Source organism: Curtobacterium sp. PvP017 (assembly GCF_054060195.1).
Genome location: NZ_JBSSCY010000001.1, coordinates 397,325 through 509,335, shown reverse-complemented (window position 1 = coordinate 509,335; position 112,011 = coordinate 397,325). Strand labels below are relative to the sequence as shown.

Annotated in this window: 110 protein-coding genes, 6 tRNA genes and 1 other RNA gene (2 of these 117 only partly in view); 79 read left to right on the top strand and 38 right to left on the bottom strand. The window is 71.1% G+C overall.

What is annotated here, in order from left to right; all coding sequences use genetic code 11:
- Window positions 1-578, top strand: the 3' portion of a protein-coding gene (ribB, locus tag ACVKXF_RS02435) for a 3,4-dihydroxy-2-butanone-4-phosphate synthase (protein ID WP_340197588.1). 91 nt of this gene lie to the left of the window's left edge; the window shows 578 of its 669 coding nt (coding positions 92-669); its start codon lies beyond the left edge, outside the window; the stop codon is at window positions 576-578.
- The gene (gene ribH / locus ACVKXF_RS02430; RefSeq protein ID WP_123292070.1) at window positions 575-1,054 is read left to right on the top strand and encodes a 6,7-dimethyl-8-ribityllumazine synthase; all 480 of its coding nucleotides are present in this window, start codon (window positions 575-577) and stop codon (window positions 1,052-1,054) included. Before ribB ends, ribH begins: the two co-directional genes overlap by 4 nt.
- A 149-nt stretch (window positions 1,055-1,203) precedes the next feature.
- Here the strand turns inward: ribH and ACVKXF_RS02425 are convergent, their stop codons facing one another.
- Both ACVKXF_RS02425 and ACVKXF_RS02420 read right to left on the bottom strand, forming a co-directional pair.
- Window positions 1,204-1,374 carry a hypothetical protein gene (locus ACVKXF_RS02425; RefSeq protein ID WP_185021456.1) on the bottom strand — a complete coding sequence of 57 codons (171 nt, stop codon included), beginning with the start codon at window positions 1,372-1,374 and terminating at the stop codon, window positions 1,204-1,206.
- A gap of 66 nt (window positions 1,375-1,440) precedes the next feature.
- Complete coding sequence (locus ACVKXF_RS02420) at window positions 1,441-1,989, bottom strand: TetR/AcrR family transcriptional regulator (protein ID WP_456794705.1); 549 nt, start codon at window positions 1,987-1,989, stop codon at window positions 1,441-1,443.
- A gap of 191 nt (window positions 1,990-2,180) precedes the next feature.
- On the opposite strand from ACVKXF_RS02420, the gene ACVKXF_RS02415 reads away from it, so the two are divergent.
- From ACVKXF_RS02415 to ACVKXF_RS02395, 5 genes are all read left to right on the top strand, one after another.
- Window positions 2,181-4,217 (top strand): aldo/keto reductase, encoded by a 2,037-nt coding sequence (locus tag ACVKXF_RS02415; protein WP_456794704.1) that lies wholly within the window; start codon window positions 2,181-2,183, stop codon window positions 4,215-4,217.
- Entirely contained in the window at window positions 4,196-5,227 is a 1,032-nt protein-coding gene (locus ACVKXF_RS02410) for a LacI family DNA-binding transcriptional regulator (protein ID WP_456794703.1), read from the top strand. Before ACVKXF_RS02415 ends, ACVKXF_RS02410 begins: the two co-directional genes overlap by 22 nt.
- Before the next feature lie 486 nt (window positions 5,228-5,713).
- Window positions 5,714-7,237 carry an MFS transporter gene (locus ACVKXF_RS02405; RefSeq protein WP_456794702.1) on the top strand — a complete coding sequence of 508 codons (1,524 nt, stop codon included), beginning with the start codon at window positions 5,714-5,716 and terminating at the stop codon, window positions 7,235-7,237.
- A gap of 236 nt (window positions 7,238-7,473) precedes the next feature.
- Window positions 7,474-7,983 carry a flavin reductase family protein gene (locus ACVKXF_RS02400; RefSeq protein WP_111084301.1) on the top strand — a complete coding sequence of 170 codons (510 nt, stop codon included), beginning with the start codon at window positions 7,474-7,476 and terminating at the stop codon, window positions 7,981-7,983.
- Between the two features lie 44 nt (window positions 7,984-8,027).
- Window positions 8,028-8,642 (top strand): superoxide dismutase, encoded by a 615-nt coding sequence (locus tag ACVKXF_RS02395; protein WP_111084300.1) that lies wholly within the window; start codon window positions 8,028-8,030, stop codon window positions 8,640-8,642.
- A gap of 84 nt (window positions 8,643-8,726) precedes the next feature.
- Here the strand turns inward: ACVKXF_RS02395 and ACVKXF_RS02390 are convergent, their stop codons facing one another.
- The gene (locus ACVKXF_RS02390) at window positions 8,727-9,302 is read right to left on the bottom strand and encodes a hypothetical protein (protein WP_123313871.1); all 576 of its coding nucleotides are present in this window, start codon (window positions 9,300-9,302) and stop codon (window positions 8,727-8,729) included.
- 153 nt (window positions 9,303-9,455) lie between these two features.
- Here ACVKXF_RS02390 and ACVKXF_RS02385 point away from each other — a divergent pair, with 153 nt between their 5' ends.
- Window positions 9,456-10,427 carry a carbohydrate kinase family protein gene (locus tag ACVKXF_RS02385; protein ID WP_396288938.1) on the top strand — a complete coding sequence of 324 codons (972 nt, stop codon included), beginning with the start codon at window positions 9,456-9,458 and terminating at the stop codon, window positions 10,425-10,427.
- Window positions 10,428-10,491: 64 nt separating this feature from the next.
- On the opposite strand, the gene ACVKXF_RS02380 is transcribed toward ACVKXF_RS02385, so the two are convergent.
- The 5 genes from ACVKXF_RS02380 to upp form a co-directional block, all read right to left on the bottom strand.
- Window positions 10,492-11,949: a serine hydrolase domain-containing protein gene (locus tag ACVKXF_RS02380; protein WP_456794701.1), complete on the bottom strand. Its 1,458-nt coding sequence runs from the start codon at window positions 11,947-11,949 to the stop codon at window positions 10,492-10,494.
- On the bottom strand, window positions 11,946-13,295 hold the full coding sequence (locus ACVKXF_RS02375) for a cryptochrome/photolyase family protein (protein ID WP_456794700.1): 1,350 nt from the start codon (window positions 13,293-13,295) through the stop codon (window positions 11,946-11,948). Before ACVKXF_RS02375 ends, ACVKXF_RS02380 begins: the two co-directional genes overlap by 4 nt.
- Window positions 13,292-13,804, bottom strand: a complete 513-nt coding sequence (locus ACVKXF_RS02370) for a MarR family winged helix-turn-helix transcriptional regulator (RefSeq protein ID WP_123313867.1) — start codon at window positions 13,802-13,804, stop codon at window positions 13,292-13,294. The genes ACVKXF_RS02375 and ACVKXF_RS02370 overlap by 4 nt, the downstream gene beginning before the upstream one ends.
- Before the next feature lie 293 nt (window positions 13,805-14,097).
- Window positions 14,098-14,868 (bottom strand): winged helix-turn-helix domain-containing protein, encoded by a 771-nt coding sequence (locus tag ACVKXF_RS02365; RefSeq protein ID WP_123313866.1) that lies wholly within the window; start codon window positions 14,866-14,868, stop codon window positions 14,098-14,100.
- Between the two features lie 497 nt (window positions 14,869-15,365).
- Entirely contained in the window at window positions 15,366-16,001 is a 636-nt protein-coding gene (gene upp / locus ACVKXF_RS02360; protein ID WP_456794699.1) for a uracil phosphoribosyltransferase, read from the bottom strand.
- Window positions 16,002-16,077: 76 nt separating this feature from the next.
- Here upp and ACVKXF_RS02355 point away from each other — a divergent pair, with 76 nt between their 5' ends.
- Window positions 16,078-16,512, top strand: coding sequence for a nucleoside deaminase (locus ACVKXF_RS02355; protein ID WP_456794902.1), 435 nt, complete (start codon window positions 16,078-16,080; stop codon window positions 16,510-16,512).
- Here the strand turns inward: ACVKXF_RS02355 and ACVKXF_RS02350 are convergent.
- Complete coding sequence (locus tag ACVKXF_RS02350; protein WP_340197441.1) at window positions 16,493-17,449, bottom strand: cation diffusion facilitator family transporter; 957 nt, start codon at window positions 17,447-17,449, stop codon at window positions 16,493-16,495. The genes ACVKXF_RS02355 and ACVKXF_RS02350 overlap by 20 nt on opposite strands.
- Window positions 17,450-17,513: 64 nt before the next feature.
- On the opposite strand from ACVKXF_RS02350, the gene proC reads away from it, so the two are divergent.
- Window positions 17,514-18,344: a pyrroline-5-carboxylate reductase gene (gene proC, locus ACVKXF_RS02345; RefSeq protein ID WP_456794698.1), complete on the top strand. Its 831-nt coding sequence runs from the start codon at window positions 17,514-17,516 to the stop codon at window positions 18,342-18,344.
- A 14-nt stretch (window positions 18,345-18,358) separates the two neighbouring features.
- On the opposite strand, the gene ACVKXF_RS02340 is transcribed toward proC, so the two are convergent.
- Entirely contained in the window at window positions 18,359-19,024 is a 666-nt protein-coding gene (locus tag ACVKXF_RS02340) for a potassium channel family protein (RefSeq protein WP_123313863.1), read from the bottom strand.
- A gap of 22 nt (window positions 19,025-19,046) precedes the next feature.
- Window positions 19,047-20,480 carry a TrkH family potassium uptake protein gene (locus ACVKXF_RS02335; RefSeq protein ID WP_456794697.1) on the bottom strand — a complete coding sequence of 478 codons (1,434 nt, stop codon included), beginning with the start codon at window positions 20,478-20,480 and terminating at the stop codon, window positions 19,047-19,049.
- A 74-nt stretch (window positions 20,481-20,554) separates the two neighbouring features.
- Between ACVKXF_RS02335 and ACVKXF_RS02330 the strand changes: the two genes are divergently transcribed.
- The 5 genes from ACVKXF_RS02330 to ACVKXF_RS02310 all read left to right on the top strand — a co-directional run bounded on the left by ACVKXF_RS02330 (window position 20,555) and on the right by ACVKXF_RS02310 (window position 22,221).
- Entirely contained in the window at window positions 20,555-21,070 is a 516-nt protein-coding gene (locus ACVKXF_RS02330; protein WP_123313861.1) for an ArsR/SmtB family transcription factor, read from the top strand.
- A gap of 100 nt (window positions 21,071-21,170) precedes the next feature.
- On the top strand, window positions 21,171-21,365 hold the full coding sequence (locus tag ACVKXF_RS02325; protein WP_022902482.1) for a helix-turn-helix domain-containing protein: 195 nt from the start codon (window positions 21,171-21,173) through the stop codon (window positions 21,363-21,365).
- Window positions 21,366-21,493: 128 nt separating this feature from the next.
- Window positions 21,494-21,592, top strand: coding sequence for a 30S ribosomal protein bS22 (locus ACVKXF_RS02320; protein WP_003792170.1), 99 nt, complete (start codon window positions 21,494-21,496; stop codon window positions 21,590-21,592).
- Window positions 21,593-21,676: 84 nt separating this feature from the next.
- Window positions 21,677-21,931: a glutaredoxin family protein gene (locus tag ACVKXF_RS02315; RefSeq protein ID WP_111084287.1), complete on the top strand. Its 255-nt coding sequence runs from the start codon at window positions 21,677-21,679 to the stop codon at window positions 21,929-21,931.
- Window positions 21,928-22,221, top strand: coding sequence for a Dabb family protein (locus ACVKXF_RS02310; RefSeq protein ID WP_123313860.1), 294 nt, complete (start codon window positions 21,928-21,930; stop codon window positions 22,219-22,221). Before ACVKXF_RS02315 ends, ACVKXF_RS02310 begins: the two co-directional genes overlap by 4 nt.
- Before the next feature lie 132 nt (window positions 22,222-22,353).
- Here ACVKXF_RS02310 and aspS read toward each other — a convergent pair whose 3' ends face one another.
- A complete protein-coding gene (gene aspS, locus ACVKXF_RS02305) occupies window positions 22,354-23,694 on the bottom strand; it encodes an aspartate--tRNA(Asn) ligase (RefSeq protein WP_123313859.1) in 1,341 nt (446 codons plus the stop codon).
- Between the two features lie 172 nt (window positions 23,695-23,866).
- On the opposite strand from aspS, the gene ACVKXF_RS02300 reads away from it, so the two are divergent.
- Entirely contained in the window at window positions 23,867-24,205 is a 339-nt protein-coding gene (locus ACVKXF_RS02300) for a hypothetical protein (RefSeq protein WP_214548891.1), read from the top strand.
- Entirely contained in the window at window positions 24,202-24,417 is a 216-nt protein-coding gene (locus tag ACVKXF_RS02295; RefSeq protein ID WP_456794696.1) for a hypothetical protein, read from the top strand. The genes ACVKXF_RS02300 and ACVKXF_RS02295 overlap by 4 nt, the downstream gene beginning before the upstream one ends.
- Here ACVKXF_RS02295 and ACVKXF_RS02290 read toward each other — a convergent pair.
- Window positions 24,406-24,780, bottom strand: a complete 375-nt coding sequence (locus ACVKXF_RS02290; protein ID WP_111084475.1) for a MerR family transcriptional regulator — start codon at window positions 24,778-24,780, stop codon at window positions 24,406-24,408. The genes ACVKXF_RS02295 and ACVKXF_RS02290 overlap by 12 nt on opposite strands.
- 69 nt (window positions 24,781-24,849) lie before the next feature.
- Here ACVKXF_RS02290 and ACVKXF_RS02285 point away from each other — a divergent pair, with 69 nt between their 5' ends.
- From ACVKXF_RS02285 to ccsB, 6 genes are all read left to right on the top strand, one after another.
- Window positions 24,850-26,340: a SulP family inorganic anion transporter gene (locus tag ACVKXF_RS02285; RefSeq protein ID WP_456794695.1), complete on the top strand. Its 1,491-nt coding sequence runs from the start codon at window positions 24,850-24,852 to the stop codon at window positions 26,338-26,340.
- A 68-nt stretch (window positions 26,341-26,408) separates the two neighbouring features.
- Window positions 26,409-27,065 carry a histidine phosphatase family protein gene (locus ACVKXF_RS02280; protein WP_123313855.1) on the top strand — a complete coding sequence of 219 codons (657 nt, stop codon included), beginning with the start codon at window positions 26,409-26,411 and terminating at the stop codon, window positions 27,063-27,065.
- Window positions 27,062-27,682: a TlpA family protein disulfide reductase gene (locus ACVKXF_RS02275; protein ID WP_456794694.1), complete on the top strand. Its 621-nt coding sequence runs from the start codon at window positions 27,062-27,064 to the stop codon at window positions 27,680-27,682. The genes ACVKXF_RS02280 and ACVKXF_RS02275 overlap by 4 nt, the downstream gene beginning before the upstream one ends.
- Window positions 27,683-27,727: 45 nt before the next feature.
- Complete coding sequence (locus ACVKXF_RS02270) at window positions 27,728-28,426, top strand: cytochrome c biogenesis CcdA family protein (RefSeq protein ID WP_456794901.1); 699 nt, start codon at window positions 27,728-27,730, stop codon at window positions 28,424-28,426.
- Window positions 28,410-30,119, top strand: a complete 1,710-nt coding sequence (resB, locus tag ACVKXF_RS02265) for a cytochrome c biogenesis protein ResB (protein WP_396288930.1) — start codon at window positions 28,410-28,412, stop codon at window positions 30,117-30,119. Before ACVKXF_RS02270 ends, resB begins: the two co-directional genes overlap by 17 nt.
- A gap of 5 nt (window positions 30,120-30,124) precedes the next feature.
- Window positions 30,125-31,153, top strand: coding sequence for a c-type cytochrome biogenesis protein CcsB (gene ccsB, locus ACVKXF_RS02260; RefSeq protein WP_456794900.1), 1,029 nt, complete (start codon window positions 30,125-30,127; stop codon window positions 31,151-31,153).
- A gap of 98 nt (window positions 31,154-31,251) precedes the next feature.
- Here the strand turns inward: ccsB and ACVKXF_RS02255 are convergent, their stop codons facing one another.
- A complete protein-coding gene (locus tag ACVKXF_RS02255; protein WP_456794693.1) occupies window positions 31,252-32,241 on the bottom strand; it encodes an o-succinylbenzoate synthase in 990 nt (329 codons plus the stop codon).
- 133 nt (window positions 32,242-32,374) lie between these two features.
- Here ACVKXF_RS02255 and ACVKXF_RS02250 point away from each other — a divergent pair, with 133 nt between their 5' ends.
- The 4 genes from ACVKXF_RS02250 to ACVKXF_RS02235 are packed head-to-tail and all read left to right on the top strand — an operon-like array spanning window position 32,375 to window position 35,964.
- A complete protein-coding gene (locus ACVKXF_RS02250) occupies window positions 32,375-32,788 on the top strand; it encodes a hypothetical protein (protein WP_456794692.1) in 414 nt (137 codons plus the stop codon).
- 21 nt (window positions 32,789-32,809) lie between these two features.
- Window positions 32,810-33,739: a 1,4-dihydroxy-2-naphthoyl-CoA synthase gene (locus tag ACVKXF_RS02245; protein ID WP_111084280.1), complete on the top strand. Its 930-nt coding sequence runs from the start codon at window positions 32,810-32,812 to the stop codon at window positions 33,737-33,739.
- Window positions 33,740-33,791: 52 nt separating this feature from the next.
- The gene (locus ACVKXF_RS02240) at window positions 33,792-34,922 is read left to right on the top strand and encodes an AMP-binding protein (protein ID WP_456794691.1); all 1,131 of its coding nucleotides are present in this window, start codon (window positions 33,792-33,794) and stop codon (window positions 34,920-34,922) included.
- Between the two features lie 40 nt (window positions 34,923-34,962).
- A complete protein-coding gene (locus ACVKXF_RS02235) occupies window positions 34,963-35,964 on the top strand; it encodes a 1,4-dihydroxy-2-naphthoate polyprenyltransferase (protein WP_340195940.1) in 1,002 nt (333 codons plus the stop codon).
- A gap of 2 nt (window positions 35,965-35,966) precedes the next feature.
- Here ACVKXF_RS02235 and ACVKXF_RS02230 read toward each other — a convergent pair whose 3' ends face one another.
- Entirely contained in the window at window positions 35,967-36,302 is a 336-nt protein-coding gene (locus ACVKXF_RS02230; RefSeq protein WP_123313849.1) for a DUF4229 domain-containing protein, read from the bottom strand.
- A 64-nt stretch (window positions 36,303-36,366) separates the two neighbouring features.
- Between ACVKXF_RS02230 and ACVKXF_RS02225 the strand changes: the two genes are divergently transcribed.
- Together ACVKXF_RS02225 and menD are read left to right on the top strand one after the other, a co-directional pair.
- The gene (locus tag ACVKXF_RS02225) at window positions 36,367-36,723 is read left to right on the top strand and encodes a PLD nuclease N-terminal domain-containing protein (RefSeq protein ID WP_456794690.1); all 357 of its coding nucleotides are present in this window, start codon (window positions 36,367-36,369) and stop codon (window positions 36,721-36,723) included.
- Window positions 36,716-38,521: a 2-succinyl-5-enolpyruvyl-6-hydroxy-3-cyclohexene-1-carboxylic-acid synthase gene (menD, locus tag ACVKXF_RS02220; RefSeq protein ID WP_456794899.1), complete on the top strand. Its 1,806-nt coding sequence runs from the start codon at window positions 36,716-36,718 to the stop codon at window positions 38,519-38,521. Before ACVKXF_RS02225 ends, menD begins: the two co-directional genes overlap by 8 nt.
- A 51-nt stretch (window positions 38,522-38,572) precedes the next feature.
- On the opposite strand, the gene ACVKXF_RS02215 is transcribed toward menD, so the two are convergent.
- Entirely contained in the window at window positions 38,573-39,832 is a 1,260-nt protein-coding gene (locus ACVKXF_RS02215; RefSeq protein WP_123313847.1) for an isochorismate synthase, read from the bottom strand.
- 108 nt (window positions 39,833-39,940) lie between these two features.
- On the opposite strand from ACVKXF_RS02215, the gene ACVKXF_RS02210 reads away from it, so the two are divergent.
- The 4 genes from ACVKXF_RS02210 to ACVKXF_RS02195 all read left to right on the top strand — a co-directional run bounded on the left by ACVKXF_RS02210 (window position 39,941) and on the right by ACVKXF_RS02195 (window position 44,482).
- Window positions 39,941-40,732 carry a demethylmenaquinone methyltransferase gene (locus ACVKXF_RS02210; RefSeq protein ID WP_123313846.1) on the top strand — a complete coding sequence of 264 codons (792 nt, stop codon included), beginning with the start codon at window positions 39,941-39,943 and terminating at the stop codon, window positions 40,730-40,732.
- 32 nt (window positions 40,733-40,764) lie between these two features.
- Entirely contained in the window at window positions 40,765-41,841 is a 1,077-nt protein-coding gene (locus tag ACVKXF_RS02205; protein WP_123313845.1) for a polyprenyl synthetase family protein, read from the top strand.
- A gap of 86 nt (window positions 41,842-41,927) precedes the next feature.
- Complete coding sequence (locus ACVKXF_RS02200; protein WP_456794689.1) at window positions 41,928-43,301, top strand: FAD-dependent oxidoreductase; 1,374 nt, start codon at window positions 41,928-41,930, stop codon at window positions 43,299-43,301.
- Window positions 43,302-43,306: 5 nt separating this feature from the next.
- Window positions 43,307-44,482, top strand: coding sequence for a heparan-alpha-glucosaminide N-acetyltransferase domain-containing protein (locus tag ACVKXF_RS02195; RefSeq protein WP_456794688.1), 1,176 nt, complete (start codon window positions 43,307-43,309; stop codon window positions 44,480-44,482).
- A 520-nt stretch (window positions 44,483-45,002) separates the two neighbouring features.
- Here the strand turns inward: ACVKXF_RS02195 and cls are convergent.
- Together cls and ACVKXF_RS02185 are read right to left on the bottom strand one after the other, a co-directional pair.
- Window positions 45,003-46,463 carry a cardiolipin synthase gene (gene cls, locus ACVKXF_RS02190; RefSeq protein WP_123313842.1) on the bottom strand — a complete coding sequence of 487 codons (1,461 nt, stop codon included), beginning with the start codon at window positions 46,461-46,463 and terminating at the stop codon, window positions 45,003-45,005.
- 42 nt (window positions 46,464-46,505) lie between these two features.
- Window positions 46,506-46,994, bottom strand: coding sequence for a YajQ family cyclic di-GMP-binding protein (locus ACVKXF_RS02185; protein WP_123313841.1), 489 nt, complete (start codon window positions 46,992-46,994; stop codon window positions 46,506-46,508).
- Between the two features lie 137 nt (window positions 46,995-47,131).
- On the opposite strand from ACVKXF_RS02185, the gene ACVKXF_RS02180 reads away from it, so the two are divergent.
- The 5 genes from ACVKXF_RS02180 (at window position 47,132) to ACVKXF_RS02160 (ending at window position 49,733) form a co-directional block, all read left to right on the top strand.
- A tRNA-Tyr gene (locus ACVKXF_RS02180) sits at window positions 47,132-47,216 on the top strand.
- Between the two features lie 57 nt (window positions 47,217-47,273).
- Complete coding sequence (locus ACVKXF_RS02175) at window positions 47,274-48,095, top strand: inositol monophosphatase family protein (protein ID WP_456794687.1); 822 nt, start codon at window positions 47,274-47,276, stop codon at window positions 48,093-48,095.
- Window positions 48,096-48,244: 149 nt separating this feature from the next.
- Window positions 48,245-49,462, top strand: coding sequence for a peptidoglycan DD-metalloendopeptidase family protein (locus tag ACVKXF_RS02170; RefSeq protein WP_456794686.1), 1,218 nt, complete (start codon window positions 48,245-48,247; stop codon window positions 49,460-49,462).
- Between the two features lie 93 nt (window positions 49,463-49,555).
- Window positions 49,556-49,627 (top strand) — tRNA-Thr (locus ACVKXF_RS02165).
- 32 nt (window positions 49,628-49,659) lie between these two features.
- Window positions 49,660-49,733, top strand: a tRNA-Met gene (locus ACVKXF_RS02160).
- 70 nt (window positions 49,734-49,803) lie between these two features.
- Here ACVKXF_RS02160 and ACVKXF_RS02155 read toward each other — a convergent pair.
- Window positions 49,804-50,202 carry a hypothetical protein gene (locus ACVKXF_RS02155; RefSeq protein WP_123313838.1) on the bottom strand — a complete coding sequence of 133 codons (399 nt, stop codon included), beginning with the start codon at window positions 50,200-50,202 and terminating at the stop codon, window positions 49,804-49,806.
- A 129-nt stretch (window positions 50,203-50,331) separates the two neighbouring features.
- On the opposite strand from ACVKXF_RS02155, the gene ACVKXF_RS02150 reads away from it, so the two are divergent.
- Genes ACVKXF_RS02150 through ACVKXF_RS02140 form a run of 3 tightly spaced genes read left to right on the top strand, consistent with a single transcriptional unit; the run spans window position 50,332 to window position 52,234 of the window.
- A complete protein-coding gene (locus ACVKXF_RS02150) occupies window positions 50,332-50,781 on the top strand; it encodes an FAS1-like dehydratase domain-containing protein (RefSeq protein ID WP_111084265.1) in 450 nt (149 codons plus the stop codon).
- A complete protein-coding gene (locus ACVKXF_RS02145) occupies window positions 50,778-51,203 on the top strand; it encodes a MaoC/PaaZ C-terminal domain-containing protein (RefSeq protein ID WP_123292107.1) in 426 nt (141 codons plus the stop codon). Before ACVKXF_RS02150 ends, ACVKXF_RS02145 begins: the two co-directional genes overlap by 4 nt.
- Before the next feature lie 14 nt (window positions 51,204-51,217).
- Window positions 51,218-52,234, top strand: coding sequence for a UDP-N-acetylmuramate dehydrogenase (locus tag ACVKXF_RS02140; RefSeq protein WP_456794685.1), 1,017 nt, complete (start codon window positions 51,218-51,220; stop codon window positions 52,232-52,234).
- Window positions 52,235-52,319: 85 nt separating this feature from the next.
- Here ACVKXF_RS02140 and ACVKXF_RS02135 read toward each other — a convergent pair whose 3' ends face one another.
- Complete coding sequence (locus ACVKXF_RS02135; protein ID WP_456794898.1) at window positions 52,320-53,501, bottom strand: pyridoxal phosphate-dependent aminotransferase; 1,182 nt, start codon at window positions 53,499-53,501, stop codon at window positions 52,320-52,322.
- Between the two features lie 180 nt (window positions 53,502-53,681).
- Here ACVKXF_RS02135 and ACVKXF_RS02130 point away from each other — a divergent pair.
- The 6 genes from ACVKXF_RS02130 to ACVKXF_RS02105 all read left to right on the top strand — a co-directional run bounded on the left by ACVKXF_RS02130 (window position 53,682) and on the right by ACVKXF_RS02105 (window position 57,266).
- Window positions 53,682-53,754: transfer RNA gene (locus tag ACVKXF_RS02130), tRNA-Trp, on the top strand.
- Window positions 53,755-53,789: 35 nt separating this feature from the next.
- Window positions 53,790-54,053, top strand: coding sequence for a preprotein translocase subunit SecE (gene secE / locus ACVKXF_RS02125; RefSeq protein WP_228504884.1), 264 nt, complete (start codon window positions 53,790-53,792; stop codon window positions 54,051-54,053).
- Window positions 54,054-54,172: 119 nt separating this feature from the next.
- Entirely contained in the window at window positions 54,173-55,186 is a 1,014-nt protein-coding gene (nusG, locus tag ACVKXF_RS02120) for a transcription termination/antitermination protein NusG (RefSeq protein WP_123313835.1), read from the top strand.
- Between the two features lie 144 nt (window positions 55,187-55,330).
- Entirely contained in the window at window positions 55,331-55,762 is a 432-nt protein-coding gene (gene rplK / locus ACVKXF_RS02115; protein WP_022906459.1) for a 50S ribosomal protein L11, read from the top strand.
- Between the two features lie 90 nt (window positions 55,763-55,852).
- Window positions 55,853-56,542, top strand: coding sequence for a 50S ribosomal protein L1 (gene rplA, locus ACVKXF_RS02110; RefSeq protein ID WP_111084260.1), 690 nt, complete (start codon window positions 55,853-55,855; stop codon window positions 56,540-56,542).
- A 115-nt stretch (window positions 56,543-56,657) separates the two neighbouring features.
- Window positions 56,658-57,266 carry a Pr6Pr family membrane protein gene (locus tag ACVKXF_RS02105; protein ID WP_456794684.1) on the top strand — a complete coding sequence of 203 codons (609 nt, stop codon included), beginning with the start codon at window positions 56,658-56,660 and terminating at the stop codon, window positions 57,264-57,266.
- A gap of 9 nt (window positions 57,267-57,275) precedes the next feature.
- On the opposite strand, the gene ACVKXF_RS02100 is transcribed toward ACVKXF_RS02105, so the two are convergent.
- Window positions 57,276-57,959, bottom strand: coding sequence for a YqaJ viral recombinase family protein (locus tag ACVKXF_RS02100; protein ID WP_456794683.1), 684 nt, complete (start codon window positions 57,957-57,959; stop codon window positions 57,276-57,278).
- Between the two features lie 67 nt (window positions 57,960-58,026).
- Window positions 58,027-59,238: an ROK family protein gene (locus tag ACVKXF_RS02095; RefSeq protein WP_456794682.1), complete on the bottom strand. Its 1,212-nt coding sequence runs from the start codon at window positions 59,236-59,238 to the stop codon at window positions 58,027-58,029.
- A gap of 145 nt (window positions 59,239-59,383) precedes the next feature.
- Here ACVKXF_RS02095 and ACVKXF_RS02090 point away from each other — a divergent pair, with 145 nt between their 5' ends.
- From ACVKXF_RS02090 to ACVKXF_RS02065, 6 genes are all read left to right on the top strand, one after another.
- Entirely contained in the window at window positions 59,384-60,130 is a 747-nt protein-coding gene (locus ACVKXF_RS02090) for a sugar phosphate isomerase/epimerase family protein (protein ID WP_123313833.1), read from the top strand.
- Window positions 60,127-61,272, top strand: a complete 1,146-nt coding sequence (locus ACVKXF_RS02085) for a Gfo/Idh/MocA family protein (RefSeq protein ID WP_123313832.1) — start codon at window positions 60,127-60,129, stop codon at window positions 61,270-61,272. Before ACVKXF_RS02090 ends, ACVKXF_RS02085 begins: the two co-directional genes overlap by 4 nt.
- A 116-nt stretch (window positions 61,273-61,388) precedes the next feature.
- Window positions 61,389-62,690, top strand: coding sequence for an ABC transporter substrate-binding protein (locus tag ACVKXF_RS02080; RefSeq protein WP_123313831.1), 1,302 nt, complete (start codon window positions 61,389-61,391; stop codon window positions 62,688-62,690).
- A gap of 186 nt (window positions 62,691-62,876) precedes the next feature.
- Entirely contained in the window at window positions 62,877-63,872 is a 996-nt protein-coding gene (locus ACVKXF_RS02075) for a carbohydrate ABC transporter permease (RefSeq protein WP_456794681.1), read from the top strand.
- Window positions 63,865-64,704, top strand: coding sequence for a carbohydrate ABC transporter permease (locus ACVKXF_RS02070; protein WP_123313829.1), 840 nt, complete (start codon window positions 63,865-63,867; stop codon window positions 64,702-64,704). The genes ACVKXF_RS02075 and ACVKXF_RS02070 overlap by 8 nt, the downstream gene beginning before the upstream one ends.
- A gap of 141 nt (window positions 64,705-64,845) precedes the next feature.
- Window positions 64,846-65,793, top strand: a complete 948-nt coding sequence (locus tag ACVKXF_RS02065) for a TolB family protein (RefSeq protein WP_396288916.1) — start codon at window positions 64,846-64,848, stop codon at window positions 65,791-65,793.
- Window positions 65,794-65,853: 60 nt separating this feature from the next.
- Here the strand turns inward: ACVKXF_RS02065 and ACVKXF_RS02060 are convergent, their stop codons facing one another.
- The 5 genes from ACVKXF_RS02060 to ACVKXF_RS02040 all read right to left on the bottom strand — a co-directional run bounded on the left by ACVKXF_RS02060 (window position 65,854) and on the right by ACVKXF_RS02040 (window position 71,444).
- Window positions 65,854-66,531: an ABC transporter ATP-binding protein gene (locus tag ACVKXF_RS02060; RefSeq protein WP_123314077.1), complete on the bottom strand. Its 678-nt coding sequence runs from the start codon at window positions 66,529-66,531 to the stop codon at window positions 65,854-65,856.
- A gap of 146 nt (window positions 66,532-66,677) precedes the next feature.
- Entirely contained in the window at window positions 66,678-68,219 is a 1,542-nt protein-coding gene (locus tag ACVKXF_RS02055) for an ABC transporter permease (RefSeq protein WP_456794680.1), read from the bottom strand.
- Window positions 68,220-68,347: 128 nt separating this feature from the next.
- The gene (locus tag ACVKXF_RS02050) at window positions 68,348-69,058 is read right to left on the bottom strand and encodes a glycosyltransferase (protein ID WP_340195925.1); all 711 of its coding nucleotides are present in this window, start codon (window positions 69,056-69,058) and stop codon (window positions 68,348-68,350) included.
- Window positions 69,055-70,413 carry a PIG-L family deacetylase gene (locus ACVKXF_RS02045; protein WP_456794679.1) on the bottom strand — a complete coding sequence of 453 codons (1,359 nt, stop codon included), beginning with the start codon at window positions 70,411-70,413 and terminating at the stop codon, window positions 69,055-69,057. The genes ACVKXF_RS02050 and ACVKXF_RS02045 overlap by 4 nt, the downstream gene beginning before the upstream one ends.
- Window positions 70,407-71,444, bottom strand: a complete 1,038-nt coding sequence (locus ACVKXF_RS02040) for an acyl-CoA dehydrogenase (RefSeq protein WP_456794678.1) — start codon at window positions 71,442-71,444, stop codon at window positions 70,407-70,409. The genes ACVKXF_RS02045 and ACVKXF_RS02040 overlap by 7 nt, the downstream gene beginning before the upstream one ends.
- Before the next feature lie 104 nt (window positions 71,445-71,548).
- On the opposite strand from ACVKXF_RS02040, the gene ACVKXF_RS02035 reads away from it, so the two are divergent.
- The 5 genes from ACVKXF_RS02035 (at window position 71,549) to ACVKXF_RS02015 (ending at window position 76,211) form a co-directional block, all read left to right on the top strand.
- Window positions 71,549-72,289, top strand: coding sequence for a response regulator transcription factor (locus ACVKXF_RS02035; RefSeq protein WP_017888661.1), 741 nt, complete (start codon window positions 71,549-71,551; stop codon window positions 72,287-72,289).
- Entirely contained in the window at window positions 72,286-73,785 is a 1,500-nt protein-coding gene (locus ACVKXF_RS02030) for a sensor histidine kinase (RefSeq protein ID WP_456794677.1), read from the top strand. The genes ACVKXF_RS02035 and ACVKXF_RS02030 overlap by 4 nt, the downstream gene beginning before the upstream one ends.
- A gap of 283 nt (window positions 73,786-74,068) precedes the next feature.
- A complete protein-coding gene (rplJ, locus tag ACVKXF_RS02025; protein WP_111084245.1) occupies window positions 74,069-74,584 on the top strand; it encodes a 50S ribosomal protein L10 in 516 nt (171 codons plus the stop codon).
- A 51-nt stretch (window positions 74,585-74,635) separates the two neighbouring features.
- Window positions 74,636-75,016, top strand: a complete 381-nt coding sequence (rplL, locus tag ACVKXF_RS02020) for a 50S ribosomal protein L7/L12 (RefSeq protein WP_017888664.1) — start codon at window positions 74,636-74,638, stop codon at window positions 75,014-75,016.
- 277 nt (window positions 75,017-75,293) lie between these two features.
- Entirely contained in the window at window positions 75,294-76,211 is a 918-nt protein-coding gene (locus tag ACVKXF_RS02015) for a hypothetical protein (RefSeq protein WP_456794676.1), read from the top strand.
- 170 nt (window positions 76,212-76,381) lie between these two features.
- Here the strand turns inward: ACVKXF_RS02015 and ACVKXF_RS02010 are convergent, their stop codons facing one another.
- On the bottom strand, window positions 76,382-77,806 hold the full coding sequence (locus tag ACVKXF_RS02010) for an amino acid permease (protein ID WP_456794675.1): 1,425 nt from the start codon (window positions 77,804-77,806) through the stop codon (window positions 76,382-76,384).
- Between the two features lie 147 nt (window positions 77,807-77,953).
- On the opposite strand from ACVKXF_RS02010, the gene ACVKXF_RS02005 reads away from it, so the two are divergent.
- From ACVKXF_RS02005 to ACVKXF_RS01985, 5 genes are all read left to right on the top strand, one after another.
- Window positions 77,954-79,834: an ABC transporter ATP-binding protein gene (locus ACVKXF_RS02005; protein WP_456794897.1), complete on the top strand. Its 1,881-nt coding sequence runs from the start codon at window positions 77,954-77,956 to the stop codon at window positions 79,832-79,834.
- Window positions 79,835-80,014: 180 nt separating this feature from the next.
- Window positions 80,015-81,379, top strand: coding sequence for a cystathionine beta-synthase (locus tag ACVKXF_RS02000; RefSeq protein ID WP_123313821.1), 1,365 nt, complete (start codon window positions 80,015-80,017; stop codon window positions 81,377-81,379).
- Between the two features lie 14 nt (window positions 81,380-81,393).
- Complete coding sequence (locus ACVKXF_RS01995) at window positions 81,394-82,539, top strand: cystathionine gamma-synthase (RefSeq protein WP_456794674.1); 1,146 nt, start codon at window positions 81,394-81,396, stop codon at window positions 82,537-82,539.
- Between the two features lie 50 nt (window positions 82,540-82,589).
- Entirely contained in the window at window positions 82,590-83,990 is a 1,401-nt protein-coding gene (locus ACVKXF_RS01990; protein WP_456794673.1) for an MFS transporter, read from the top strand.
- Between the two features lies 1 nt (window position 83,991).
- Window positions 83,992-84,594 (top strand): substrate-binding domain-containing protein, encoded by a 603-nt coding sequence (locus ACVKXF_RS01985; protein ID WP_396288905.1) that lies wholly within the window; start codon window positions 83,992-83,994, stop codon window positions 84,592-84,594.
- 61 nt (window positions 84,595-84,655) lie between these two features.
- On the opposite strand, the gene ACVKXF_RS01980 is transcribed toward ACVKXF_RS01985, so the two are convergent.
- Window positions 84,656-85,237: a TetR/AcrR family transcriptional regulator gene (locus ACVKXF_RS01980; RefSeq protein ID WP_456794672.1), complete on the bottom strand. Its 582-nt coding sequence runs from the start codon at window positions 85,235-85,237 to the stop codon at window positions 84,656-84,658.
- 226 nt (window positions 85,238-85,463) lie between these two features.
- Here ACVKXF_RS01980 and ACVKXF_RS01975 point away from each other — a divergent pair, with 226 nt between their 5' ends.
- The gene (locus ACVKXF_RS01975) at window positions 85,464-86,720 is read left to right on the top strand and encodes a multidrug effflux MFS transporter (protein ID WP_123313816.1); all 1,257 of its coding nucleotides are present in this window, start codon (window positions 85,464-85,466) and stop codon (window positions 86,718-86,720) included.
- A gap of 119 nt (window positions 86,721-86,839) precedes the next feature.
- Window positions 86,840-88,846 carry a helicase HerA-like domain-containing protein gene (locus ACVKXF_RS01970; protein ID WP_456794671.1) on the top strand — a complete coding sequence of 669 codons (2,007 nt, stop codon included), beginning with the start codon at window positions 86,840-86,842 and terminating at the stop codon, window positions 88,844-88,846.
- Between the two features lie 19 nt (window positions 88,847-88,865).
- Here the strand turns inward: ACVKXF_RS01970 and ACVKXF_RS01965 are convergent, their stop codons facing one another.
- Both ACVKXF_RS01965 and ACVKXF_RS01960 read right to left on the bottom strand, forming a co-directional pair.
- The gene (locus tag ACVKXF_RS01965) at window positions 88,866-89,510 is read right to left on the bottom strand and encodes a hypothetical protein (RefSeq protein WP_456794670.1); all 645 of its coding nucleotides are present in this window, start codon (window positions 89,508-89,510) and stop codon (window positions 88,866-88,868) included.
- A 342-nt stretch (window positions 89,511-89,852) separates the two neighbouring features.
- A tRNA-Ser gene (locus ACVKXF_RS01960) sits at window positions 89,853-89,940 on the bottom strand.
- A 121-nt stretch (window positions 89,941-90,061) separates the two neighbouring features.
- On the opposite strand from ACVKXF_RS01960, the gene pta reads away from it, so the two are divergent.
- Window positions 90,062-92,170, top strand: coding sequence for a phosphate acetyltransferase (pta, locus tag ACVKXF_RS01955; RefSeq protein ID WP_123313813.1), 2,109 nt, complete (start codon window positions 90,062-90,064; stop codon window positions 92,168-92,170).
- A 52-nt stretch (window positions 92,171-92,222) separates the two neighbouring features.
- Complete coding sequence (locus ACVKXF_RS01950; protein WP_456794669.1) at window positions 92,223-93,419, top strand: acetate/propionate family kinase; 1,197 nt, start codon at window positions 92,223-92,225, stop codon at window positions 93,417-93,419.
- A 548-nt stretch (window positions 93,420-93,967) separates the two neighbouring features.
- On the opposite strand, the gene ACVKXF_RS01945 is transcribed toward ACVKXF_RS01950, so the two are convergent.
- Window positions 93,968-94,642, bottom strand: coding sequence for an SDR family oxidoreductase (locus ACVKXF_RS01945; protein WP_123313811.1), 675 nt, complete (start codon window positions 94,640-94,642; stop codon window positions 93,968-93,970).
- Between the two features lie 37 nt (window positions 94,643-94,679).
- Between ACVKXF_RS01945 and ffs the strand changes: the two genes are divergently transcribed.
- From ffs to ACVKXF_RS01885, 12 genes are all read left to right on the top strand, one after another.
- Window positions 94,680-94,776: signal recognition particle sRNA small type (gene ffs / locus ACVKXF_RS01940), an RNA gene on the top strand.
- A 150-nt stretch (window positions 94,777-94,926) separates the two neighbouring features.
- The gene (locus ACVKXF_RS01935) at window positions 94,927-97,719 is read left to right on the top strand and encodes a DNA polymerase III subunit gamma and tau (protein ID WP_456794668.1); all 2,793 of its coding nucleotides are present in this window, start codon (window positions 94,927-94,929) and stop codon (window positions 97,717-97,719) included.
- A complete protein-coding gene (recR, locus tag ACVKXF_RS01930) occupies window positions 97,719-98,318 on the top strand; it encodes a recombination mediator RecR (RefSeq protein ID WP_111084231.1) in 600 nt (199 codons plus the stop codon). Before ACVKXF_RS01935 ends, recR begins: the two co-directional genes overlap by 1 nt.
- Before the next feature lie 116 nt (window positions 98,319-98,434).
- The gene (locus ACVKXF_RS01925) at window positions 98,435-99,700 is read left to right on the top strand and encodes an aspartate kinase (RefSeq protein ID WP_111084230.1); all 1,266 of its coding nucleotides are present in this window, start codon (window positions 98,435-98,437) and stop codon (window positions 99,698-99,700) included.
- A gap of 34 nt (window positions 99,701-99,734) precedes the next feature.
- The gene (locus tag ACVKXF_RS01920) at window positions 99,735-100,787 is read left to right on the top strand and encodes an aspartate-semialdehyde dehydrogenase (RefSeq protein ID WP_123292140.1); all 1,053 of its coding nucleotides are present in this window, start codon (window positions 99,735-99,737) and stop codon (window positions 100,785-100,787) included.
- A 59-nt stretch (window positions 100,788-100,846) separates the two neighbouring features.
- A complete protein-coding gene (locus tag ACVKXF_RS01915; RefSeq protein WP_456794667.1) occupies window positions 100,847-102,334 on the top strand; it encodes a malate:quinone oxidoreductase in 1,488 nt (495 codons plus the stop codon).
- Window positions 102,335-102,381: 47 nt separating this feature from the next.
- Window positions 102,382-103,488 carry an Rv2578c family radical SAM protein gene (locus tag ACVKXF_RS01910; RefSeq protein WP_456794666.1) on the top strand — a complete coding sequence of 369 codons (1,107 nt, stop codon included), beginning with the start codon at window positions 102,382-102,384 and terminating at the stop codon, window positions 103,486-103,488.
- Between the two features lie 153 nt (window positions 103,489-103,641).
- Complete coding sequence (locus ACVKXF_RS01905; protein ID WP_340196464.1) at window positions 103,642-104,892, top strand: sensor histidine kinase; 1,251 nt, start codon at window positions 103,642-103,644, stop codon at window positions 104,890-104,892.
- Window positions 104,889-106,079 (top strand): hypothetical protein, encoded by a 1,191-nt coding sequence (locus ACVKXF_RS01900; protein ID WP_456794665.1) that lies wholly within the window; start codon window positions 104,889-104,891, stop codon window positions 106,077-106,079. Before ACVKXF_RS01905 ends, ACVKXF_RS01900 begins: the two co-directional genes overlap by 4 nt.
- Window positions 106,066-106,767: a response regulator transcription factor gene (locus ACVKXF_RS01895; protein ID WP_035808846.1), complete on the top strand. Its 702-nt coding sequence runs from the start codon at window positions 106,066-106,068 to the stop codon at window positions 106,765-106,767. Before ACVKXF_RS01900 ends, ACVKXF_RS01895 begins: the two co-directional genes overlap by 14 nt.
- Entirely contained in the window at window positions 106,767-107,393 is a 627-nt protein-coding gene (locus ACVKXF_RS01890; protein ID WP_456794664.1) for a thymidine kinase, read from the top strand. Before ACVKXF_RS01895 ends, ACVKXF_RS01890 begins: the two co-directional genes overlap by 1 nt.
- A 143-nt stretch (window positions 107,394-107,536) precedes the next feature.
- A complete protein-coding gene (locus ACVKXF_RS01885) occupies window positions 107,537-108,586 on the top strand; it encodes an LLM class flavin-dependent oxidoreductase (RefSeq protein WP_123313804.1) in 1,050 nt (349 codons plus the stop codon).
- Window positions 108,587-108,687: 101 nt separating this feature from the next.
- On the opposite strand, the gene ACVKXF_RS01880 is transcribed toward ACVKXF_RS01885, so the two are convergent.
- The 6 genes from ACVKXF_RS01880 to ACVKXF_RS01855 all read right to left on the bottom strand — a co-directional run.
- A complete protein-coding gene (locus ACVKXF_RS01880) occupies window positions 108,688-109,305 on the bottom strand; it encodes a response regulator transcription factor (protein ID WP_148061796.1) in 618 nt (205 codons plus the stop codon).
- On the bottom strand, window positions 109,302-110,336 hold the full coding sequence (locus ACVKXF_RS01875; protein ID WP_340196468.1) for a sensor histidine kinase: 1,035 nt from the start codon (window positions 110,334-110,336) through the stop codon (window positions 109,302-109,304). The genes ACVKXF_RS01880 and ACVKXF_RS01875 overlap by 4 nt, the downstream gene beginning before the upstream one ends.
- Window positions 110,337-110,394: 58 nt before the next feature.
- On the bottom strand, window positions 110,395-110,925 hold the full coding sequence (locus tag ACVKXF_RS01870; RefSeq protein WP_456794663.1) for a hypothetical protein: 531 nt from the start codon (window positions 110,923-110,925) through the stop codon (window positions 110,395-110,397).
- Between the two features lie 95 nt (window positions 110,926-111,020).
- Entirely contained in the window at window positions 111,021-111,524 is a 504-nt protein-coding gene (locus ACVKXF_RS01865) for a hypothetical protein (protein ID WP_456794662.1), read from the bottom strand.
- An 82-nt stretch (window positions 111,525-111,606) separates the two neighbouring features.
- Window positions 111,607-111,680: transfer RNA gene (locus tag ACVKXF_RS01860), tRNA-Pro, on the bottom strand.
- A 91-nt stretch (window positions 111,681-111,771) separates the two neighbouring features.
- Window positions 111,772-112,011 carry the 3' end of a metallophosphoesterase gene (locus tag ACVKXF_RS01855; RefSeq protein WP_456794661.1) on the bottom strand. The gene runs 717 nt beyond the window's last position, so only the last 240 of its 957 coding nucleotides appear in the window; the start codon falls outside the window, past its right edge; the stop codon is at window positions 111,772-111,774.

Sequence of the window (112,011 nt, the reverse complement as noted above, 5' to 3'; positions counted from 1 at the left end):
GCGAGAACGAGGGCGACGTCATCCTGTCCGCCGAGCTCGCGACGCCCGAGTGGATCGCCTGGACAGTGGCGCACTCGTCCGGGTTCATCTGCGCGCCCGTCAGCACCGGGATCGCCGACGCCCTCGACCTGCCGCCGATGGTGCAGCACAACGAGGACGTCCGCGGCACGGCGTACACCGTCACCGTCGACGCCGCCGTCGGGGTCACCACCGGCATCAGTGCCCACGACCGTGCGCGCACGCTGCGGGTGCTCGCCGACCCGACGTCCGTGCGCGACGACCTGCACCGTCCCGGTCACGTCGTCCCCCTGCGTGCGCGGCCGGGCGGGGTCCGCGAACGTGCGGGGCACACCGAAGCAGCGATCGAGCTCGTCACGGCCGCCGGGCTGCGGCCCGCCGCGGCGATCTGCGAGATCGTCGACGAGGACGGCGGCATGATGCGGCTGCCGGCGCTCGTCGCACTCGGGGCGCGCGAGGGCGTGCCCGTCATCACCATCGCCGCGCTCGTCGAGTGGCTGGACGCGGCAGACCGGACGGCGGCAGCAGCTGCCCCGTCCACGGAAGGGACAGCACGATGAGCGGAGCAGGCGCGGCGGACCGCGACCACGTCGACGGAACCGGGATCCGGGTGGCCATCGTCGCCGGACAGTGGCACGACACGATCGCGGCGGGGCTGCTCGCCGGCGCGCAGCGCGAGGTCGAACGACTCGGCGCCACCGCGTCGGTGTTCCCGGTGCCGGGGAGCTTCGAGCTGCCCGTCGTCGCGAAGACCGCTCTCGAGGCCGGGTTCGACGCCGCGGTCGCGCTCGGCGTGATCATCCGGGGCGGCACCCCGCACTTCGAGTACGTGTCCGACGCCGCCACGAGCGGGCTGACCCGCGTGGCGATCGACACCGGCAAGCCCGTGGGCTTCGGTGTGCTGACGCTGGACGACGAGCAGCAGGGCATCGACCGGGCCGGGCTGCCCGGGTCGAAGGAGGACAAGGGCGCCGAGGCCGTCCACGCCGCGGTCGCGACCGCGGTCACGCTGCGCTCGCTGCGCGTCCTCGCGTAGCGGCGGAGCGCTCGCGAAACCAGGTTCCGGACACAACACCACGCTGATCCGCGGTGCTGTGTCCGGAACCTGGTTCCCCACACGGCGCCAAAACGCAGAACGGCCCCGCACCTCGAGAGGTGCGGGGCCGTTCTGCGTCAGCGGGGTGGTTACCGCTTGCCGAACACGTGGATCGGCAGGAAGAAGGAGAGGGTCATCAGGATCAGTCCGCCCATGAAGACGAACGCCTGACCCGAGTCGACCTGGAACGCGAACCCGAACAGGTACATCGACACCAGCAGCAGCAGGATCGAGAAAACAGCGGCGATGACGCGGCCCACGGGATACCTCCGGGTGTCGACGAGTGGAACGTCGCCAAGTCTATCCCCAGGAACGGGGATGGTCGTTCACACGCCGGGCTTCGTCGCGATCAGACGGTCCACGACGGCGAGCAGTGCCTCCATGTCGACGGTGCTGCGCTTCGGGCGACCGTCGCTCGCCGCCCCCAGTGAGGCCTGGTGGTACAGGCCGTCGCCGAGGAGCTTGACGGCCTGGGCGGTCGGTTCGTCGTGGAGTGCGTCGACGAGGGTCGCGAGCCACGCGTTCTCGGTGTCGTCGAGGGTGCGACCCGCTTCTTCGTAGCCGGCCTGCTGCAGGCGGCTCGCGGCGAGGAGCGCGAGGTCGAGCTCGCTGCCGACGAACAGGCAGTTGCGGACGAAGTAGCGGGCGGCGCCGTCCTCGGCCTCGGCCATGCGCTCGACGTCGATGGCGGACAGGTCGGACAGCCGCTCGCACAGCCCCTCGACCAGGGCCGCCTTGGAGCCGAAGTGGTACAGCAACCCGCCCTTGGAGACACCGGCGCGCGCGGCGACGGCGTCAAGCGTCGCGGGACGTTCGCCGTCCTCGCACACGATGGCGACGAAGCTGTCGAGGACGCGGTCGCGGGCACTGGCCATGCGCACGAGTCTAGGAGGAGTTGCGCGCGCCGCGGGCACCACTCGTCAGCGCCGGGCCGTGAACGCTCACGAAGCGGTCCGGAGCAGGCTCCGTGGGACACGCCGAGCCGAGCACGCACGCATTGATCCACCGGGCGTGTGGCACTAGCGTCGTCGTGACCGTGAAGGTTCACGAGACGACAAGGATCCGCATGTCAGCGCAGACCGCGAACACCGCCAGCACCACGACTCCGACGGTCGCCGACCGCCCCGGCTGGGCCGTCCTCGGCCCCGGTGGCATCGCCCGCCGCTTCCTCTCCCAGCTGCCCGCGAGCGGTGGTGCCCTGGTCGCCGCCGGCAGCTCGTCCACCGAACGGGCGCAGACCTTCGCCGACGAAGCCGCGCTGCTCGGGTTCGCCGACGTCTCCGCCGCGACCTACGACGAGGTCCTCGCCGACCCGCGCGTCGACGCCGTGTACGTGTCGACCGTGCACACCGGTCACGCCCGGCTCGTCCTCGCCGCGCTCGAAGCCGGCAAGGCCGTGCTGTGCGAGAAGCCCCTCGCCCCGAACCACGGCACCGCCATGGTGCTCGCCGACGCCGCGCGCCAGGCCGGCCTGCCGCTGGTCGAGGCGTTCATGTACCGCTTCCACCCGCAGACCGCGGCGCTGCTCGACCTCGTGCGCGACGGCGTCGTCGGCGCGGTCACGCACATCGACGCCTCGTTCGCGTTCCGCACCGGCGAGCGGACCGGCCGGTTGTTCGACGTCGACACCGCCGGCGGCGGAATCCTCGACGTCGGCGGGTACCCGGTGACGATGGCCGCCGCGATCGTGCAGGCCGCGACCGGTGTCGCCGTCGCCGAGCCGACGGAGCTCACCGCCACCGGGACCCTCGGGCCGACCGGGGTCGACGAGTGGACCGTCGCGCAGCTCACCTACAAGGGCGGGATCACGGCGTCGGTCCGCACCGGCGTCTTCGTGCAGGACGACAACGCCGTGACGGTGTACGGCTCGCGCGGTCGCATCGTGCTCACCGACCCGTGGACCCTCGGCGACGACCCCACCATCGAGATCCGCACCGTCGACGAGGACCCGCGCTCGCTGTCGTTCGCGGGCGAGCACCCCTACGCCCGCGAGGCAGACGCCACCACCGACGCACTGCGTGCCGGTGCGGTCGAGGCGTCGCAGATGACGATCGACGAGTCGCTCGCCACCGCCCGCACCCTCGACAAGTGGCGCGCCGCGATCGGCCTGCGGTACCCGTTCGAGGCCGAGACCGCGGACATCCCCACCGTGAGCGGTCGGCCGCTCCGGGTCCAGGACGGCAACCCCATGAAGTACGGCGAGATCCCGGGTGTCGGCAAGCGGCTGTCCCGCCTGGTCATGGGCGTCGACAACCAGCCCGACCTGGCGCACGCCAGCGCGATCTTCGACCTGTTCGTCGAGCAGGGCGGCAACGTCTTCGACACCGGCTACATCTACGGCGGCGGTGTGCTCGAAGGCCGGCTCGGCAAGTGGATCCAGAACCGCGGTGTCCGTGAGGACGTGGTGGTCATCACGAAGGGCGCGCACACGCCGTTCTGCGACCCGGAGTCCCTGACGAAGCAGCTGCTCGAGAGCCTGGAGCGCCAGGGCACCGACTACGCGGACATCTACATGATGCACCGCGACAACCCGGACATCCCGGTGGGGGAGTTCGTCGACGTCCTCGACGAGCACCGCCGCGCCGGCCGCATCCGCGTGTACGGCGGGTCGAACTGGACCCCGGCACGCTTCGACGAGGCGAACGCCTACGCCCGGGCGAACGGGAAGCACGAGTTCGAGGTCCTCAGCAACCACTTCGGCCTGGCCGAGGCGTACGACGTGCCGTGGGACGGCTGCGAGCACGCGACCGACGCCGCGTCGAAGGCGTGGCTCGAGGAGCGTCAGGTCCCGCTGCTGCCGTGGTCGTCGCAGGCCCGCGGCTTCTTCACCGGCCGCGCGACGCCCGAGGACACCAGCGACGCCGAGCTCGTCCGCTGCTACTACAGCGACGAGAACTTCGAGCGACTCCGTCGCGCGCGGGAGCTCGGCGACCGGTTCGGCGTCCCCGCCACGGCGATCGCCCTGGCGTACGTGCTGAACCAGCCGTTCCCGACGTTCCCGCTCTTCGGACCCCGTACGATCGCGGAGGCCCGATCGTCCATGACGGGCCTCTCCGTCGACCTCACCCCGGAACAGGTGGCATGGCTGGACCTCCGCGACTGACCCAGTCGCCACCGGACGGACCGCACCCCGGCGGCCGCGCGACGATCATCGACGTCGCAGCGGCTGCCGGGGTGTCCCGGCAGACCGTCACGCGTGCGATGAACGGCATGTCCGGCATCAGCGCGACCACGAAGGAACGGGTGCTCGCCGTCGCGGCGGCGCTCGACTACCGGCCGTCGCGGTTCGGCCGTGGGCTGGTCACCGGCGGCGACCACCAGCTCGGGCTCGTCGTGAACGACCTGCGGAACCCCTACACGCCCCAGCTCGCCTCCGCCGTGTTCCGGCTCGCCGCCGAGCAGGGGTGGAACGTCATGCTCGCCGACGTCGACCTGGCGAGCGACGCGGACCGGATGGTCCAGGCGCTCGGCGCGCAGACCGACGTGGTCATCGGCTACCTCGGCTCGCGTCGGCACCGGTGGAGCGAGGTCCTCGGCAACGTGCCGATGGTCGAGCTCGACCCGTCCTCCGACCCGCCGACGGCGGCCGTGTGGATCGACCCCGCCGACGCGATCGAGGCCCTCGCCGACCACCTGGTGGCGACCGGGGTGCGGCACCCGGTCGTGCTCGACAACTCGTCGCCGGACCACACGAGCGCACGCGGCGGGCTCATGCTGGACGCCCTCCGCCGCCGCGGTTACCTGCCGGAGCTCGTGCACGCGCCGCACGCCACGGCCGAGTGCGGTGCCGAGGAGACCGTGCGGATCCTCGCCCGGAAGCGCCGGCTCGACGCGATCCTCGCGTTCAACGACGTGATGGCGCTCGGCGTGCTGCAGGCGTGTCGGCGTGCGGGCGTCGACGTCCCCGGTGACGTGCGAGTCGTCGGCGTCGACGGCCTGCCGCTCGGCGCGCTGGTGTCACCGACGCTCACCACCCTGGCGGTCGACCTCGACGCCGTCGCGCGCGAGGCGCTCGGCCTCGCCCTCGGCATGCTCGCCGGCGAGCTGCCACGGCACGGCCCCGCGGTGCAGCGCACCGTGCGCCACAGCCTGCTGGTCCGCGACTCGGCCTGACGACGGCCGCGAGCCCCGCCCCGGCCACCTCGCCGCGCCCTGCCCACCCCGCCCCCCCGCCCCCGAGGTTCCGAAATCTCGGCATGTCGGCGCTCGTGCCGCCCGACATCGGAACCCGGGCGGAGACCACGCGGCGTGTTGTGGAACCCCGGCACCAGTACCCGGGTACCGCAACCCCGGCACCGGAACCCCGGCACCAGTACCCGGGCACCGGAACCCCGGTACCTGAACCCCGGCACCGGACGCGGGTCGACCCGCAGCTCCAGCCTCCCGCCCTGGGCGGGACCACTCGTCGGACGGGAGGCCCGTGGCGGGCCCGCCACGGGCCTCCCGTCAGCCTGTTGGTTGCATTTGCAACCATAACCGTCCAGACGGTACACTGACGGAGTCCTGACGGGGCGCGTGTCCATCCCGCGTCCCGTCTCGTCTGCCCCACGCACCGCCCCGCCGTCGACCAGGTCCGGCTCGAAGTCCCAGGAGTCCGCCGTGTCCGCACTGCTCACCAGCCCCGTCGCAACCCGTGTCACCGGGAGCCGCGCCCGACGGTTCCTCGCGCTCGCCGTGCTCATGCTGCCGGTCCTGCTCATCTCGGTGGACAACACCGTGCTGAGCTTCGCGCTGCCGTCGATCAGCCGCGCGCTCAACCCGGACGCCACCACGCAGCTCTGGATCGTCGACGCGTACCCGCTCGTCCTGGCCGGCCTGCTCGTGGTGATGGGCAGCATCGGTGACCGCATCGGGCGACGTCGGATCCTGGTGATCGGAGCCACCGGCTTCGCGCTGTTCTCCGTCGCCGCGGGGTTCGCGACCGACGCCTGGATGCTCGTCGCCGCCCGGATCGCGATGGGCGTGTTCGGCGCGATGCTCATGCCCGCGACGCTCTCGATCATCCGCAACGTCTTCGTCGACGCGGGGGAGCGGCGGATGGCGCTGGCCGTCTGGTCGACCATGTTCGCGGCCGGCAACGCCCTCGGCCCGCTCGTCGGAGGCACGCTGCTCGCACACTTCCACTGGGGCAGCGTCTTCCTGATCGCGGTGCCGATCCTCGTGCTCATGCTCGTCGGCGTCCCGTTCTGCGTGCCGGAGTCGCGTGACCCGATGCCCGGTCCGGTGGACGTGCCGAGCATGTTCCTGTCCCTCGGCGCGCTGGCGCCGACCGCCTGGGCGATCAAGTCGGTCGTGCACCCGGAGGAGCGCGGGTTCGCCGTCGCCATGCTCGCCGTCGGGGTCGTGTGCGGCATCGCGTTCGTCCGCCGGCAGCTGCGCTCCCGCACGCCGATGCTCGATCTGCGGCTGTTCCGCAGCACGGCCTTCACCGGCAGCGTGCTCATGAACCTGATGGCGATGTTCTCGCTGACCGGCTTCCTGTTCTTCATCGCGCAGCACCTGCAGCTCGTCGCGGGTCTGGACCCGTTCACCTCGGGCGTCGTGCTCATCCCCGGATCGGTGCTCACGATCGTCGCCGGTCTGGCTGTCGTGCCGGTCGTCGCCCGCGTGGCACCGCGCTGGGTCGTGTCGGCCTCGCTCCTCTTCTCGGCGGCTGCCTACGCCCTCGTGGCGGTCCTCGGGCACCATGCGTCGATCGCCGCACTGGCGTTCGCGTTCGTGCTGCTCGGCATCGGGATCGGCGCGTCCGAGACCGTCACGAACGACCTCATCATCTCGACCGCTCCGGCGGACAAGGCCGGTGCAGCGTCGGCGATGTCCGAGACCGCGTACGAGATCGGCGCGGTGCTCGGTACGGCCGTCCTCGGCACGATCCTGGCGACCACCTACCGGGCGCACGTCGTGGTGCCGGGCGGGCTGAGCTCGACCGCGCACACCGCTGCGCAGGAGACGCTCGGCGGTGCGGTGTCCGCCGCGTCGTCCCTCGGCGGACCGACCGGTCAGGCACTGCTCGAATCGGCGCGGGCCGCGTTCGACTCCGGCGTGACGATCACGGCGGGCGTCGCCGCGGTGCTCATGGTGATCGCCGCCGCGGGCGCCGTCGTCATGCTCAAGCGCCGCTGATCGCGGGCCGCGCGCGTTTCGTGAGCAGAAATGGTCGGGTCGTCGCGAGCGACTCGACCATTTCTGCTCACGAAGCGGCACCGCGGGGCCGCACGACGCGTCATGCGGCGTCATCCGGCACGCCCGGGAGCGGTCGAACCTGTGAATCGTTGACCTCAACCATGGTTCAGGTCATACGTTGGGACATGGCCGCCCAGTGACGGCTCACCCCGCGCGAAGGAACGACGACGAACACCATGCCCGACGAAGCCCCGGCGAACATCGCCGAAGCGTACAAGTCCGCGTTCCGCGGGCACCCGGCCGGCGTCGCCGTCATCACCGCCGAGGGGCCCGACGGTCCGACCGGACTCACCGCCTCGAGCGTCGCGAGCGTGGCGGTCGACCCGCCGGTGCTCGTGTTCTCGCTCTCCACGAACTCCGGGTCCGCCGGTGTCGTGCTCGGCGCACCGGTCTTCGTCGTCCACCTGGTCGACTCGCTGAGCGTCGCCCTCGCGCGACGCTTCGCCTCGACGGGCAGCCCGACCGCGGACGACCCGATCTGGGGCACGCTGCCCTCGGGTGACCGCTACCTGCCCAGCGCCGCCAGCGCGCTCCGGTGCCGTCCGCTCTCCACGACCCCGATCGGCAGTTCGACCGTCGTCGTCGCCGAGGTCCTCGACATCGTCGTCGGCCTTGAGCACGGCGAGCCGCTGGTCTACCACAACCGGGAATTCCACTCCCTCACCGATCGTTCCCGGCTCTCGTGAGCCGCGGAATCCCATCCGCAACCCACTGATCGAAAGGACCTCACATGGCTGAGTACACCCTGCCGGAGCTGCCGTACGACTACGCCGCACTCGAGCCGCACATCAGCGGCAAGATCATGCAGCTGCACCACGACAAGCACCACCAGGCCTACGTCACCGGAGCGAACACCGCGCTGCAGCAGCTCGGTGAAGCGCGCGAGTCGGGCAACTTCGGTGCGATCAACAAGCTCGAGAAGGACCTGGCGTTCCACCTCGGTGGGCACGTCAACCACTCGATCTTCTGGACCAACCTCGGCCCGGACACCAAGGTCCCCGAGGGCGAGCTCGCCGCGGCCATCGACGAGTTCTTCGGCTCGTTCGACACCTTCAAGGCGCAGTTCGCCGCCGTCGCGAACGGCATCCAGGGCTCCGGCTGGGCCGTCCTCGCCTGGGACACCGTCGGCCAGAAGCTGACCACGTTCCAGCTGTTCGACCAGCAGGCCAACGTGCCGTTCGGTCTCGTGCCGATCTTCCTGCTCGACATGTGGGAGCACGCCTTCTACCTCGACTACCTCAACGTCAAGGCGGACTACGTCAAGGCCGTCTGGAACATCGTCGACTGGGAGAACGTCGCGGCGCGCTTCGCCAACGCGAAGTCGCAGTCGTTCGTGACTCTCTGATCCACCGACCGCGGGTCGCGTGACGCGACCGACGGACGAACGGGAGGCACGGTGCCAGCTGGCACCGTGCCTCCCGTTCGTGGATCAGGCCGTGGGAACGGACGCGCCCGCGGCGAGCCGGTCGGCGATCGCGCGGAGTGCGGCGTCGGCGTCGGTGCGCTCCCGGTCGACGATCGTGCTCCACTGCGCACCGCGGGCGGCCATGACGGCGTCGTGTGCGGCGCGGTCGGCTGCCGCGGCGTCGTAGCCGTGCGCGAGGCACCACGCGGTGACCGCGGCGACGCGGTCTCGGTGCAGACCGCGGTGTCGGGTGCGGCCGTCCAGCGCCTCGACCGACCCGAGCTCGAAGGTGAGCCGCGCGGCGAGGGCGCGGTGCGGATCGCCGAGCCCGCCGAAGGTGGCCACGAGGTAGTCGCCGAGCGCAGCGCGGTCCGCGCCGGGATCGAGTGCGGCGTGGCAGACCGTGTCGGCCAGGTGCTCGACGACCGAGTCGATGAGCGCGTCGCGTGAGCCGAAGTGGTAGACGATCGGGTAAGCGCTCGTGCCCAGGACGCGACCGAGGCTGCGCACCGAGACGTCCTCGAGCTTGGTGTCGAGCAGGTGCAGGGTGACCTTCTCGAGGATCGCCGGCTTGAGCGTCGGGTCGGGCTTCCGGGGCATGGCATCTCCGTCGGATCGGCGGCGGCGGTCGCGCTATCGACGACCGGTGTCATGGAGTATGTTACCGGTCGCTCGGTCCGAAGGTCGCCGCACGGAACCGGCTGTCGGGGCGTGAAAACGGAGCAATACTCGGTTCCGCGTAGACTGAGGCAGATGTCCACGCCGCAAGAGGCCTCCGTGCCCGTGTCGCAGCCCGAGGGGACCCGTGCCGGACGGGTGGTCGCGGGGCGCCGTCGGGGTGCCGGAAAACGCTTCCTGGTGGTCGGCGACGTCTTGGACGGCGTGCTCGTGCAGACCACCGCACACACCATCGGGGTCCACGATCCCGCAGCCGTGATCCGCCACCGCCCGACCGGCGCTGCCGGCAACACCGCTGCCTGGCTCGGTTGGCTCGGCGCCGAGGTCGACCTCGTCGCCCGGGTGGGCGTCGACGACGTCTACCGGCACGAACGGTCGCTGGAGGACGCCGGCGTCCGACCGCACCTGCGCTACGACGCGATGACCTCCACCGGGGTCGTGGTGTCGGTGCGCAACGACAGCGGCCGCACGGCGATGTCCGACCCGGCCGCGAGCGGGAAGCTCACGGCAGCCGACGTCCCCGACGCCGTGGCTCGACGTGCGGACATCGTGCACCTGACGGGGCACGCGATGCTCGGGGGCGGCGCCGACCGCATCGCCGCCCTGGTCGCCCGCGCCCGGACAGGATCGGCCCGGGTGTCGCTCGATCCGTCCTCGGCGGCCATCGTCCGGTCGGTCGGTGCTCCCGCCTTCCTCGATGCCCTCGCCGGTGTCGACGTCCTCTTCCCCGGCCGACAGGAGGCCCTCGAACTGACCGGGTCGACGGACCTCGACGACGCGGTGCGGCGGCTGACCGAGCACGTCCCGCTCGTGGTGGTCACGGTGGGCGCCGACGGTGTGCTGGTGGGGCGGCGTGGTCGGAGCGTGCACCGCGTCGCCGCGACACCGGCGACGGTCGTCGACACGGTCGGGGCCGGCGACGCGTTCGCCGCGGGGTTCGTGCGGGCGTGGGCGACCGATCCCGTGCGGGTCGGAGCGGCGGCGCGCGAGGGCACCCGGGTCGCCGCCCGGGCGCTCGGGTTCGTCGGCGGCCGACCGCCGGTGTGACGGCCGGGACCGGGGCTCGAGCCGGCCGCGGTCACGACCGTGACGTTCCGCCCGGTCAGCCCGGTCAGCCCTCTGCGGGCTCCGCCACGACGGTGAGGGTCTGGACGCGACCGGTCGACGACGGGGCGAGCCGGATCTCGACGCGCAGGCGCCCGCAGGTGCCGGGCAGCCACCAGCGCAGGTGCGACGGCGTCGACGACTGCTCGGCGACGGGAGCAGCGGTCAGGTCCGCCCCCACCTCGGCGACCGCGGCGGCGATCGCGCGTCGGCGGCGATCGTAGGGGACGTCCATCGCCACGTTCGGCGTGCAGATCGCGTCCGCCACGTCGTCGCGCCAGTCGGCCAGGAGGCCCGTCACGGCGGTCTGCGCGGCTCGCGTCGCCCGGATGGTCGGGTCGGCGCCGGGGCGGCGCGCGGGTCCGGTGCCCGTACCGGCGAGTGCCGGGGACGCCGTCGGACGCGCGGTCTCCAGGAGCAGGTCGTGTGCCTGCTGCGCCGCGGCCGAGACCTTCGCCTGCGTGGCGTTCTCGAACGCGACGACACCGAGGCCGGTCTGCGCGGACCACCGCATGTGCGCCGAGAACCCCGGGTAGCCGCCGGAGTGCGAGACGAGTTCGCCGAACCGGTCGTCCTGCTCGACGAACAGCCCGAAGCCGTACGCCGTGGCGCGCGACGAACCGGGGACCACCGACGACGGCACGACCCGCATCGCCTGCTGCATGAGCCGGCGATCGGCGGGGGAGACCGGTCCGGGCTCCGGGGTGTCGGACGACGCCGATGCCAGGTGCGTCGCCCAGCGTGCGAGGTCGCGGACGGTGGAGAACAGGCCACCGATGGACGAGAACGCCCCCGGGCCGGTCATCGGCAGGGGTTCCCAGTCGCCGTCGTGCGGACGGAACCCGGTGACGACCGGTCCCGGAGACTCGGCCGCGCTGAACACCGTGTGGTCGAGACCGAGCGGCCGGAGCACCGTGTCGCGTGCCGCCTGGGTGAACGGACGGCCGGAGGCGACGGCGACGACCCGACCGAGCAGGGCGTAGCCGAGGTTCGAGTACGCGAACCGGGTGCCGGGCACGGAGTCGAACAACAGCCCGGCGCGCAGGACGTCGTCGAGCTCGGCGTCGCTGATCGACTCCTGCCGGTCCGCCCAGGGGTCGTCGGTGGGGAACCCGGCCGACATGGTCAGCAGCATCCGTAGGGTCGGCACGGGGGAGTCCGGTGTGGGCAGGTGCACGGCGCCGAACGCCGGCACGAAGGCGGTGACCGGTGCGTCGAGGTCCAGGTGGCCGTCGGAGACCAGCGTCAGCAGCGTCGCCGCGGTCACGCTCTTGGTGCACGACGCGATCCGGTAGACGCTGTCGGCATCGGGCCGCTGCCCGTCGCCACGGTCGCCGTGGCCCCCGGAGGCGATGAGACCCGTCCGGTCGAACACACCCCACGCGCTGCTCGGTGCGACGCCGCGGTCGACACGGTCACGGAAGAGCGCGTCGACCTGCGCGACGGCGGCGTCCCACGGGGTCACGACCGACGCATCTCTGCGTAGGCGTCGAGGGCACGCTGCCGCGTCGCCTTGAGGTCGACCATCGGCTCGGGCCGGAGCTCGTCCGAGGGGACCCACCGGTGCACGTACTCACGGTGCGGGTCGAACCGCTCGAGCTGCCGGTCGGGGTTGAACACGCGGAAGTACGGCGCCGCGTCGAAGCCCGACCCGGCGACCCACTGCCAGTTCCCGGCGTTGTTGGCCGAGTCGGCGTCGACGAGGGTGTCCCAGAACCACTGCTCGCCCACGCGCCAGTCGACCAGCAGGTTCTTGACGAGGAAGCTCGCGGTCGCCAACCGGACGCGGTTGTGCATGGCGCCGGAGTGCCACAGCTCCCGCATGCCGGCGTCGACGAGGTCGAACCCGGTCGTGCCGGTGCGCCACCGGTCGACCTCTGCCGCCGGGGCGTCCCGCCACGGGAACGCGTCGAACTCCCGACGCACGTTCACCGTCGTGATGTCCTCGCAGTGGAAGTGCTCGTTCCAGTTGAACTCGCGCCACGCCAGCTGCCGCAGGAAGGCCGAGGCGTTCTTGCGCTGCTCCGGCTCGAGCGTTCCGTGCAACCGGTGCCACACCTGGTACGGGCTGACCTCGCCCCAGCGCAGGTGCGGGGACAGGTCGCTCGTGGCTGCCATGGCGGGTTCGTCCCGCTGGTCGTAGTCCTCGAGCGCGTGGGTGACGAAGTGCTCGAGCCGCTGGTGGGCGCCGTGCTCGCCGGGTTCCCAGGCGTCGCGGAGTCCGCCGGCCCAGTCGGGACGGGTCGGCAGCAGGTCCCACTGGTCCAGGTCGTCGCTCGTGACCCGGGCGGGTGCTGGCAGGTCCCGGGGCTTCGGGAGCGGGTGCCGCGGTTCGGGCATCGCCTGGGCGGCGCGCCAGAACGGGGTGAACACCTTGTACGGTTCGCCCTGACCCGTGAGCACGGTCCACGGTTCCCAGAGCAGGTTCGCCGCGAAGCTGTGCGCTTCGATGCCGCGGTCGTGCAGCGCGCTCTTGATGCCGGCGTCGACCTCGCGTTCGGCGGGACCGTACCGACGGTTCCAGAACACGGCGTCCGCTCCTGACTCGGCGACGAGGGCGTCGATCACCGCGGCGGCCGCGCCCCGTCGCAGCACCAGCCGCGAGTCACGGTCGCGCAGTTCGCCGTCGAGGGCGGTGAGCGAGTGGTGGAGCCACCAGCGGCTGGCGGCACCGGCGGGACGGATGCCGGGGGACTCGTCGTCGAGGACGTAGACCACCGTGACGTCGCCGCCGTGGTCGATCGCAGCGCGCAGCGCGGGGTTGTCGGCCAGTCGCAGGTCGTCGCGGAGCCAGACCAGTGCGCCGGTCACACCGGTGCCGGATCCGACTCGGAGACCGTCCGCGCGACGGGTCGTCGGCCCGGGGCGGTGCCGACCGCGAGCCGCAGCTTCGTGCACAGCTCGGTGAGGGTGCGGAGTTCGGCGTCGGAGAGCCCGGCGCCGACCTGCTGCGCGATGCTCGCCGCGTGCTGCACGGCCACCTGGCGGTAGACGTCGAACCCGTGCGGGGTGAGCGCCACGATCACGCCGCGGGCGTCGGACGGGTCCGGCTGCTTCTCGACGATCCCGCGGGCGAGCAGGCGATCGACCAGGCGGCTCACGCTCGGCTGGGTGAGGAGCAGGTGACCGGTGAGGTCACGCATGCGGCAGCGCCGGCCGGGCTGTGTCGACAGGTTGAAGCAGACGTCGTACTCGTTGAAGGAGATCTCGCCACCGGGGAAGTCCGCGTTGAGGCTCCGCATCACGGTGACCTGGGCGCGGAACAGTGATTCCCAGGCAGCGACGGCGGTCGCCTTCTCGCTGCGGCGTGAGTCGCTCACGATCGCGCTCCCCTCTGGTCGGACGGTCCGTCCACACTACCGACGGCCCCCGACAGGGGCGGGTTCGACATGCACGAGGGCCGACATGCACCAGCCCGACGTGCACGAGGGCCGGCCGCTCTTCCGAGCGACCGGCCCTCTCCCTTGCACCAAGAGTTTCCTGCAATCACATTCCGCAGCCGGTGCCACAGCAAACACCGTCTGCGCGTCCGACTGTATAACGAAGCGGTAACGGCGCGCTAGCCTCTCCGAGGGTCGTTCGCTGCGAGTTCACCAAGAGCGACCGATCAGCATCAGAAGAGGTCGGGCGACGGCGTCGAAGCGTAGCGGACGGCCACGTCGGCGTGCCGGTCGAACCGGTACCCGACGCCGCGCACGGTGCGGACGATCTCCTCGAACGCGCCGAGCTTGGAGCGGAGACGGCGCACGTGCACGTCGATGGTGCGCTCGTTCGGGGTCTCGTCCTCGCCGTCCGACCACAGGCCGTCGATGATGGCCGAGCGGTCGACGGTCTGGCCCTCGCGCAGCACCAGGAACTGCAGGAGTTCGAACTCCTTGTACGTCAGGGGTGCTGCTTCACCGTCGAGGGTGACGCGCTTCCGGGAGATGTCGATGACGACCCCGGTCTCCTCCGGCTCGGGCTTCTCGGCCTGCTTGCGCGCGGCGACGGCGGAGCGGTCCTGCAACGCCAGCCGGACGACGTCGACGTCGCGGCCGCCGGACTGCTCCGCGGCGACGGCGACGGCCGCGTAGGTCTCCGAGTTCGGGACGAGCTGCGCGGTGAGCGCCTTCAGCTGCTCGACGACGGCCGCGAGCGTGGTGCCGGCTGCTGCCGCTTTCGCCTCGTCGATCCCGACGTACAGCGCGAAGCCACGGGCCTCGGTGCCCTCCGGCAGCGAGCGGTTGCGCTGCGGTGCGACGACCGGGCTGGTCGGCACGGCGGTCTGGCCGGTCGTGGCCGGCGTCGCGGGACGGGGCCGGATCGGGGTGACGGTCCCGAGGTCGGTCGGCGTCGGAGCGGCGGTGCGGAGCGCGGTGCGGGGCTGGGCGATGGTGAGCGACATGGTGGTTCTCCGGGCGATGTGGCCGGTGCGCGTGTGGCGCGTGCGGCGGTGTCGAATGCGTCGACCCGGGTACGGCTGGATGCCGTCGTGCCCTGCGGTCCTGCTGTGGACCGGGGCGGACCCGGGGGAACGGGAGACAGACCTCGTGACGTGGTGCGCGTCGTCGACGGTGTCCGTCACCCGGGGATCACACGCTCGCGACCGGGGTGGTGTCGCGGGGGATCCGGCTGGAACGGGTGCCGATCAGGCACACATTCGACAACGCATGACGGCGACCGGCATCATCATGCCGGAAGTCCCCTGGACCTCGGAGAGGACGCGGGTGGACACGGTTGCAGTCATGGGACGAGTATCGGCGGTATACCAAGGCGGTGTCAACCGTCCGAGTGGACGGTGCGTTCCGCGCACCGGCGGCGGTGGACCGGGCTGACGGACGACGGGAGGCCCGTGGCGGTGTCGCCACGGGCCTCCCGTCGATCGTGGGTGACGTCGACTGCCTACTCGGCCAGTCCGTAGAGGCGGTCGCCGGCGTCGCCGAGACCGGGGACGATGTACCCGTTCTCGTCGAGCTTCTCGTCGAGGGCGCCGAGCACGATCGAGACGTTGCGGTCGCCGACGGCCTGCTCGACCAGCGCGAGTCCCTCGGGTGCGCCGAGGATGCACACGCACGTGACCTCTTCGGCGCCGCGGGCGAACAGGAAGTCGATGGCGGCGGCGAGGGTGCCACCGGTGGCCAGCATCGGGTCGAGCACGAAGCACTGCCGGCCGGACAGGTCGTCGGGCAGGCGCTCGGCGTAGGTCTGCGGCTCGAGGGTCTCCTCGTTGCGGGCCATGCCGAGGAACCCGACCTCGGCCGTCGGCACGAGCTTGACCATGCCCTCGAGCATGCCGAGACCGGCACGCAGGATCGGGACGACGAGCGGACGCGGCTTGGCGATCGAGACGCCCATGGTGTGCGCCACGGGGGTGTCGATGGGCGTCGCGGTGACCCGGACGTTGCGCGTGGCCTCGTACGCGAGGAGCGTGACGAGCTCTTCGGTCAGGGCGCGGAACGTGGGGGAGGGTGTGGTCCGGTCGCGGAGCACCGAGAGCTTGTGGGTGATGAGCGGGTGGTCGGCGACGTGGACTCGCATAGGGTCGAGCCTACCGTGCTGCCGACCGCCAGGAGGTCCCGTGGAAGCGCCCGCTGCCCGTCCGTTCGTCCCGGCGATGGAACGCGCGCTCGACGAGGCCCGCGCGTGCCTGGCGACCGGCGACGTCCCCGTGGGGGCAGTGGTGCTCGACCGCGACGGCGAGGTCGTCGCCGTCGGCCGGAACGAGCGCGAGGCACTGCAGGACCCGACCGCGCACGCCGAGGTGCTCGCGCTCCGTGCGGCGGCCGCGGTGACGGGGGACTGGCACCTCGACGGGCACACGCTCGTCGTGACGCTCGAGCCGTGCCCGATGTGCGCCGGGGCGATCCTGGCAGCGCGTGTGCCCCGGGTCGTGTTCGGTGCCTGGGACCCCAAGGCGGGCGCGACCGGCAGCGTCTACGACATCGCCAGGGACCGCCGGCTGCCGCACCGCTCCGAGGTCGTCGGCGGCGTGCTCGAGCGCGAGTGCGCCGCGCTGCTCGACGCCTTCTTCAGTCAGCGGCGAGGATGACGATCGCCTCGGTCGGCGGACGCGGACCGGTGCGGAGCACATCGGGTTCGACGTAGATGACGCGGGCGATCGGCACCGCGGTGCGCACGCGGTGCTCGACGGTGTCGATGCCGGCGGCGACGTCCCCCAGGCGGCGGTCGCCGTCGACGGCGACCTTCACGCCGACCATGAGCTCGTCCGGGCCCAGGTACAGCGTCTTGATGTGGATGATCGCGTCGACCTCCGGGCCGTCGAGCACCGCGTGCTTGATCCGCTCGACGTCGGCGGCCGTGGCACCCTCGCCGACGAGCAGGCTCTTCGTCTCGATGCCCAGGACGACCGCGACGGCGATGAGCAGGGCGGCGATGAGCATGGTGCCGATCGCGTCGAAGACCCCGTTGCCGGTGATCGCGGTCAGCCCGACGCCGAACAGGGCGAAGACCAGACCGAGCAGGGCAGCGGTGTCCTCGAGCATCACGACGGGGAGCTCCGGGGCCTTGGCGCGACGGACGAACTGCACCCAGCTCTGCGTGCCCTTCTGCGGCCGGGCCTCCTTCAGCGCAGTGCGGAGCGAGAAGCCCTCGAGCCCGATCGCGATGACGAGCACGACGAGCGGCAGCCACCAGTTCTCGAGCGGGTGCGGGTGGGCGAGCTTCTCGATGCCCTCGTAGAGCGAGAACACCCCGCCGACGGAGAACAGGATGATCGAGACGACGAAGGCGTACACGTAGCGTTCGCGCCCGTAGCCGAAGGGGTGCTCCTCGTCGGCGGCGCGACGGGCACGGCGTCCGCCGAGCAGCAGGAGGAGCTGGTTCGCGGAGTCGGCCAGGGAGTGCACGCCCTCGGCCAGCATCGACGCGGACCCGCTGATCGCGGCCGCGATGAACTTCACGATCGCGATGCCGACGTTCGCACCGAGTGCGGCGAGGATCGCCTTCGTGCCTCCAGAAGCGCTCACAGCTGTCCCCTTCTCCCGATCTGGAAGACGATCCTAGGCGAGGCCTGTCGGTAGGGTCGGGAGCATGACGATCGACCTGCCCCGTACCGCCCTGCTCGGCGTCGGCTCCATGTCCGGCTCGGTCCTCGACGGCCTGCTCGCCGCCGGGCTCGACCCGGCGACGGTGACCCTCACGACGAAGTCCGAGGGGTCGGCCGCCGCCCACCGGCAGCGCGGGCTCGACGCCACCGCGAGCGACACCGACCCCGATGCGAACCGCCGCGCTGTCCGTGGCGCGGCGCTCGTCGTCGTCGGCGTGAAGCCGTACATGATCGCGGACCTGCTCGACGAGGTCGCAGCGGACCTGGAGCCCGGTGCGGTGCTGGTCAGCGTGGCGGTCGGCACCACGACCGCGAGCATGGAGTCGCGGGTGCCGGCCGGTGTGCGCGTCGTCCGTGCACTCCCGAACACGCCCATCGGCGTCGGCCACGGCGTCACCGGGGTCAGCGCCGGCGCGTCCGCGGACCCCGACGCCGTCGCGCTCGCGTCGTCGGTGTTCACCGCCTCGGGACAGGTGATCGAGGTGCCCGAGACGCAGCTCGACGCCCTGTCCGCCGTGTCCGGTTCGGGCCCGGCCTACGTCTTCCTGCTGGTCGAGGAGTGGCAGCGCGCTGCCGAGGCGCTCGGCTTCACCCCGGACCAGGCGGCCACGATGGTGCAGGGCACGCTGCGCGGCGCCGTGGAGCTGCTCGACCGGTCGGAGCGCGAGCCCGCCGACCTGCGGCGTGCCGTCACGAGCCCGAAGGGCACCACCGAGCGGGCCGTCGCGGTGCTGCAGGATGCCGACCTGGCCGACACCTTCCTGCGCGCGTCGCGCGCCGCGATCGCGCGCGCGGAGGAGATCGCCGCGTCGTAGGGGCGCGGGCGGACCTACTCGAACGCCGCGAAGCGCTCCAGGTCGGTCTCCGAACCCGAGACGATGATCACGTCGTCCTCGCCGATGATGCTCTCCGGCGTCGCCGGCACGAACGGGCTCCCGGGCGGCTTGATGCCGAGCACCGTCAGACCGAACCGGGTGCGGATCACCGTGGTGGCGAGGTCCTTCCCGCGCACGGCCCGTGGCGGGAACATCTTGACCACGGCGAAGTCGTCGTCGAACTCGATGAAGTCGAGCATGCGCCCGGACACCAGGTGTGCGGTGCGCTCCCCGGCTTCACGCTCCGGGTAGACGACGTGGTTCGCGCCGATGCGGGACAGGATCGTGCCGTGCGAGCGGCTGATGGCCTTCGCCCAGATCTGCGGGATGCCGAGGTCGACGAGGTTCGCCGTGATCAGCACGCTCGACTCGAGGTCGCTGCCCGTCCCGACGACCGCGATCGCGAAGTCCTGCGCACCGATCTGCCGCAGCGCGTCGATGTCGGTCGCATCGGCCTGCACGGCGTGCGTGACCCGGTCGGACCACTTCTGCACCAGGCCGGCGTCGGTGTCGACGACGAGGACCTCGCGGTCCTGCCGCTCGAGCTGACCGGCGGTGGCGGCGCCGAAGCGGCCGAGGCCGATGACGAGCACGGGTGCGTCGTGACTGATCGCACCCATCGGGTGCGGGGGACGGGTTCGGTCAGCCAACGATCGGCCTCTCCTCGGGGCGGCGGAACAACTGCCGGCTCTGACTCGCGGCCAGGGCTGCGGCGATGGTCACTGTACCGACCCGGCCGAGGAACATGGTGGCGGCCAGGACGTACTTGCCGGACTCGGGCAGGTCCGCGGACACGCCGGAGGACAGACCACTGGTCGAGAACGCCGAGATCACCTCGAACAGCACGCGGTCGAGCGAGTCGTCCGTGATCTGCAGGAGCACCACGGTCGCGACCGCCACGATCGTCGCTCCCCAGAGCACGATGGCGACCGCGACCCGCAGCACGTCACTGGGGATGCGGCGCCCGAACGCCTCCATGCTCTGCCGGCCGCGGGCCTCGGCCACCGCGGCGAGGAACAGCACCGCGAGGGTCGTGACCTTGATGCCGCCGGCGGTCGACGCGGAGCCGCCACCGATGAACATGAGCATGTCGGTGACGAGCAGGCTCGACCCGTTCAGCTGGTCGAAGTCGACGAGCGAGAAGCCGCCGGAGCGGGTCATCGTCGACAGGAAGAGCGCCTGGAACGCCGTCCGCCCGGCGCCCTCCTCGCCGAAGGTCGTCGGGTTCGAGGCCTCGAGCGCGGTGTAGACGATCGCACCGCCGACGAGCAGGACCGCGCTCGTGGCCAGGGTCAGCTTGACGTGGATCGGCCAGCGGCGCGGCGTGCGGAGCTGCTTCGTCAGGGCACGGATGACGGGGAACCCGATCGACCCCGCCACGACGCCGATCATCAGGAGCGTCAGGAACCAGTAGTCGTGGGCGAACGGGTCGAGGCCGTCCGCGTTGGGCGAGAAGCCGGTGTTCGTGAACGCCATCGCCGCGTAGTAGAAGGAGTCGCCGACCGCGGTCCAGAACGGGATGCCCGCGATCAACACCGACGGCAGGAGCAGCAGGCCGAGGACGATCTCGATCGACAGGGTGCTGACGGCCACCGTCGCGAGCAGGGTGCCGACCTCACCGAGGCGGACGGCCTGCCCCTCGGGCACGGCTCCGTGGTGGGTGCGGAGCGGGTTCGAGTCGCCCGCGGCCATCAGCTTCGCGCGGAGCCCGAGCTTGCGGGTCACGAACAGCCCGAGGATCGACGCGAAGGTCAGCACGCCCACCGCGCCGATCTGCGTGCCGATCACCACGAGGACCTTGCCGAAGACCGACCAGTGCGTCGCCATGTCGACGGTCGCGAGGCCGGTGACGCACACCACCGAGGCCGCCGTGAACAGTGCGTCCGAGAAGTGCGTGCTGGTCCGGTCCGCGGCGGCCCACGGCGTCATGAACAGCGCCGTGAACACGAAGATCAGGGCGATGAACACCACGATCGCCAATCGCGACGGCGACGATCGCAGGACCGTCGCGATCCGTCCGCCCCGTCGCCGGGTGACGGTCACGTGCCGCGGGAGCGGCTCGGTACGGTCGAGCATCGTATGCCTCCGAGGACATGGGCCGGGACGGTTCGTCATGGTACATCCGAGGTGCCCCGGCTAGCCTTGCCCGCATGGCCGACATCTTCTCCGTCGTGGCGGACCCCACGAGGCGTGAGCTGCTCGGGACCCTCCTCGCCGCGTACGGATCGGACGTCACCGGTGGGGAACTCAGCGTCGGGCAGCTCGTCGAACGACTGGGCGTCAGCCAGCCGACGGTGTCGAAGCACCTCCGCGTCCTGCGCGACATCGGCCTCGTCACCAGCCGCGAGGAAGGGCAGCACCGCTTCTACCGGCTCGACCCGGAACCGCTCGTGTCCCTGGAGGACTGGGTCCTGCCGTTCACCGGCGCAGTCGACGCCGACGGCATGCCCGCGACCACGGCGTGGACCCCCGATGGACAACCCGTGTCGGTGCGCCGGAACGGGGCGGCCGGCAAGGCCACCGTCGAGGTCGGCACCGAGCTCGGGCGTGTCATGGCCGAGGCGTCCTACCGGGCCACCGCGGCGATCTCCGGCGCGCAGCAGGGCTGGGAGCGCGTCGTCGACCGCAGCCGCAAGCGCTTCACCCGCCGCGGGGACGAAGACTGAGCCTGGACACTGGGTCGCACGCGCCTCTACAGTTGCCAGTGACCACACAGGTCACACCAAACCCGTGCGCGGATCGCGTGCGAGCCACCGAAGGCGGATCATGACCGGCAGTTTCGACGACGTGCGCTTCCTCACCGTCGCTGAGGTCGCCGAGATGATGCGTGTCTCGAAGATGACCGTGTACCGCATGGTCCACGCCGGTGAGCTCCCCGCCATCCGTTTCGGCCGGTCCTTCCGTGTCCCCGAGTCAGCCGTCGCCGACGTGCTGCGCGGTGGCATCGCAGACGTCGGCTGAGCGCACGCACGTCCGTTCCGGGCGCGTTCGACATCGCGTCAGCCCTCCGGTAGACTCGGCCGGGTTGATTTTCCGCGGTCTCGACGGCCCGGTGTCCGATACATCAGCACAGTCCGAGCGAGGTCCACATGGGTTCTGTCATCAAGAAGCGTCGCAAGCGCATGGCGAAGAAGAAGCACCGCAAGCTGCTTCGCAAGACGCGCCACCAGCGTCGCAACAAGAAGTAGGCCCCGAGCCTGCAGCGTCAAGCCCCGGTTCGCCGGGGCTTTCGCATTCGCCAGGGGACGCGGACCGCGAGCTACGCTGGAGCCATGCCCGCAGTGACGTTCCTGACCAAGCCCGGATGCCACCTCTGCGACGACGCCCGACCCGTGGTCGAGCGCGTCGTCGCCGAACATCCCGGCGTGACCCTGCAGGAACGCTCGATCCTCGACGACGACGCCCTCCGCCAGGAGTACGCGGAGGACATCCCCGTCGTGCTGGTCGACGGGCGCGTCCACAGCAACTGGCACGTCGACGCCGATCGGCTCGCACGTGCCCTCGAGAAGGCCGGTGCCTCCGCATGATCTCCCACGTCGTCGCCTGGACCCTGCGCGAGGACCTCGACCGCGCCGCGTCCATCGCCCGGATCCGCGAACTCCTGACCGGCCTGACCGGCACCATCGGGTCGATCCGCTCGCTCGAGGTCGTCGAGAACGTCGCCTACCCGGACAAGAACAGCGACGTCGCCGTCGTCGCGTCGTTCGACGACCTCGCGGGACTCGACGAGTACCAGGTGCACCCGGACCACCAGGCCGCCGCAGCCGAGATCCGTGGACTGGTCACGGGGCGGGCCGCCATCGACTGGGAGCGCTGAGCGGGCCTCCCGTCCCGCCCCCGGTGCTGCGTGCGCTGCGGCGCTTCGTGAGCAGAAATGGTCGCCTCCCACATCGGGAGGCGACCATTTCTGTTCACCATGTGCGCCCGCGAGGGGCGACGCGTGACGTGACTACGGGGTCAGGCGCGTCGGGCCACGGAAGAGGTACGTGACCTCGCGGATGGACGGCTCGCCGAGCATGAGCATGAGGACGCGCGCGAGGCCCATGCCGAACCCGCCGTGCGGCGGCACGCCGTAGCGGAAGAAGTCGAGGTACCAGCCGAGCTCCTCGGGGTCGAGGCCCTTCTCGACGGCCTGCGCCTCGAGCACGTCGACGCGGTGCTCGCGCTGCGCGCCCGTGGAGATCTCCGCACCGTTGAAGATGAGGTCGTAGCTGTTCGTGAGCGTCGGGTCGCCCGGCTTCCGCATGTGGTAGTACGGCCGGATCGAGGCGTCGTACTCGGTGACGAAGACGAACTCCGACCCGTGGTGCTCCTTCGCCCAGGCGGCGACGCGGCGCTCGCCCTCGGGGTCCAGGTCGCCGTCGGCACGCACGACGTCGTGTCCGCTGTCCGCGACGATCTTCCGGGCCTCGGCCAGGGTCACACGGGGGAACGGCGTCGCGGGGACCTGCAGCTCGAAGCCGAAGACCTCCTCGATGTCCTTGCCGTACTTCTCCTTGACCGCGGTGATGCCGGCGACCAGGACCTCTTCGTGCATCGCCATGACGTCCTCGTGGGACTCGATCCACGAGAACTCGGCGTCGACGCTGGTGAACTCCGTCGCGTGCCGGCTCGTGAACGAGGGGTCGGCGCGGAACGCGTCGGCGATCTCGAACACGGCACCGAAGCCGGCGGGCTGCGCCATCTGCTTGAAGTTCTGCGGCGACTGCGCCAGGTAGGCGGTCGTCTCGAAGTACTCGAGCTGGAACAGCTCGGCGCGCGACTCGGAGGCCGACGCCATCAGCTTCGGGGTGTGGATCTCGATGTAGTCGCGGTCCACCCAGTAGGTGCGGAACGCGTGCTCCAGCGTCGTCTGGATGCGGAAGATCAGGTTCTGCTTGCGGTTGCGCAGGTCGAGGAAGCGCCAGTCGAGCCGCTTGTCGAGCGACGAGTCGTCGGCGATCGGGGTCTCCGGGATCGCGGCGCTCACCACCTCGAGCGCGCCGACCTTGACCTCGAGGCCGCCGAGCTTGACGCGCTCGTCGTGCTTCAGGGTGCCGGTGGCGTGGATGAAGGTGCCGTGGGCGAGGCCCGAGATCTCGTTGGTGGTGGCGAGCGCGGCCTGGGCGGCGTCGTCACCGTCCTCGGCCTCGCGCGTGGCGGGGTTCACGAGCTGGACGGCGCCGGACTCGTCGCGGAGGACGACGAACTGCACCTTCTTCTGGTCTCGGACGGTCTCGACCCATCCGGCCACGGAGACGGGGCCGTCGGGGAGGGCAGCGAGGTCGGCGATGCGGGTGCGTTCGATCACGGTGGTCGAGTCTAACCGTCTGCGTCCGGCGGCGTCGGTCCGCAGGGTGCTCCCCTCCACAGGGCGGCATGCGTCCGGCGCCGTCCACAGGTCGGCCGGGAGGCCCGTGGGGCGTCCCGCGGGTCCGTAGCGTTCTCGATGTGGCCGGGTCGCGGGACGAGAGGGGGACCGGGTGGGGACGGGGACGGGGGAGCTCGCGACCTGGCCGCCTGCGGCGGTCGCGGTGGTTGTGGCGGCGCTCTGCACGGCGGCGTTCACGCTGCTCGTGGCGGTCGTCGGTGGGCTGTGGGCGGTCATCCGGTGGCGGCGGGACGTCGCGCGTGAACAGCGCGACCGGGCTTGGTCACGATTCGTCTGGGTGGTCGACCACGTCACGGACGCGGACGTGGGTCGTGCCGAGATCGGGAGACTCGTCGCGGGAGCGATGTACAACATGCAGGTTCTTCGCGAGGCCGACGAGGTCATCGGCAAGCTCGTGCTGGAACTGGTGACGGAAGAGGAGCAGACATGACGCAACGGGACCCGGTGAAGGCCTTGTTCGTGCGGCGGGACGAGGAGTGGAAGGCGAACGTGCGCAGACGGCACTGGTTCCGGCCATGGCGAGCACGTCGGGTGATCGCCGAGCACGATCGGCTGCGGGAGATGATGGAGGAGATGGCCGAGGCCAAGCGGGAACGGAGTCGCCTCATCGCGGCCGGCGTGCTCGAGCGCTCAGGGGAGTGACGCGCGGAGTGACCCGAGCGTGCCGATGAACTCCTCGGCCATGCCGGCGCGCTCGACGAGCTTGGCGTGCCGGGCACGGGCGTCGTCGAGGTACTCGTCGAGGCGTGCAGCCAGCGCGGGCTCGTCGTCGGGGTCCTTCGCCGCCAGCGCGTCGACGACCCGCAGCAGGTCCGCCATCTCGTCGAGCGTGAACCCGAGCGGCTTCATGCGGCGGATCACGAGCAGCCGGTCCAGGTCCTGCGCGGTGTAGACGCGGAACCCGCCGGTCGTGCGGCCACTCGGCACGAGCAGACCGACCTCGTCGTAGTGGCGGATCGTCCGCAGGGACATGCCGGCGCGGTCCGCCAGCTCGCCGATGTGCATCGTGTCCGGGGCGTCGGTGGTGCTCACGGTGCACAACTCTACCCTCACGTGAGGGTAGAGTTCCCCTCGATGTCCGTGATCACACACGCGCCGGCTGCCCCGAGCGTCCTCACCGCCCTCCGCTCACCCCGCACGCTGACCCGAGAGGTCCTGGCCGGGATCGTCACCGCGCTCGCCCTCATCCCCGAGGCGATCTCGTTCTCCGTCGTCGCCGGTGTCGACCCGGCGGTCGGTCTCTTCTCGAGCGTGATCATCGCGATCGTGATCTCGATCGTGGGCGGGCGCCCGGCGATGGTGTCCGCCGCAGCCGGGTCGGTGGCGCTGGTCATCGCGCCGCTCGTCCGCGAACACGGCATCGAGTACCTCGTGCCCGCGATCGTGCTCGGCGGCGTGTTCCAGCTCGTCCTCGGGTTCCTCGGGGTCGCGCGACTGATGCGCTTCATCCCGCGCAGCGTGAACGTGGCCTTCGTGAACGCGCTGGCGATCCTCATCTTCACCGCACAGCTGCCCAACCTGCTCGGCGACGACGTCCCGTTCGTCGTCTGGCCGCTGACCGCCCTCGGCATCGCGATCATCGTCGGCTTCCCGTTCCTGACCAAGGCGGTCCCGGCGCCGCTCATCGCGGTCGTCGTGATCACCGGCATCACCATGCTCTTCAGCGTCGTCGTCCCCACGGTCGGTGACGAGGGCGAACTGCCCACCGCACTGCCGGGGTTCAACGGCATCGTGACGCCGTTCTCGTTCGAGACGCTGCAGATCGTCGCGCCGTACGCGTTCGGCGTCGCGATCGTCGGCCTCATCGAGACCCTGCTGACCGCGCAGCTCGTCGACTCGATCACCGAGACCGGCTCGAGCAAGTGGCGGGAGTCCTGGGGGCAGGGCGTCGCGAACATCGCATCGGCGTTCTTCGGTGGCACGGGTGGCTGCGCGATGATCGGCCAGACGGTCATCAACGTGAAGACCGCGGGCGCGCGGACCCGGATCTCGACCTTCGTCGCCGGTGCGTCCGTGCTCGTGCTGACGATCGTGCTGCACGACCTCGTCGCGCAGATCCCGATGGCCGCCCTCACCGCCGTGATGCTCATGGTGTGCGTGGCGACCTTCGACTGGCACAGCATCCGCCCGCGCACCCTGCGACGGATGCCGCTCGGTGAGACCGCGGTCATGCTGATCACGGTCGTGGTGGTCGTCGTGACCGAGAACCTCGCGACCGGGGTGCTCGTCGGGGTCGTCGTCGCGGCGCTCGTCTTCGCACGCCGGGCGGCCCACGTCGTGACGGTCGTGCGCGAGCCGGTCGACGAGCACACCGTGCGCTACCGGGTCCGCGGCGCGTTGTTCTTCGCGTCGTCGAACGACCTCGTCACCCGGTTCTCCTACGCCGAGGACCCGGAGCACGTGGTCATCGACATGTCCGAAGCGCACGTCTTCGACGCCTCGACGGTCGCGGCGCTGGACGGCGTCGAGCAACGCTTCGCCAAGCACGGGTCCACGGTCGAGGTCGTGGGTCTCAACACCGGGTCGGTGGCCATCCACGGGCGGCTGTCGGGCGAACTCGGCTGAGCGCTTCCGCATCCGGTGAATCGGCTGTGGGGCCGGTGAGCACCGATGGGCGACCTACACTGGAACCCATGCCCGCGACCCGACTCCACCTCGTCCGGCACGGTGAGGTGCACAACCCCGACCGCGTCCTGTACGGCCGGCTCCCGGGCTTCGGACTGAGCGACCTCGGCAAGCAGATGGCCCTCGCCTCGGCGACCGCGTGGCAGGACGCCGGTGTCGACGTGCGCCGGATCGTCGCCTCGCCGCTGCAGCGCACGCAGGAGTCCGCGGCGCCGTGGTCGGCCGCGTACGGGCTCGACGTCACGCTGGACGAGCGGCTCATCGAGCCGACGAACCGGTACGAGGGGCAGCCCCCGGGCTTCACGAAGCGTTCGCTCGGCCGCCCGGCGGAGTGGCCCTGGATCGCGAACCCGTTCCGACCGAGCTGGGGCGAGGCGTACGAGTCGATCGCCAACCGCATGCTCGCGGCGATGACCACGGCATGGGAGAGCGTCGACGGCGGCGACGTCGTCCTCGTCAGCCACCAGCTGCCGATCTGGATGGTCCACCGGAAGCTCGCGGGGGAGTCGCTCTGGCACGACCCACGCAAGCGCCGCTGCGACCTGTCGAGCATCACCACCGTCGAACGGGTACCCGCCTCGACGACCGGTCGGTTCACCGAGGTCGGGTACACGGATCCCGCGCAGGAGCTGCGCGCGACCGCCATCGACGAAGGAGCAGTGTGAGCGTCATCAGCAAACGATTCGCGGTCCTCGCAGCGACGGCGGTCGCCGCGGCGCTCGTCCTGTCGGGATGCTCGTCGGACAACGGTGACCTGGTCAAGCAGTACGGCAACGGCACCACCCAGAACTACATCTCCGGCGACGGCGCGGTGACCGAGGTCACCGCCGACAAGCGGTCCGACGCGGTGGACTTCGAGGCGAAGGACTCCGACGGTGACACCGTCTCGTCGAAGGACCTCAAGGGCAAGGTCGTCGTCCTGAACTTCTGGTACGCGAGCTGCCCGCCGTGCCGCGCAGAGGCGAAGTACCTCAACAAGGTGCACGCGTCCTACGCCGGTGCCGACGACGTCGCGTTCATCGGCGTCAACGTCCGCGACGAGGCAGCGACCGCGGCTGCCTTCGAGCGCACCTTCGGGGTCGACTACCCGACCGTGCTCGACCAGAAGACCGGCACGATGCAGCTCGCGCTGTCCGGTCAGATCGCTCCGAACGCCGTGCCGGCGACGATCGTCCTCGACACCAAGGGCCGCGTGGCTGCCCGGGTGCTCGGTGCCGTCGACGGCACGAGCATCCTGAAGACCCTGATCAGCGACGAACTCGACGCCGGCAAGGCCTCCTGACCCGTGGCCTCCAACCCCTTCGCCGACGCGATCCTGAGCGGCCAGATGGCCGTTGCGCTGCCCGTGGCGGCGCTCGCGGGGCTCGTCTCGTTCCTGTCGCCGTGCGTGCTGCCGCTCGTGCCCGGCTACCTCGGGTACGTCGGCGGGATCGCCGAGGGCGGGCAGCGCCGGGGTCGGGTCGTGCTCGGGGTGCTCCTGTTCATCCTGGGGTTCACCGCGGTCTTCGTCGCGTACACGACGGTGTTCGGGGCGCTCGGGTTCTGGCTCGTGCGCTGGCGGGACCTCATCACGCAGGTCCTCGGCGTCGTCGTCGTCGCGATGGGCCTGGTCTTCGTCGGGCGGTTCACGTTCATGCAGCGCACCATCAAGCCGAGCTGGACGCCCGCGACCGGACTCGTCGGCGCCCCGCTGCTCGGCATCGTGTTCGGCCTCGGGTGGACCCCGTGCCTCGGGCCGACCCTCGCCGCCATCAACCTGCTCAGCGTGCAGTCGGGGAGTGCCTGGCAGGGCATGTGGCTCGGCGTCGCGTACTGCCTGGGTCTGGGCGTCCCGTTCGTCCTGGTCGCCGTCGGGGCCGGCTGGGCCACCGGTGCGATCCGCGCCGTGAAGCGCCACATGCGCACCGTCAACATCATCGGAGGAGCGATCCTGATCGTCATCGGTCTGCTCATGGTCACCGGAATCTGGTCGGCCGTCATGTCGAGTGTCGGGGCGGTGATCCAGAGCTTTGTCCCCGCGATCTGACCCCGACACCGAAGCGACGGGGGCCGACACCGCGTCGGACCCGCAGCGACCGTCCGACCACGTCGACGGCTCCGGCCCCGGCGACCCCGGCATCAACCAGCCGAAGCTCGGGTTCATCGGCACCCTCCGGTTCTTCTGGCGGCAGCTCACGAGCATGCGCACCGCGCTGTTCCTGCTCATGCTGCTCGCCCTCGCGGCGATCCCGGGCTCGCTCGTGCCGCAGCGCACCGCCGACCCGAACGGCGTCGTCCAGTACAAGGCCGACCACGCGACGCTCTACCCGATCCTCGACAAGCTGCAGGTCTTCGACACCTACACCTCGGTGTGGTTCTCGGCGATCTACCTCCTGCTGTTCGTCTCGCTGATCGGCTGCATCGTGCCGCGCACGAAGCACCACTGGCAGGCGCTGCGGACCCGTCCGCCCCGGACCCCCGCGCGCCTGACGCGACTGGCGGGCTTCCGCACCGTGGCGGTGCAGCCCGACGCGATGATCGACGGCACCACCGGGATCGACGCGACCACGGGCCTCCCGTCCACCGAGCACGCTGTGACGCGCGCGATGGCGATCCTGAAGCGCTCCGGGTACCGCGTGGAGCGCTTCGGCGACTCGGTGAGCGCGGAGCGCGGCTACCTGCGCGAGACCGGCAACCTGGTGTTCCACGCGGCGCTCGTCGGCGTCCTGCTGGCCGTCGGCGTCGGCGGCGGGTTCGGGTTCACCGGGCAGCGGCTGCTGGTCGAGGGGCAGACGTTCTCGAACGTCCTCGGCTCCTACGACTCGTTCAACCCCGGTCGCTGGTTCCAGCAGACCGACCTCAAGGGCTACAACCTGACGCTCGACAAGTTCGTCACCAAGTACGAGGAGCGCAACCTCGACGCCCTCGGCCAGGCGCTCGACTACTCGGCGACCGTCACGAGCAAGGAGAAGGGCGGCGAGTCGAAGACCAGCCGCCTCGGCGTGAACGACCCGCTGCACGTCGGCGGCACCAACGTCTACCTGCTCGGCAACGGCTACGCGATGAACGTCACGGTGCGCGACGGCGAGGGCAACGTGGCGTTCCAAGACGTCGTGCCGTTCCTGCCCGAGGACGCCAACTACACGTCCACCGGCGTCATCAAGGTGCCGGACGCGCTGCCGGACCAGCTCGGCATGGTCGGGTTCTTCTACCCGACGGCGTCGAAGCTCGCCTCCGGTGCGTACACGAGCGCCTACCCGGACACGCAGAACCCGCTGCTGACGCTGCAGGTCTACACCGGCGACCTCGGGCTCGACAGCGGGGTGCCGCAGAGCGTCTACACGCTCGACACCAAGGGCCTGCAGCAGATCGCCGGCCGTCAGTCCGACACGGCGAGCATCGCGCTCGAGCCGGGTCAGACCAAGCAGCTGCCGGACGGCGCCGGGTCGATCACGTTCGACGGCGTCAAGCGCTACGTGTCGCTCGACGTGCACCACGACCCGTCGCAGGCGTGGGTCGCCGGGTTCGCGCTGCTCTCCACGCTCGGGCTGCTGACGTCGCTCTTCGTCCCGCGCCGACGCGTGTGGGTGAAGGTCGTCCCCCGCACGGGCGCTGAGCACGGCGAGTACGACCTGGAGTACGCCGGTCTCGCCCGTGGCGAGGACCCCAACCTCGAACGGGCCGTCGGGGACATCGCACACCGCCACACGTCGGACCTCGGAGTTAGGATGCCCCAGTGAACGACATGACCACGAACCTCGCGACCTACTCGGTCGTGCTGACGTACTCCGCGATGGCGGTCTACGTCATCGCGTTCATCTCGTTCGCGCTGGACATGGCGAAACGCTCCGGCGAGGTGACGGCAGCGGCGAAGAACACCGGCGCGGACTCGGACGACGCAGCCGCGACCGCCTCGGTGGGTGCGGCCCGATCGGCGAAGACCGTCGCCACCGTCCGCGGTGGCACCGTCGTGCTCGAACCGGTCGCCGCGCCCCCGGCGAACGCCAGCGGCTCGGCCGGGCGCGGTACGAAGTTCGAACGCGTCGGCATGGCCATGACGATCCTCGCGCTCGTCCTGCACGTCGCATCGGTGGTCCTCCGCGGCATCGCGGCCGACCGTGTGCCGTGGGGCAACATGTTCGAGTTCTCGCTCACCGGCACGGCGCTGATCACGCTCATCTTCCTGCTGGTGCAGTTCTGGCAGAACCTGAAGTTCCTCGGTGTCTTCATCACCGGGCTGACGATCATCCTGCTCGGCATCGCCACGGTGAACTACTGGGTCCCCGTCGTCCCGCTGCAGCCCGCCCTGCAGTCCTACTGGCTGGTCATCCACGTCTTCGTGGCGATCGCCGGCACCGGGTTCTTCGCGCTCGGCGCGGGGCTCGCGGTGGCGCAGCTCGTGCAGACGTACCGCCAGGGCCGCACCGCGTCGGGCAAGCTCCGCTTCATGGCGACCCTGCCGGACGCCGACCGCCTCGAGGTCCTCACCTACCGCGTCCTGCTCGTCGGCTTCGTCCTCTGGACCTTCACCCTGATCGCCGGTGCGGTCTGGGCGGAGCGCGCCTGGGGCCGGTACTGGGGTTGGGACACCAAGGAGGTCTGGACGTTCATCATCTGGGTCGTCTACGCCGGGTACATCCACGCCCGTGCGACCCGCGGCTGGCGCGGTGCGCGGTCGTCGTGGCTGGCGCTCATCGGCTTCGCCGCCGTGATGTTCAACTTCTCGGTCGTGAACGTGTTCTTCAAGGGCCTGCACAGCTACTCGGGTCTGTGAGCGACGTGCGTCGCTGACGCGGCTCTGGTCGCGACTGCGATCGGACAGGAGGCGCGGTGCCAGCTGGCACCGCGCCTCCTGTCCGTGTCGGCGTCCCTCTACGCGGCGGCGAGCAGGGTGTGCACGCGCTCGAGCCGGGCGAGCCACCACGCCGTGCGCTCCGGCGACGCGGCGTTCCGGTCCAGCAGGTCCGACGAAACCGTGGCCCGGCGCACCGGCACCCGGCCCCCGACGGGCAGCAGGGGGTCCGCGGTGACGTCGGACGCGAACATCGCGGCCGTCCCGAGCCCCGCGGCGTACCCCGGGGACATCGCGGCCGCGGCGAGGAACGCCCCCATGCCGAGCCCCACCGAGGTGTCGAGCGCGCTGGAGACCACGCACGGCAAGCCGGCCTCGGCGATGACGGCGCGTGCGGCCGTGACGCCGCCGAGCGGTTGGGCCTTGACGACGAGGACGTCGGCCGCCCCGGCCCGTGCGACGGCGAGGGGATCCGCCGCCTTGCGGACGCTCTCGTCCGCGGCGATCCGGATGCCGAGGCCGGCGGTCCGTGACCGCAGTGCCGCCAGTTCGGGCACGGTCCGGCAGGGCTGCTCGGCGTACTGCAGGTCGAAGGGGGCGAGGCGTTCGAGGGCCTCGGCGGCCTGGTCGACGCTCCAGAGACCGTTGGCGTCCACCCGGACGGCCGCCGAGGGGCCCATCACGCGGCGGACCTCGGCGACCCGGGCGACGTCGTCGTCGACGGTGGTGCCGGGTTCGGCGACCTTGACCTTGGCGGTGGTGCACCCGGGGTAGCGCGCGAGCAGTGTGGCGACCGCATCGGGCGTGATGGCCGGCACCGTGGCGTTCACAGGCACCGAGTCGGCGGCGGGCTCGTGCTCCGTCCACCCGAAGTCGATCGCGCCGCGGAGCCACGCGGCGGCCTCGGCGTCGTCGTACTCGACGAAGGGCGAGAACTCCGTCCACCCCGAGGGGCCCCGGAGGACGACCGCCTCGCGCGTGGTGATGCCGCGGAACCGCACCCGCATGGGCAGGGCGACCACGTGCGCGTCGGCGGTGAGTTCGGCGAGGTCGGGGAGCACGTCCGCCATCCTCCCACCGCACCCAGGGCACCTGCCGGTTCCTCGGAGGGGACCGCCAGGGCAGGGCATTAGCATGCATCGGTCGGCCCCGGTCGGCACAGGTCACGACCCGGATCGAACCGTCCGGAACGAGGGAGGCGCGGTGGCGCGGGAACCGCAGCAGCACGCGTCGCAGCGCCCCGGTCGCGACACCGACGAGTTCGCCCGGCTCATGCAGCAAGGCACCGTCGACGTGCGCCAGACGACGGCTCGGAAGCGCCGCAGCCCGATCGTCGGCAAGATCGCCCTCGGCCTCGCGGTGGTGTCCGCAGCGGTCGACGCCAGCGCCTTCGCGGTCTTCATGGGCGGCGACACCGAGTTCGCGTTCGGGATCTGCTTCGTCGTGGTCTTCCTGACCCTCATCGCCGCCGTGCTCGGCTTCGTCGCCGCGGTCGGCGGCCTCGGTCGGTGGTACGGCGCGATCGGCGTCGTGGTGGCGTTCTTCGCCAACCCGGTCATCCTCATCGTGATCCTGGTGTTCGTCGCACCCGAGGTCCTGACCGGCATGGGCGCCTGACCGCAGCGGTACGTTGGGAGCATGGCTGCTCCCGTCTCCGACCTGTTCGACCCCGACGTCTGGACCGCGGCTCCGATCGCGGAGCAGTTCACGGACATCACGTACCACAAGCACGTCTCGAAGGGCATCGTCCGGGTCGCCTTCGACCGGCCCGAGGTGCGGAACGCCTTCCGTCCGCGCACGGTCGACGAGCTGTACCGCGCACTCGACGACGCCCGTCAGGACCCCCGCGTCGGCGTCGTCCTGCTCACCGGCAACGGCCCGAGCCCGAAGGACGGCGGCTGGGCGTTCTGCTCCGGCGGCGACCAGCGCATCCGCGGGCGCAGCGGCTACCAGTACGTCGGCGACGAGGGAGCTCCGCCCGAGGGGGTCGACCCGGCCGCCGCGCAGGCCTCGATGGGGCGACTGCACATCCTCGAGGTGCAGCGCCTGATCCGCATGATGCCCAAGGTCGTCATCGCCGTGGTCCCCGGGTGGGCGGCCGGCGGCGGGCACTCGCTGCACGCGATCTGCGACCTGACCATCGCGAGCGCCGAGCACGGCCGGTTCAAGCAGACCGACGCCGACGTCGGGTCGTTCGACGGCGGCTACGGCAGTGCCTACTACGCCAAGCAGATCGGCCAGAAGTTCGCGCGCGAGGTCTTCTTCCTCGCACAGGAGTACTCGGCGCAGCGCGCGTACGAGATGGGCGCCGTGAACGCCGTCGTCCCGCACGAGGACCTCGAGCGCGAGGCGATCCGCTGGGGTGAGATCGTCCTCGGCAAGTCCCCGACCGCGATCCGGATGCTGAAGTACGCGTTCAACGCCGTCGACGACGGCATGGTCGGCCAGCAGGTCTTCGCGGGCGAGGCGACGCGGCTCGCCTACGGCACCGACGAGGCCGTCGAGGGCCGCGACTCGTTCCTCGAGAAGCGCGCCCCCGAGTGGACGTCGTTCCCGTGGCACTACTGAGCCCGGTGCTCCGCGTGCGTCCGGTGGTCCGCACGCGCCCGGTGGGTTTGGCATGAGCCGTCCGCTGGTCGCGCTCGGCACGTCGGACCCGCTGGCCGTGCTCCGTGGCCTGGAGGCAGCGCTCGCCGGCGGCCCCGCGCTGCTCCCCGTCGCCGAGGGAACACCCGCCCTGCCGACCCCGCCACCGGCCGACGTCCGGCAACGGGTCGCCCTGGTGGTCGAGACGAGCGGGTCCACCGGTACGGGCAAGCGCGTGGCGCTCTCGTCCGAGGCGCTGCTCGCGGGGGCGGCAGCCGCCGACGCCGCACTCGGAGGCCCCGGTGGCTGGGTCCTCGCGCTGCCCACGCACTACATCGCGGGCCTCAACGTCCTGACCCGCTCGATCGCCGCGGGGACGACGCCGGTCGTCGTGGCACCGGGCCACTTCGACGCGGCGGCGTTCGCGGACGCCGCAGACCGGCTCGTCACCGGCCCTGCCGCCCCACGGCGCTACACGTCCCTGGTCCCCGTGCAGCTCGCCCGTGTGCTCGACGACGGCCGTGCGACCGCTGCGCTCGCCCGGTTCGACGCCGTCCTCGTCGGCGGCCAGGCGACCCCGGCGGCACTGCGTGATCGGGCGGTCGCGGCGGGCGTGCGGATCGTGACGACCTACGGCGCCAGTGAGACGAGCGGTGGCTGCGTGTACGACGGCGTCCCGTTCGGCACCGTCCGCACCGAGGTCGTGGACGGCGAGCTGCAGCTGTCGGGTCCGATGCTCGCCGAGGGGTACCTCGGTGACGACGACCGGACGGCCACGACGTTCGTCGATCGCGACGGTCTGCGCTGGTACCGCACGGGCGACGCCGCAACGGTGTCCGACGGGGTGGTCCAGGTGCTCGGACGTCTCGACGACGTGGTGGTCTCCGGTGGCGAGAAGGTCCCGCTCGGCGCGGTGGAGCGGCTCGTGCGCGACCTGCCCGACCAGCACGGGGCGGTCGTCACCCGACGGGCCTCGGGGGAGTGGGGCGAGGTGCCGGTCGTCGTCACCGAGCAGCCGCTCGACCTCGACACCGTCCGGTCCCACGTGGGCGACGCACTCGGCCGTGCGGCACGTCCGGCCGCGGTGGTGGTCGTCGACCGGCTGCCGATGCTCCCGTCCGGCAAGCCCGACCGGCGGGCGATCCAGGACTTGGCGTCCTCGTAGGTCCGCGCGACGGCACCGCGACGCGTCGCGGATAGGATCGGTGGTCGTGGCACGAACGAAGAACACGACGCACAAGCAGGGCCGCTCGGGCAACCCGGCGAAGGCCGCGGCCCCGGTCCGCTCGAAGCGCCGGGCGACCGCGCGGGACTGGATCGGCGGCGCACGGCTCCGCACCCTGACGCTCGGCGTCGTCCCCGTGGTGCTCGGCACCACCGTGGGCTTCGTCGACAGTCGCACCACGGGTGACTTCGGTGCGTTCCTGGCGCAGGACGCGCACCTCGCCATCGCGCTGCTCGCCCTCGCCGTGGCCCTGTTCCTGCAGATCGGCGTGAACTACAGCAACGACTACTCCGACGGCGTCCGCGGCACCGACGAGTACCGCGTCGGCCCGGCTCGACTGACGGGTGCCGGCCTCGCGAAGCCCCGGACGGTGCTGACCGTCGCGCTGACGTTCTTCGGGCTGGCAGCGGTCGCCGGGATCGTCATCGTGGTGCTCACCCAGCTGTGGTGGCTGCTGCTCGTGGGCGCCGCCGCCATCGTCGCCGCGTGGTTCTACACCGGGGGCAAGAAGCCGTACGGCTACAACGCGCTCGGTGAGGTCTTCGTCTTCGTGTTCTTCGGCCTCGTCGCCGTGCTCGGCACCCAGTACGTGCTCATCGGCCAGGCCACCGCGAGCGGGTGGGCCGCAGCGGTCGCCGCCGGGTTCTTCGCCTGCGCGGTCTTGATGGTCAACAACATCCGCGACATCGACGAGGACCGTCTGGCCGGCAAGCGCACCCTCGCGGTCGTCGTCGGCCGACCGGTGGCACGGGTGCTGTACGGCCTGTTCCTGATGCTGCCGTACGTCGTGCTGCTCTGGTTCGTCCTGCTCTACTTCCGCACCGGCTTCACGTACTTCTCGCTGCTGCTGGCCCTGCCGGCGCTCGCGATCGGGGTGTCGTCGCGCAAGCCGCGTGAGCTCATCACGGCGTTGCAGCTGTCGTCGTTCGCGTCGCTGGTGTTCGGCGTGGTGCTCGGCATCACGCTCGCCGTCCAGCCGTAGGACTACTCCGCGTCGGTGTCCCGGCGCGCGGCGTGCCGGTCGGCGTCCGACACCGGGCGCACGGTCGGGGTGTCCGCGGCGTCGGTGTCCGCAGCGTCGACGAAGTCGTCCTCGAAGTCGGTGTCCGCGTCGCGCTCCGGGCCCCCGCGGCGGTTGGCGAGGCTCAGGGCGACCGTGGTGCGGAGCTTCGCGAGCGCGATGTAGGACACCAGGAGCCCGACGAGGGCAGCGACGATGGTCGCCCAGTACCAGGGCATCGGCGTCAGGAGCAGGAGCAGCACGAGCGCCGCCGCGAAGATGCCGAGCCGGGCGAGGGTGTAGAGGAGCCACGCTTTCACCCTGCGAGTCTACGGACGGCCGACCGGCAGGGTCGTCACAGGCTCGCGACCTACACTCCTGGGCATGGTCCGCTTGTGGTTGATCGTCGTCGTCGCCGCTGTCGCCTTCACGGTGTACGCGGCCATCGACTGCGCGACGATGCCCCGCGAACGTGTCCGATCCCTCAGGCGCGGTGTCTGGATGCTCCTGGTGATCGTCCTCCCCGTCCTCGGCGGGGTGCTCTGGTTCCTGCTCGGCCGGTCGCCGGCGTCCCCGGGCACGACCGCCCGGTACCGTGGACCCGAAGACGACCCGGACTTCCTCGGCACCGCGCCCGCGCCGGGGGACACCCTCACGGACAAGGACCAGGACGACGCGACCCTCCGAGACCTCGAAGACCAGTTCCACGACCGAGACGACGACGGCCGCACCGATCGCTGACGGGCCCGCGGGATCGGGCAGCCCGGCGACGGACGCGGCCCTGACCCTGCTGCAGGAACTCGTGCGCGCCGGCGTCACCGACGTCGTCGTCAGTCCCGGCTCGCGGTCGCAGGCCCTCGCGCTCGCGGCCGTCGCCCTCGAGCGTGCCGGTGGCCTGACCGTGCACGTCCGACTCGACGAGCGCACCGCCGGGTTCTTCGCCCTCGGGCTCGCGGTGGAGTCCGGCCGGCCGGCCGCGGTCGTGACGACCTCGGGCACCGCCGTCGCCAACCTGCACCCCGCGGTCCTCGAAGCGCACCACTCCGGCGTCCCGATGATCGTCCTGAGCGCCGACCGGCCGGACGAACTCCGCGGCATCGGCAGCAACCAGACCACGGTCCAACCGGGCATGTTCGGCGACGCGGTCCCCTTCGTCCGCGACGTCGAGGCGCCGTCGGCACACGGGGCCGACGCGTCGGTGCGTGCCGCGCTGCGCGACCTCGCCCGCCAGGCCGTCGCCGCGGCCGCCGGGCACACCGGACAGCCCGGACCGGCGCAGCTCAACGTCGCGTTCCGCGAACCCCTCTCCGCCGGCCTCGACGCCGAGAACGTGCAGGGCGTCCCCGACGACGAGGTCGACACCGCGTTCGCCACCCGTCGCGTGCACGGGGGCCTGCCGGTGGCGGAGCTGTCGCCGGACGACGAGCCGGGCACGGTCGTCATCGCCGGGCACGACGCCGGTGCGGACGCCGAACGCATCGCCTGGGAGCTCGGGGCGCCCCTGCTCGCCGAGGTCTCCAGCGGCGCACGGTTCGGCCGGAACCTCGTCGTCGCCTACCGCGACCTCCTGCGCGACCCGGACTTCGGCGGGGCGGTCCGCCGCGCCGTCGTGCTCGGCCACCCGACCCTCAGCCGGGAGGTCCCGGCGCTGCTGCAGCGGCAGGGGCTCGAGACGATCGTGGTCCGCGGACCCGCGGCCGACCCCTTCGACCCGGCCCGCGCCTCTCCCCACCGGCACGGCCCGGACGCCGCTGGCGCGTCGCCCGGGAACCGGCGGCGTGGGCCCAGCGAATCATTGACCACCTTCGTGTCCGACGTCCGCGTGACCGGCCGCACCCGGTCGGAGCACCGTGCGTGGGTCGGTCGCTGGGTCGGCGCGAGCCGTCAGCTGCTCGGCGACGGCGACGCCGGACCCGACCTCGGCGCCAAGCGGTCCCCGGACCGCGCCGAACGCAACAAGTTCCTGCGCGACGAGGTCGCGCTCCGCCGCCGACCGGTCGACCGTGCGATGCTCGCCGACGCCGTGTGGGGCGTGACGTGGCCGCACGACCGGCTCGTGTTCGGGGCCTCGCAGATCATCCGCGTCGCCGACGGACGGGTGCTCGGCAAGAAGATCCGGGTGCACGCGAACCGCGGCCTCGCCGGCATCGACGGCACCGTGTCGACCGCGTTGGGCATCGCCGCGGCGCTCGAGCAGTCGTCGGCGTCGGTCGGCACCACGCGCGTGCTGCTCGGCGACCTGACCCTGCTGCACGACCTCGGGGCGTTCGTCACCGGCACCGAGGAACGGACGCACCGGGTGCAGGTCGTCGTCGGCAACGACCACGGCGGCGCGATCTTCCGCGGGCTCGAGGTGGCACGCACCACCCCACCGGAGGACATGCGGCGGATGATGTCGACCCCGCAGCACGTCGACGTCGAACGGGTCGTCACCGGCCTCGGCTGGGAGTACCGCCGCGCCGAGACGTGGGGCGACCTCGAACGCGTGCTCACCGATCCGGCTGAGCGGGTCGTCATCGAGGTCCCGCTGGCGGACTGACGCGGCGGGGGCGACGCAGCGCGACCGCGGGGCCGCGTGGTGCCGCGCCGCTCAGGCCAGCGCGTCGGTGACCGGTCGGAACTTCAGGGCGGTCTCGGCGACCTCGCGCGCCGGCTCCGACCCCGCCACGACACCGGCGCCGGCCCAGGCCCGGACGGTGCCGTCGTCGTCGATCCGGGCGCTCCGCAGCGCGAGCATCCACTCGCCGTCGCCCGTGGCGCCCATCCAGCCCACCGGACCGGCGTAGCGTCCGCGGTCGACGCCCTCGAGCTCGGCGACGAGCCGGACGGCCACGTCGGTGGGAGTCCCCGCGACCGCGGCGGTCGGGTGCAGGGCGTCGGCGACGTCGAGCGAGGTGGTGTCCGGCGGCAGCGTCGCCTGCACGTCGGTCGCCAGGTGCCACAGGTTCGGCAGCTGCAGTCGGAACGGCTCGGGGTCGGCACGCAGCTCGGTGACGAGCGGGCGGAGCGAGGCGAGCAGGCTGTCGATCGCGAACGCGTGCTCCTCGACGTCCTTCGCGCTGGCTGCGAGGGCCTCGGCGGCCGCACGGTCGGACACCTCGTCGGTCCCGCGTGCGGCGCTGCCGGCCAGCACCCGTGCCGTCAGCCGCGTGCCGTCCGTGCGGGCGAGCGTCTCCGGGGTCGCACCCACCAGGCCGTCGACCGCGAACGTGACGCACTGCGGGTAGGCGGCGGCGAGGTCGAGCAGCACGGCGCGTCGATCGGCTCCCGGCGGCAGCGTGCCGACGAGGTCGCGGGCGAGGACGACCTTCTGCGCGCCCCCGGCGACGATGCGCCGCACGGCCTCGGCGACGTTCGCGGCGTAGGCGGCCTCGTCGATCCGGCCCGGGCGCAGCGTGACGGAGACGTGCGGTCCGACGTGGGGGACCGGCACCGAGGTCCGTGTGAAGGCGAGCGGCTCGGCGCCGACGGTCGTGTCGATCGCCGTGAGCCAGGCCTTCCCGCGCCGACGACCGATGACCACGCGCGGCACGATCAACACGCTCTCGTCGGCGGAGTCGTCGGCGAAGGCGAAGGAGCCGAACGCCACCAGACCCGACCCGCGCAGCTGCACCGGGTCGTCGACGGTGGCGGCTTCCACGACGGAACGCCACACGGCGGCCGCGTCGCGCATCCGGTCGGGCCCGGTGAACGTGAACCGCAGCGCTTCCCCGATGCCGACGATGCCGTCGCCGTTCCGGACGAAGGCCAGGGGACGGTCGCGGAGGGTGTGGCGGAGGACGGTGCCCGGGTCGTCGAGGATCCGGGTGGAGACCGTCAGCGGGGGCGCCGCCGTGGTGGTTCGGGTCACGGCTCCGATGCTACGCGCGGTCGGTCGGACGCCCGGTCGTCCGCCGGTCGCACGAGCCGTCGCTGCGAGTCCGGTGAACGTACGGTCGAGACCTCTAGGATTGGTCGGGTGAGCAGAGCGGACCTGAACAAGCGGCCGGACGAGGTGGCGGCGATGTTCGACGACGTCGCGGCCAAGTACGACCTCACGAACGACATCCTGTCGGCGGGCAACGCACCGCTGTGGCGTGTCGCCACGGTGCGGGCGGTCGACCCCCAGCCCGGCGAGAAGGTCCTCGACATCGCCGCCGGCACCGGCACGAGTGCCGCGGCGTTCGCGAAGAAGGGTGCGGAGGTCAGCGCGCTCGACCTCTCCGCCGGCATGATCGCCGTCGGCCGTGAGCGACACCCCGAGATCACCTTCGTCGAGGGCGACGCCGAGCACCTGCCCTTCGACGACGACACGTTCGACGCGGTCACGATCTCGTTCGGGCTCCGCAACGTGAACGACCCGAAGCAGGCGCTCGCCGAGATGCTGCGGGTGCTGAAGCCCGGCGGCCGCGTCGTCATCTGCGAGTTCTCGACCCCGCCCCGTGCGCTGCTGCGCCTGGGCTACGGCACGTACCTGAAGCGCGTGCTCCCGGGCATCGCGAAGCTCTCCAGCAGCAACCCCGCCGCCTACCGCTACCTCGCCGAGTCGATCGACGCGTGGCCGGACCAGCAGGTCCTGACCCAGTGGCTGCGCGGCGTCGGGTTCTCCGTGGTCGCCTACCGCAACCTCACGGCCGGTATCGTCGCACTGCACCGTGGCCGCAAGCCCGTCGCCGACACGGTGCGCGAGTCCGCGGCCCGTCGTGCGAAGGCACGCCGCGACCACCAGGCGACCGGCGAGCAGCCGCGCGTCGACCCGGCCGACGACTGACCGGTCACCATCCCCCGAAGACGGAGCAGCACTTGAATCCGAGCGTCCCGGTCGCACGTCGCGCGCCGAGCCTCCGCGCCTCGCTGGGCATCGGCGAGCGGCTGTTCGCCACGCCCGCCGACCGCCGCTTCATCACCGCCGTCGACGACGGGCTCGAGCTCGTCGAGCAGGGGCTCGAGGACGCCATGCGTTCCACGGACACCCTGGCCGACACCACGAGCCGCTACCTGCTCTCCGCGGGCGGCAAGCGGATCCGTCCGACGCTCACGCTGCTCATCGCGCAGCTCGGCGACGGGGTGACCGACGCCGTGGTCAAGGCGGCCGTGAGCATCGAGACGACCCACCTGGCGTCGCTCTACCACGACGACGTCATGGACGAAGCGCCCGTCCGCCGTGGGGTCCCCGCGGCGCAGATCACCTACGGCAACAACGTGGCGATCCTGACCGGCGACCTGCTCTTCGCCCGTGCCAGCCTCATCACCGCCGACCTCGGCACCGAGGGCATCCGGATGCAGGCCGAGACCTTCCAGCGGCTCTGCATGGGGCAGCTGCACGAGACCACCGGCCCGCAGCCCGACGACGACCCGGTCGAGCACTACATCCAGGTCCTCAGCGACAAGACCGGTTCGCTCATCGCGACCGCAGCCCGCGCCGGCGTCATGTTCTCGGGCGCTGACCGGACGTACCTCGACGCCGTCGGGACCTTCGGCGAGAAGGTGGGCGTCGCCTTCCAGCTCGTCGACGACGTCATCGACCTGGCACCCGCGACGGACAAGACCGGCAAGATCGCCGGCAACGACCTCCGCGCCGGCGTCGACACGCTGCCGATGCTGCACCTGCGGCGGCACGCGGCGACCGACCCGGCGGCGCAGGACCTCGTCCAGCGCATCGAGCGCGACGTGAACGGCGCCCCGGACGACGCGGTCGGCTCCGTGCCGTACCAGTCGGCCGTCGCCGCCCTGCGTGAACACGAGGCGACGGCGTCGACGCGCACGGTCGCGGTCCGCTGGGCCCGCGAAGCCGTGGACGCCCTCGCCCCGCTGCCCGACGGCACCGTGAAGCGGGCACTCACCCGCTTCGCGGACTCCGTCGTCGACCGCAGCCGCTGAACACCGCCCGCGACCGGACGGCCCCACGGCCGCCGCGCGGGACGCACCACCGGGAGCACCCCACCCGAACGAACTGGAGACGATCAGTGCCCACCCTCCGAATCGCCATCGTCGGCGCCGGACCCGCCGGCATCTACGCCGCGGACATCCTGCTGCGCGAGGCCCACGGACACGACGTGTCGATCGACCTGTTCGAGCAGCTCCCCGCGCCGTACGGGTTGGTCCGCTACGGCGTCGCCCCCGACCACCCGCGCATCAAGGGCATCGTCAACGCGCTGCGCGACGTGCTCGACCGTGGTGTCGTCCGGCTGTTCGGCAACGTCCGCTTCGGCGAGGACATCACCCTCGACGACCTGAAGAAGCACTACAACGCCGTCGTCTTCTCGACGGGCGCGATCAAGGACGCCGACCTCGACGTCCCCGGTGTCGACCTCGAGGGCTCCTACGGCGCCGCCGAGTTCGTCAGCTGGTTCGACGGCCACCCCGACGTCCCGCGCACCTGGCCGCTGACCGCCGAGAGCGTCGCGGTGATCGGGGTCGGCAACGTGGCCCTCGACGTCTCCCGCATCCTGGCGAAGCACGCCGACGACCTGCTGCCGACCGAGATCCCGGCGAACGTGTACGAGGGTCTGAAGGCGTCACCCGTCACGGACGTCCACGTCTTCGGCCGCCGTGGTCCCGCCCAGGTGAAGTTCACACCGCTCGAGCTCCGCGAACTCGGCGAGGTCCGCGACGTCGACATGATCGTCTACGACGAGGACTTCGACCACGACGAGGCCTCGAAGACCGCGATCGCCACGAACAAGCAGGTCATGGTCATCAACCGGGTGCTCGAGCAGTGGCGCACGCGCGAGACCGGCCAGGCGAGTCGGCGGCTGCACCTGCACTTCTACGCGAAGCCGACGGAGTTCGTCGGCGACGAGCACGGCAACCTCACCGCGATCCGGTACGAGCGCACCCGGCCGAACGGCGAGGGCGGCGTCGAGGGCACGGGCGAGATCCGCGAGATCCCGGTCCAGGCGGCGTACCGTGCCGTGGGCTACTTCGGTTCCCCGCTGCCCGGCCTGCCGTTCGACGAGCGCCACGGCGTCATCCCGAACCACGAGGGCCAGGTCCTCGACGACGACAACCAGCAGATCCCGGGCGTCTACGCCACCGGCTGGATCAAGCGCGGCCCGGTCGGCCTGATCGGCCACACGAAGGCCGACGCGATGGAGACCGTGCAGCACATCGTGAACGACCAGGCGAGCTGGTGGACGCCGGAGGACCCGTCCGAGGGTGCGATCCCGGCGCTGCTCCGCGAGCGGGGTGTCCAGTACACCGACCTCGACGGCTGGCACAACCTGGACACCCACGAGCTCGCGCTCGGTGCTGCCGAGGGGCGTGAGCGCATCAAGGTCGTGCCCCGTGACGAGATGATCGACGTGTCGCTCGGTCGCGTCGACGCGCCCACGAACTGACGGCGATGACCGACACGCGCCCCGTCCCGCCCACGGCGGTGCGGGGCGCGTCCGTTTCCGGCGCACGGCTGCAGGGCGTCGACGTCGCACGGGCGCTCGCGCTGCTCGGCATGATGGCCGCGCACATCGGCGGCATCGCGGACCAGCTCGACTGGTCCGACCCCTCGACGTGGTCGGCCGTGGCGCACGGGCGCCCGTCCACGCTGTTCGCCGTCCTCGCCGGGGTGTCGATCGGGCTGACGAGCGGTCGGACGAGCCCGCCTGGACCACCGACGATCGGCCGGGTCCGAGCACGCCTGGCGATCCGCGCCGTGGCCGTCGTCGCCGTCGGGTTCGTGCTCATCGCGTTGGACACCCCCGTCTACGTCATCCTGCCGACGTACGGGGTGCTCTTCCTGCTGGTGATCCCGGTGCTCCGGGTCCGCCCGGCGTGGCTCCTCGCCCTCGCGGGTGCCTGCGCCGTCCTGTCGCCGATCGCCGCAGTCGCGATCGCGCCGGCCTACGCGGACGCGGGCATGGTCGGCGTGCAGCTCGGCCTGGTCTACCCCGTGGTCACCTTCCTGGCGTACGTCCTGGTCGGTCTCGCGGTCGCCAGGGCCGGTCTGGGCCCACGCCGCCGGTTCCCGGACGACGCGCCAGCGGCGTCCGGGCCGTGCCGGTGGGGAGAGGCGCGGGGCACGCAGGTCGTGCTCCTCGCGTCCGGCGTGCTGGTCGCCGCCACCGCGTACATCGTCGGCACCGTCGTCGCGCCGCTCCCGCCAGGGGCTGCGTTCGCGTTCCCGGGCGTTCCGTACGCCGCCGACGACGCCACTCCGGGCCAGGCCCTCGCCCAGCTCTTCCTGTCACCGCGTGACCACTCGTCGACGACGGTCGACGTCGTCGGCACCGCGGGGGTGGCGGTGGCGGCCATCGCGCTCTGCATCCTGGTGTTCGACGGGCGAGGCCGGGTCGCCGGGCGGATCGCGTTCCCGCTCGCCGCCGTGGGGTCGATGCCGCTCACGGTCTACTCGGGACACCTCGTGGTGATCGCGATGCTGCCGACCTACCCCGAGTCGGCCGAGGCGTGGGGCTGGTTCGCCCTCGGCTCGGTCGTGTTCGCGATGGTCTGGCGCCGGTTCCTCGGCCGTGGCCCGCTCGAGCGGGCCGTCGCGGCCCTGGCATCCCTCGTCCCGATGCGCTGAGCGCACCTGCCGGGGGAGACCCGGCAGCGGAGTGCTGCTGCACGGTGCAGGGTTGTCCACTCGCCGCGGGCTTGCTCGCTGGGTGCCTCGCTGTCGCGACGCACCGTGCGGCCAAGGTCGCACCGGGTGGAGGACGACGCACCGTGCGTGGTGGTGGCGAGTCGCGCCTCCCGTCCGCACCGTGCGTGGCGGTGGCGAGCCGCGCCTCCCGTCCGCACCGTGCGTGGTTGATTGCACGGTGCCTGGCGCACGGCACCCTGACCTGGCCGGAGCGCTGCTGCACGGTGCAGGGTTGTCCACTCGCCGCGGGCTTGCTCGCTGGGTGCCTCGCTGTCGCGACGCACCGTGCGGCCAAGGTCGCACCGAGTGGAGGACGACGCACCGTGCGTGGCGGTGGCGAGCCGCGCCTCCCGTCCGCACCGTGCGTGGCGGTGGCGAGCCGCGCCTCCCGACCGCACCGTGCGGCCAAGGTCGCACCGAGTGGAGGACGACGCACCGCGCGCCAGCGCGCCAGCGTCCGCTACTGCAGTGCTGCCGTGAGCCGCGCGACGTTGTCGAGCACCTTGGACCGGCGCGGACGGTCGACCCACTCGTCGAGCGTGAGCTCGAAGCTGTGCTCCTTGTAGGCGTCCTGCACGGCGCGCAACGCATCGACGAAGCGGTGGCCGCGCACCATCACGGAGACCTCGAGGTTCAGGCTGAACGAGCGCATGTCCATGTTGCTCGACCCGATCACCGACACCTCGTCGTCGATGGTGAAGTGCTTGGCGTGCAGGATCACCGGTGCCCGGTACAGCCAGATCTTGACGCCGGCGCGGAGCAGGCCCTCGTAGTACGAGCGTTGCGCGTGCCACGTCATCGCGTGGTCGCCCATCTCGCCGACGAAGAGCTCGACCTCGACGCCGCGCTGGGCGGTCGTCGTGATGGCGTACAGCATCGAGTCGTCCGGGACGAAGTACGGCGAGGTGATCGACACCTTCTTCTGCGCCGAGTAGAGCAGCGCGTTGAACAGGCGCAGGTTGTTCTCACCGTCGAACCCCGGCCCGGACGGCACCACCTGGCAGTCGAGGGCGTCACCGCGGTCGGCTCGTTGCACGGGGTCGCTCTCGCGCAGCAGCAGCTCGTCGGTCTCGCTGTACCAGTCGGTGACGAACAGGGCGTTCAACCCCGCGACGACCGGTCCCTCGAACCGGGCGAACAGGTCCTTGTAGACCATGCCCTTCTCGATGTGGGACTTGATGTCGTACGACGCGTCGATCAGGTTCTGCGACCCGGTGAACGCGACCGAGCCGTCGATGACCATGATCTTCCGGTGGTTGCGCAGGTCGGGGCGCTGGAACTTCCCCTGCAGCGGCAGCAGCGGGAGCATGAGGTGCCACTCGATGCCGGCGCGGTCCATGAACGCCAGCGTGTCCTTGTAGCCGGGGTACCCGCGGCTCGCCCAGTGGTCGAGCAGGAAGCGGACGGTGACGCCGCGGGCCTGCGCGCGGGCGAGCGCGTCGAAGAACGGCCGGGTCGTGTCGTCGAGCGTCGCGATGTAGAACTCGACGTGCACGAACCGACGCGACTGGTCGATCGCGCGGGTCATCTCGGCGATCGACTCCTCCGAGTCGGGGTAGAGCTCGGCCGAGTTGCCGCCGACCAGCGGCATGGCGCCGAGTTCGCGGTTCAGCGTGGTGATGCTCTCGAGCCAGAGCGGCCACGGGTGGTCACGGCGCACGCGTTCGATGCCCTCGGTCTGCTCGAGGATGTACGCGTTGATCTCGGTCTGCTTCTCACGCCGGGCACGCGGCAGCTTCGTCGACCCGATGACCAGGAAGACGATGAAGCCGATGTAGGGGATGAGGAAGATCGCCAGCAACCAGGCCGTCGCGGTCTGCGGCTTCCGGTTGATCGGGACGTAGATGATCGAGAAGGCGCGGATCGCCAGGTCCAGCAGGACGGCCAGGACGGTGATCGCGACGGTGAGCCAGTGCTCCACGGGGTGCCGGTGTCGGGTTCGGGTGTCGTTCGACGCCGCGCGTCAGCGGAAGTTGATGTACTGCAGCGGGACGTCGAACTCTTCACCCTTGAGGAGCTGGATCGTGTTCTGCAGGTCGTCACGGCTCTTCGAGGAGACCCGCAGTTCGTCGCCCTGGATCTGGCTCTTCACGGTCTTGGGGGCGTTCGCCCGCAGGAACGCGCCGATCTTCTTGGCGACGTCCTGCTCGATGCCGTTCTTGAACTTCACCTCGATGCGGTACTCCTTGCCCGAGGGGTACGGGTCGCCGGCGTCGAGGCTCTTCAGGCTGATGTTGCGCTTGATCGCCTTGCTCTGCAGGACGTCGAGGACGGCCTTGGCGCGCTCTTCCGAGTTCGCCTTGATGAGGACGTCGTCCCCGCTGAAGGCGACCGACGCGTCCGCGCCCTTGAAGTCGTACCGCTGCTCGATCTCCTTGGCCGCCTGGTTGAGGGCGTTCTCCGCCTCCATCTTGTCGACCTTGCTGACCACGTCGAAGGAACTGTCTGCCATGCCGGACAGCCTAACGGCGGACAGGAGGCCCGGTTCCGGTCGCGCGGATCGGCTCACGGTGGTCACGACCACCGTTCCGGATCCGCTATGCTTTTGTGCGCGCCTTCGGTTGGTGATCACACCGGCTGGGTGCGCATGGCAAGTTACCCAAGCGGCCAAAGGGATCTGACTGTAAATCAGCCGGCGTAGCCTTCGGGGGTTCGAATCCCTCACTTGCCACCACCTGAAAGCCCCGTCCGATCCGGACGGGGCTTTCGTCGTCACTGGCAGGATCGGTGCATGGCATCCGACCGCACACCGTCCCAGTTCGCCGACCTCGCCGAGACGATCGCACGCGAGGCGGCCGCGCTCGCCGCACGACGACGTGCCGAGGGGGTCGAGGTCGCCGACCGCAAGTCGAGCATCGTCGACGTGGTCACCGCGGCGGATCGCGAGGTCGAGGCGCTCATCCGCACCCGGATCGCCGAGGCCCGGCCGGACGACGCGTTCCACGGTGAGGAGTCGGGCTCGGCGTCGGGGGAGTCGGGCATCACGTGGGTCGTCGACCCGATCGACGGCACCGTCAACTACCTGTACGGCAGCGCCGAGTACGGCGTGAGCATCGGGGTCGTGCGCGGCTCCGCCGACCCGACGACGTGGGAGCCCGTCGCGGGTGTCGTGGTCGCCCCGGCCACCGGGGTCGTGTTCCGCGCCGCGGCCGGACAGGGTGCCACCCGTGACGGCGTCCCCCTGTCCGTCAGCGCTCCCGCCTCGCTCGCCGAGACGCTCGTGGCGACGGGCTTCGGGTACACGGCAGACCGACGGCGTGAGCAGGTGGCCGTGCTCGCCGGGCTCATCGGCGAGGTACGGGACGTCCGACGCGGGGGAGCGGCTTCGCTCGACTGCTGCGCGGTCGGTGCCGGGATCGTCGACGCCTACTACGAGCGCGGGATCAACCCGTGGGACATGGCCGGCGGCTCCGTCGTCGCGCACGAGGCCGGGGCGTCGGTCCGCATCTGGGAAGCGGGTGGCACCCGTTCCTTCCTGTTCGCGAGCCCCGCGGTGGCCGACGACCTCGAGGCCCTGCTGCGCGGACTGGAAGCCGGGGCACTCGACGCCTGAGCCCCGGACGGTCCCTCGGTCTGGGGGTCCCCGGTGGACATGACCACGACTGGCGACGTGCGACGACGTTTGCTACCGTGCTCAGGTCCCGTTATCTGCTCGTTACCAACGAGCACCCTCCTTCCCCGATCAGGATCGCCACCGCACGCATGCCCCACTCTCCACTGACGTCCGTCCCCACCGGTCCCGTCGACGCCGCTACCCCGGTCGTCCACCTGACCCGACGAGCACGGATCGAGGCGGAGCGAGCGGCTGCGAAGGGTGCTCCCGTCACGCAGGACCACACGCAGGACGTCGCACCCGACAGCGCCGCGCGCCCGTCGTTCGACGAGGTCGTCGGGCTGACCACGCCGTCGTCCGCCGCTGCTCCGGTGTCCCCGATCGACCTCGCGCCGGCGTCGCCCGCGCTGCCGGAGTCGGCGGTCCGACCGGCATCGCGCATCACGACGCCGCCTGCCCCCACGTCGCCGGACGTCCACGCCACCGCACCGCGCACCGTGCCCGCTGCCGCTCCGTCCTCCGCTGCACCGCAGCCCCGTCGGGTCATCGGCCAGGTCCCGGCCTCCCGTCGGCGCACCGGCCGTGCGGCGTCCGCCGTGCAGGTCGACCGGGCCACCCGGCACATCGCCACGAGCCGCACCACAGCGCCGGCCCCCACCGCTCGCAAGCAGGGCGCCTCGTTCCGCCGTGCGGCGTCGCGCGTGACGGCCGTCGGTGCGCTCCTCTTCGTCGCCGGGCTCGTCGTCTCGACGTCGTTGCCCGCCCAGGCGCTCTACGTGCCGGAGACCGGCTCCACCGCGGTCCGGTCGACGGCGAACGGTGCGACCCAGTCGATGAGCGTCAGCGCAGCAGCCGACGGTTCGACGACCCGCGACCAGTACACGGTTTCCGACGCCACGCAGTACAAGAACGTCGACGCCTCGAGCTTCACGAACGACCCGACCGGCACGATCCAGTGGCCGTTCCTCACCGGGGTCCCGATCACGTCGGGCTTCGGCGGTCGCCAGGTCGCCGGCTGCTCGTTCTGCTCGACGAACCACATGGGCGTCGACTTCGCCCCCGGCGAGGGCACCCCGATCCGTGTCATCGCCGCCGGCACCGTCATCAAGGTGCAGGCGAACGACGGCGGTTTCGGCAACGACGTCTGGGTCGAGCACGACGTCGACGGCAAGCAGTTCGTCAGCGTGTACGGCCACATGGAGGACAACTCCTTCAAGGTGGTCACCGGCCAGCAGATCGAGGTCGGTGACGAGCTCGGCCTCGTGGGCAGCACGGGCAACTCCACGGGCCCGCACCTGCACCTCGAAGTGCACGTCGACGGCGTCCCCGTGGACCCGCTGGCGTGGCTCCAGACCAACGCGAACTAGCGGTCGCCGGCGCGGCACGCCCGGGCGTCTCGCCCGGTTCCGGAGCAGCGTCGGAGGTCTGCTATCCTCGTGTGGTGCCGTTCGCGGCACATCGCCCCGATAGCTCAGTGGTAGAGCACCTCCATGGTAAGGAGGGGGTCGTCAGTTCAATCCTGACTCGGGGCTCCGACCCGGTGCGCGTGTCGCTCCGGATCTCTGGCGGGGTAGCTCAGTTGGTTAGAGCACACGACTCATAATCGTGGGGTCGCGGGTTCAAGTCCCGCCCTCGCTACAGCAAGCCCGGCGATCTGTTCGCCGGGCTTTCGTCGTTCCCGGGCCTCCCGTCCGCCCCGTGACCGGGACTACAGCGCGGAGTGCGACCCGGTGCCGGTCCGCGCCTGCAACACGCCGGCGGACCGCAGCGCACGCTCGACCGACGCGCTCACCTCGTGCCAAGCCGCTCGTCGCCGGCTCGCGCCGATGCTGCCGCCGGAGACAGCCGTCCCGTGTCCGCTGTGCCGGAGCGTGATGGTGGTGGACGCCCCCGTGACGGTCGTCGACAGCTCGTAGCGCCGGAACTCGCGGGACGGGTGCACGAGCGCGCCGAGCAAGATCGTCAGCAGCCGGTTGCCGGTCGTCGCGGTGAGGGTCCCACCGGTCGACTCGACGTGGTGTCCCGTGGTGCGGAGCGCCGCGGCGGCGACCTCCATCGCGGTGCAGCGGTCGCCCGTGTGCACGGCGAACTCGGTCCTGCTGTCCATCGGTGCTCCCCCGTCCCCTGATCCGGTGTCGACACCGGACCGCCGGTTCCCCCGAACCGACGCGGCAAGCCTAGCCGATGCATCCTCAGCATCGACAGGCCCCAGGACGGGCGTCGGTAGACTGCCGACGTGTCAGTGAACCCCGAGCTCGTCGGCAGGACGTTCCCGCCGGCCCAGCCCTACCTGGTCGGTCGCGAGAAGGTGCGCGAGTTCTCGCGCGCGGTGTTCGCGACCAACCCCGTCCACCACGAACCCGATGCGGCCCGTGCCGCCGGGTACGCCGACGTCGTCGCCCCGCCGACCTTCGCGGTCGTCGTGCAGGAAGCCACGCTCGCGCAGCTCCTGGCCGAGCCGGACGCCGGCATCGACTTCTCCCGCGTCGTGCACGGCGAGCAGTCCTTCACCTACGACCGGCCCATCGTGGCCGGCGACGAACTCACCGCGACCCTGACCGTCACGAGCGTGAAGACGCTCGGCGGCAACGCGATGGTCACGGCCCAGAGCACCATGAACGACGCCGCGGGGGAGCACGTCGTCACGGCGACGTCGACCCTCGTGGTCCGAGGAGACGACGCATGACCGCCGCACCCGCCACCGCGATCGAGGTCGGCACGGTGGTCGCCGAGCGCGAGGTGCACGTCACCCGCGACTCGCTCGTCCGCTACGCCGGCGCCTCCGGTGACTTCAACCCGATCCACTACCGCGACGACGTCGCCGCATCGGTCGGGCTGCCCGGCGTGCTCGCGCACGGCATGCTCACGATGGGCCTCGCGGTGCAGCCGGTGTCCGAGTGGCTCGGCGACAGCGGATGGGTCGCGGGCTACGGCGTCCGCTTCACCCGCCCCGTCGTCGTCGACCCCGAGCAGGGCGCGACCATCGGCATCGTCGCGAAGGTCGGGACCGTCGACGACGACGGCCGACCGAAGCGCATCGACCTCACCGTGACCGCCGGCGGGCAGACCGTGCTCGGCAAGGCGCAGGTCACGGTGGCGTTCCGCTGACCGTGCACGAGCCGGTGCTCGCCGACCTCACGACGCTCGGCGTCGGCGGTCCGGCCACGCGGCTGCTGACGGCCACGACGACCGAGGAGCTCGTCGCCCACACGCGTGCGGCGTGGGACGACCACGAGTGGCTCGTCCTCGGTGGCGGCAGCAACCTGCTGGTCGCCGACTCGGGCTTCGACGGCACCGTCGTCCTGGTCCGCACCTCGGGCGTGGAGGCCGACACCGACGCCGACGGCGTCACCGTCCGCGTCGCGGCCGGTGAACCCTGGGACGCGTTCGTCGCCACCACCGTCGCGAACGGCTGGACCGGTCTGGAGGCCCTCAGCGGCATCCCGGGCACCGTCGGCGCCGCCCCCGTGCAGAACATCGGCGCCTACGGGGTCGAGCTCTCGGACGTGCTCACCCGGGTCGAGTTCCTCGATGCGGCCACGGGGGAGCGCGCGTGGGTCCCCGCGGCCGAGCTGGCGCTCGGCTACCGCACGTCGACCCTCAAGCACGGACGCCGCGGTGTCGTGCTGACGGTCGAGTTCCGGCTCGGCGCGGCGGGCGAGCACGGCGTGCCGGTGCGGTACGCCCAGCTCGCCGGTTCGCTCGGGGTCGACCTCGGTGCCCTCGTGGAGTCGACCACGGTCCGCGACGAGGTCCTGCGGCTCCGCGCCTCGAAGGGCATGGTGCTCGACGCCGACGACCGGGACACCTGGAGCGCCGGGTCGTTCTTCACGAACCCGATCGTGTCCGCGGCCTTCGCCGAGACGCTGCCCGCCGATGCGCCACGGTGGCCGGCTGGTGACGACGTCAAGCTCAGCGCCGCCTGGCTCATCGAGCACGCCGGGATCCACCGTGGCTACGCCGTGCCGGGCTCGCGGGCGGCGATCTCGTCGAAGCACACCCTCGCGCTGACGAACCGCGGCGGAGCAACGGCCGCCCAGGTGGCGGAGCTCGCGCGGTACGTGCAGGTGACCGTCCTGAACCGCTTCGGGGTCTCGCTCGTGCCGGAGCCCGTCGTGGTGGGCGACCTGCTCGACTGAGGACGCCCACGCGACGCGCCACGGGCCTCCCGGACGTGCGAACGGGCCACCTCGACGAGGTGGCCCGTTCCGTGGTGCGTGGGGTCTACGCGAAGAACCGCGCCAGACGGGCGACGCCCTCGGCGATGTCGTCGTCGCCGAGGGCGTACGACAGCCGCAGGTAGCCCGAGGGTCCGAAGGCCTCGCCCGGGACGACCGCGACCTCGGCGTGCTCGAGGATCAGGTCGGCCAGTTCGAGGGTCGTCGTCGGGGTCGAGCCCGCCCACTCGCGACCGAGCAGTGCGGTGACGTCCGGGTAGACGTAGAAGGCGCCCTGCGGGGTCGGCGTGACGAAGCCCGGGATCGCGTTGAGCCCGGCGACGATGGCCTGGCGACGGCGGTCGAAGGCCTCGCGCATGGCCGCCACCGGCTCCTGTGGCCCGGTGAGGGCGGCGATCGCGGCGCGCTGGGACACGTTCGACACGTTCGACGACAGGTGCGACTGCAGGTTCGACGCAGCCTTGACGGCGTCGGCCGGGCCGATGAACCAGCCGACGCGCCAGCCGGTCATCGCGTAGGTCTTGGCGACGCCGTTGACGAGGATCGTGGTGTCGGCGAGGGCCGGCACGGCGTCGAGGATGCCGGTGAAGCGCAGCCCGTCGTAGACGAGGTCCTGGTAGATCTCGTCGCTGATGACCCAGATGCCGTGTTCGAGCGCCCACTCGCCGATCGCGGCGGTCTGCTCGGCGGTGTACACGGCGCCGGTCGGGTTCGACGGCGAGCAGAACAGCAGCGCCTTCGTCTTCGGGGTGCGCGCGGCCTCGAGCTGCTCGACGGTCACGAGGTATCCCTGGTCGCTGCCGGCGAAGACCTCGACCGGCTCGCCACCGGCCAGGCGGATGGCCTCGGGGTAGGTGGTCCAGTACGGGGCGGGGAGCAGGACCTCGTCCCCGGCGTCGACGATCGTCTGGAACGCCTGGTAGACGGCCTGCTTGCCGCCGTTGGTGACGATCACCTGCGACGGGTCGACGGTGATGCCGGACTCGCGTGCGGTCTTGTCGGCGATGGCCTGCTTCAGCTCCGGCAGGCCGGTCGCCGGCGTGTAGCGGTGGTTCTTCGGGTCCTGTGCGGCCTCGACCGCGGCGACGACCACGTGGTCGGGCGTCGCGAAGTCGGGCTCGCCGGCGGCGAAGGAGATGACGGGGCGACCCGCGGCCTTCAGGGCCTTCGCCTTCGCGTCGACCTTGAGCGTCGCGGACTCGGCGATCGCCGCGATGCGGGACGCGATGCGCGGCCGATCGGTCGGCGCGGCGGCGGGGGTTGCGGTGGACTCAGGGCCGGGGGCTGCGGTGCTCACGGGTCCCAGCCTATCGGCGCGGCACGCCGTGGAGGGGGTCAAGTGGACACCGTGTGACGGACTCCCGTACACTCGACCACCGGAACACGATCGGTGACGGACGTGCTCTGAAGGGCGGTGGCTCAATTGGTAGAGCAGCGGTCTCCAAAACCGCAGGTTGCAGGTTCGAGTCCTGTCCGCCCTGCAACTCTGGAAGGGTAGAAGTTGGCGAGCAAAGACATGGAGACGACGGCGGACGACGTCGTCGCCAAGGCGAAGCAGGACCGGGCCGAGCGCCGGGGTCCGATCGCTGCCATCGTGCTCTTCATCCGTCAGGTGATCGGCGAGCTGCGCAAGGTCGTGACGCCGACCCGCAAGGAGCTCTTCAGCTACACGCTGGTCGTGCTCGTCTTCGTCGTCGTGATGATGATCCTGGTGTCGATCCTCGACTTCGTGTTCGGTCTCGGCGTCGGGTACGTCTTCGGCAACGGGCCCACGGCCTGACCCGGACGTCGACTGCCCTGTGCGGCAGTCCCGTGGAGTACGGTCGCCCGAGACGGAGCCGATCGTGACCAGGACCGTCCGCCATCCCGACCCGCACCACCGAACGGAAAGAATCGACTGTGTCTGACTACTCCCGCGACGACATCGACCTCGCGACGGCTGCCGAGCAGTCCTCCGAGGTCGAGGAGAACCAGGAAGGCGACGTCGAGACCGGCGAGGAGCGCTCCGCCGAGTCCGCCGAGGAGCGCGCGATCTCCGTCGAGTCCGAGGACGACGAGTCCCTCGGCATCGACGAGGAGCTGACCGCGCTGCAGGAGTCCAAGGACCCCGAGGCCGATGCCGTCGTCGAGGACGCCCTCGAGATCGACTCCGCCGACGAGGCCGAGGCCGCGGTGGAGGCCGTCGAGGACGAGGAAGAGATCGAACTCGAGTCCGAGACCGCCGAAGAGGCGAACGAGACCCTCGCCGCCGACGAAGCCATCGACGCCGAGGACGACGACGCCGAAGAGGCCGAGGTCGACCCGTACGAGGCCTTCAAGGTCGAGCTGCGGATGAAGCCGGGCAAGTGGTACGTCATCCACTCCTACGCGGGCTTCGAGCGCCGCGTGAAGTCGAACATCGAGAACCGCATGGTGTCGATGTCGATGGAGGACTCGATCTACCAGGTCGAGGTCCCGATGGAGGACGTCGTCGAGATCAAGAACGGGCAGCGCAAGCTGGTCACCCGCGTCCGGATCCCCTCGTACGTGCTCGTCCGCATGGACCTCAACGAGGACTCGTGGTCCGTCGTCCGGCACACTCCCGGCGTCACCGGCTTCGTCGGCAACGCCCACAACCCGACGCCGCTCCGTTTCGACGAGGCGTTCGGCATGCTCAAGTCCCTCGTGCAGGTCGCCGAGGCCGCGCCGACCAAGGGCGGCTCGAAGTCCGGCGGTTCCCTGCAGGCGCAGCCCGCGGCCGAGGTCGACTTCGAGGTCGGCGAAACGATCACCATCAAGGAGGGCTCGTTCGCGGGCCTCCCCGGTTCGATCTCCGAGATCAAGCCGGAGAGCGGCAAGCTCACCGTGCTCGTCTCGCTGTTCGAGCGCGAGACTCCGGTCGAGCTCAGCTTCGACCAGGTCACGAAGCTCTAGTCCAGGTCTGCCTGTTCGGGTAGACTCATCGAGTTTGGGCCCGCACGCCTCGTGCGTGTGGGCCTTCACCGCGGTCCGGAACGGCCGGACCAGCGGGAGAGTGCACGGATCCCCGTGCGTTCGATTCCAGGAGGAAGACAAGTCATGGCACCGAAGAAGAAGGTCACGGGCCTGATCAAGCTGCAGATCAACGCGGGAGCCGCCAACCCGGCCCCGCCGATCGGTCCGGCACTCGGTCAGCACGGCGTCAACATCATGGAGTTCTGCAAGGCGTACAACGCGGCGACCGAGTCGCAGCGTGGCAACGTCGTGCCGGTCGAGATCACCGTCTACGAGGACCGTTCGTTCACGTTCGTCCTCAAGACCCCGCCGGCCGCTGAGCTCATCAAGAAGGCTGCTGGTGTGCAGAAGGGGTCCGCGACCCCGCACACGGTCAAGGTCGCGAAGATCTCGATGGACCAGGTCCGTCAGATCGCCGAGACCAAGCAGGCCGACCTGAACGCCAACGACATCGAGCAGGCCGCGAAGATCATCGCCGGCACCGCACGCTCGATGGGCATCACGGTCGAGGCCTAAGCACCGATCGGGCTCCGGCCCACACCCAGACACCTTTCCGTGGGAGAGCCGCGCCGGCTCGTCAACCACGTATCTCGCAAGGAGACCACCATGGCGAAGAAGTCCAAGGCCTACGAAGCCGCGGCCGCGAAGATCGAGGCCGACAAGTTCTACACCCCGACCGAGGCAGTCGCCCTGGCCAAGGAGACCGGCTCTGCGAAGACCGACTCCACGGTCGAGGTCGCACTGAAGCTCGGCGTCGACCCGCGCAAGGCGGACCAGATGGTCCGTGGCACGGTCATCCTGCCCCACGGCACGGGCAAGACCGCCCGCGTCATCGTGTTCGCGACGGGTGCGGCGGCCGAGGCCGCCATCGCAGCCGGCGCCGACGAGGTCGGTGGCGACGAGCTCATCGCGAAGGTCGCCGAGGGCTACACCGCCTTCGACTCCGCCGTCGCGACGCCCGAGCTCATGGGCAAGGTCGGTCGTCTCGGCAAGGTGCTCGGCCCGCGTGGCCTCATGCCCAACCCGAAGACCGGCACCGTGACCCCGAACGTGGCGCAGGCCGTCAACGACATCAAGGGCGGCAAGATCGAGTTCCGCGTCGACAAGCACGCCAACGTGCACTTCGTCGTCGGCAAGGCCTCGTTCACGCCGGAGCAGCTCGACGAGAACATCTCGACCGCGCTCGAGGAGATCAACCGCCTCAAGCCGAGCTCCTCGAAGGGCCGCTACGTCATGAAGGGCGCCGTCTCGACGACCTTCGGCCCCGGCATCCCGCTGGACGTCAACAGCATCTGAGTCCACTGACTCCGGGTCACTGACCTCCGGGTCACTGACCCGCAGAAAGGCCCGCACCGGAAACGGTGCGGGCCTTTCCGCATCTGCGGGGACCGCGCCCCGGTAGCGTGGTGGCGTGCGCACCCTCGTCAACTCGCTCCGGTTGATCGCCGTCATCGCCGTGGTCGTGGCGATCGTCGCCCAGTGGCTCGTCAGCTCGGAGACGGCCGCCTACAACCCGTGGAACTTCTTCGGGTACTTCACCATCCAGTCGAACGGCATCATCGCCGTGGCCCTGGCGGTGACCCTCGTCGCGTCGGCTCGGCGGAAGCGCGGTGACCTGCGGGTGAGCCTGCTGCGGGGCGCGGGGACGGTGTACATCGCGACGACGGGCATCGTCTACAACACCCTGCTCACGAACGTCGACGTGTCGGCGAACGTCCAGTGGTCGAACGACGTGCTCCACAAGGTCATCCCCGCGTACGCGGTGCTCGACTGGTTGCTGTTCTCGGACCGGTCGAAGCTGCTCCTCCGCCACGTGTGGTGGTTCTTGATCTACCCGGCGGTGTGGACGATCGTCATCCTGATCCGCGGCGCGACCGACGGCTGGGTGCCGTACCCGTTCCTCGACCCGGCGCAGGGCTACGGCGTCGTGGCGATCTACTGCGTCGGCGTGGGCGTCTCGATCGGGTTGCTCGGCGTGCTGGTCGTGGGGATGAGCCGGCTCCGCCTGGTCAAGGTCTGAGCGGACGGGCTACGAGCGGAAGTCGCGCAGCTTGTCGAGCACCAGGTCGGCGAGCTGGACGAGCCCGCGGATCTGGTCGTCGTCACGGTCGACCCACCGGCACTCGGGTTCGTCGGCGACGGGGACGAAGCCGTCGTGGCGCTCCCAGACGAACAGGGTGCGGTCGGCGCCGAGCACGTACTGCTGCCACCAGATCTGTCGCAGGTAGTGCCGGGGGATGCTCCGCCAGCCCTTCGCGGTCGTCTTGATCTCGGCGAGCACGACCCGTGAGCCCTGGACGCCGACGCCGTCGGGGGTGGCGAGGTGCGCCCGGTTCGCTGCCGCGTGGAACAGGTGCGCCGACGGCTGGATGCCATGGGTGGCCGCGACCCAGGCGGCGATGTGCGGCTCGCGGTCCTTGCCGTGCTCGGTGAACGCGTTGCCGGAGAACCGTGAGCCGTAGCGTTTCTCGGCGACGACGGCCTCGACGGCGTGGAGCGATGCGAGTCGTGCGACGTCGGTCGCGGTGATGCCCGCGGCGCGGGCGCGGAGCCATGCGAAGCGGTCCGACGAGTGCGCGACGATGCGCTCGGTGTGGCCGCGCAGGGCGGTGAACGCGTCCCGCACCGGAACCGCGACCGGCGTGGCGGAGGCAGACACGTCCTCCAGGCCGGGGTCCAGGTCGCCCCACAGGGTGGGCTGCACGATCGTCACCCGATGATTCTCCCCCCGACCACCGGCAGGACCGAATCCGACGCGCTCACGGGTCGCGGCGCGCACGTCAGGAGACGAGCTCGCGCCCTTCGGCGAAGGCGACCAGCTCGTCGACCCCGGCGGGGGAGAGCGCGTAGCCGATCGCCAGCGCCGCTGCTCCCTGCAGTGCGGCGAGCGACCCCGCACGCGACTGGGCGATGACGAGGTGTTCGGTGGCGAGTGGCATCGAGCGCGAGTAGACGACCTCGCGGACGCCGGCGAGCAGGTGCTCACCGGCCTGCGTGATCGAGCCGCCCAGGACGATCACCGACGGGTTCATGAGCGAGACGCACGTGGCGAGGACCTCGCCGATGTCGCGGCCGGCCTGGCGCACGGCGTAGATCGCGTCGAGGTCGGACCGGTTCACCAGGTCCAGGACGTCGGCGCCGGTGTGGGCGTCGTGCCCCTTCGCGCGCAGGGCGCGGGCGATCGCCGGACCGGAGGCCACCGCCTCGAGGCACCCGGTGTTGCCGCAGTGGCAGGGCACGTCGCCGGCGCGGGAGACCCGGACGTGGCCGATGTCGCCCGCGGTGCCCTGGGCGCCCCGTCGCAGCGCGCCGTCCGACACGATGCCGGACCCGATGCCGGTGGCGACCTTGACGAACAGCAGGTGGTCGACGTCGGGCCATCCGTGCTCCCGTTCACCGAGGGCCGCGATGTTCACGTCGTTGTCGAGCAGGACGTGTGCCGCGATGTGCTGACGGAGCCACGACGGCACGTCGAAGCCGTCCCACCCGGGCATGATCGGGGGGTTCGCCGGTCGCCCGGTCGAGAACTCGACCGGGCCGGGCACGCCGATCCCGATGGCGATGACGTCCTGGCGGGCGCGGCCGACCTCGTCGAGCAGCTCGTCGATGGTCGCGACCAGCCACGACAGGGTCTCCACCGGGCCGGCGGCGATGTCGATGCGCGCCTCACGGGTGGCGAGCGGGGCGGCGACCAGGTCGGTGACGGCGACACGGCCGTGCGAGGCGCCGAGGTCGGCGGCGATGACGAGCCGGGCGCGGGGCTTCAGCGCCACCTGCGCCGGCGGCCGTCCGCCGGTGGAGACGGCGGTGTCGACGGGGCCGACGAGACCGACCTCGATGAGGGAGTCCAGGCGCACGCCGATGGTGGAGCGTGCGAGTCCCGTCAGTGCGGCGAGCTCAGCCCGGGTCCGCGGCACGCCGTCGCGGAGGATCTGGAAGAGCTCGCTCGTCCCGACCGGAGGCGACGCTGCCGTCCGAGCCAAGTCGACCATGTGGGGAGTGAAGCACACATCGAACGCGCCACGCAACGAAGTTCGTCGACGTTCCTCGAACTTCTGCTTGACCGCCGACAGAAGTGGCCATAGTGTGACGCTCGGTCAGTGACGACCGCACCATCTCGACGAGGAGAACCCCCAGGTGACCCAACCGATCTCGGTTCAGCTCTACACCGTCCGCGACGCCCTCTCGGCCGACCTGCCCGGCACGCTCCAGCGCATCGCCGACATCGGCTACACGAACGTCGAGGCCTTCGGCTTCGTCGACAACGCCGACGAACTCGCCGCCGCGCTGCGCGACGCCGGCCTCGCCGCCCCGAGCGGACACGCACGGCTGCTGGACGCCGGCGAGCAGGACCTCGAGCGGATCTTCCACGCGAGCGTCACCGCCGGGCTCGGCACCCTGATCGACCCGCACATCGACGAGGCCCGCTGGACCACCCGCGAGGACGTCGAGGCGATCGCCCGCGAACTGAGCGCCCTCGCCCCGCGTGCTGCCGACCACGGCCTCGTCCTCGGCTACCACAACCACGCGTTCGAGTTCTCGAACCGCATCGACGGCGTCAGCGCCTACGAGGTCTTCGCCGACGCACTGTCCGACGACGTCGTGCTCGAGCTCGACACCTACTGGGTCACGGTCGGCGGCGACGACCCGGTGGCGATCATCGGCAAGTACGGCGACAAGATCGAGTTCCTGCACGTCAAGGACGGCGACGGGTCGCACGACGACGACAAGCAGGTCGCCGTCGGCAACGGCATCATGCCGATCCGCGAGATCCTCGCCGCAGCGCCCGACGCGCTGCACGTCGTCGAGCTCGACGGCCACGAGGGCGACGTGTTCCAGGCCGTCGCCGACTCCTACACGTTCCTCGAGGGGGCACGCGCATGACCGACACCACCACGACCGCAGCGGTCGACAGCAGCACCCGCACCGGCCGCGTCGGCGTGGGCGTCATCGGCGCCGGGGTCATCTCCGACCAGTACCTGTCGAACCTCACCGTCTTCCCCGACGTCGAGGTCCGCTTCATCGCCGACATCGACCTGCCGCGCGCAGCCGCCCAGGCCGAGAAGTGGGGCGTCCCCGGATCGGGCACCGTCGAGGAGCTCCTGGCCGACGACGACATCGAGATCGTCGTCAACCTGACGATCCCCGCCGCCCACGTCGAGGTCGCGCTGCAGGCACTCGCCGCAGGCAAGCACGTGTGGGGCGAGAAGCCGTACGCCCTCGACCGTTCGAGCGCTGCCGAGCTCCGCGACGCCGCCCGTGCCGCCGGCAAGACCGTCAGCGTCGCACCGGACACCTTCCTCGGTGCCGGCCTGCAGACCGCGCTCCGCACCATCCGCGACGGCCGCATCGGCAAGCCGCTCAACGGCCTGACGCTCTTCCAGAGCCCCGGCCCGGAGTCGTGGCACCCGAGTCCCGAGTTCCTCTTCGCCTACGGCGCGGGCCCGCTGTTCGACATCGGCCCGTACTACATCACCACCCTGGTGCAGACGTTCGGTCCGGTGAAGAAGGTCACGGCGACGGCGTCGAAGTCCCGCGCCACGCGCACGATCGGCTCCGGCCCGAAGGCGGGCACCGAGTTCCCCGTCGACGTCCCGACGAACCACTCCGCGCTGATCGAGTTCGAGGACGGCGGGAGCGCGCAGAGCGTCTTCTCGTTCGAGTCGGACCGCGGTCGCACGGGCGTCGTCGAGATCGCCGGCGAGACCGGCACCGTCGTGTTCCCGGACCCGAACAACTTCGACGGCGACACCGAGCTGTACGCGCTCGGCGCCGAGGAGCCCGAGACGATCCCCGCGGTCGGCTCCACGTACTCGCGCGGCACCGGCGTGGTCGACCTCGCCCGCTCGCTCCGCGCCGGCGACGAGAACCGGGTCCCCGGTGCGCTCGCCTTCCACGTCCTCGACGTGATGGTCTCCATCGCCGAGGCGGCAGAACGTGGCGAGGCGGTGCTCGTCGAGAGCACCGTGTCGCCCTCCCAGACCCTCCCCGAGGGTTGGGACCCCGCGGAGCAGACCCTGGCCTGACCGGCCCGGGTCCGTCCCGCACACCACAGCAGCACCCGACAGTTCCACCTCGCAGCACCCCTGCTCCATCCCTGCACCATCCCTGCACCATCTCAACGACGAGAAAGTAGAGAGTCATGCGCACTGCCATCCGCGCACTGGCCATCACCGCGGCCGCCGCACTCACCGTGACCGGCCTCGCAGCCTGCTCCTCCGGATCGTCCGGTTCCTCCGGCGACTCCAAGACGCTCACCTACTGGGCGTCCAACCAGGGCACGTCGCTCCAGAACGACAAGGAGGTGCTGACCCCCGTCCTCAAGAAGTTCACGAAGGAGACCGGGATCAAGGTCGACCTCCAGGTCATCGGCTGGAACGACCTGCAGACGAAGATCCAGACCGCCGTCACCTCGGGCCAGGGCCCGGACGTCGTCAACATCGGCAACACCTGGGCCACCTCGCTCCAGGCGACCGGCGCGTTCCAGGAGTACGGCGACGCCGAGATGAAGGCGATCGGCGGCGCCGACAAGTTCGGCAAGGTCGCGCTCTCCACCGGTGGCGCCCCGGGTGAGACCGTCACGAGCGTGCCGCTCTACGGCCTCGCGTACGGCCTGTACTACAACAAGAAGATGCTCGCGGACGCCGGGATCACCCCGCCCACCACGTGGGAGGACATGGTCGCCGACGCGAAGAAGCTGACCAAGGGCGACACCTACGGCTTCAGCCTCGCCGGCGGTTCGTACACCGAGAACTCGCACTTCGCCTTCATCAACTCGGCGCAGAACGGTGGCGAGTGGTTCGACAAGGACGGCAAGCCGACCTTCACGTCGAAGGCGAACGTCGACGGCATCAAGCGCTACCTCGACCTCATGCAGGACGCCAAGGTCGCGAACCCGTCGAACGCGCAGTACGACAACGCGACGCAGTCCACCACGGACTTCGCCAAGAAGAAGGCCGCGTTCATCCTCAACCAGAACAACGCGAACGCGACCATCGAGTCGCTCGGCATGAAGTCGTCGGAGTACGGCGTCGTCGCCCTCCCCGCACCGACCGGTGGCGAGCAGATCGCTTCGTTCCCGGCCGGCATCAACCTGTCGATCTTCAAGAACACGAAGAACAAGGACGGCGCGCTCAAGTTCGTCAAGTACATGACGGACATGGACACGCAGACGACGCTGGACAAGCCGTACTCGGCTCTGCCGGTGCTCGCCGAGGCTGCTGACTCCGTCACGGACGAGCAGACGAAGACGTTCCTCGACATCTACAACAACAAGGCGAAGCCGCTCCCGCTGGTGCCCGCCGAGGACCAGTTCGAGTCCACGGTCGGCAAGGCGATGAACGACATGTTCGCCCAGATCGCGACCGGCTCCAAGGTCTCCGAGGCCGACATCAAGTCGGCCCTGCAGACCGCCCAGGACCAGGTGTCCCAGGCGAACGGCTGATCCGAGCCCGGAGGCCCGGGGCACGTCCGCTGGACGCGCCCCGGGCCTCCACCCCCAGCCCCAGCCCCAGGGCCGGCCAACCGCCGGCAGTGAGCCTCACGTCTCACGCACACCGCGCCTCCCGTCCGCTGCCACGGACCGGGGTGCGAAGCACCCGACCCTCCTCCTGCCGAAAGGCCCCCGCCCATGTCCACGACGGTCCTGCCCGATGCGGAGCGCATCGACCTGACGCACACGAAGGGCTCGACGCTGTCGGGCCGTCCGCCAGGTCGCAAGCGCAAGCGCAACTGGCTGCCCTACGCGCTCGTCGCGCCGGCCATCCTGTTCGAGCTGCTCATCCACATCGTCCCGATGCTCACCGGCATCTGGATCTCGTTCATCCAGCTCACCAAGTACTTCATCGCCAACTGGGGCGCCGCCCCCTTCGCGGGGTTCAAGAACTACCAGGTCGCCATCGACTTCGACCAGGCGATCGGCCGCGGGGTCCTCAACTCGTTCCTCATCACCTGTGCCTTCACGGTCCTGGTCGTCGGGCTCTCCTGGACCTTCGGCATGGCCGCGGCCGTCGCACTGCAGAAGCCGTTCGCGGGTCGCGGGCTCTTCCGCACCCTGTTCCTGGTGCCCTACGCGCTGCCGATGTACGCCGGCGTGATCACCTGGAAGTTCATGTTCCAGCGTGACTCCGGAGCGCTCAACCACCTGTTGGTCGACCAACTCGGACTCTTCGGCGGGAACTCCCCGTTCTGGCTCATCGGCAACAACGCCTTCGTCGCGGTCGTCGTCGTGGCGATCTGGAAGACCTGGCCCTTCGCGTTCCTGATGCTGATGGCCGGCCTGCAGTCCGTCCCGAACGACGTCTACGAGGCTGCCTCGGTGGACGGCGCGAAGCCGTTCCGCCAGTGGCGCTCGATCACGCTGCCGATGGTCCGTCCGGTCAACGTGACGCTCGTGCTGGTGATGTTCCTCTGGACCTTCAACGACTTCAACACGCCGTTCGTGCTGTTCGGTTCGACCGCGCAGCCCCCGGCCGCGGACCTGCTGAGCTTCCACATCTACAACGCGTCGTTCATCACCTGGAACTTCGGTTCCGGTGCCGCGATGAGCGTCCTGCTCCTCCTCTTCCTGCTCGTCGTCACCGGCATCTACCTCGCCGTGACCAACCGGAGGTCCGTCCGTGCGTGAGACAACTGGCGCCAAGTCCTTCAAGATCATCACCCTGATCGTCCTGACCCTCTTCACGGTCGTGCCGCTCTACGTGATGATCACCACGGCGATCAAGCCCCTCGGTGACGTGCAGGACAACTTCACGTGGATCCCGACGACGATCACCTTCCAGCCGTTCATCGACATGTGGTCGACGGTGCCCCTCGGCCGGTACTTCATCAACTCGCTCGTGGTGTGCACGGTCGCGACGGTGTTCTCGCTGATCATCGCGACGTTCGCCGCCTACGGTGTTTCGCGCTGGAACTTCAAGGGCAAGAGCACCTTCACCACCGCGGTGCTCTCCACCCAGATGTTCCCGGGCGTGCTGTTCCTGCTCCCGCTGTTCCTCATCTTCACGAACCTCGGGAACACGCTCGGCATCCAGCTCGTCGGATCGTGGCTCGGCCTGATCATCACCTACCTGACGTTCACGCTCCCGTTCTCGATCTGGATGCTCGCCGGCTACTTCGAGACCATCCCGCGCGAACTCGACGAGGCCGCGATGGTCGACGGCTCCGGCCCGATGGGCGCCCTGTTCCGGGTCATCCTGCCCTCGGCCCGCCCGGGTCTGGTGGCGGTCGGGATCTACTCGTTCATGACGGCCTGGGGTGAGGTCCTCTTCGCCTCGGTCATGACGAACGGCCTCGGTTCGACCCTGGCGGTCGGTCTGCAGCAGTACTCGACGCAGACGAACGTCTACTGGAACCAGGTGATGGCGGCGAGCCTCGTCGTGAGCATCCCGGTGGTGGCTGCGTTCCTCATCGTGCAGCGGCAGTTCGTGGCCGGCCTGACCGCCGGCGCGGTGAAGTAGCCGCTCAGGCTACAGCGGGAGCTCCAGCTGCAGCTGCAGCTCCGGCTCCAGCTCTGCCAAAGCGACAGATCCCCGCCGATGTTCGGCGGGGATCTGTCGCTTTCGCGGACCAGTCCGAGGCGGCCCGGCAGGATGGGACCCATGAGCGAAGCGCGCGGGCGGCAACTGCTGCCGGGACAGACCAGCCGGGTGCACGTGTACGACATGGCGTCGCGGACATCGCGGCTGGTGTTCGAGTCGAGGACGGTGCTCGTCGAGGCGCCGAACGTCCTCGACGCCGACACGCTCGTGCTCAACGGTGACGGCGACCTCTGGCTGCTGCGGCTGCCCGCTCCGGACACGGACGCCGTGCTCGACGAGACCGCCCTGGTGCGGGTGTCGATGCCCGGCGTCCCCGAGATCAACAACGACCACGTGCTCGACCCGTCGGGCACCTCGGTCGTGGTGAGCGGGCGCGACGGGGACCTCTACCGGGTCCCGGTGCCCGCCGGGGGAGCGGCGGCGACCCTCACCGACGTGACCACCGCCCTGCCGACCCTCCGGAAGTTCTACCTGCACGGCATCGCACCCGACGGGGAGACCCTCGCGGCGATCGTCGGGGAGCGGACCACGGACGGCGTCTGGACGACCGACGTCGCACTCGTCGACCCGGCGACCGGCGAGCCGACGTTCCTGACGAGGGACGAACACGCCGACGACGGGGTGTCGTTCGCGGGCGACGTGCTCGTGTGGAACTCGGAGCGCTTCACGCCCGGCACCGCACAGCTCGTCTCCCTCCGGCCGGGGTCGATCGATCCGGTACGGCTGACGAACGACGACCGGGTGAACTGGTTCCCGCACGTCTCGCCGGACGGGGAACACCTGCTCTACCTGTCGTACGAGCCGGGCGTGCAGGGCCACCCGGCCGACCACCGCGTGGAACTGCGGCTGCTGCCCGGGGTGCTCGTCCGCGGAGCCCGGATGATGCCGGTGCCGGAGACCCTCGTCGTGCTCGACGGCGGTCAGGGCACCGTCAACGTCCCGCCGTGGTCGCCGGACTCCCGCTGGTTCGCCTACTGCGACTACCCGGTGGGACGAGACTCGGTCTGAGCGACAGTCCTCGGGCTCGTGGCCACGAGGACCGTCGCCCACCGCGAGACCCGGGTCACCTCAGACCTCGCGCACCTGCCCCTGCTTGAGGTGCAGGCGACGCTCGGCCCGCTTCGCCACCCACGAGTCGTGCGTGACGATGACGACCGTCAACCCGCGTTCCTTCCACTGCTTCTCGATGAGCCCCATGATCTCGTCACGGGTGCCCTCGTCGAGCGCGCCGGTCGGCTCGTCCGCCAGCAGCACGCTGGGGTTCTTCACCAGGGCGCGGGCGATCGCGACGCGCTGCTGCTGCCCACCGGAGAGCTCGGCCGGCAGGTGCTCCATCCGCTCGCCGAGCCCGACCTCCCGGAGCGCAGCCGTGGCCCGCTCGCGGATCTCGGAGCGTGCACGGTTCGCCAGGGAGCCCGCGAACGCCGTCTCGACGTTCTCGAGCGCCGTCAGCGTGGGGATGAGGTTGAAGCTCTGGAACACGAAGCCGATCTCGGTCGCCCGCAGGTCGGTCAGTGCACCGTCGCCGAGCTTCGCCACGTCGCGGTCACCACCGAGGTGGATCGACCCGGCCGTCGGTCGGTCGAGCGCCCCGAGCATCTGCAGCAGCGTCGACTTGCCGCCGCCGGTCGGACCCTGGATCGCCACGAGCTGTCCCTGCGGGATCGTCAGGTCCACGTTCGTCAGGGCGGTGACGGTCCGGTTCTTCTGCTTGTACGTCTTGCTGACGTTCGTCAGCCGGTACATCGGACTGGAGGCGCGGCTCGCCTCCGCCTGGCCGGCTGCGGTGTCGGTGCTGGTCACGGTCGCTCCTTCTGGTCGCGTGCTCGGGATCGGTGCGGGCCCGGCGTGCGGGCCGGTGGTCGGTGTCGTGTCGGTGGCGGGCCCGGACATCAGGCCACGCTCCGCAGGGCCTCGGCCGGACGCAGCCTGCTCGCGCGCCAACCGCCGAGGGCGCCGGCGATGAGGCCACCGAGGATCGCCAGTCCGATCGCCAGCAGGATGACCTCGACCGTCACCGGGGCGTGCAGGACCACGTCGGTCGTCGACGCGGTGCCCGCGCCGCCGCCGAAGCCGCCGGCCGGAGCGCCGCCTGTGGTGCCGCTGCCCGCGGCCGCGGTCGCCGCGCCACCGGGCATGCCGCCGCCACCTGCGCCGCCACCGCTCGTCGTGGTCGAGGCGCTCGCCGAGATGGTCGGGCTGATGACGTTCACCACGAGGATGCCGATCAGGCCGGCTGCTGCGCCGAGGACACCGCCGATGAGGCCCTGCACGAGCGACTCCCCGGCGACCTGCCGGGTGATGCGGCCGTTCGACCAGCCGATGGCCTTGAGGGTGCCGAACTCGCGGGTCCGTCGGGTGACGCCGGAGATCGTGAAGAGGATCGCGATGAGGAACGCCGCCGCCAGCACGACGATGGACAGCCAGGTGCCGAGGTTCGAGACGAGGCTCGACGCGGTGCTCAGCGAACCGGAGACGCTTGACGCCAGGTCGGACTCGGTCGAGACCGTGGCGGTCGTGAGCTTCTGCTGCAGGGCGGTCTTGATCGCGCTGACGTCCGACGAGGACTCGGCGGACACGTAGATCGAGGTGACCTTGCCGTCGAGGTCCGCCAGCGCCTGTGCGGTGTCGAGCGGGATGTAGGTGTTCGAGCCGGTCGTGGACGACGAGCCGGTCGAGGTGACGATGCCGATGACCTCGAAGTCGGTGCCGCCGATGTCGACGGTGTCGCCGACGGCCTTCGACTCGCTCTTCGCGTAGGACGCGTCCAGCACGACGACGTCCTTGCCGGCGTCCTTCGCGGTGAAGGTCCGGCCCTTCGTGAGCTCGGTGCTGGTCAGGGGCCCGACGGCGTCGCCGGAGACCGGGATGCCGGTCACGGTGAACGAGTCGACGTCGAACGAGCCGCCGCCGAAGCCGCCGCCGCTCGGCGGGCCCTGCTGGGTGGAGCTGTCCGCGCCGCTGCTGTCGGAGCTGCTGCTGTCCGTGCTGCTGCCGTCGGTGGACTGCTGGACCTGACCGGAGAACGTGCTGTTCTCGAGGGTCAGCACACCGGTCGCGGCCTTGACGCCGTCGGTGCCCGTCACGGTCGTGAGGTTGGCGGCGCTGAGCGTGCTCGTGCCGCGAGCGACGGCGAGCCGCGACTGCGACAGGTCGGTCGAACCGCTGCTGTCGCTGTCGTCACCGCTCTGGCTGCCGAAGTCGAAGCTCGGCCGACCGGAACCCGACGCGCTCGGGGTCGTCGTCTTCGTGACGGTGATGTCGGTGCCGACGCCGTACACGGACTGCAGGACGCTGGACTGGGCCGCCTTCACGCCGCCGGCGATCGAGGACACGATGACCACGAGGGCGATGGCCAATGCCATGCCGATCGCGATGATGACGGTCTGCTTCTTGCGGTTCGTGAGCTCGCGCCTGAGGTACGTCAGGAACATGGTTCTCCTCGGTGGTGGCCGGCTGGGGTCACCGGCCGCGCAGTGCGCACGGCGGGGCCGACGGAGGAGAACGTAGGCAGCCGGTCAGTGGCCGCCCCATCGGCAGCCTGTGAGCCGTCTAAGGAGCCTCAGCTCGCGTCGCCGTACGCCTGGCGCAGGTGCTCCGCGTAGCCGCCCGGGGTCCGACCCGCGAACCGCCCGCTCGTCACCACCGGGAGCTCGACCGTCGCGTCCACGCGGAACCCCATCGCGTGCGCCCGCTCGACGAGCCGGACGTCCTCGTGCTCGGGGACGGGGTCGAACCCGCCGAGCGCCAGGTACGCGGCCGCCAGCACGCCGAGGTTCGCGCCGTGCACGTGCCCGAGCGCCGCGCCGGGCGGGTGCGCCTGCGTCCACCGGGCGAGCACGACGGGGTCCAGGTCGTCCGGGTCGGGGACGACGGCGCCGACGAGCACGTGTGCCCCGGACCGGAGGGCCTCGGCCTGCTGGACGAGCCACCCCTCCGGCACTCGCGAGTCCGCGTCGGTGTGGGCGAGCCAGCGCTCCGACGGGTCGCCGGGGTACCGGTGGAGCGCGTGCGTCGCACCGATCGTGCGTGCCCGCCCGACCCCGACGTGCGCGGTTGCGACGACGTCGACGGGGAAGCGCTCCGCGACCGTGGCCGTGTCGTCGGTGCAGCCGTCGAGCACGACGGTCACCGAGACCTCGACCGCGGGGTGTGCCTCGGCGAGCCGGGCGCGGGCGGCGAGCAGGGCGTCGAGGCACGCGGCGATCCGGTCCTCCTCGTCGTGTGCGGGCAGGACGACGTCGATGCGCGTGGCTCCGGAGGGCACGGTCACCGGACGAGCCCCTCGGCCCGTGCGACCGACACGACACCGGGGCCGGGCAGCACGCTCAGCACGAAGTCCGGTTCGACGTGGCGGACGAGGGCCGGCCGTGGCCACCGTTCCGCGAGTCGGGCGTCCACCGCGTCACCGCTCGACACCGCCTCGTCGTCGGGGTGCCGCCAGTGGCAGGCGACCAGCACGCCGTCGTCGTCGAGCGACGCCAGTACCCGGTCGATCGTCTCGTCGAGGTCGGCGGGGGACAGGTAGTAGCCCACCTCGGACATCACCACGAGGTCCCACCGGCCCGACGGCCACTCGGCGGGCAGGGAGGCCTGCACGAACCGGGCGCCCGGCGCGCGGACCGCGGCCTGTGCCAGCGGCGCGGCCGAGATGTCAGTGCCGAGGACGGCGTCGGCGCGTTCGGCGAGCGCGGCGGTCAGGACGCCGGTGGCGCACCCGAGCTCGAGCGCCGATCGGTACCGTTCGCGGGGGAGCGCGGCGAGCGTCACCGCCCGCTTGCGGCGTTCGTACCAGGAGCCCTCGAAGTCCCACCCCTCGGGTTTCCGCTCGTAGTGCGCGTCGAAGGACTCCCGCGAGCGGGACGCCGTCGGCTCGGGCTCGAATAACCACTCGGTGGACCGCAGGTGGTGCGCGGCGTGCCGGTCGTCGACGATCGCCTCGTCCCCGGCGGCCGGGGACAGCGGGCGGATCTGCGAGGCGTAGGCGTCGAGGGCGGCGCGCTTCCGTGCCCGCGCGGTGTCGGGGAGCCGCAGGACCCGAGCGCGGGCCCACGGCTGTGCGGACGCGGACGGGTCGTCCCAGTGCCATGCCCAGATCGGGTAGGTCAGCAGCGACACCCCGGCCGCTCCGGCGGTGACCTCCTCGGCGACCTCGCCCGCGATCCGGTGGTCGCGGTGGCCGTCACCGCGCCACGGCGCCACGACGAGCGTCGGTCGCTCCGCGTCGTCGAGCGCTCGCTGCAGTGCGTCGACGACCTCGTCCCGGTGTTCGCGGGTGCCGCCGTCGGGGATGCCGACCGACGACGACGTCGCACCGGCGTGCAGCGTGGCCAGGGCACGGGTGAACTCCGCGTCGCGGACGGCGGCGAGCTCCGGCGCGGTCGTGGTGGGGGAGTCCGGGTGGGAGCGCTCGCCGCGGGTGAGGAGCAGGACGTGCACGGGGACCCCGGCGTCCGAAGCGCGCGCGATCAGGCCACCGGCACCCAGGGTCTCGTCGTCGGGGTGCGGCGCGAGGACGACCACCGAACGGATGCCGTCCAGGTCCACCGGTGTGGTCGGCACCGCGTCGAGGAACGTGGTCCACGCCGCGGGTGCGGTGCCCGGCTCGCGGTGGTCGAAGGTCACCATGCGACACCGCCGCGTTCCGTGACGATCCGGCCGATCCGGGCGAGGTCCCGAACGCCGTGGTCCTGCAGCACGTAGAGCTCGAGGTCGGCGACGCGTGCCGCGACGGCGGGGTCCGAGGTCAGGGGCGCCGGGCCGACGGTGGCGACGACCCGCTCGCGCACGGAGTCCACCGTCCGACGGACCCGGGAGCGTACCGTCTGGGCGAGCAGTGGCCAGTCGACGTCCGGAGCGTCGGGGTCGTCGGACCGGTCGATCCGGGCCGCGGCGTCGGCGAGGGCGTCCTCGGCGTCGGCGAGGTCGATCACCGTTGCGCCGAGGGCGGCCTGCAGCAGCTCGGACTCCGGGTGGGCTGCGGCCAGCGAGCGCAGGACCCGTCCGAGTCCGACCGCTCCGCCCCACCAGCACGCCGCGACGCCGATGCCGCCCCACGCGAAACCGGGTCGTCGCAGGTACCAGCCGGGTGCGCCGACCAGCCGTGCCGTGACGCCGTTGAAGTCGACCGGCCCGCTCGGTACGTCGGGCATGCCCCGGGCCACCCAGGCCTCGTCGTGTGCCGTGACGCCGTCCTGCCGCAGGTCGACGGCGACGAGGACGCGGTCGTCCCCGGCGTGTGCGGTGACCAGGGCGTGCGACAGCGTCGAGGCGAGGGAGCACCACGGCTTCGTGCCGGTCAGGAGCGCCGTCCCGTCGTCCTGCACCGTGGCGTCGAGGCGGAGGCCGGGGCCCTCGGCGGCGAAGACGCCCCAGGTCGAACCGGCTGGGGCGGGCGTCCCGGCCTGGTCGAGGATGCCGAGCGCGTCGAGGTGCGGTTCGACGGTGCGGGCGGTCGCGACGTCGCCCGCGGCGACGGCGGCGAGCGTGGCGAGGAACCCGCCGGCGGTCCCTGCGGACAGCAGCGGGGTGGTGGACGCGAGCGCACGGGCGACGGTCAGACGATCTGCCGGGCTCGAGTCGGGCCTCCCGGCCGTCTCCTCGATCCCCGTTGTGTCGACGTGCCTGGCGGACGGTGGCCAAGCGGAGGATCGCAGCATCCCTCCAACCTACGAAGGAACGGCCGAGTGCTCTCGGAGCGATCCACAGAGCGCGGAGGGGCGGCCCACAGACCACTCATAGGAATTCCTCGATACTCGAAGACGTGACCATCTCCCAGCCTGCAGCAGCCCCGCGCCTCACGCGTGCCGACGGAACCCCGTTGCGCATCCTGGTCGTCGACGACGAAGCCAGCCTGACCGACCTGTTGTCCATGGCGCTCCGCTACGAGGGCTGGGACGTCAAGAGCGCGAACGGCGGGCAGGACGCCCTGACGACCGCGCGGGAGTTCAAGCCCGACGCGATGGTGCTCGACGTCATGATGCCGGACCTCGACGGCCTGCAGGTGCTCAGCCGGCTGCGGCAGAACAACGACGACACCCCGGTGCTGTTCCTCACCGCGAAGGACTCCGTCGAGGACCGCGTGACCGGGCTGACGGCCGGCGGCGACGACTACGTCACGAAGCCGTTCTCCCTCGAGGAGGTCGTCGCACGGCTGCGTGGCCTCATCCGCCGCTCGCAGATCTCGATCTCCGAGGCGGGCGACTCCCGCATCGTCGTCGGCGACCTGGTGCTCGACGAGGAGTCGTACGAGGTGCACCGTGCCGGCCGGCCGATCGAGCTGACCGCCACCGAGTTCGAGCTCCTCCGATTCCTGATGCGCAACCCCCGACGCGTGCTCTCGAAGGCGCAGATCCTGGACCGCGTGTGGTCGTACGACTTCGGCGGCAAGTCGTCGGTCGTCGAGATCTACATCTCCTACCTGCGCAAGAAGATCGACGCCGGTGAGACCCCGATGATCCACACGGTGCGCGGCGTCGGGTACGTCATCAAGCCGACCTCGTGACCCTGCGGCGCCGGCTCGTCCTGAGCATCGTCGCCCTCGTCGTCGCCGTCAGCGCGGTGATCGGCGGGGCGAGCCTCATCGCGCTCTTCTCGATCCAGACCAGCGCGATCGACAAGCAGATCACGAGCGCCACCCACCGGGCACAGCGGTACCTGCAGCAGAACCAGTCGGGGCAGCCGAGCATCGACCTGTCCCGGCCGTCCGGGCAGGCCGCCGGCACCCTGACGGCGTACTTCGTCGACGGGCAGGTCGTCATCGCGAACGTGCTCGACGACTACGGCCGCCCGAGCGGGATCCCGCAGGCCAGCGCCGAGGCACTGGGGTCCGTCCGCGTGGACGCCGACCCGGAGACGATCGACCTCGGCTCGGACGTCGGACGCTACCGTCTGGCCGCCGTCAACGTCGGCCCGGCCGTCCTGGTCGTGGGGCTCCCGATGGCACCCGTGTACGACAGCGTCTGGAAGCTGTTCGCCGGGGTCCTCTCCGTCCTGGCAGCTGCACTGGTCGCCGGTTCGGTCGTCGCCGCGTTCGTGGTCCGGCAGTCGCTCCGGCCCCTCGAGCGCGTCGCCGAGACCGCCTCCACCGTCGCGCGCATGCCGCTCGACCGCAGCGACGCCCTCGACGGCGTCCGCGTTCCCGACACCGACCCCCGCACCGAGGTGGGCCGGGTCGGCAGCGCCTTCAACCGGATGCTCGGGCACATCGCAGGCGCCATGCAGGCGCGGGAACGGTCCGAACAGAAGGTCCGGCAGTTCGTCGCGGACGCCTCGCACGAGCTCCGCACCCCGCTCGCCTCGGTGCGTGGATACGCCGAACTCACCCGGCGGATGGGCGGCGACCTGCCGAAGGACGTCGTCTACGCGATGAGCCGCATCGAGTCCGAGTCCATCCGGATGACGTCCATGGTCGAGGACCTGCTGCTCCTCGCCCGCCTCGACGAGGGGCGCGAGATCCAGTTCGCCGAGGTCGACCTGACCGGGCTCGTGCTCGACGCCGTCAACGACGCGCACGCCGCCTCGCCGGACCACGTCATCGAGATCGACGTGCCGTCATCGCCCGTGGTGGTCCTCGGAGACGCCGCGCGCCTGCACCAGGTCATCGTGAACCTCGTCACGAACGCCCGGACGCACACCCCCGAGGGGACCCGCATCACCGTGGGGATCGCGCCGGCACCCTCGGGCCCCGGTGTCGACCTGACCGTGCGGGATACCGGGCAGGGCATCGACCCGGAGTTCCTGCCGAAGCTGTTCGAGCGGTTCGCCCGCGCCGACAGCTCCCGGTCGCGCACCGTGGGGTCGACGGGGCTCGGCCTCGCGATCGTGGACGCGGTCGTGCAGGCGCACGGCGGCAGCGTCGAGGTGGCGAGCGTGCCCGGTGACACGGTGTTCACGGTCCACCTGCCGGTGGATCCCGCAGCCGCCGCGGCGGCTGCGTCCGCGTCGGACGTGTCTGCTGACTGGTCGGGGACGCCCGCTGCGGTGGACGCGACCCACTGACGACCGGGAGGCGCGGTGCGGGCCCGCACCGCGCCTCCAGACCGCCGTTTGGTCTCGTCCACCGCATCTGGTACTGTTCTCGAAGCCAAAGACCGCCGGATGTCGTGCTGCTTGCAAAGTGTTTGTGAACATCATGACCGAAGGTCCTCACTCGTGAGGCATCCCGCGCAGGTGTTCCGAACCACTCCCACCGTCAGGTGAGAGCAGCTCCGAGCCTCTGCGCCGGAGCTTTTTTCATGTGTGGAGACCTGGGGCTAGCCGGCAAGAAACCCCAAGGAGAACCATGGCGAACAAGGAAGCTGCGGTCGCCGAGCTCACGGAGTCCTTCCGTAGCTCGAACGCCGTTCTGCTCACCGAGTACCGCGGTCTCACGGTCGCGCAGCTCAAGGAGCTCCGCAACTCGATCCGTGAGCACGCCACGTACGCCGTGGTGAAGAACACGCTGACCAAGATCGCGGCGAACAACGCCGGCATCTCCTCGTTCGACGAGGAACTCGCCGGTCCGTCCGCTCTCGCCTTCGTCCACGGTGACACCGTCGCCGTCGCGAAGTCGCTGCGTGCATTCGCCAAGGCGAACCCCGAGCTCGTGGTGAAGGGTGGTTACTTCGACGGTAACCCGCTCTCCGCGACCGAGGTGGACAAGCTCGCCGACCTCGAGTCCCGTGAAGTTCTGCTCGGCAAGCTCGCCGGCGCCTTCAAGGCCTCGCTGTTCGGTGCTGCGTACCTGTTCCAGGCCCCGCTCTCGCAGGCCGTCCGCACCGTGGACGCCCTTCGCGAGAAGCAGGAGTCCGCGGCCTGATCAGGCTCGCGTTCCACAACCACACGTATTAGCTAGTAGTAGGAGAAAATCATGGCGAAGCTTTCGCAGGACGAGCTCATCGAGGCCTTCAAGGAGCTCACGCTCATCGAGCTCTCGGACTTCGTGAAGAAGTTCGAAGAGGTCTTCGAGGTCACCGCTGCTGCCCCGGCCGCTGCTGCCGCTCCGGCCGCCGCTGCCCCGGCCGAGGCCGCTGAGGAGAAGACCGAGTTCGACGTCATCCTCAAGTCCGCTGGTGACAAGAAGATCCAGGTCATCAAGGAGGTCCGTGGCCTGACGTCGCTCGGCCTCGGTGAGGCCAAGGCGCTCGTCGAGACCGCCGACGCCAAGATCCTCGAGGGTGCGAACAAGGAGACCGCCGACAAGGCAAAGGCGACCCTCGAGGCCGCTGGCGCCACGATCGAGCTCGCGTAGTCTCGACCGTTCGGTTCACGAAGGCCGCTGCCCCTCGGGGTGGCGGCCTTCGTCGTGCGCGGGTGCGTGTGTGCGGGGCCCGGGAGGCGCTTCCGCCAAAGCGACAGAGTGCCGCCAACTGTTCGCGGGATTCTGTCGCGATGGCAACACATTCAGTCGCTCATTGCTGAGATCTGTCGCTTTGGCAGTCCACTGTTGACTCCCGGGAGGCGCGGCGGTTGTCCACAGATCGGCTCCGGACCGTGAGACCGGTCGTTTCGAGCGACAGTGTGCTGTCATGCACCCTGCCAACGCGATCGAGATCTTCCGCACGAACGAGCTCGACCGGGCTGGCGCGCGCCATCTCCAGCGACGGCAGCGGACCGATGAGCTCATGCGCGTCCGGCACGGCGTCTACGTCGAACGTGCGCCGTGGGAGGGATTGGACGGCCGTGGTCGACACCTCGTCCGGATGCGGGCCGTCATCCCGTTGCTCCGGTCCGGCACGGTCTTCGCGCTCGACTCGGCCGCCGCGGTGTTCGGTGTGCCACGACTCGATCCGTGGCCCGAGCGTGTCCACGCCGTGGACGCCGGGATCGCGCACGATCGGCACCGTGTGGGACTGACCGTCCACGCCGGTGCGCCCGAGCCATCGGGGAAGCTGTTCCACGGTGCCCCGTTCACCGCTCTGGCCCAGACCACCGTGGAGAACGCCCGGCGTGGCACCCTCGCCGATGCGGTCGTCGGGCTCGATCACGCGTTGCGGAGCGGAGTCGACCGCGGGGAACTCCAGCGTCTGTGTGCCGCCGCTGGTCCATGGGGATCGGCACGACTCGAGCAGGCCCTGCTGATCTGCGACGAGCGCCACGAGTCGGTCGGGGAGTCGTTCCTGGCTGCCCGCGCCGCCGAGCTGCACTGTCCGGACTGGGAACCGCAGCACGAGTTCCGCGCACCGGACGGCCGTGTCGACCGTGTCGACTTCTGGCTCCCACGCCAGGGAATCGTCGTGGAGTTCGACGGTCGACAGAAGTACGAGGACCCCGGGATGGTGGGAGGGAGGACCGGCGCCGAGGCTGTGTGGGCCGAGAAGCAGCGTGAGGACCGTGTCCGGGGACGATCAGAGGTGAACGGCTTCGTCCGCGTCTACTGGGAACACGTCGTGGCACCGGAACGACTTCGGTCGCTGTTCCGACAGCACGGCGTGCCGTGCCGCTGATGGTGGGACCATCCGTGCTGCCAGGGCGACACTTCTTACCGGAGCCAGGCCGAGCCTCCCGTCAAAGCGACAGATGTCAGCAAACAGTTGGCGAGACCTTGTCGCTTTGGCGGATGTGGCTCGGGGGTACGGCGGGGTCGGCTGAGTCTCGGGGCGGGGCGGGCGGCGGGTCAGCGCAGGGTGCTGTGGCGGCGGCCGTAGGCCAGGTAGAGCACGGCGCCGACGACCATCCAGATGCCGAACGCGATCCACGTCGTGGCGCCGAGGAACACCGCGAGGAGCACACAGCTGAGGGCACCGAGGACCGGCACGACGGGGAACAGCGGGACGCGGTACGAGCGCTCGAGGTCGGGCTGCGAGCGGCGGAGCACGATGACCGACACGTTGACGAGTGCGAACGCCACCAGGGTGCCGATGCTCGTCGCGTCGGCGAGCTCGCCCAGCGGCACGAGGGCGGCGACGATCGTCACCGCGATGCCGATGATCAGCGTGTTCGCGATCGGGGTGCCGGTGCGGCGCGAGACCCGACCGAAGACCTTCGGGACGAGGCCGTCGCGTGCCATGGTGAGCAGGATCCGGGTCTGACCGTAGAGCACGGTCAGCACGACGCTCGCGATCGCGACGACCGCACCGATCGAGAAGACCAGCGCAACGAGGGGCTGGCCCGTGACGTCGACCACGATGCGGACGAGCGAGGCCTCGGACGACGAGAACTCCGTCCACGAACGGGCACCGATCGCGGCGATGGCGACGAGGATGTACAGCGCCGTGATGAGCGCGATCGAACCGATGATCGCCCGGGGGAGGTCGCGGCGGGGGTTCTTCGCCTCCTCGCCTGCGGTGGACGCGGCATCGAACCCGATGTACGAGAAGAAGAGCCGGGAGGCCGCGGCGGTGACCCCGGCGGCACCCATCGGTGCGAGCGGTTCGAAGTTCTGCGCCTGGAAGGCCGTGAAGGCGACGACCACGAAGAACACGAGCAGTGCGATCTTCACGACGACCATGACGGTGTTCACCCAGGCGCTCTCGCGGGCTCCGGGGATCAGGACCACGGTGGCGAGCAGGACCAGGACGGCCGCCGGCAGGTTCACGACGCCGCCGTCCCCCGGGGGCGCGGACAGTGCCGTCGGCAGGTGCAGCCCGAGCACGCGCAGGGTCTCGTCCACGTACTCGCTCGCGCCGACCGCGACCGCGGCCACCGAGACGGCGTACTCGAGGACGAGGCACCACCCGCACACCCATGCGATGCCCTCGCCCATGGTGGCGTAGGTGTACGAGTAGCTCGACCCCGAGGTCGGGACGGCTCCGGCCATCTCGGCGTAGGACAGCGCCGAGAGCAGGGCCGCGATCCCGGCGACCACGAAGGAGATCCACACGGCCGGCCCCGCGAGCGGCACGGCCGTGCCGAGCACGACCAGGATGCCGGTGCCGAGGGTGGCGCCGACGCTGATCATCGTCAGGTGCCAGACGCCGAGGGACCGGCGGAGCGGTTCACCGTTCACACCGACGGCCGCCTCGGACTGCAGCTGCTCGATCGGCTTGCGGCGGGCGAGCTGCTGGCGGAGGGACGTGGGACGGGACGGCGCGGACGTCATGGGACCTCGGTGGTGCGGGGGCGGGGACGGCACATGCTCGCACGCCCCCTGAACGGGGTCAAATACACCCGCCGGACCGCACGGCGGAACGGTGGCCGACGAGCGTGCGCCGATGTCCGACCGCGGGGATACGGTTGCTCCATGAGCATGGGCGGCGGGATGCGCGGGGGTGGTGGTGGACCGCGCGGCGGTGGCCGGATCTCGAGCGGTGACTTCCGCGCGCAGAAGGCCGCCAACGCCGAGGCGCCGAAGATCCCGCACCTGGTGAAACGGATCGCGGGGCTGTTCGTCCCGCACCGCAGGGCCATCATCCTGACGGTCGTCCTGGTCCTGATCGGCGCCGCCATCTCGGTGATCCCGCCGCTGTTGACGCAGCAGGCGTTCGACCGAGGCCTCTTCCCGCCGTCCGGCAGACCCGACGTCCCGGTGCTGGTCGAGCTCGTGTCGGCGATGGTGCTCCTCTGGATCGCGAGCGCCGGGGTGGGCGTCTGGCAGACCTACCTGACGGCGACGGTCGGCAACAAGGTGATGGGCGCCATGCGGATGCGCCTGTTCGGGCACCTGCAGCGGATGGAGCTCGCGTTCTTCACCCGCACCAAGACCGGCGTGATCCAGTCCCGCCTGCAGAACGACGTCGGCGGCGTCGCGAGCGTCCTGAACAACACGATCTCGTCGGTGCTCGGCAACACCGTCACGGTCATCGCCGCGATCGTCGCGATGCTCCTGCTGAGCTGGCAGATGACCCTGGTCGCGGTCGTGCTGCTGCCGCTCCTGGTCATCGCGCAACGTCGGGTCGGTCAGGTCCGTGCCCGCATCGCCGGGCAGACGCAGGAGTCGCTGTCCGACATGACGGCGATCACGCAAGAGGCGCTGAGCGTCTCCGGCATCCTGCTGGCCAAGAGCTTCAACCAGCAGCGCAGTGAGACCCGCCGCTACGGTGACGAGAACCGCAACCAGATCCAGCTGCAGGTCCGCCAGCAGATGTCCGGACAGTGGTTCTTCGCGATCGTGCAGATCTTCCTGTCGATCATCCCCGCGATCATCTACCTCGTCGCCGCCTGGCTGATCATCGGCGACGTCCCGATCACCGCCGGCACCATCGTCGCGTTCACGACGGTGCAGTCGCGCCTGCTGTTCCCGACGGTCGGACTGCTCCGCGTGGTGCTCGACCTGCAGACCTCCGGAGCGCTGTTCGCCCGCATCTTCGAGTACTTCGACCTGCAGCCCGCGATCACGGACTCGCCCACGGCGAAGCCCGTCGACGACACCATGGTCGGTCACGTCGCCTTCGACGACGTGACGTTCACGTACCCGGACGGCGAGCCCGACAAGCCGACGCTCCGCGGGGTCTCGTTCGCGCTCCGGCCCGGCCAGTTCGCCGCCTTCGTCGGTCCGTCGGGCGCGGGCAAGACGACCGTGTCGTACCTGGTGCCGCGGTTGTACGAGGCGACCGAGGGCTCCGTGCGGTTCGCCGGGCAGGACGTCCGCGACCTCGTGCACGAGGACGTCATGCGCCACGTGGGGATCGTCAGCCAGGAGACGTACCTGTTCCACGCGACGATCGGCGACAACCTGCGGTACGCCAAACCGGACGCCACCGACGACGAGGTCGAACGGGCGGCACGGGCGGCGAACATCCACGACACCATCGCCTCGTTCCCGGACGGGTACGACACCGTCGTGGGGGAGCGCGGGTACCGCCTGTCCGGCGGTGAGAAGCAGCGGATCGCCATCGCCCGCGTGCTCCTGAAGGACCCGCCGGTGCTGGTGCTCGACGAGGCCACGAGCGCGCTGGACTCGATCTCGGAACGGGTCGTGCAGACCGCACTCGACACTGCTGCTGCCGGGCGCACCACGATCTCGATCGCGCACCGACTGTCGACGATCCGCGACGCCGACGTCATCTTCGTGCTCGACCACGGTCGGATCGTCGAGCAGGGCACGCACGACGAACTCCTCGCGCTCGACGGCACCTACGCGCTCCTGCACCGGCAGCAGAACACGCCGGCCGACGCCGTCGGCCGCTGACCCCACCGATCACGGCCACCGACGCACAGGCCGGTGCGCCGATCGGACACGCACCCCAGACCGGACGGGAGGCCCGTGGCGGCCCCGCCACGGGCCTCCCGTCCGGTGCGGCGAACGACCAGGGCGAGGCGCGCGTCACGACCCAGCAGAACGCGGTGTCCGCGTCCTAGACTCGGGCGCGTGCGTTACGCGAACTCCGTGGTCGACCTCGTCGGCGACACCCCGCTCGTCAAGCTCAACCGCGTCACCGAGGGGGTGCGCGCGACCGTCCTGGTGAAGGTCGAGTACCTGAACCCCGGCGGATCGTCGAAGGACCGCATCGCGACGCGGATCATCGACGCGGCCGAGGCCTCCGGCGATCTGCGACCCGGCGGCACGATCGTCGAACCCACCTCGGGCAACACCGGGGTCGGACTGGCGCTCGTCGCCCAGCAGCGCGGCTACCGGTGCGTGTTCGTGCTGCCGGACAAGGTCGGCGAGGACAAGCGCAACGTCCTGACGGCGTACGGCGCCGAGATCGTCGTCACGCCGACGGCGGTTCCGCCGGAGCACCCGGAGTCGTACTACTCGGTGTCCGACCGGCTCGTCCGCGAGATCCCGGGCGCCTACAAGCCGAACCAGTACGCGAACCCGAACGGGCCCCGCAGCCACTACGAGACCACCGGTCCGGAGATCTGGCGCGACACCGAGCAGCAGATCACCCACTTCGTCGCGGGCGTCGGGACGGGTGGCACGATCTCGGGGACCGGGCGCTTCCTGAAGGAGGCATCCGACGGCCGTGTCCGCATCGTCGGAGCCGACCCCGAGGGCTCGGTCTACTCCGGCGGCACCGGCCGTCCGTACCTGGTCGAGGGCGTCGGCGAGGACTTCTGGCCGACCGCGTACGACCCCGAGGTGCCGGACGAGATCATCGCGGTGTCGGACGCCGACTCGTTCGCGATGACCCGACGCCTCGCGCGGGAAGAGGGCCTGCTCGTGGGCGGGTCCAGCGGCATGGCGGTCGTCGCGGCGTTGCGGGCCGCCCGTGACCTGACCGAGGACGACGTCGTCGTGGTGCTGCTGCCCGACGGTGGCCGCGGCTACCTCGGCAAGATCTTCAACGACCGGTGGATGCGCTCGTACGGCTTCGCTGAGACCGACGAGGCGCGGACCGTCGGCTCGCTCATCGCCGGCAAGGACGGCCGCCTGCCCGACCTGGTGCACGCGCACCCGGCGGACACCGTGCGCGACGTCGTCGACATCATGACCAAGTACGGGGTGTCCCAGATGCCCGTGCTCAGCGCGGAGCCGCCGGTCGTCATCGGCGAGGTCATCGGGGCCGTCGCCGAGAAGGACCTGCTCGAACAGGTCTTCACCGGCGCCGCGAAGATGGCGGACGCCCTGACCGGCTTCGTGGGCGAGCCGCTCCCGCTGATCGGTGTGGGCGAGTCCGTGTCCGCCGCGCGCCGGGCCCTCGAGACGGTGGACGCCCTGCTCGTCGTCGAGGACGGCAAGCCGGTCACGGTCCTGACCCGCCACGACCTCCTGACCTACCTCTCCGAGTAAGGAACGCAGCCAGCATGACCGAGTTCAGCACCCGCGCCATCCACGCCGGCCAGGAGCCCGACGGCCCCACCGGCGCGGTCATCCCGCCGATCCACCTGACGTCCACCTACGTGCAGGACGGCATCGGCGGCATGCGGAACGGCTACGAGTACTCCCGCGCCGGCAACCCGACGCGGGACTCCCTGCAGACGCTGCTCGCCGACCTCGACGGGGGCGTGGCCGCGTACTCGTTCGCCTCCGGCCTCGCCGCCGAGGACGCCCTGCTCCGGGCCGCGCTCCGCCCCGGCGCCCGCGTGGTGATGGGGAACGACGTCTACGGCGGGACCCACCGCCTGGTCAGCCGGCTGCACGTGCCGTGGGGCGTCGAGCTCGTGGTCGTCGACATGAGCGACCTCGACCAGGTCCGTGCCGCGCTGCAGGGTGCGCCGGAGGAGACGGTGCTCTGGGTCGAGACGCCGACCAACCCGCTCATGAAGATCGCCGACATCGCCGGACTCGCCACCCTCGGGCACGAGGCGGGTGCGCTCGTCGTCGTGGACAACACCTTCGCCTCGCCGTACCTGCAGCAGCCGCTGTCGCTGGGCGCCGACGTCGTCGTGTACTCGACGACGAAGTACCTGGGCGGCCACTCCGACATCGTCGGCGGCGCCGTGGTGCTCGCCGACCAGGAGCTCGCGGCGAAGGTGCAGTTCCTGCAGTTCGGCGCCGGTGCGATCTCGTCGCCGTTCGACGCCTTCCTGACCACGCGCGGCATCAAGACCCTCGCGGTCCGGATGGAGCGGCACTCCGCGAACGCGCAGGCCGTCGCCGAGGCGCTCGTCGCCGCGCCGGGCGTCGAGCGTGTCTACTACCCGGGACTCACCGACCACCCGGGGCACGACGTCGCCGCTCGCCAGATGCGTGGGTTCGGCGGGATGCTCTCCGTCGCCCTGTCCGGCGGACCGGACGCGGCCCGGCGCTTCGCGGAGTCCACGGAGCTGTTCGCACTGGCCGAGTCCCTCGGGGGTGTGGAGTCGCTCATCGGGTACCCGAGCGAGATGACGCACGCCTCGGTGAAGGGCACGGAGCTCGCGGTGCCGGAGAACGTGGTGCGGTTGTCCGTCGGCATCGAGGACGCCGGCGACCTGGTCGCGGACCTGCAGCAGGCGCTCGCGCGCTGACGCGCCCCCCGCCGGTCCGCGGTGTCGCCGCCCGCCCCTACGATGAGCGGGTGAGCACCACGGCGACGAGGACGGGCCTGCTGAGCGGGCGCTACGCCCTCGCGACGATCGGGATGGTCGCGATCGTGGGCGTCGCGGCGTTCCAGAACCTCGCGATGACGACGATCATGCCGGTGATCAGTCGCGACCTGGACGGCGAGGCGCTCTACGCCCTGGCGTTCGCCGCGCCGCTCGCCGCCGGGGTGCCCGGCATGGTGCTCGCCGGCAACTGGACCGACCGGGCCGGCGGTCGGGTCGTCGCCTGGGTCTCCGCCCTGCTCTTCGCCGTGGGGACCGCCGTGGTCATGCTCGCGCCGACGATGGAGGTCTTCCTCGTCGGGCGCCTGGTCGAGGGCTTCGGCGCCGGCGCGATCGACGTCGTGCTCTACGTGCTCGTCGCCCGGATCTTCCCCGCCGAACTGCACGGACCGGTGTTCGCCGGGTTCGCCGCCGCCTGGGTGGTGCCGGCGCTCATCGGCCCGGCGATCGCCGGCATCGTCACCGACACGTGGAACTGGCACTGGGTCTTCGCGGGGGCGCTCGTGATCGCCGTCGGCGCGTTCACCGTGCTCGTACCGACACTCGGGCGGCTGCAGGCACCGGCGGTCGAGCTGCGACCGCCGTGGCAGCGGGTGCGCATCGGGTGGTCGGTCGCCGCGGCCGTGTCGATCCTGCTGCTCAACGTGGCGCCGGACCTGACCCCGTGGGGGATGGTGGCCGCGGTCCTGGTCGGCCTGGTCGGCACCTGGTTCGCCCTGCGGCCGCTGCTGCCGGCGGGCACCTTCCGCGCCGCCGCCGGGCTGCCCTCGGTGGTGCTGCTGCGCGGGCTCGTGGCGGCGTCGTTCTTCGGCAGCGAGGCGTACGTGCCGTTCCTGCTGCAGGCGCAGCACGGCCTGTCCGCATCGGCCGCGGGGCTCGCACTGACGGTCGCGGCGCTGAGCTGGGCGGCCTCGAGCTGGGTGCACGGCCGGCTGGGGGAGCAGCGACTGACCGCACGCCGGACCTTCGGCGTCGGACTCGCGCTGGTGCTCGTGAGCCTGCTGGCAGCGCTCGCGGTGGCGACGCTCGACCTGTCGTGGTGGGTGCTCGTCGCCGGGTGGTTCGTCGGCGGCGCGGGCATGGGCGCCATCTACCCGCGGACGTCGATGCTCACCCTGCGGTTCTCGGGCGAGGGCGACGACGGGTTCGCGAGCTCGGCGCTCACCATCGCCGACGCCGCGGGCAGCGTCATCGGCCTGGCGGTCACCGGACTGCTCTTCACCGCGACCGGCGGCGCCGACGGCACGGTGTCGTTCCCGCTCGTCTTCGCGGCGATGATCTGCTTCGCCGCTCTGGCGGTCGCCGCGGTCCGGCGGCTCGGACCGGTCCCCGCGCCGGTGTCGTCGGCGTCGGCGCACCGCGCAGCCGGGTAGCGTGGCAGACCGGACCGAAGAGGAGACCCCCGTGGTGCGCATCGTCGCTGCAGCCGTCGTCCTGACGGCCGCCCTCGCGCTGGCCGGCTGCCAGGGCACGACCTCCGCTGCGCCCACGCCGGTGCAGAGCACGGACCTCACGAGCTCCGACGGCGGGTTCGACAAGCAGGCCGTGATCGGCGTCGTGCTGGTCCACGACGACACGGCCCTGGGCGAAGACCTGCGCACCGGCCTGTCCGACGCCGGCTTCCGTCCCGACGTCCGGGTCGCACCCGCGTCGGGTGCGGCGGCGTCCCAGCGGACCGCGGTCGCCCAGCTCGTCCGCAAGGGTGCCAAGGCACTGCTCGTGCACGCGGCTCGGCCGTCGGCGCTGACCGGGGTGATCCAGACGGCGCACGACGCCGGCGTCGTGGTGGTGTCGCTCGGCGACCCGCTGCCGGCGAGCGGCACGGGGGGTGACGGCGTGTCCGCCGACTACCGGGTGCCAGCAGGTGCCGACGACGCGGACCTGTCGGCCACCGCGGTCGAGGTGGTGCGATCGTTGCAGCGCGGCGAGAAGCCGGAGACCGAGCCGAGCGACGGCGACACGACCGACGCCGAGTGACCGGAGCCGCTCAGCGCGGCGACACCAGGCCGGTCAGCGACGTGCCACCAGGCGGCTCGGTTCAGCTCCACCACGCCGGGAACGACAACGTGATCGTCTCGACCAGCGCCTTCCTCGAACGTCGGGGCCCGGCGAGCCAGGCCTCGATCGCGCCGACGAAGCCCTGCGCGACGTACCCGGCGGCCACGTCGTCGAGCAGTTCCGGCCGGCGTTCCGCGTCGAGCTCGCGGATGTGCAGGGCACCCGACTCGGTGAAGTGGCCGACGAGCAGCCGGTGCAGTGATGCGTCGTTCGGGTCCGGCAGCGCCTTGGCGTAGATGTCGCGGTGCGTGGTCACGTGCTCGACGACGGCGTTGATGCCCCGGCGCGTGATGGCGGCGAGTTCGGCCGCGTCGGCACCGCGCGCGGCGGCTGCCCGGCGGTCGTCGGCGTCGTCCTGACGGATGCGGTCGAGTTCCGGCGTCAGCACGTCCGCGAGCAGCGATCCTGGGGAGACCGCGTGCGAGTAGAACGTCGCGCGGTTGATGCCGGCGGCACGGGTGACGTCGGCGACGGTGATCTCGGAGACGGGGCGGTCCGCCGCCAGCCGCAGGATCGCTTCGCGCAGGGCGGCGGTCGTGTGCAGGATCCGGGCATCCACCATGACGCCCACCCCCTTCTGATCCGGTTCACCCGGAGGCCCCCGAGCAGTCCGACGGTACCGCATGGCGCGGGATCGGTACGCGGACGAGGGACGGCAACACGCGGGCAATTCCGTGCCGAGCGCGTCGGGAGCGTTCGTTCGGCCCGTAGGATGGTTCCGCGGACGAATCGATTCGATCGACGCCGCGATCACCTCGTCACCCCTCACCGCCGAAGGACTCCTGCTCGTGACCGCGCCCGCTACCACCGGTTCGCTCCGGGTCGTCCTGCACCCCGGAGACTCGCTCTCCCGCGGGCAGCGACTCGTCTACGTCTTCGTCCTGGGCGCCCTGACAGCGCTCGGGCCGTTCACGATCGACCTGTACCTGCCGGCGTTCCCGGCCATCAAGGAGCAGTTCGGCGTCACCGACGGCGCCGTGCAGCTCACGCTCACGGCGACGACGCTCGGGTTCGCGTTCGGGCAGCTGCTCGTCGGTCCGTGGAGCGACAAGGTCGGGCGCCGACTGCCGCTCATCATCGCGACGACCGTGCACATCGCCGCGTCGATCGGTGCGGCGACCGCGCCCGACATCGAGCTCCTCGCGGTGTTCCGCGTGCTGCAGGGCATGGGCGCGGCGGCCGGTGGTGTCGTCGCGATGGCCACCGTCCGCGACCTGTTCGGCGGCAAGCCGCTGGTCCGGATGCTGTCCCGACTGGCGATGGTGAACGGGCTGGCGCCGATCCTCGCACCGCTCATCGGCTCGCAGATGCTGCAGTTCACCAGCTGGCGCGGCATCTTCGTGTTCCTCGCCTGCTACGGCCTGGCCGTGGTGATCGCGTCGATCCTGCTCATCGTCGAGACCCTGCCCCCGGCCCGTCGCCGCGAAGCCGGGCACTCCACGATCGGCCAGCGGTACAAAGCGCTGTTCTCCGACCGGATCTTCGTCGGCGTCGCGCTCATCGGGGCGATGGTGTTCAGCGGGCTGTTCTCGTACCTCAGCTCGTCGCCGTTCCTGTTCCAGGGTGTCTACGGGCTCGACGCCCAGCAGTACGGCCTGCTCTTCGCCGTGAATTCGGTGGGCGTCGTGCTCGGTGTGCAGATCTCCGCGCGGTTGGCGCAGCGCGTCGGTCCGCAGTGGATCCTGGCGTGCTCGACGGCGACCCTGTTCCTGGCGTCGATCGCGATCATCGTGCTCGACCAGGTCGGCGCGGGCCTCGTGGGCGTGCTCGTGCCCCTGTGGTTCTTCATCGCGGCCTGCGGGTTCTCGTTCCCGTTGGTCCAGGTCATCGGGCTCGCCGCCCACGGCAAGGAAGCCGGCACGGCAGCGTCCCTGCTCGGCGCCCTGAACTTCGGCGTCGCCGGCCTGATCTCGCCGATCGTGGGCTGGCTCGGCATCACGACCGCGACCCCGATGGCGATGGTGATGGCTTCGACCTCGGTGATGGCCATCCTGATCCTGTGGTTCGTGGTGCGGCCCCGGACGGTCCCCGAGCTCACGCACTGACGGTTCGCGCGCGACTCGGAACGACGACATCGACGTCGTGCGACAACGGTCTCGTCGTTCGGCATCGAGCTTGCGGGACCGGCCGGACAGCGGCCCCCGCGCGTCCATAGGCTGTGCCCATGAGCGACGCGGTGGAGCAGGCACGGGCAGCGGCCGAGGCCGCCAAGCGGGCAGCGGACGAGGCACGTCGGCTGGCCGACGAAGCCGTGCAGCGGGCCGAGGAGCTCGCGGCCGCGCTCGCGGCACAAGCGCCGGTACTCACGCCGGACGCCGAACCGGCGGCCGCCGGGTCCCCGGCACCATCCGGACAGGAGGCCCGGCTCGCCCCCGACGCGGAGCCCGCCTCCGCCGTCCCGTCGTCTCCAGAGCCCGCCCCGGCTGCCGACACCGTGCCTCCCGGCAGCGGCGGTGCGGGCCCGCTGGGACCGGACGCCGTCGCCGCGATCCGCACCGGCTACACCGTCGAGGGGCCGGCGCTCGAACTCGGCGCCCTGGTGAACGGCGAGGCGCAGCCGGATGTCCAGGTCCGCATCCCGCTCGGCATGCTGAACCGGCACGGGCTGGTCGCCGGCGCGACCGGCACCGGCAAGACCCGCACGCTGCAGGTCCTGGCCGAGCAGATCGCGGCGAACGGCGTGCCGGTGTTCGCGGCCGACATCAAGGGCGACCTGTCCGGCCTCGCGGTGGCCGGGCAGGGGAACGAGAAGCTGCTCGCGCGCACCGAGGGCATCGGCCAGCAGTGGCAGGGCGTCGCGAGCCAGGCGGAGCTCTTCTCGCTCGGCGGGCAGGGCACCGGTGTGCCGATCCGTGCGACCGTGTCCGGCTTCGGGCCCTTGCTGCTGTCGAAGGTGCTCGGACTGAACGACACCCAGGAGTCCTCGCTCGGGCTCGTCTTCCACTACGCCGTGCAGGCCGGGTTGCCGCTCGTCGACCTGGCCGACCTGCGGAGCGTGCTGACGTTCCTGGTGGGCGACGAGGGCAAGGGCGAACTCGCCGAGCTCGGTGGTCTGTCGAAGCAGACCGCCGGGGTGATCCTGCGTGAGCTCATCACGTTCGCCGACAAGGGTGCCGACCAGTTCTTCGGCGAGCCCGAGATCGACACGCAGGTGTTCCTGCGCACGGCGGCGGGCGGGCGGGGGAGGGTGAGCCTGCTCGAGGTCCCTGGCGTACAGGACCAGCCCGAGGTCTTCTCGACGTTCCTGATGTGGCTGCTCGCCGACCTGTTCAACGAACTGCCGGAGGTCGGCGACCAGGACAAGCCGAAGCTCGTGTTCTTCTTCGACGAGGCGCACCTGCTGTTCAGCGGGGCGTCGAAGGACTTCACGGACCAGATCGTGCGGACCGTGCGGCTGATCCGGTCGAAGGGCGTCGGGATCTTCTTCGTGACCCAGACCCCGAAGGACGTGCCGAACGACGTGCTGGCGCAGCTCGGTTCGCGCATCCAGCACCAGCTGCGGGCGCACACCCCCGACGATGCGAAGGCGCTCCGGGCGACGGTGTCGACCTACCCGTCGAGCGACTACGACCTGGGCGAGGTGCTGACCTCGCTGGCGACCGGTGAGGCGATCGTCACCGTCATGAACGAGAAGGGGGCGCCGACGCCGGTCGCGTGGACCCGGTTGCGCGCGCCGCAGGGCTCGATGGACCCGATGCCCGCAGCCGAGATGCAGTCGCGGGTGCAGGCATCGCCGTTGCTCGCGACGTACGGCACCCGGGTCGACCCGGACTCGGCGCACGAGATGCTGGCGCGCCGCATGGAGGCAGCTGCTGCCGAGGCTGCGGCGGTCGACGCGCAGAAGGACGCGGCCCTCGCAGCGGCCGAGGCCGAGGAGGAATCTGCGCGGGCTGCTGCGGCCGCGGCCAGGGAAGCCGCGGCGCAGGCCAAGCAGGCGGAACGCGAGCGGGCAGCGGCGCAGAAGGAGTACGAGCGGACGCAGCGCGAGTTCGAGAAGGCCGAGCGGGCTGCGGCGTCGCGGCGTTCGGGTCGGTCGGGACGGAGCACACGGACGACTGCCTCGCGGAAGGCGGACGACCCGCTGTCGGACCTGCTCGGGTCAGGACTCGGAGGCACGATCGCGAAGGAGGTCGTGCACGGGATCTTCTCGACGCTGCGCCGACGTCGGTGACGTCCAGCGGCTCTGCGCGTCAGCGACCGAGCAGACCCGTGAACTCGACGACGAGCAGACCCACGACGACGAGTGCCGCAACGCCGCCGACGAGCAGGTAGGCCGGCCGCTGTTCGTACCAGGCGCGGCTCGACGGGTAGCGCTTCGCGAAGACCCGGGCCGAGACCGGACGCGCCTCTTCCGTCAGCTGGACGCCCAGGGCGTCGATGACCTGGGCGAGCCCGTCGTCGCCCCAGACGTCGGCGCGGATGCGGAACAGGTGCGCGCCAGTCGCGTCGAAGGCCACGAGCTCGCGCATGGTGCGGTCGACCGAGCTTCCGAAGGTGGTGGCGAGCACCAGACTGTGCACGCGGTCGCGGGGGATCCGACGGTGCGCGGTGACCACGCCCCGGATCGTCAGACCGTCGGGGTCGATGCCGATGTACGCGGTGCTCAGTCGGACGAACACGATGCCGACGAGGACCGCGAGCGCCACGACCACGGTCGCGACCATCGCCCACGTCCGGAACGGGAACGACACCCAGACCAGGGCGACGGCGAGCGGCACTGCCGAGAACACGATGCTCAGCGCGGTCGAGCGGACCAGGGACCGGCGGGGACGGAGGACGACGTCGTACACGCTGGCGCGCAGGTGTGGCGTCGCTGGCACCGTCATGTCCCCCATGCGCGTCTCCTGAACCCTCGGGCCTCACGGGCACGCCGAATCGGCCGCCCTGCGAGCGACGCCCCTGCCGCTCGATGCACCGCGGTCGGCTCGTCCCGGAGCCGTCCGCTCCCGCAAGCATAAGCGACCGACGGGGACCGGGGACAGCCCGTTCCACCCCGTATCGGCGTTTGACGGCCAGTCCTTGGCGAACAGGGGACAGCTGGGTCCGCCGCGCGGGGGACCGACGACGATGCACGCCGTGAACTAAGAAGGCCCCGCACCGGAGTGCGGGGCCTTGCTGGCGGAGAACGGGGGATTCGAACCCCGCAGTTGGGTGCTGCGCGCGCACCCAACTGCTGCTGGCGGAGAATGGGGGATTCGAACCCCCGAGGGCTTGCACCCAACACGCTTTCCAAGCGTGCGCCATAGGCCACTAGGCGAATTCTCCTTGCGCTGTCTCGCGACGGCGACACCCAATGGTACAGGTTCTGCGGGGTGCTCACGACCGTGTGTCGTCGAGGGCGGTGCTCCCAGTTGTCGTGACATGTCCGGCGACTACCCTGGGGCGCGTGTCGACCCGCATCTACATCACGTCAGCAGAAGGGCACACGGGCAAGAGCACCGTCGCCCTCGGTGTCCTCGAGACCCTCGCGCGCTCCGTCGGCCGCGTCGGCGTGTTCCGCCCCGTCGCCCGCTCGGTCGCCGAGCCCGACTACGTGCTCGAGCTGTTGCTGCAGCACACCGCGGTCGGCATCTCGTACGACGACGCCGTCGGGGTCACCTACGACGACGTCCACGCCGATCCCGACGCCGCCCTCGGCACGATCGTGAACCGCTTCGCCCAGGTGGAGCGGCAGTGCGACGCCGTCGTCGTGCTCGGGTCCGACTACACCGACGTCGGCAGCCCCACCGAGCTCTCCTTCAACGCGAAGGTGGCCGCGAACCTCGGCGCGCCGGTGCTGCTCGTGCTCGGTGGTCGCGACGCCGCCGAGCGTGGCGCCCGCACGCCCGAGGGGATGGCGCAGGTCGCGGACGTCACGACGAGCGAACTGCGGGCCGCGCACGCGCAGCTGTTCGGCGTCGTCGTGAACCGCGCCGACCCGGACGCCCTCGCCGCGATCGTGGCGAGCGTCGAGCGGGCCGTGCACGACGACCACCCGGACGTGCCGGTGTGGGCGATCCCCGAGGATCGCGTCCTCGTCGCCCCGACCGTCCGCGCGCTGCTGCAGGCGACCGACGCGACCCTGGTGCGCGGCGACGACGCCCTGCTCGACCGCGAGGCGCTCGGCACCGTCGTCGCCGGGATGAGCATGGAGAACGTCCTGCCCCGCCTGATCGAGGGCGGCATCGTCGTGGTCCCGGGCGACCGCAGCGACGTGCTCATCGCGACCCTGCTGGCGAACCAGTCGGACACGTTCCCGAGCCTGGCCGGCGTCATCCTCAACGGCGGGTTCGAGACCGCTCCGCAGATCTCCCGGCTGCTCGAGGGACTGTCGAGTTCACTGCCGATCGCCCAGAACGACCTCGGCACCTACGACACCGCGCTCCGCATCACCCAGACCCGCGGGCGCCTGGCAGCGGACTCGCCGCGCAAGGCCGACCTCGCACTCGCCCTGTTCGAGCAGCACGTCGACGCCGAGTCCCTGCGCGACCGTCTGCAGCTCACGCCGTCCGGCGTCGTCACGCCGCTCATGTTCGAGCACGGCCTGCTCGACCGGGCGCGCGGCTACGGCAAGCGCATCGTGCTCCCCGAGGGCGAGGACGACCGCATCCTCCGCGCGGCCTCGACGCTGCTCGCCCGGCAGGTCTGCGAGCTGACCATCCTCGGCGACCCCGCCGCGATCCGCACCCGCGCGACCGAGCTCGGGCTCGACCTCGAGGCCGCGCAGCTCGTGTCGCCGTTCGACCCCGAGCTGCGTGAACGCTTCGCCGAGGAGTACACCCGTCTCCGGGCGCACAAGGGCATGTCGATCGAACTGGCGCGCGACACCGTGACCGACGTCTCGTACTTCGGCACGATGATGGTGCAGCTCGGTCTCGCGGACGGCATGGTCTCCGGCGCGAAGCACACGACGGCGCACACCATCCGGCCGTCCTTCGAGATCATCAAGACCCGTCCGGACACCTCGATCGTGTCGAGCGTCTTCCTGATGGCGCTCGCCGACCGCGTCCTGGTCTACGGCGACTGCGCGGTGATCCCGGACCCGACGAGCGAGCAGCTCGCCGACATCGCGATCTCGTCCGCCGAGACCGCGACCCAGTTCGGCATCGACCCCCGCGTCGCGATGCTCAGCTACTCGACCGGCGACAGCGGCTCCGGGGCCGACGTCGACAAGGTCCGCGCCGGGACCGCCTTCGTCCGTGAACGCCGGCCGGACCTGCTCGTCGAGGGCCCGATCCAGTACGACGCCGCAGCGGACCCGACGGTCGCGAGCACGAAGATGCCGGACTCCCCGGTGGCCGGCAAGGCGACCGTGTTCATCTTCCCGGACCTGAACACCGGCAACAACACCTACAAGGCCGTGCAGCGCTCGGCCGGCGCGGTCGCGATCGGGCCGGTCCTGCAGGGACTGCGCAAGCCGATCAACGACCTCTCGCGCGGCGCCCTCGTCAGCGACATCGTGAACACCGTCGCGATCACCGCGATCCAGGCCGGCACCGCGTCCGACGCGGCCTGACCTGCGCGACCCGCGCCGTGCCTCCCGTCCGACAGAGAAAGTGACCCATCCCGTGACCGCAGCCCTCGTCGTGAACTCCGGATCGAGTTCGTTCAAGTACCAGCTCATCGAACTCGAGGGGGAGCGCACGCTCGCCTCCGGACTCGTCGAGCGCATCGGCGAGTCGGCCGGCGCGTGGAAGCACACCAACGCGCTGACGGGGGAGTCGTCGTCGAACGACGCCGCCTCCGTGCCCGACCACGCCGCCGGGTTCCAGGCGATGATCGACGCGTTCGCCAAGGTCGGCCCCTCGTTCGACGAACACCCGCCGGCCGTCGTCGGGCACCGGGTCGTGCACGGCGGCACCACCTTCGACCGCGCGACCGTGGTCACCGACGACGTCGAACGGCAGATCGAGGCACTGAACGGCCTCGCGCCGCTGCACAACCCGGCGAACCTCGAGGGGATCCGGGCCGCGAAGCAGGTCTTCTCCGACGTGCCGCACGTCGCCGTGTTCGACACCGCCTTCCACCAGACGATGCCGCCGCACGCGTACACCTACGCGATCCCGGCCGACCTGGCAGCGAAGTACGCCATCCGCCGCTACGGCATGCACGGCACGAGCCACAAGTACGTCTCCGAGCAGGCCGCGGTCTTCCTCGACCGCCCGCTGTCCGAGCTGAAGACCATCGTGCTGCACCTGGGCAACGGCGCGTCGGCCGCGGCGATCGACGGCGGGAAGTCGATCGAGACGTCGATGGGGCTCACGCCGCTCGAGGGCCTCGTCATGGGCACCCGCTCCGGCGACCTCGACCCCGCCGTCCTGCTGCACCTGCACCGCGAGGCCGGGCTGTCCTTCGACGAGCTCGACACCATGCTCAACAAGCAGTCCGGGCTGCTCGGCCTGACCGGCAACGGCGACATGCGCGACGTCCAGGACGCCGCCCTGAACGGCGACGAGGTGGCCGAGGCGGCGCTCGCCGTGTACCGGCACCGCATCCGCCGCTACGTGGGCGCCTACACGGCGCAGCTCGGCGGGCTCGACGCGGTCGTGTTCACCGCGGGCGTCGGCGAGAACAACGCGCTGCTGCGCCGGCGCGTGCTCGCCGGGCTCGAGCACCTCGGCATCGAGATCGACGCGGACCGCAACGAGCTGGGGTCCCGGGAGGCGCGGGTCATCTCGACGGACACGTCCCGTGTCGCGGTGCTCGTGATCCCGACGAACGAGGAACTGGAGATCGCCCGGCAGTCGGCTGCGGTCGCGCTCTGACGGGCGGGCGCGGCGTGCTGCGCTGCGCGCTGCGCGCTGTGCGCTGCGCGCTGTGCGCTGTGCGCTGTGCGCTGCGCGGCGTGCCGCGCTGTGCCCGCACGGTGCGGCCTGCGTGGGCTGGTGCGGTGCTGGCGGCTGGGTGCGCGCTTGTGGCGCGGCACGGAGCGTGCAAGCTCGCACGGGGTGACGAGGTGCGCACGGTGCGGACGGGAGGCACGGTGCGGGCTGGCGGTGTGCCTCCCGTCCGGCAGTCGGTCGGGGTCACCGCACGGTGCGGCATGCGTGGGCTGGTGCGGTGTTGGCGGCTGGGTGCGCGCTTGCCGCGCGGCACCGAGTGTGCAAGCCCGCATGGGGTGACAAGGCGCGGACGGGAGGCACGGTGCGGGCTGGCGGTGTGCCTCCCGTCCGGCAGTCGGTCGGGGTCACCGCACGGTGCGGCCTGCGTGGGCTGGTGCGGTGTTGGCGGCTGGGTGCGCGCTTGCCGCGCGGCACCGAGCGTGCAAGCGCGCACGGGGTGACGAGGTGCGCACGGTGCGGACGGGCGCGCGTCAGGACAGGGCGTCGAGGGCCGCGGGGATCGGCGTGTTGCCGCTCGTGACCTCGAACTGGACCCCGACTGCCGCGTCGTCGAGCAGCGCGTGCAGCACCACCGTGGCGACGTCGGCCCGAGGGATCGAGCCGCGCGGCACCGTGCGCCCGACGTCGACCGTGCCCTGCGGCGGGGTGTCGAGCAGGGCGCCCGGACGCACGATCGTCCACCGCAGTCGTCGGGCGCGCAGGTTGGCGTCGGCCTCGGCCTTCGCGCGGAGGTAGACCTGGAACACGGCGGCGTCGTCCTTCGCGGGGACCACAGCGGCCTCCGGGTCGTAGGTGTCCGCGGCCATCGCCGACACCATCACGTACCGGTCGATGCCCGCGCGCTCCGCGGCGTCGGCGAGCAGGATCGCGCCGTCCCGGTCGACGGTGAGCTTGCGCTCCGCACCGCTGTTCGGGCCGGCACCCGCGGCGAACACCACGGCGTCGACGCCGCGGAGGCGCAGCGCCAGGTCGTCGTCGCCGAGCTGTTCGAGGTCCGCGACGATCGCCGTGGCACCCTGCTGCTCCACGTCGGCGACGTGGGCGGGGTTGCGGACGATCGCGACGGCGTCGTGTCCGGCGTCGGTGATCTGGCGGGCGAGGAGCAGTGCGATCTGGCCGTGTCCTCCGGCGATGGCGATCTTCATGTGTCAATCCTGCCCGGTCGCATCCGGTAGAGTTGTCGGCGGCTCCTCACGTGACGCCATCCAGGTGAACTCCCCCAGGGCGGAAACGCAGCAAGGGTAGCCGGGCTCTGGCGGGTGCGTGAGGAGTCTTTTCTGTCTCCGCAGGGAAATCCGCGACCTCGTGTCGACCGGGAGGCGCGGTGCGGTCCGGACGCTCGGCCCGCCCTGCGCGGGTGGTCCGGTCCAGTGCCCGTGCACCTGTGGAGGGGCACGCGGGTGTCGGTCGTCCCGGCTACCCTGGTCGCGTGGTCACCGCCCTGTATCGCCGTTACCGGCCCGAGAACTTCGCCGAGCTGATCGGGCAGTCGCAGGTCACCGACCCGCTCCGCACGGCGCTCCGAACCAACCGCGTCAACCACGCCTACCTGTTCAGTGGCCCGCGTGGTTGCGGCAAGACGACCTCGGCCCGCATCCTCGCGCGGTGCCTCAACTGCGCCGAGGGACCGACCGACACCCCGTGCGGCGTCTGCCCGAGCTGTGTCGAGCTCGCACGTGACGGCAGCGGTTCGCTCGACGTCATCGAGATCGACGCCGCCAGCCACAACGGCGTCGACGACGCGCGTGACCTCCGTGACCGCGCCGTGTTCGCCCCCGCGCGCGACCGCTACAAGATCTTCATCCTCGACGAAGCGCACATGGTCACCCCGCAGGGGTTCAACGCGCTGCTGAAGCTGGTCGAGGAGCCCCCGGAGCACGTCAAGTTCATCTTCGCGACGACCGAGCCGGAGAAGGTCATCGGCACCATCCGGTCGCGCACCCACCACTACCCGTTCCGGCTCGTGCCGCCCGCGGTCATGCTCGAGTACATCGAGCAGCTCTGCACGCAGGAATCGGTGACGGTCGCACCCGGCGTCCTGCCCCTGGTCGTGCGCGCCGGCGGCGGCTCCGTCCGCGACACCCTGTCCCTGCTCGACCAGCTCATCGCGGGCAGCGAGGACGGCGCGATCGCCTACGAGCGTGCGGTCGCCCTGCTCGGGTACACCGACGCTGCGCTGCTCGACGACGTCGTCGACGCCCTCGCGGTGGCCGATCCGGCATCCGCCTTCGCCGCGATCGACCGTGTCGTGCAGACCGGTCAGGACCCGCGTCGGTTCGTCGAGGACCTGCTCGAGCGGCTGCGCGACCTGATCGTCGTCGCGGCGACGAACGAGAGCGCCGCCGCGGTCCTGCGCGGTGTCTCGCCGGACGAGCTCGACACGATGACGCGACAGGCCGGGGTCTTCGGTGCCACCGGGCTGTCCCGCGGCGCGGACATCGCGAACAAGGCGCTGACCGACATGACCGGAGCGACCTCGCCCCGGCTGCACCTCGAACTCATGACGGCGCGCATGCTCGTGCCCGAGGCGGACGACACCCAGCGCGGTGCCCTGGCCCGGGTGGAGCGGCTCGAGCGTCGCGTCGGTGTCGGGGACGCCGGGGGACACCAGGCATCGGTCGGCGCGTCCGCGGCAGCGAGCCAGCCCACCACGACCGCCACGGCGCCCGCACCGGCCCCGTCGCAGGCCGCAGCACCGCGTCGTCAGGAGCCCGCCGCACAGCAGACGCCGGCGGCGCAGCAGGCTCCAGCCGCGCAGCAGGCCCCCGCCGCAGCGTCGTCGAGCCCGGCTCCGGCAGTGCAGTCCGACGCCGGCAGTGCTGCACGTGACGCAGCGGCGTCGTGGGCCGCGGCCGTCCCGAGCGCACCCGAGCCCGCTGCTCCGGCGGTCCCGACCACAGAACCCGTCAGTGCTTCCTCGACGGGTCAGGGCACGACGATCGGCGACGAGCCGGCGGTCCGGACGGTCGGCGCCGTGGGCTTCCAGCAGATGCGCGACGCCTGGCCCCAGATCGTCGAGCACGTGCAGCACGCCAAGCGGTCGGCCTGGTCGGTCGTCGTCACCGCGCAGGTGACCGCGCTGCGCGACGACGTGCTGACGCTGACCTTCCCGAGCCAGCAGGACGTCGCCTCGTTCAAGGAGATGTCCGACCCCTCGGCGAGCGTGAGCGAACTGCTCCGCGCCGCGATCATGGACGTCATCGGGCTCCGCGTGAAGTTCGTCGCCCGTGGTCCCGGGGGGCCCGGCCAGCAGCGTCCGCCGGCTCCCACGCAGCAGCCGTCCGCCCCCGCCGGCCGTCCGGCGTCCGCGAACCAGCCCGCATCGCAGCCGCAGCCGTCGTCGGCACCGCAGTCCGCCGCGGCCGCTCCGACGTCGGCCCCGGCATCCGAGGCTGCTGCACCCACCGGGGCCGCTCCGGTCGCCCCTGCCGCCGCCTCCGCAGCGCCCGCCACGACGGCGGCACCCGAAGCCGCGGCATCGGCGCCGGAGTCCGTTCCCGCCGCCACCGAGACGGAGCCCCGTCCGGCGCAGGCACCAGCTTCGGCGTCGGCACCCGCTCCCACGCAGGCACCCGCCGCCGAGCAGACACGGGCTCCCGCTCAGGAACCCGCTCGCGCGCAGCCGGCGGCGCCGGAACCGTCCGGTGCTCCGGTGACCGACTGGGCGGTCGCGACGATCCCCGCCAGCGACCCGACCGCCGACGCCGTGCCCGAGTCCGTCGAACCCGGCTGGGCCGCCCCGTTCGGCACCGCGCCGGCCGCTGCGCCCGTCGCCCCGGCCGAGTCCGTCGACCCGCAGCAGTCCGGGTCCGGAGCACCCGCGCAACCCGCCGGTGCCACCGCGCCGCACGGGGTGCAGCCGAGCGACGGGGGACCGCAGGCGGCGTCGACGACGGTCGCCGCGCCTCCCGGAGGACCCGTCGCGCCGGGCGGTCCCGCCGTCCCGGTCGACGACTACCCGCTGGACGACGAACCGTACGACGACGGCGCGCCGTTCCCGGACCCCGGCCACGGCCGATCGGCCGCGGCCCCCGCGCAGGCACCGACCGCCCCGCGGCAGCCCGCTGCGCCGCAGCCCGCTGCACCGCAGCAGGCAGCAGCGCGCACCGCGCCGCCGGCACGCCGCGCGCCGGTGGCCGGCCGCTACGGCGAGGCCGTCGTGCGTGAGATCCTCAACGCCCAGTTCATCGAGGAGACCGCGCTCCACCAGGACGGTGCCTGATGTACGACGGGATCGTCCAGGACCTCATCGACGAGTTCGGTCGCCTGCCGGGCATCGGCCCGAAGTCGGCGCAGCGCATCGCCTTCCACATCCTGCAGACCGAGTCGTTCGACCCGTCGCGGCTGTCCGAGTTGCTGGCGGACGTCAAGGAGCGCGTGCGCTTCTGCGAGATCTGCGGCAACGTCACCGAGAACGTCCAGTGCAGCATCTGCCGCGACCCGCGACGGTCGCCGGCCACGATCTGCGTGGTGGAAGAGGCCAAGGACGTCGCGGCGATCGAGCGCACTCGTGAGTTCCGCGGGCTGTACCACGTGCTCGGCGGCGCGATCAGCCCGATCGACGGCATCGGTCCGGACGACCTGCGGATCCAGCAGCTCATGACCCGTCTGGCCGACGGCACGGTGGAAGAGGTCATCATCGCGACCGACCCCAACCTCGAGGGCGAGGCGACGGCGACCTACCTGAGCCGGCTCCTCGTCCCGATGGGCATCCGGACGACCCGGCTGGCCTCGGGCCTGCCGGTCGGCGGCGACCTCGAGTACGCCGACGAGGTCACACTCGGTCGTGCGTTCGAGGGCCGTCGCGTCGTCGGCGGCTGAGGCCCACGCAGGATCGTTGCGTGTGGGGCGGCCCGCACGCAACATCCTCGAAACACCGACTACCATTGTGAGACCGCGTGACCTCGCGGTGTCGCCGTCTCCGGGAGTACCAGCCAGTGGCCTTGATCGTGCAGAAGTTCGGTGGATCCTCCGTCGCGGACGCCGAGAGCATCAAGCGCGTGGCGAAGCGGATCGTCGAGACGAAGAAGGCCGGCAACGACGTCGTCGTGGCGGTCTCGGCCATGGGTGACACCACCGACGAACTCGTCGACCTGGCGCACTCGGTCACCCCGATCCCGGCCGGCCGTGAGCTCGACATGCTCCTCACCGCGGGGGAGCGCATCTCGATGGCGCTGCTCGCGATGGCGATCAAGAGCCTCGGCGTCGAAGCCTCGTCGTACACCGGCAGCCAGGCGGGCATGCTCACCGACGCCCAGCACGGCAAGGCGCGCATCGTCGACGTCACCCCGAAGCGGGTCCGCGAAGCGCTCGACTCCGGTCACGTCGCCATCGTGGCGGGGTTCCAGGGATTCAACCGCACGACCGGTGAGATCACGACGCTCGGCCGTGGCGGTTCGGACACCACCGCAGTCGCCCTCGCCGCCGCCCTCGACGCCGACGTCTGCGAGATCTACACCGACGTCGACGGCATCTTCACCGCCGACCCCCGTGTCGTCCCGAAGGCGCGCAAGGTCGACCGCATCACCAGCGAGGAGATGCTCGAGCTCGCCGCGTCCGGCGCCAAGGTCCTGTACATCCGTGCCGTCGAGTACGCCCGCCGGCACGGCGTCACCCTGCACGTCCGGTCCTCGTTCAACAACACCGAGGGCACCATCGTCTACAACCCTGCCGAGGGGGAAACCGTGGAAGAACCGATCATCACCGGGATCGCCGGAGACCTCTCCGAGGGGAAGATCACCGTCGTGGGCGTCCCGGACCAGCCGGGCAAGGCCGCCGAGATCTTCACCAACGTCGCGCGCGCCGGAGCGAACATCGACATGATCGTCCAGAACGTGTCGGCCGCGTCGACGGGGCGGACGGACATCTCGTTCACGCTGCCGAAGGACCAGGGCCAGACGGTGCTGACGGCGCTCGAGGTCGCGAAGTCCGACATCGGCTACGAGAGCATCCAGTACGACGACCAGATCGGCAAGCTCGCCCTGGTCGGTGCCGGCATGCGCACCAACGCCGGCGTCTCGGCGAAGCTCTTCCGCGCGCTGCACGATGCGTCGATCAACATCGAGATGATCTCCACCTCGGAGATCCGCATCTCGGTCGTCACCCGCGCCGACACCCTCAACGAGGCGATGCGGGTCGTGCACAGCGCGTTCGACCTCGACGCCGACGCCGAAGCCGTCGTCTACGCCGGCACCGGCCGCTGAACCACGCTGACCCGCTGAACACCAGGAGCACCGCATGAGCACCCTCACCGTCGCCGTCGTCGGCGCCACCGGACAGGTCGGCGCCGTGATGCGTCGTCTGCTCGAGGAGCGCGCGTTCCCGGCCGACCAGGTCCGGTTCTTCGCGAGCGCCCGGTCCGCCGGCACGACGCTGCCGTTCCGTGGCGAGCAGATCGTGGTCGAGGACTCCGAGCTGGCCGACCCGTCGGGCATCGACATCGCCCTGTTCTCCGCCGGTGCCACGGCCTCGCGGGCCCTCGCGCCGAAGTTCGCCGCCGCCGGGGCGCTCGTCGTCGACAACTCGAGCGCCTGGCGCATGGACCCCGAGGTCCCGCTCGTCGTGAGCGAGGTCAACCCGCACGCGATCGACCAGGCCCCGAAGGGCATCATCGCGAACCCGAACTGCACCACCATGGCGATCATGCCGGTACTCAAGGTGCTGGACACCGAGGCCGGGCTCCGCCGTCTGGTCGCCACGACCTACCAGGCCGTCTCCGGCTCCGGGCTCGCCGGCGTCGAGGAGCTGCTCGGTCAGGCGCGTGCCGCCCTCGAACAGGACACCGCCGCGCTCACCCACGACGGTTCCGCCGTGACGTTCCCCGAGCCGGTCAAGTACGTCCGCCCGATCGCCTTCGACGTCGTGCCGCTCGCCGGCAGCATCGTCGAGGATGGCCTCGGCGAGACCGACGAGGAGAAGAAGCTCCGCAACGAGAGCCGCAAGATCCTCGAGCTGCCCGACCTGCTCGTCGCCGGTACCTGCGTGCGGGTTCCGGTGTTCACCGGTCACTCCATCTCGGTGCACGCCGAGTTCGAGCGTCCGCTGTCGCCCGAGCGTGCGACCGAGATCCTGTCGAGCGCACCCGGCGTCGAGCTCTCCGACGTGCCGACGCCGCTGCAGGCCGCCGGCCAGGACCCCGCGTTCGTCGGTCGGATCCGTGCCGACCAGTCCGCGCCCGAGGGCCGTGGGCTCGCGCTGTTCGTCAGCAACGACAACCTGCGCAAGGGTGCCGCGCTGAACGCCGTGCAGATCGCCGAGGCGATCGTCGCGCGCCGCACCGTCGCCGCGTAGCCGAACGGTCGCCGTGCGCGGCTGACCGGCCTGTCGGCGGACGCCGGTAGGATCGACGGGTGGCAGTGAAGCAGGTGGATCCGATCGATGTCGTCCTCGTCGGGGGAGGCATCATGAGCGCCACCCTCGGCGCCATCATCCACCGGCTCGAGCCGTCGTGGAAGATCCGGGTGTACGAGCGCCTCGGCACCGTCGCGCAGGAGTCCTCGAACCCGTGGAACAACGCCGGCACCGGGCACTCCGCGCTCTGCGAGCTGAACTACACGCCCGAGCTCGCCGACGGTCGCGTCGACATCGCGAAGGCCGTCACGGTCAACGAGCAGTTCCAGGTCTCGCGGCAGTTCTGGTCGCACCTGGTCGAGACCGGCACGCTGCCCGATCCGTCCAGCTTCATCAACCCGACCCCGCACATCTCGTTCGTGTGGGGCGCCGACAACGTCGAGTACATGCGCAAGCGGTACGAGGCGATGCAGGGGCACCCGCTGTTCGCCGGGATCGAGTTCTCCGACGACCCCGCGCAGATCCGCAAGTGGGCGCCGGCACTCATCCCCGGCCGCAAGAAGGACCAGCCGATCGCGGCGACCTTCTCGGCGGCCGGCTCCGACGTCGACTTCGGATCGCTCACCCGGCAGCTGTTCGACCAGCTCGAGCTTGACGGGCTCGAGTTCGAACCGAACCATCAGGTCAAGAACATCACGCGGGGCAAGGACTTCGACGGCTGGGCGCTCGACGTCCTGAACGAGGTCGGTCGGTCGACCCAGAAGATCGCCGCGAAGTTCGTCTTCGTCGGTGCCGGTGGCGGGGCCCTGCAGCTGCTGCAGAAGTCGGGCATCCCGGAGATCCGCGGCTACGGCGGCTTCCCGGTCTCCGGTGAGTTCCTGCGCACCGACGACCCCGAGGTCGTGCAGAAGCACGCCGCCAAGGTCTACGGCAAGGCGAGCGTCGGAGCACCGCCGATGTCGGTGCCGCACCTGGACACCCGCATCGTCGACGGCAGCGCATCGCTCATGTTCGGCCCGTACGCCGGGTTCAGCCCGAAGTTCCTGAAGCAGGGATCGCTGCTCGACCTCTTCAAGTCGATCCGGCCGCACAACCTGCGCCCGATGCTGAGCGTCGCGTTCTCGAACTTCGACCTGGTGCGCTACCTGGTCGGCCAGCTGCTCGCCTCGAAGCAGACCAAGTTCGACGCCCTGCGCGACTTCATGCCGAACGCCGAGCCCGAGAACTGGCACAAGATCATCGCCGGCCAGCGGGTGCAGGTCATCAAGCCGGACAAGGACAAGGGCGGGGTGCTGCAGTTCGGCACCGAGGTCATCACCGCTGCCGACGGTTCGATCGCCGGGCTCCTCGGCGCCTCGCCGGGCGCGTCGACCGCGGTGCCGATCATGCTCGGCCTGCTCCGCACCTGCTTCCCGGAGCGCTGGGACGGCTGGCAGGACGCAGTCCACGAGATGGTCCCGACCTACGGGCAGGACCTCGGCGACGACGCCGCCCTGGCCGACGCCACCCTCGAGCGCACGGCGAAGGTGCTCGGCCTGCACCACTGACCGCCACGCCGCTTGCGACGCGTTCGAACATGTGTTCGAATGGCGGCATGCGGTGGAGTGGACAGGCGATCGATGCCGGGCAGAGCGATGCGCTGCCGGGCATGGAGTCGAACAGCGGCTTCGTCCGGAGTGTGACCACGCCGGAGTTCGCGGGCGTCACGTTCCACGAGGTCCTGGCGAAGAGCGCGTTGAACCGCGTGCCGAGCGCCGACGGCTCCGGCACCTACGGCTGGACCATCAACCCGTACCGCGGGTGCAGCCACGCGTGCGTGTACTGCTTCGCGCGGCCGACGCACACCTACCTCGAGTTCGACGGCGGAGCCGACTTCGACCAGCAGATCGTCGTGAAGACGAACGTCGCCGACGTCCTGCGGCGTGAGCTCGGCAAGCCGACGTGGGACCGGCACCCGATCGCGCTCGGCACGAACACCGACCCGTACCAGCGAGCCGAGGGCCGCTACCGCCTGATGCCCGGGGTGATCCAGGCGCTGGCGGACAGCCGGACGCCCTTCAGCATCCTGACGAAGGGCACACTACTCCGGCGCGACCTGCCGCTCCTGGCCGAGGCCGCCAAGGTGGTGCCGGTCGACCTGGCGATGTCGATCGCCGTGTACGACGACGACCTGCAGCAGTCGGTGGAGCCCGGGACGCCCACGACGGCGGCGCGGCTCGCCACCGTCCGGGCGATCCGTGACGCGGGCCTCGACTGTGCGGTGTTCCTCATGCCCGTGCTGCCGTACATCACCGACACCCGTGCGCAGCTCGACGACGCCGTCGGTCGGGCTGCGGCTGCCGGGGCCACGAGCGTCATGTACTCCGCGCTGCACCTGCGGCCGGGCGTGAAGCCGTGGTGGTTCGAGTGGCTCGGACGGGAACGGCCCGACCTGGTCGCGCGCTACCGGGCGATGTACCTCGACAACACCTACGCGCCGAAGGACTACCGCCGCTGGCTCTCGGAGCGCATCCGGCCGATCCTGGCGGCGCACGGCGTCGGCCTCGGGCGGGTCGACCCGGCGACGGGGTCGATGGGCTTCTCGGATCCCTCGACGGTGCCGCAGGAGCAGTCGATCCCCACGACGTCGCCGCTCAAGCGCGCGGATCCGGGGTTCGACCGACGACTGCTCCGACCGGTGGCGACGCAGACGTTGTTCTGAGCACCAGGCGCTCCGCGTTCGGGGGACAGTGGTACTCGGCGGGGGCCGGTATCATCGAGCGGGTCGCCGAACTGCCCAGGTTTCGGGGTACACGGTCAGCGCCGCGGTGTTGGATCGTGGGCGGCTATCCCGCCACCCGGAAGGACCCACCTCGTGCTCGGCATCCCCACGCACCTCGCACCGCGAGTGAACGCGTGGTCGACGGTGCGGGCGTTCCACGCCGGTGCGATCGGATCGCTGGTGGCGGCGGCGATCGCGTTGCTGCTGTACCGGCTGTCCGAGCCCGACGTCCAGGTGATCGGCGCGGTCCTGGCACTCGTCCCGATGCTCGGCATGATCGGTGTGCACGTGCAGTTCGGCACCTGGCGCTCCGCGGTCGCGTTCCTGGTGGTCGGCGGCGTCTGCGCCTGGTGGTTCGCGACCGTCGTGCAACAGCAGGTGCCGTTGGGCTGGGTCACCTCGTACCTGCTGTCGCTGGCGGTCATCCCGCTCATCCTGGTCGGTGGCGCCGGCGCGGTGCCGAGCCGCGTCGTGCTGTGGTCCTTCCTCGGGTTCCTGACCGGTCGGGTCGCGACGTGGATCGCGATCGTCCAGGCCGACAGCCCACCGCGTCCGCTCGTGCTCGCCTGGGTGACGCTCGGCTTCGTGGTGGTGCTGGTCCTGTTCACGAGCCGCAGCACGGGTCGCTCCGAGCGGGTGCAGCCGGAGCTGCTGCGGTCGGCGCGCGAGGAGCACGTCTCCGCGTACCGTGCCGGCGTCGAGGCCGAGGCGGCTGCGATCCTGCACGACACCGTCCTGAACCACCTCAACGCGATCGCCCTGGCACCCGACGGTCCGATGGACCCCCACCTTGCCCGGACCGTCGAGGCCGACGTCGCCGTCCTGACCGGCAAGGGCTGGCTCGCACCGGCCGCGCGGCAGCGGCCCGGCGCCGCGGTCGACGCGTTCGCCGTCATGGTCGACGAGCACCGCGCGGCCGGTCTCGACGTCACGGTGTCCGGCGATCCGTCCGCCCTCGACCGGCTCGACCAGCGTGCGGTCACCGCGCTCGTCCGTGCCGTGGGGCAGTGCCTGGCCAACGTCCGCAAGCACGCCGGCACCGACGCGGCCGAGGTCAGCGTCTTCGACGACGGAACGTCGTGCACCGTGATGGTGGTCGACGACGGTCGTGGCTTCGACGAGGACACCACGGGCGCCGACCGCATGGGACTGCGCGGCTCCGTGCGCGACCGCATCGCCCGGGTGGGCGGGGACGTGCAGATCTGGTCGTCGCCCGGCTCGGGCACGAGCGTGATGATGACGGTGCCGTTCGGGCCGGTCACCGACACGGTCGACACCGTCGCCCCCGGCCACGTCGACGCCGTCGTCCCCGGTGAGCTCGGCGGGCGGGGGACCGACCGGTGAGCGCCACGACCGGAGCCCGCCGGACCGCGCAGCAGTACGACCCGCTCGGCGCGATGGGATCACGTCCGCTCGCGATCGGCCTCGGTGCCTTCAGCATCGTCTGGGCGCTCCTGGTGTCCGTGTTCGACCGCGACGTCGTGGGCAGCCCCACCCTCAGCGCGCTCACCGTCATCCTGGTCGCGGCGTCGGCAGCGGTCGTGTTCACCGCCTCGAGTCCGTTCCGCGCACCGTTCCCGCGGTGGGCGTTCGTCGCACACGTCGGGCTGCTCGGCCTGGCGTCGGTGACGAGCGTCGCCGCGCAGTGGGGCCCCGACCGCAGTGCCCTGAACGACTTCATGTCGCTCATCACGGCGACCGGAATCGTGATGGTCGCGCCCTACCGGCCGTGGACGGACCTGACCATCGGCGGAGCCCTGCTCGCCGTGGTGAACGCCGTGACCTGGGGCGTGGGCGCAGCGACGTTCCCCCACGAGATCCCCGTCGCCGTCGCAGCCTTCCTGGCGGCGGCACCGACCCTGGTGCTGACGGCGGCGTCGGCGGTGTTCGCGTGGACGTTCGCCGGCCTGGCCGAGCGGGTGCAGATCCGGGCCGGTTCCTACTCCGTCGAGCGTGCGGAGCGGGACGGCATCGCAGCGAGCGTGCAGCAGGACCGGTCGACGATCCTGGCCCGCGACGTCGCGCCGTTCTTCGCCGAGCTCCGCACGCGCGAGGTCATCACCGACGCCGACCGCGCACGGGCCCGACTGATCGCCGATGGCATCCGCCGGGCGATGGTCGCCGATGCGGACCGCACGTGGTTCGAGCAGGCCGTGCGGATCGAGGGCGGGGACGCTCCGGTGGTCGACGACCCGGACGGACTCGCCGCCGTGCTCGACGCCGACCAGCGCTCCGTGGTGCGGACGTTCCTGCGGGCGGCGTTCCGTGCGTCGACCGTCGACCCCGCCGGGTTCCGGGCGACGATCCGGCGCGCGGACGAGCAGGACGACGTGGCCACCCGCGCCGATCACGCCCGCACCGGAGCCGCCCGCGTGCTGCTCGAACTCGACCTCGCCGTGGCCGACTCCGACATCGGGATCCACCGCACCTTCGACCCCTACTTCGCCGTCCTCCGTGTGACGTTCCCCGACCTCGACGTCGCGGTTCGTCCGTCCGCCCTCGCACTAAGGTTCTCCTATGACCAGCACTGACCCGAACAGGCTCTCGGAGGGGTCCCCGTCCCTCCCGAACCCGGGGGCACGACGTGTGCGGTTGGCCATCCTCGACGACCACGAGGTGCTGCTGGACAGCCTGTCGAGCTGGATCGCGGTGAACGCGTTCGACTTCGACCTGGCCCTGACCGCGCACACCTGGCTCGAGATGGTCCACAGCGACAGCTTCCCGACCGACCTGGTGTTCCTCGACTTCCAGCTCAAGGAACCCGTGTCGATCGAGGCCCGTGTCCGCACCTGCCGTGCCGCCGGCGCGAAGGTCATCGTGCTCTCCAGCGTCGACAGCCGCGAGTCCCGCGACCGTGCCCTGGCAGCAGGTGCGGCGGCGTTCCTGTCGAAGTCCCTGCCGATGCGCGAGGTCATGGACGTCGCCCGCGAGATCATGGGCGTCGCACGGGAGACACCCCAGCCACGCGAATGGCGTCCGCTGCCCACCGGGGCGGCCGCGCACCAGCGTCCGAAGCTCAGTGCGGGCGAGGAAGAGGCGTTGCGGTTGTACGTGTCCGGCTACTCGACCAACGAGGTCGCCGCGCAGATGAACGTGCAGTACGAGACCGCGAAGACCTACCTGCGCCGGGTGCGCGAGAAGTACAGCAAGGTCGGCCGTCCCGCCTCGAAGAAGTCCGACCTGATCCGGCGGGCCGCCGAGGACGGGTTCCTCGCGTAGTGGCGAAGCTCTACTTCCGCTACGGCGCGATGAACAGCGGCAAGAGCACGGGGCTCCTGCAGGCTGCCTACAACTACGAGGAGCGCGGGCACCGGGTCCTGCTCGCCAAGCCCGCGGTGGACACCAAGGGCGACCGTGAGATCGTGTCCCGCCTCGGCGTGACCCGGACCGTCGACCTGGTCTTCGCACCCGACGCCGACGTCCGGTCCGCGGTCGCCGCCGCCGGTGCGGTCGACCCCGAGTCGGGCCGCCTCGACGGCATGGTGCGCGCGGTCAGCTGCGTCCTGGTCGACGAGGCGCAGTTCCTCACCCCCCAGCAGGTCGACGACCTGCTGCGCATCGCGGTCCTCGACGAGATCCCGGTGATCACGTACGGCATCCGCACCGACTTCCGCACCGAGGCGTTCCCCGGCAGTGCGCGCCTGCTCGAGGTCGCGCACTCGCTCGAAGAGCTCAAGACGATCTGCCGCTGCGGTCGCAAGGCCGTCTTCAACGCCCGCACCGTCGGCGGCCGGTTCGTGTTCGACGGCTCGCAGGTGGCCATCGACGGCGTCGACGTCGCGTACGAGTCGCTCTGCGCCAACTGCTACCTGACGGAGTCCGGCGGCCGCCTCGACGGCGCCTGACACGTCCTGCCGCGTCGCGTCCTGCAGGTGAGCGGAGGACGGCCGGGAGGCGCGGGGCGGCCCCGCCACGGGCCTCCCGTCCGTCCGTCAGATGCGTCCAGGGCACGCGGAATGCGAGCGACGCGGCGCGCGTTGGCAACCACATGAGCGACGACACCCTGCACCTGTCCGTCCTGGACCTGGCGACGCGCGAGTACGGCCAGTCGAACACCGAGGCCCTGCAGGGCTCGATCGACATGGCGGTCCACGCCGAGAAGCTCGGCTACGAGCGGTTCTGGGTCGCCGAGCACCACGGCATGCCCGGCATCACCTCGTCGGCCCCGGCGGTCCTGCTCAGCGCCGTCGGCGCGGCCACCTCGTCCATCCGCATCGGGTCCGGCGGCGTCATGCTGCCGAACCACGCGCCACTCGTGATCGCCGAGCAGTTCGGCACGCTCCGTGCGCTGTACGGCGACCGTGTCGACCTCGGGCTCGGCCGTGCGCCGGGCACCGACGGGGCGACCGCGATGGCGCTGCGCCGTACCGACCGGCTCGACGTCGACGACTTCCCGGACCGCCTCGCCGACCTGATCGGGTTCTTCACCGGCATGGACGAGTCGAACCCGCTGTCCCGCATCCGTGCGGTCCCCGGGTACGGCGACGTGCCGGAGTTCTGGCTGCTCGGGTCCTCGGGGTACAGCGCGCAGGTCGCCGGCGCGCTCGGCGTCTCCTTCGCCTTCGCCCACCACTTCGCGTCGGACAACACCGAGGCGGCGCTCGCGTTGTACCGCGACTCGTTCCGGCCCTCTCGCTTCCGGCAGACCCCGAACGCCCTCATCGGCGTGCAGGTCGTCACCGACGAGGACCCGGTAGTCGTCGACGAGCAGAGTGCCCCCGGGATGATCTCGTTCATCCGGATGCGGCAGGGGGCGAAGCCCGAGCCGGTCTCGATGGACGAGGCCCGTGCGTACGAGTTCACCGACCTCGAGCGTCGGTTCATCGCCGCCCGCACCGAGCGCCAGGCGTACGGCACCGCCGACCAGGTGGCGGACAAGATCAACGCGCTCGTGGCGTCCACCGGGGCGAACGGCGTGATCGTCGCTCCGGGTGCTGCCCAGGCGCGGTACCGGCACCAGGCGCTCGACGTCGTGGCGGGGCTGCACGCCGCGGGGCGGCTCGTGCCCGCAGGCGCGGCGGCGGCCGCGTCGGTCTAGCGCGTTCTCGTTCGTTCGTTCGTTCGTTCGCTTGGTGAGCAGAAATGGTCGGGTCGCCCTCGGGCACCCGACCATTTCTGCTCACCAGGTGGGGTGACACCTCAGCTGAGCAGGCCGAGGCGCGTCGCCGCAGCCACGGCGCCGACCCGCGAACCGACGTCGAGCTTCCGGAACACGTTGTAGACGTGCCGCTTGACCGTGCCGATCGCGAGCTGCAGGTCCGCCGCGATCTCGGCGTTGGTGCGCGCGGCCGCGAGGAGCCGCAGGACCTCGAGTTCGCGGTCGCTGAGCGGTGACCCCGCGCGAGCCTCGGTGACCAGGTCGACCGGGAACGTCACCGGTGCGGCATCGGCGTGCGCGGCGCGGGCGATGCGGTCGACGAGTTCGCGGCTCGGGGTGTCCTTCGTCACGAAGTCGACCGCGCCGGCGTCGAGCAGCGTCCGACGCAGGACGGCGTCGCGGTGCATCGTGAGCACCACCACGCGGATGTCCGGACGGGTGCGGCGGACCGTGGCGATCGTGGTGCGCGCCGGCGGACCGTCGAGCTCGACGTCGAGGAGCAGGACGTCGATGGCGGCCGCCTCGGGGGAGTCGAGCACGTCGGACGGACGCTCGGCGTGTGCGACCACACGGATCGTGGGGACGGCGGCGAGGATCGTGGCCAGTCCTTCGCGGAACAGCTGGTGGTCGTCGACGATGGCGACGTGCGTGACGGTCACAGCGTGCCCCGCGGGATCGTCAGGCGCACGGTGGTGCCGCTGGCGGTGCTCGGGCTGCTCTCGACGTCGAGTCGCGCGCCGATGACCGCGGCCCGCTCGCGCATCGTCTGCTGCCCGAGGCGTCCGTCGGCGTCGGCATCGGGGTCGAAGCCCGGACCGTCGTCGGCGACCGTCACGACGAGGGCGGCCGGCGTCCACGCGAAGTGCACCTCGGCGGTGGAGTCCGGAGCGTGCTTCCGCCGGTTGGTGAGCGCCTCGAGCAGGATCGTCAGTGCTTCCTCGGCCTGCCAGTTCGGCAGCTGCTCGGGCGTGCCCGTGGCACGGAACGACAAGCGGTCGTCGTCGGGGAAGAGGTCCCTGGCGTGCCGGGCGAGCGCATCGTCGAGCAGTGCATCCCCGACGCGGGCGTGCAGGCTGACCGCCAGGTCCTGCACGTCGCCGAGTGCTCCGCGCAGCAATCGTGCGGCGTCGTCGAGCTGCGCCGCCCGCTCAGCCGACGGGGGATCGGTCAGCAGCACCAGGTCGAGCCGCTGGAGCCCTGCGAGGATGCCGTGCGCCACGCGGTCGTGCAGGTCTCGCGCGATCTGCGTGCGGGAGTCCAGGTGCGCCGTCGTGACGCGTTGGCGCAGCGCCTCGGTGTAGGCGACGGCCCCGGCGGGGAACCGGCTCCAGATACCCGCGTGCAGGGCCCTCGTGGCACGCAGGACGTCGGCGGTGGACTCCGCGCCGACCTCCTCCACGAAGAGCGGCAGGTAGGCGTCGAAGAGCATCTCCGCCGCGAGCATCGCGCCGGCAGGGTGCTGCGCGTGCTCGGCGTGCAGGGAGCCGGTGGCCAGGTGCTCCGGATCGAGGTAGGTGTTGCTCACGACGCTGTCCGCGGCGCCGGCGGCGTAGCGCGCATGTGCCTCGGCGATCATCGACGTCACGTTGTCGACGAGGTTCTGAGTCAGGACCGGGTCGTCGGCGAGCTCGGGGAACTGCGCTCGGATCTGCTCGGCTATCGCTGCGAGGTGCGCGCTCGGATACTGCATGACACGCTCAGGCTACCGCAGCGTCCCATTTGCCAGCGAGCAGCGTGCTGCTCGCTGATCAGGGCACCAGCAACACCCGCGCGATCGCGAGGAGGACCGGCACAGCGGAGACCACGACGAGGCCACTGCAACGCGCCCAACACGGCATCTGACGGCCGAGAGCTGTCGTGTACACGAGCACCGTCGAAGCCGCGATGGCCGGGCTGCTCGCGGACACGACCGAACCCGCCGGGTGCGGGTCCGTCGCCGTTCCGAGCACCGCGAAGAGCGTCAGGAAGCCGAACAGCGCGACGATCGGGATCACCGCGCAGAGCGATCCGACCGTGGCCCATCGTCGCCGATCGCCCATCGTCCGCCTGGTCATCACCAGTCCGTAGATCAGTGACAGGACCGCGCAGAGGACCACCGGCAGGAACAGGTGCGGCAGCAGTCCTGTCCGGCCCGAAGAATGCGTGATGAACTGCGCAGCGCTGTGCGCACTCACCGCACTCAGCACGAGTGCGGTGACGAACGCGAGGACATGGGCGACCCAGGACCGCATGATCAGTCCGCTCCTGCTCGTCGGGAACCACCGGATGAACATCGCCATGACGGTCGCGAGCGTATCGCCCGTGTCGCAGCGCGATGGCGCCGCACGCCGCACGATGGGTCACTGGACACATCGGGTCACGACGCCTGCCCCGATCAGGGCCGGAGTCGGACCTCGACCCAGGGATCCACGAACACTGCTCGTACGGTGTCGCCGCACTGCACGCCCGTCGCGGTGGCGTTGCGACCAGGTCGGGCTGTCAGGCGGGCGCACCCGACTGCGTTCACGGACTCGTCGCCGAACCAGCCGGCGCCGGACGAGCCCTGCCCGGTCCTGTACATCTCCACGTCGACGCGCTCGCCGTCACGTCGAACGGCGGTGATCACGGTCGACGGGAACGGCATCGTCGTCCGGATCTCCTGCGGCGTCGCGTCGAGCAGGAGCAGCGTGTAGCTCTCCCCGTCGAGGATCCGGCGTTCGAGGTCCGCTGCGCTCCGGCTCGTGCGAGCCACGGTCTCGAGACGATCGCGCACCGAGCGGACGGAGTCGTCCATGACGGGCGTGACCTTGGCCGTACTGCTGCACGCGGTGGCGATCAGCATGGTCGCGACAGCGATCGCACCGATGGCTGCTGGGCGCCGGGACCTCGAGTGTTCCATCGTCGTCGAGGCTATCCGTCGAAAAGCAGAAGGCCCCGGTTCCGGAGAACCAGGGCCTTCTTCGTACTGTCTCAACACAGTGTCGGGGTGACAGGATTTGAACCTGCGACCTCCTCGTCCCGAACGAGGCGCGCTACCAAGCTGCGCCACACCCCGCGGTGTGATCACTCCGTACCGGAGCAACCCGACAAGTCTATCCGATGATCGGGGGTGCTCACGACCATCCGGCGAACTCCCGGGCGCGTCGTCAGGAGGTGCGGGCGGTGAGGGTGACGACGACCGCTTCGGGGCGGCACGAGAACCGCACGGGCGCGTAGATCGAGGTGCCGAGACCGGCCGAGACCTCGAGCCACGACCAGTGGTTCCGGTGCTCCCACTTGTGCAGTCCGCTGACGTACCGGCGGGGGAGGTCGCTGTTCGTGACGAGCGCACCGACTCCGGGCACCTGCACCTGACCGCCGTGGGTGTGCCCGGCGAAGATGACGTC

What these genes read in the sequence shown, in the direction of transcription:
- ACVKXF_RS02095 (WP_456794682.1), bottom strand. Translation starts at nt 59,238, where the DNA reads ATGGTCGACTTGGCTCGGACGGCAGCGTCGCCTCCGGTCGGGACGAGC.
- ACVKXF_RS02055 (WP_456794680.1), bottom strand. Translation starts at nt 68,219, where the DNA reads ATGTTCCTGACGTACCTCAGGCGCGAGCTCACGAACCGCAAGAAGCAG.
- ACVKXF_RS02170 (WP_456794686.1), top strand. Translation starts at nt 48,245, where the DNA reads ATGCCCCACTCTCCACTGACGTCCGTCCCCACCGGTCCCGTCGACGCC.
- ccsB (WP_456794900.1), top strand. Translation starts at nt 30,125, where the DNA reads ATGACCACGAACCTCGCGACCTACTCGGTCGTGCTGACGTACTCCGCG.
- proC (WP_456794698.1), top strand. Translation starts at nt 17,514, where the DNA reads ATGACGATCGACCTGCCCCGTACCGCCCTGCTCGGCGTCGGCTCCATG.
- rplL (WP_017888664.1), top strand. Translation starts at nt 74,636, where the DNA reads ATGGCGAAGCTTTCGCAGGACGAGCTCATCGAGGCCTTCAAGGAGCTC.
- ACVKXF_RS02290 (WP_111084475.1), bottom strand. Translation starts at nt 24,780, where the DNA reads ATGCACATCGGCGAGCTGGCGGACCGCGCCGGCATGTCCCTGCGGACG.
- ACVKXF_RS01895 (WP_035808846.1), top strand. Translation starts at nt 106,066, where the DNA reads ATGACCAGCACTGACCCGAACAGGCTCTCGGAGGGGTCCCCGTCCCTC.
- ACVKXF_RS02320 (WP_003792170.1), top strand. Translation starts at nt 21,494, where the DNA reads ATGGGTTCTGTCATCAAGAAGCGTCGCAAGCGCATGGCGAAGAAGAAG.
- ACVKXF_RS02395 (WP_111084300.1), top strand. Translation starts at nt 8,028, where the DNA reads ATGGCTGAGTACACCCTGCCGGAGCTGCCGTACGACTACGCCGCACTC.
- ACVKXF_RS02295 (WP_456794696.1), top strand. Translation starts at nt 24,202, where the DNA reads ATGACGCAACGGGACCCGGTGAAGGCCTTGTTCGTGCGGCGGGACGAG.
- ACVKXF_RS02325 (WP_022902482.1), top strand. Translation starts at nt 21,171, where the DNA reads ATGACCGGCAGTTTCGACGACGTGCGCTTCCTCACCGTCGCTGAGGTC.
- ACVKXF_RS02365 (WP_123313866.1), bottom strand. Translation starts at nt 14,868, where the DNA reads ATGTCGCTCACCATCGCCCAGCCCCGCACCGCGCTCCGCACCGCCGCT.
- rplA (WP_111084260.1), top strand. Translation starts at nt 55,853, where the DNA reads ATGGCGAAGAAGTCCAAGGCCTACGAAGCCGCGGCCGCGAAGATCGAG.
- upp (WP_456794699.1), bottom strand. Translation starts at nt 16,001, where the DNA reads ATGCGAGTCCACGTCGCCGACCACCCGCTCATCACCCACAAGCTCTCG.
- ACVKXF_RS02145 (WP_123292107.1), top strand. Translation starts at nt 50,778, where the DNA reads ATGACCGCCGCACCCGCCACCGCGATCGAGGTCGGCACGGTGGTCGCC.
- ACVKXF_RS02185 (WP_123313841.1), bottom strand. Translation starts at nt 46,994, where the DNA reads ATGGCAGACAGTTCCTTCGACGTGGTCAGCAAGGTCGACAAGATGGAG.
- ACVKXF_RS01970 (WP_456794671.1), top strand. Translation starts at nt 86,840, where the DNA reads ATGAGCGACGCGGTGGAGCAGGCACGGGCAGCGGCCGAGGCCGCCAAG.
- ACVKXF_RS02005 (WP_456794897.1), top strand. Translation starts at nt 77,954, where the DNA reads ATGGGCGGCGGGATGCGCGGGGGTGGTGGTGGACCGCGCGGCGGTGGC.
- ACVKXF_RS02065 (WP_396288916.1), top strand. Translation starts at nt 64,846, where the DNA reads ATGAGCGAAGCGCGCGGGCGGCAACTGCTGCCGGGACAGACCAGCCGG.
- ACVKXF_RS02335 (WP_456794697.1), bottom strand. Translation starts at nt 20,480, where the DNA reads ATGCTCGACCGTACCGAGCCGCTCCCGCGGCACGTGACCGTCACCCGG.
- ACVKXF_RS02410 (WP_456794703.1), top strand. Translation starts at nt 4,196, where the DNA reads ATGGCTGGACCTCCGCGACTGACCCAGTCGCCACCGGACGGACCGCAC.
- ACVKXF_RS02285 (WP_456794695.1), top strand. Translation starts at nt 24,850, where the DNA reads ATGTCCGTGATCACACACGCGCCGGCTGCCCCGAGCGTCCTCACCGCC.
- ACVKXF_RS02085 (WP_123313832.1), top strand. Translation starts at nt 60,127, where the DNA reads ATGACCGACACCACCACGACCGCAGCGGTCGACAGCAGCACCCGCACC.
- ACVKXF_RS02045 (WP_456794679.1), bottom strand. Translation starts at nt 70,413, where the DNA reads ATGGTGACCTTCGACCACCGCGAGCCGGGCACCGCACCCGCGGCGTGG.
- ACVKXF_RS02155 (WP_123313838.1), bottom strand. Translation starts at nt 50,202, where the DNA reads ATGGACAGCAGGACCGAGTTCGCCGTGCACACGGGCGACCGCTGCACC.
- ACVKXF_RS02390 (WP_123313871.1), bottom strand. Translation starts at nt 9,302, where the DNA reads ATGCCCCGGAAGCCCGACCCGACGCTCAAGCCGGCGATCCTCGAGAAG.
- ACVKXF_RS01870 (WP_456794663.1), bottom strand. Translation starts at nt 110,925, where the DNA reads ATGGCGATGTTCATCCGGTGGTTCCCGACGAGCAGGAGCGGACTGATC.
- ACVKXF_RS02340 (WP_123313863.1), bottom strand. Translation starts at nt 19,024, where the DNA reads ATGGGTGCGATCAGTCACGACGCACCCGTGCTCGTCATCGGCCTCGGC.
- ACVKXF_RS02415 (WP_456794704.1), top strand. Translation starts at nt 2,181, where the DNA reads ATGTCAGCGCAGACCGCGAACACCGCCAGCACCACGACTCCGACGGTC.
- ACVKXF_RS02245 (WP_111084280.1), top strand. Translation starts at nt 32,810, where the DNA reads ATGGCTGCTCCCGTCTCCGACCTGTTCGACCCCGACGTCTGGACCGCG.
- ACVKXF_RS02355 (WP_456794902.1), top strand. Translation starts at nt 16,078, where the DNA reads ATGGAACGCGCGCTCGACGAGGCCCGCGCGTGCCTGGCGACCGGCGAC.
- secE (WP_228504884.1), top strand. Translation starts at nt 53,790, where the DNA reads ATGGAGACGACGGCGGACGACGTCGTCGCCAAGGCGAAGCAGGACCGG.
- ACVKXF_RS02280 (WP_123313855.1), top strand. Translation starts at nt 26,409, where the DNA reads ATGCCCGCGACCCGACTCCACCTCGTCCGGCACGGTGAGGTGCACAAC.
- ACVKXF_RS01885 (WP_123313804.1), top strand. Translation starts at nt 107,537, where the DNA reads ATGAGCGACGACACCCTGCACCTGTCCGTCCTGGACCTGGCGACGCGC.
- ACVKXF_RS02195 (WP_456794688.1), top strand. Translation starts at nt 43,307, where the DNA reads ATGACCGACACGCGCCCCGTCCCGCCCACGGCGGTGCGGGGCGCGTCC.
- ACVKXF_RS01980 (WP_456794672.1), bottom strand. Translation starts at nt 85,237, where the DNA reads ATGGTGGATGCCCGGATCCTGCACACGACCGCCGCCCTGCGCGAAGCG.
- ACVKXF_RS01965 (WP_456794670.1), bottom strand. Translation starts at nt 89,510, where the DNA reads ATGGGGGACATGACGGTGCCAGCGACGCCACACCTGCGCGCCAGCGTG.
- ribH (WP_123292070.1), top strand. Translation starts at nt 575, where the DNA reads ATGAGCGGAGCAGGCGCGGCGGACCGCGACCACGTCGACGGAACCGGG.
- ACVKXF_RS02040 (WP_456794678.1), bottom strand. Translation starts at nt 71,444, where the DNA reads ATGCTGCGATCCTCCGCTTGGCCACCGTCCGCCAGGCACGTCGACACA.
- ACVKXF_RS01945 (WP_123313811.1), bottom strand. Translation starts at nt 94,642, where the DNA reads ATGAAGATCGCCATCGCCGGAGGACACGGCCAGATCGCACTGCTCCTC.
- ACVKXF_RS02080 (WP_123313831.1), top strand. Translation starts at nt 61,389, where the DNA reads ATGCGCACTGCCATCCGCGCACTGGCCATCACCGCGGCCGCCGCACTC.
- ACVKXF_RS02385 (WP_396288938.1), top strand. Translation starts at nt 9,456, where the DNA reads ATGTCCACGCCGCAAGAGGCCTCCGTGCCCGTGTCGCAGCCCGAGGGG.
- ACVKXF_RS02175 (WP_456794687.1), top strand. Translation starts at nt 47,274, where the DNA reads ATGGCATCCGACCGCACACCGTCCCAGTTCGCCGACCTCGCCGAGACG.
- ACVKXF_RS02330 (WP_123313861.1), top strand. Translation starts at nt 20,555, where the DNA reads ATGGCCGACATCTTCTCCGTCGTGGCGGACCCCACGAGGCGTGAGCTG.
- ACVKXF_RS02255 (WP_456794693.1), bottom strand. Translation starts at nt 32,241, where the DNA reads ATGGCGGACGTGCTCCCCGACCTCGCCGAACTCACCGCCGACGCGCAC.
- rplJ (WP_111084245.1), top strand. Translation starts at nt 74,069, where the DNA reads ATGGCGAACAAGGAAGCTGCGGTCGCCGAGCTCACGGAGTCCTTCCGT.
- ACVKXF_RS01875 (WP_340196468.1), bottom strand. Translation starts at nt 110,336, where the DNA reads ATGCAGTATCCGAGCGCGCACCTCGCAGCGATAGCCGAGCAGATCCGA.
- ACVKXF_RS02315 (WP_111084287.1), top strand. Translation starts at nt 21,677, where the DNA reads ATGCCCGCAGTGACGTTCCTGACCAAGCCCGGATGCCACCTCTGCGAC.
- ACVKXF_RS02310 (WP_123313860.1), top strand. Translation starts at nt 21,928, where the DNA reads ATGATCTCCCACGTCGTCGCCTGGACCCTGCGCGAGGACCTCGACCGC.
- rplK (WP_022906459.1), top strand. Translation starts at nt 55,331, where the DNA reads ATGGCACCGAAGAAGAAGGTCACGGGCCTGATCAAGCTGCAGATCAAC.
- ACVKXF_RS01865 (WP_456794662.1), bottom strand. Translation starts at nt 111,524, where the DNA reads ATGGAACACTCGAGGTCCCGGCGCCCAGCAGCCATCGGTGCGATCGCT.
- ACVKXF_RS02400 (WP_111084301.1), top strand. Translation starts at nt 7,474, where the DNA reads ATGCCCGACGAAGCCCCGGCGAACATCGCCGAAGCGTACAAGTCCGCG.
- ACVKXF_RS02225 (WP_456794690.1), top strand. Translation starts at nt 36,367, where the DNA reads ATGGTCCGCTTGTGGTTGATCGTCGTCGTCGCCGCTGTCGCCTTCACG.
- ACVKXF_RS01910 (WP_456794666.1), top strand. Translation starts at nt 102,382, where the DNA reads ATGCGGTGGAGTGGACAGGCGATCGATGCCGGGCAGAGCGATGCGCTG.
- ACVKXF_RS02015 (WP_456794676.1), top strand. Translation starts at nt 75,294, where the DNA reads ATGCACCCTGCCAACGCGATCGAGATCTTCCGCACGAACGAGCTCGAC.
- ACVKXF_RS02240 (WP_456794691.1), top strand. Translation starts at nt 33,792, where the DNA reads ATGAGCCGTCCGCTGGTCGCGCTCGGCACGTCGGACCCGCTGGCCGTG.
- ACVKXF_RS01920 (WP_123292140.1), top strand. Translation starts at nt 99,735, where the DNA reads ATGAGCACCCTCACCGTCGCCGTCGTCGGCGCCACCGGACAGGTCGGC.
- ACVKXF_RS02060 (WP_123314077.1), bottom strand. Translation starts at nt 66,531, where the DNA reads ATGTACCGGCTGACGAACGTCAGCAAGACGTACAAGCAGAAGAACCGG.
- ACVKXF_RS02075 (WP_456794681.1), top strand. Translation starts at nt 62,877, where the DNA reads ATGTCCACGACGGTCCTGCCCGATGCGGAGCGCATCGACCTGACGCAC.
- recR (WP_111084231.1), top strand. Translation starts at nt 97,719, where the DNA reads ATGTACGACGGGATCGTCCAGGACCTCATCGACGAGTTCGGTCGCCTG.
- ACVKXF_RS02420 (WP_456794705.1), bottom strand. Translation starts at nt 1,989, where the DNA reads ATGGCCAGTGCCCGCGACCGCGTCCTCGACAGCTTCGTCGCCATCGTG.
- ACVKXF_RS02270 (WP_456794901.1), top strand. Translation starts at nt 27,728, where the DNA reads ATGGCCGTTGCGCTGCCCGTGGCGGCGCTCGCGGGGCTCGTCTCGTTC.
- ACVKXF_RS02010 (WP_456794675.1), bottom strand. Translation starts at nt 77,806, where the DNA reads ATGACGTCCGCGCCGTCCCGTCCCACGTCCCTCCGCCAGCAGCTCGCC.
- ACVKXF_RS01995 (WP_456794674.1), top strand. Translation starts at nt 81,394, where the DNA reads ATGACCGAGTTCAGCACCCGCGCCATCCACGCCGGCCAGGAGCCCGAC.